Annotated in this window: 109 protein-coding genes and 1 pseudogene (2 of these 110 only partly in view); 59 read left to right on the top strand and 51 right to left on the bottom strand. The window is 50.4% G+C overall.

Annotation, left to right across the window (positions count from 1 at the left end):
* Positions 1-641, top strand: the 3' portion of a protein-coding gene (locus SK33_RS12760; protein ID WP_003028954.1) for a HoxN/HupN/NixA family nickel/cobalt transporter. It extends 388 nt beyond the left edge of the window; 641 of the gene's 1,029 nt are visible here — the last part of the coding sequence; its start codon lies off the left edge, out of view; it ends in the stop codon at positions 639-641.
* A gap of 52 nt (positions 642-693) precedes the next feature.
* Here SK33_RS12760 and SK33_RS12755 read toward each other — a convergent pair whose 3' ends face one another.
* Entirely contained in the window at positions 694-2,034 is a 1,341-nt protein-coding gene (locus SK33_RS12755; protein ID WP_048218965.1) for a cation:dicarboxylate symporter family transporter, read from the bottom strand.
* Positions 2,035-2,279: 245 nt separating this feature from the next.
* Complete coding sequence (gene rstA / locus SK33_RS12750) at positions 2,280-3,023, bottom strand: two-component system response regulator RstA (protein ID WP_170926231.1); 744 nt, start codon at positions 3,021-3,023, stop codon at positions 2,280-2,282.
* A gap of 118 nt (positions 3,024-3,141) precedes the next feature.
* Here rstA and SK33_RS12745 point away from each other — a divergent pair, with 118 nt between their 5' ends.
* Complete coding sequence (locus SK33_RS12745) at positions 3,142-3,477, top strand: GlpM family protein (RefSeq protein ID WP_048218964.1); 336 nt, start codon at positions 3,142-3,144, stop codon at positions 3,475-3,477.
* Here SK33_RS12745 and folM read toward each other — a convergent pair.
* The 3 genes from folM to ydgH form a co-directional block, all read right to left on the bottom strand.
* Positions 3,474-4,196 (bottom strand): dihydromonapterin reductase, encoded by a 723-nt coding sequence (gene folM, locus SK33_RS12740; protein ID WP_048218963.1) that lies wholly within the window; start codon positions 4,194-4,196, stop codon positions 3,474-3,476. The two genes, SK33_RS12745 and folM, sit on opposite strands and share 4 nt — an antisense overlap.
* A gap of 36 nt (positions 4,197-4,232) precedes the next feature.
* Positions 4,233-5,615, bottom strand: coding sequence for an amino acid permease (locus SK33_RS12735; protein WP_003843569.1), 1,383 nt, complete (start codon positions 5,613-5,615; stop codon positions 4,233-4,235).
* A 245-nt stretch (positions 5,616-5,860) separates the two neighbouring features.
* A complete protein-coding gene (ydgH, locus tag SK33_RS12730; RefSeq protein WP_048218962.1) occupies positions 5,861-6,805 on the bottom strand; it encodes a DUF1471 family protein YdgH in 945 nt (314 codons plus the stop codon).
* 525 nt (positions 6,806-7,330) lie between these two features.
* Here ydgH and pntA point away from each other — a divergent pair.
* Both pntA and pntB read left to right on the top strand, forming a co-directional pair.
* Positions 7,331-8,860 (top strand): Re/Si-specific NAD(P)(+) transhydrogenase subunit alpha, encoded by a 1,530-nt coding sequence (gene pntA / locus SK33_RS12725; protein ID WP_048218960.1) that lies wholly within the window; start codon positions 7,331-7,333, stop codon positions 8,858-8,860.
* A 10-nt stretch (positions 8,861-8,870) separates the two neighbouring features.
* Positions 8,871-10,259, top strand: coding sequence for a Re/Si-specific NAD(P)(+) transhydrogenase subunit beta (pntB, locus tag SK33_RS12720; RefSeq protein WP_032935797.1), 1,389 nt, complete (start codon positions 8,871-8,873; stop codon positions 10,257-10,259).
* 46 nt (positions 10,260-10,305) lie between these two features.
* Here the strand turns inward: pntB and SK33_RS12715 are convergent, their stop codons facing one another.
* Complete coding sequence (locus tag SK33_RS12715; protein ID WP_046670647.1) at positions 10,306-11,340, bottom strand: AI-2E family transporter; 1,035 nt, start codon at positions 11,338-11,340, stop codon at positions 10,306-10,308.
* Positions 11,341-11,478: 138 nt separating this feature from the next.
* Between SK33_RS12715 and SK33_RS26745 the strand changes: the two genes are divergently transcribed.
* The 3 genes from SK33_RS26745 (at position 11,479) to mdtI (ending at position 12,438) form a co-directional block, all read left to right on the top strand.
* Complete coding sequence (locus SK33_RS26745) at positions 11,479-11,649, top strand: protein YdgV (RefSeq protein WP_085951052.1); 171 nt, start codon at positions 11,479-11,481, stop codon at positions 11,647-11,649.
* A 107-nt stretch (positions 11,650-11,756) separates the two neighbouring features.
* Positions 11,757-12,122: a multidrug/spermidine efflux SMR transporter subunit MdtJ gene (gene mdtJ, locus SK33_RS12710; protein ID WP_161799268.1), complete on the top strand. Its 366-nt coding sequence runs from the start codon at positions 11,757-11,759 to the stop codon at positions 12,120-12,122.
* Entirely contained in the window at positions 12,109-12,438 is a 330-nt protein-coding gene (mdtI, locus tag SK33_RS12705) for a multidrug/spermidine efflux SMR transporter subunit MdtI (protein ID WP_003028939.1), read from the top strand. The genes mdtJ and mdtI overlap by 14 nt, the downstream gene beginning before the upstream one ends.
* A gap of 34 nt (positions 12,439-12,472) precedes the next feature.
* Here the strand turns inward: mdtI and SK33_RS12700 are convergent, their stop codons facing one another.
* The 5 genes from SK33_RS12700 to msrP all read right to left on the bottom strand — a co-directional run bounded on the left by SK33_RS12700 (position 12,473) and on the right by msrP (position 17,263).
* Positions 12,473-13,294 (bottom strand): trypsin-like serine peptidase, encoded by an 822-nt coding sequence (locus tag SK33_RS12700; RefSeq protein WP_003836367.1) that lies wholly within the window; start codon positions 13,292-13,294, stop codon positions 12,473-12,475.
* Between the two features lie 270 nt (positions 13,295-13,564).
* Entirely contained in the window at positions 13,565-13,960 is a 396-nt protein-coding gene (asr, locus tag SK33_RS12695) for an acid resistance repetitive basic protein Asr (protein ID WP_003028934.1), read from the bottom strand.
* A 137-nt stretch (positions 13,961-14,097) separates the two neighbouring features.
* Entirely contained in the window at positions 14,098-15,585 is a 1,488-nt protein-coding gene (locus SK33_RS12690) for a carboxypeptidase M32 (RefSeq protein WP_048218959.1), read from the bottom strand.
* A gap of 47 nt (positions 15,586-15,632) precedes the next feature.
* Positions 15,633-16,259: a protein-methionine-sulfoxide reductase heme-binding subunit MsrQ gene (gene msrQ, locus SK33_RS12685; protein WP_003836364.1), complete on the bottom strand. Its 627-nt coding sequence runs from the start codon at positions 16,257-16,259 to the stop codon at positions 15,633-15,635.
* On the bottom strand, positions 16,259-17,263 hold the full coding sequence (gene msrP, locus SK33_RS12680) for a protein-methionine-sulfoxide reductase catalytic subunit MsrP (protein WP_048218958.1): 1,005 nt from the start codon (positions 17,261-17,263) through the stop codon (positions 16,259-16,261). Before msrP ends, msrQ begins: the two co-directional genes overlap by 1 nt.
* 189 nt (positions 17,264-17,452) lie before the next feature.
* Between msrP and SK33_RS12675 the strand changes: the two genes are divergently transcribed.
* The 3 genes from SK33_RS12675 (at position 17,453) to SK33_RS12665 (ending at position 20,495) form a co-directional block, all read left to right on the top strand.
* Entirely contained in the window at positions 17,453-18,175 is a 723-nt protein-coding gene (locus SK33_RS12675; protein ID WP_003028928.1) for a response regulator transcription factor, read from the top strand.
* Complete coding sequence (locus SK33_RS12670) at positions 18,172-19,662, top strand: sensor histidine kinase (RefSeq protein ID WP_048218957.1); 1,491 nt, start codon at positions 18,172-18,174, stop codon at positions 19,660-19,662. The genes SK33_RS12675 and SK33_RS12670 overlap by 4 nt, the downstream gene beginning before the upstream one ends.
* A 143-nt stretch (positions 19,663-19,805) precedes the next feature.
* Positions 19,806-20,495 carry a CPBP family intramembrane glutamic endopeptidase gene (locus SK33_RS12665; RefSeq protein WP_003028926.1) on the top strand — a complete coding sequence of 230 codons (690 nt, stop codon included), beginning with the start codon at positions 19,806-19,808 and terminating at the stop codon, positions 20,493-20,495.
* Between the two features lie 30 nt (positions 20,496-20,525).
* On the opposite strand, the gene SK33_RS12660 is transcribed toward SK33_RS12665, so the two are convergent.
* Complete coding sequence (locus tag SK33_RS12660; protein WP_003028925.1) at positions 20,526-21,779, bottom strand: MFS transporter; 1,254 nt, start codon at positions 21,777-21,779, stop codon at positions 20,526-20,528.
* Between the two features lie 107 nt (positions 21,780-21,886).
* On the opposite strand from SK33_RS12660, the gene SK33_RS12655 reads away from it, so the two are divergent.
* From SK33_RS12655 to bioD, 3 genes are all read left to right on the top strand, one after another.
* A complete protein-coding gene (locus SK33_RS12655; protein WP_003836337.1) occupies positions 21,887-22,795 on the top strand; it encodes a LysR family transcriptional regulator in 909 nt (302 codons plus the stop codon).
* Positions 22,796-22,913: 118 nt separating this feature from the next.
* Entirely contained in the window at positions 22,914-24,134 is a 1,221-nt protein-coding gene (gene mlc, locus SK33_RS12650; RefSeq protein ID WP_003028923.1) for a sugar metabolism global transcriptional regulator Mlc, read from the top strand.
* Between the two features lie 125 nt (positions 24,135-24,259).
* Entirely contained in the window at positions 24,260-24,955 is a 696-nt protein-coding gene (gene bioD / locus SK33_RS12645; RefSeq protein ID WP_003028922.1) for a dethiobiotin synthase, read from the top strand.
* Here the strand turns inward: bioD and clcB are convergent.
* From clcB to SK33_RS12615, 6 genes are all read right to left on the bottom strand, one after another.
* Positions 24,911-26,200 (bottom strand): voltage-gated ClC-type chloride channel ClcB, encoded by a 1,290-nt coding sequence (gene clcB, locus SK33_RS12640; RefSeq protein WP_048219923.1) that lies wholly within the window; start codon positions 26,198-26,200, stop codon positions 24,911-24,913. The two genes, bioD and clcB, sit on opposite strands and share 45 nt — an antisense overlap.
* Positions 26,201-26,319: 119 nt before the next feature.
* Positions 26,320-26,934, bottom strand: coding sequence for a Tat proofreading chaperone DmsD (gene dmsD / locus SK33_RS12635; RefSeq protein ID WP_003028918.1), 615 nt, complete (start codon positions 26,932-26,934; stop codon positions 26,320-26,322).
* A 42-nt stretch (positions 26,935-26,976) separates the two neighbouring features.
* The gene (locus SK33_RS12630) at positions 26,977-27,831 is read right to left on the bottom strand and encodes a dimethyl sulfoxide reductase anchor subunit family protein (protein WP_048218956.1); all 855 of its coding nucleotides are present in this window, start codon (positions 27,829-27,831) and stop codon (positions 26,977-26,979) included.
* A 1-nt stretch (position 27,832) separates the two neighbouring features.
* On the bottom strand, positions 27,833-28,450 hold the full coding sequence (locus SK33_RS12625; protein ID WP_003028915.1) for a DMSO/selenate family reductase complex B subunit: 618 nt from the start codon (positions 28,448-28,450) through the stop codon (positions 27,833-27,835).
* A 10-nt stretch (positions 28,451-28,460) separates the two neighbouring features.
* Positions 28,461-30,899 carry a selenate/tellurate reductase subunit YnfE gene (ynfE, locus tag SK33_RS12620; RefSeq protein WP_048218955.1) on the bottom strand — a complete coding sequence of 813 codons (2,439 nt, stop codon included), beginning with the start codon at positions 30,897-30,899 and terminating at the stop codon, positions 28,461-28,463.
* A 148-nt stretch (positions 30,900-31,047) separates the two neighbouring features.
* The gene (locus SK33_RS12615; RefSeq protein ID WP_085951541.1) at positions 31,048-31,356 is read right to left on the bottom strand and encodes a DUF1161 domain-containing protein; all 309 of its coding nucleotides are present in this window, start codon (positions 31,354-31,356) and stop codon (positions 31,048-31,050) included.
* Positions 31,357-31,458: 102 nt separating this feature from the next.
* Between SK33_RS12615 and SK33_RS12610 the strand changes: the two genes are divergently transcribed.
* A complete protein-coding gene (locus SK33_RS12610) occupies positions 31,459-32,169 on the top strand; it encodes a YnfC family lipoprotein (protein WP_003032377.1) in 711 nt (236 codons plus the stop codon).
* Between the two features lie 7 nt (positions 32,170-32,176).
* Here the strand turns inward: SK33_RS12610 and speG are convergent, their stop codons facing one another.
* Together speG and SK33_RS12600 are read right to left on the bottom strand one after the other, a co-directional pair.
* Positions 32,177-32,737 (bottom strand): spermidine N1-acetyltransferase, encoded by a 561-nt coding sequence (speG, locus tag SK33_RS12605; protein ID WP_003032379.1) that lies wholly within the window; start codon positions 32,735-32,737, stop codon positions 32,177-32,179.
* Between the two features lie 35 nt (positions 32,738-32,772).
* Positions 32,773-33,114, bottom strand: a complete 342-nt coding sequence (locus SK33_RS12600) for a DUF1283 family protein (RefSeq protein WP_003032382.1) — start codon at positions 33,112-33,114, stop codon at positions 32,773-32,775.
* Positions 33,115-33,267: 153 nt separating this feature from the next.
* On the opposite strand from SK33_RS12600, the gene SK33_RS12595 reads away from it, so the two are divergent.
* The 5 genes from SK33_RS12595 (at position 33,268) to SK33_RS12575 (ending at position 39,012) form a co-directional block, all read left to right on the top strand.
* Positions 33,268-33,594, top strand: coding sequence for a YnfA family protein (locus tag SK33_RS12595; protein ID WP_003032384.1), 327 nt, complete (start codon positions 33,268-33,270; stop codon positions 33,592-33,594).
* A gap of 107 nt (positions 33,595-33,701) precedes the next feature.
* Positions 33,702-34,916, top strand: coding sequence for a starvation-sensing protein RspA (rspA, locus tag SK33_RS12590; protein WP_003032386.1), 1,215 nt, complete (start codon positions 33,702-33,704; stop codon positions 34,914-34,916).
* A gap of 13 nt (positions 34,917-34,929) precedes the next feature.
* Positions 34,930-35,949: a Zn-dependent oxidoreductase gene (locus SK33_RS12585; RefSeq protein ID WP_048218954.1), complete on the top strand. Its 1,020-nt coding sequence runs from the start codon at positions 34,930-34,932 to the stop codon at positions 35,947-35,949.
* A gap of 52 nt (positions 35,950-36,001) precedes the next feature.
* The gene (locus tag SK33_RS12580) at positions 36,002-37,381 is read left to right on the top strand and encodes an MFS transporter (RefSeq protein ID WP_048218953.1); all 1,380 of its coding nucleotides are present in this window, start codon (positions 36,002-36,004) and stop codon (positions 37,379-37,381) included.
* A gap of 164 nt (positions 37,382-37,545) precedes the next feature.
* On the top strand, positions 37,546-39,012 hold the full coding sequence (locus SK33_RS12575; protein ID WP_048218952.1) for a mannitol dehydrogenase family protein: 1,467 nt from the start codon (positions 37,546-37,548) through the stop codon (positions 39,010-39,012).
* A gap of 75 nt (positions 39,013-39,087) precedes the next feature.
* Here SK33_RS12575 and ydfZ read toward each other — a convergent pair whose 3' ends face one another.
* The 3 genes from ydfZ to ydfG all read right to left on the bottom strand — a co-directional run bounded on the left by ydfZ (position 39,088) and on the right by ydfG (position 41,002).
* Positions 39,088-39,291: a putative selenium delivery protein YdfZ gene (gene ydfZ / locus SK33_RS12570; RefSeq protein WP_003032393.1), complete on the bottom strand. Its 204-nt coding sequence runs from the start codon at positions 39,289-39,291 to the stop codon at positions 39,088-39,090.
* A gap of 191 nt (positions 39,292-39,482) precedes the next feature.
* Positions 39,483-40,169 (bottom strand): GntR family transcriptional regulator, encoded by a 687-nt coding sequence (locus tag SK33_RS12565; RefSeq protein WP_003032396.1) that lies wholly within the window; start codon positions 40,167-40,169, stop codon positions 39,483-39,485.
* 86 nt (positions 40,170-40,255) lie between these two features.
* Positions 40,256-41,002 carry a bifunctional NADP-dependent 3-hydroxy acid dehydrogenase/3-hydroxypropionate dehydrogenase YdfG gene (ydfG, locus tag SK33_RS12560; RefSeq protein WP_003032398.1) on the bottom strand — a complete coding sequence of 249 codons (747 nt, stop codon included), beginning with the start codon at positions 41,000-41,002 and terminating at the stop codon, positions 40,256-40,258.
* 140 nt (positions 41,003-41,142) lie between these two features.
* Here ydfG and dcp point away from each other — a divergent pair, with 140 nt between their 5' ends.
* The 3 genes from dcp (at position 41,143) to SK33_RS12545 (ending at position 44,816) form a co-directional block, all read left to right on the top strand.
* Complete coding sequence (gene dcp / locus SK33_RS12555; protein ID WP_113772700.1) at positions 41,143-43,185, top strand: peptidyl-dipeptidase Dcp; 2,043 nt, start codon at positions 41,143-41,145, stop codon at positions 43,183-43,185.
* Between the two features lie 288 nt (positions 43,186-43,473).
* Positions 43,474-43,692, top strand: coding sequence for a hypothetical protein (locus SK33_RS12550; protein WP_003836310.1), 219 nt, complete (start codon positions 43,474-43,476; stop codon positions 43,690-43,692).
* A gap of 197 nt (positions 43,693-43,889) precedes the next feature.
* Entirely contained in the window at positions 43,890-44,816 is a 927-nt protein-coding gene (locus SK33_RS12545; protein ID WP_048218950.1) for a diguanylate cyclase, read from the top strand.
* Positions 44,817-45,098: 282 nt separating this feature from the next.
* Here the strand turns inward: SK33_RS12545 and mgtS are convergent, their stop codons facing one another.
* A complete protein-coding gene (gene mgtS / locus SK33_RS12540; RefSeq protein WP_003032406.1) occupies positions 45,099-45,194 on the bottom strand; it encodes a protein MgtS in 96 nt (31 codons plus the stop codon).
* A 486-nt stretch (positions 45,195-45,680) separates the two neighbouring features.
* Between mgtS and urtA the strand changes: the two genes are divergently transcribed.
* The 5 genes from urtA to urtE are packed head-to-tail and all read left to right on the top strand — an operon-like array spanning position 45,681 to position 51,148.
* Positions 45,681-46,952: an urea ABC transporter substrate-binding protein gene (gene urtA, locus SK33_RS12535; RefSeq protein ID WP_048218949.1), complete on the top strand. Its 1,272-nt coding sequence runs from the start codon at positions 45,681-45,683 to the stop codon at positions 46,950-46,952.
* Between the two features lie 43 nt (positions 46,953-46,995).
* Positions 46,996-48,570, top strand: coding sequence for an urea ABC transporter permease subunit UrtB (gene urtB / locus SK33_RS12530; protein ID WP_048218947.1), 1,575 nt, complete (start codon positions 46,996-46,998; stop codon positions 48,568-48,570).
* A complete protein-coding gene (gene urtC, locus SK33_RS12525; protein ID WP_044712398.1) occupies positions 48,570-49,643 on the top strand; it encodes an urea ABC transporter permease subunit UrtC in 1,074 nt (357 codons plus the stop codon). Before urtB ends, urtC begins: the two co-directional genes overlap by 1 nt.
* Entirely contained in the window at positions 49,643-50,440 is a 798-nt protein-coding gene (gene urtD, locus SK33_RS12520; protein WP_003032414.1) for an urea ABC transporter ATP-binding protein UrtD, read from the top strand. Before urtC ends, urtD begins: the two co-directional genes overlap by 1 nt.
* Positions 50,441-50,449: 9 nt before the next feature.
* Positions 50,450-51,148, top strand: a complete 699-nt coding sequence (urtE, locus tag SK33_RS12515) for an urea ABC transporter ATP-binding subunit UrtE (RefSeq protein ID WP_003836305.1) — start codon at positions 50,450-50,452, stop codon at positions 51,146-51,148.
* A 43-nt stretch (positions 51,149-51,191) separates the two neighbouring features.
* On the opposite strand, the gene ydeE is transcribed toward urtE, so the two are convergent.
* Entirely contained in the window at positions 51,192-52,379 is a 1,188-nt protein-coding gene (gene ydeE, locus SK33_RS12510; protein WP_003843627.1) for an efflux MFS transporter YdeE, read from the bottom strand.
* A 198-nt stretch (positions 52,380-52,577) separates the two neighbouring features.
* Here ydeE and eamA point away from each other — a divergent pair, with 198 nt between their 5' ends.
* Complete coding sequence (eamA, locus tag SK33_RS12505) at positions 52,578-53,477, top strand: O-acetylserine/cysteine exporter (RefSeq protein WP_003032420.1); 900 nt, start codon at positions 52,578-52,580, stop codon at positions 53,475-53,477.
* Positions 53,478-54,211: 734 nt separating this feature from the next.
* On the opposite strand, the gene marB is transcribed toward eamA, so the two are convergent.
* Genes marB through marR form a run of 3 tightly spaced genes read right to left on the bottom strand, consistent with a single transcriptional unit; the run spans position 54,212 to position 55,297 of the window.
* Positions 54,212-54,430 (bottom strand): multiple antibiotic resistance protein MarB, encoded by a 219-nt coding sequence (gene marB / locus SK33_RS12500; RefSeq protein ID WP_003032422.1) that lies wholly within the window; start codon positions 54,428-54,430, stop codon positions 54,212-54,214.
* Between the two features lie 30 nt (positions 54,431-54,460).
* Complete coding sequence (gene marA, locus SK33_RS12495; protein WP_003032424.1) at positions 54,461-54,844, bottom strand: MDR efflux pump AcrAB transcriptional activator MarA; 384 nt, start codon at positions 54,842-54,844, stop codon at positions 54,461-54,463.
* 18 nt (positions 54,845-54,862) lie between these two features.
* On the bottom strand, positions 54,863-55,297 hold the full coding sequence (marR, locus tag SK33_RS12490; RefSeq protein ID WP_003032426.1) for a multiple antibiotic resistance transcriptional regulator MarR: 435 nt from the start codon (positions 55,295-55,297) through the stop codon (positions 54,863-54,865).
* A 257-nt stretch (positions 55,298-55,554) separates the two neighbouring features.
* On the opposite strand from marR, the gene SK33_RS12485 reads away from it, so the two are divergent.
* Positions 55,555-56,220, top strand: coding sequence for a MarC family NAAT transporter (locus SK33_RS12485; protein ID WP_003032428.1), 666 nt, complete (start codon positions 55,555-55,557; stop codon positions 56,218-56,220).
* Positions 56,221-56,256: 36 nt separating this feature from the next.
* Here the strand turns inward: SK33_RS12485 and SK33_RS12480 are convergent, their stop codons facing one another.
* Both SK33_RS12480 and ptrR read right to left on the bottom strand, forming a co-directional pair.
* A complete protein-coding gene (locus tag SK33_RS12480) occupies positions 56,257-57,453 on the bottom strand; it encodes a sugar transporter (protein WP_003032430.1) in 1,197 nt (398 codons plus the stop codon).
* 222 nt (positions 57,454-57,675) lie between these two features.
* Positions 57,676-58,551, bottom strand: coding sequence for a putrescine utilization regulator PtrR (ptrR, locus tag SK33_RS12475; RefSeq protein ID WP_003032431.1), 876 nt, complete (start codon positions 58,549-58,551; stop codon positions 57,676-57,678).
* A 103-nt stretch (positions 58,552-58,654) separates the two neighbouring features.
* On the opposite strand from ptrR, the gene sad reads away from it, so the two are divergent.
* The 7 genes from sad (at position 58,655) to SK33_RS12440 (ending at position 66,368) form a co-directional block, all read left to right on the top strand.
* Positions 58,655-60,043: a succinate-semialdehyde dehydrogenase gene (gene sad, locus SK33_RS12470; protein WP_048218945.1), complete on the top strand. Its 1,389-nt coding sequence runs from the start codon at positions 58,655-58,657 to the stop codon at positions 60,041-60,043.
* 103 nt (positions 60,044-60,146) lie between these two features.
* Positions 60,147-61,724: a methyl-accepting chemotaxis protein gene (locus SK33_RS12465; protein ID WP_048218943.1), complete on the top strand. Its 1,578-nt coding sequence runs from the start codon at positions 60,147-60,149 to the stop codon at positions 61,722-61,724.
* Between the two features lie 62 nt (positions 61,725-61,786).
* Positions 61,787-62,713, top strand: a complete 927-nt coding sequence (glsB, locus tag SK33_RS12460; protein WP_003032436.1) for a glutaminase B — start codon at positions 61,787-61,789, stop codon at positions 62,711-62,713.
* Positions 62,713-63,072 (top strand): DUF4186 domain-containing protein, encoded by a 360-nt coding sequence (locus tag SK33_RS12455; RefSeq protein WP_003836300.1) that lies wholly within the window; start codon positions 62,713-62,715, stop codon positions 63,070-63,072. Before glsB ends, SK33_RS12455 begins: the two co-directional genes overlap by 1 nt.
* Positions 63,073-63,152: 80 nt before the next feature.
* Positions 63,153-63,680 carry a GNAT family N-acetyltransferase gene (locus SK33_RS12450; protein ID WP_048218942.1) on the top strand — a complete coding sequence of 176 codons (528 nt, stop codon included), beginning with the start codon at positions 63,153-63,155 and terminating at the stop codon, positions 63,678-63,680.
* 106 nt (positions 63,681-63,786) lie between these two features.
* A complete protein-coding gene (locus SK33_RS12445) occupies positions 63,787-65,238 on the top strand; it encodes a tagaturonate reductase (RefSeq protein WP_048218941.1) in 1,452 nt (483 codons plus the stop codon).
* Positions 65,239-65,453: 215 nt separating this feature from the next.
* Complete coding sequence (locus SK33_RS12440; protein ID WP_048218940.1) at positions 65,454-66,368, top strand: bestrophin family protein; 915 nt, start codon at positions 65,454-65,456, stop codon at positions 66,366-66,368.
* Here SK33_RS12440 and SK33_RS12435 read toward each other — a convergent pair.
* Both SK33_RS12435 and tam read right to left on the bottom strand, forming a co-directional pair.
* Positions 66,365-66,742, bottom strand: coding sequence for a GFA family protein (locus SK33_RS12435; RefSeq protein ID WP_003032441.1), 378 nt, complete (start codon positions 66,740-66,742; stop codon positions 66,365-66,367). The genes SK33_RS12440 and SK33_RS12435 overlap by 4 nt on opposite strands.
* A 132-nt stretch (positions 66,743-66,874) precedes the next feature.
* Entirely contained in the window at positions 66,875-67,633 is a 759-nt protein-coding gene (tam, locus tag SK33_RS12430; RefSeq protein WP_003843653.1) for a trans-aconitate 2-methyltransferase, read from the bottom strand.
* Positions 67,634-67,743: 110 nt separating this feature from the next.
* On the opposite strand from tam, the gene SK33_RS12425 reads away from it, so the two are divergent.
* Complete coding sequence (locus tag SK33_RS12425) at positions 67,744-68,265, top strand: GNAT family N-acetyltransferase (protein ID WP_048218938.1); 522 nt, start codon at positions 67,744-67,746, stop codon at positions 68,263-68,265.
* Between the two features lie 35 nt (positions 68,266-68,300).
* On the opposite strand, the gene SK33_RS12420 is transcribed toward SK33_RS12425, so the two are convergent.
* Positions 68,301-68,600, bottom strand: a complete 300-nt coding sequence (locus SK33_RS12420) for a hypothetical protein (protein ID WP_003032444.1) — start codon at positions 68,598-68,600, stop codon at positions 68,301-68,303.
* Between the two features lie 280 nt (positions 68,601-68,880).
* Between SK33_RS12420 and SK33_RS12415 the strand changes: the two are divergent.
* Positions 68,881-69,876, top strand: a pseudogene (locus SK33_RS12415) (mechanosensitive ion channel protein MscS); the annotation flags it as partial.
* A 238-nt stretch (positions 69,877-70,114) separates the two neighbouring features.
* On the opposite strand, the gene SK33_RS12410 reads toward SK33_RS12415, so the two are convergent.
* From SK33_RS12410 to SK33_RS12355, 12 genes are all read right to left on the bottom strand, one after another.
* Complete coding sequence (locus tag SK33_RS12410; RefSeq protein ID WP_016239971.1) at positions 70,115-70,921, bottom strand: hypothetical protein; 807 nt, start codon at positions 70,919-70,921, stop codon at positions 70,115-70,117.
* A gap of 17 nt (positions 70,922-70,938) precedes the next feature.
* Entirely contained in the window at positions 70,939-71,379 is a 441-nt protein-coding gene (locus tag SK33_RS12405) for a hypothetical protein (RefSeq protein WP_016239970.1), read from the bottom strand.
* 152 nt (positions 71,380-71,531) lie between these two features.
* Positions 71,532-72,893 (bottom strand): FRG domain-containing protein, encoded by a 1,362-nt coding sequence (locus tag SK33_RS12400; RefSeq protein ID WP_000482601.1) that lies wholly within the window; start codon positions 72,891-72,893, stop codon positions 71,532-71,534.
* 13 nt (positions 72,894-72,906) lie between these two features.
* Positions 72,907-73,710, bottom strand: a complete 804-nt coding sequence (locus tag SK33_RS12395) for a hypothetical protein (protein WP_000589340.1) — start codon at positions 73,708-73,710, stop codon at positions 72,907-72,909.
* 58 nt (positions 73,711-73,768) lie between these two features.
* Positions 73,769-75,115, bottom strand: coding sequence for an ISNCY-like element ISLad2 family transposase (locus SK33_RS12390; protein ID WP_076611902.1), 1,347 nt, complete (start codon positions 75,113-75,115; stop codon positions 73,769-73,771).
* Positions 75,116-75,433: 318 nt separating this feature from the next.
* Positions 75,434-75,904 carry a hypothetical protein gene (locus SK33_RS12385; RefSeq protein ID WP_016150237.1) on the bottom strand — a complete coding sequence of 157 codons (471 nt, stop codon included), beginning with the start codon at positions 75,902-75,904 and terminating at the stop codon, positions 75,434-75,436.
* A complete protein-coding gene (locus tag SK33_RS12380) occupies positions 75,891-76,655 on the bottom strand; it encodes a winged helix-turn-helix domain-containing protein (RefSeq protein WP_048217705.1) in 765 nt (254 codons plus the stop codon). Before SK33_RS12380 ends, SK33_RS12385 begins: the two co-directional genes overlap by 14 nt.
* Positions 76,656-76,710: 55 nt before the next feature.
* Entirely contained in the window at positions 76,711-77,367 is a 657-nt protein-coding gene (locus SK33_RS12375) for a fimbrial biogenesis chaperone (protein ID WP_032949285.1), read from the bottom strand.
* Between the two features lie 7 nt (positions 77,368-77,374).
* On the bottom strand, positions 77,375-78,718 hold the full coding sequence (locus tag SK33_RS12370; protein WP_048217706.1) for a fimbrial protein: 1,344 nt from the start codon (positions 78,716-78,718) through the stop codon (positions 77,375-77,377).
* A complete protein-coding gene (locus SK33_RS12365) occupies positions 78,715-81,192 on the bottom strand; it encodes a fimbria/pilus outer membrane usher protein (protein WP_048217708.1) in 2,478 nt (825 codons plus the stop codon). The genes SK33_RS12370 and SK33_RS12365 overlap by 4 nt, the downstream gene beginning before the upstream one ends.
* Positions 81,179-81,892: a fimbrial biogenesis chaperone gene (locus SK33_RS12360; protein ID WP_247751727.1), complete on the bottom strand. Its 714-nt coding sequence runs from the start codon at positions 81,890-81,892 to the stop codon at positions 81,179-81,181. Before SK33_RS12360 ends, SK33_RS12365 begins: the two co-directional genes overlap by 14 nt.
* 14 nt (positions 81,893-81,906) lie before the next feature.
* Positions 81,907-82,461 carry a fimbrial protein gene (locus SK33_RS12355; RefSeq protein ID WP_075262460.1) on the bottom strand — a complete coding sequence of 185 codons (555 nt, stop codon included), beginning with the start codon at positions 82,459-82,461 and terminating at the stop codon, positions 81,907-81,909.
* Positions 82,462-82,923: 462 nt separating this feature from the next.
* Here SK33_RS12355 and SK33_RS12350 point away from each other — a divergent pair, with 462 nt between their 5' ends.
* The 9 genes from SK33_RS12350 (at position 82,924) to SK33_RS12310 (ending at position 97,963) form a co-directional block, all read left to right on the top strand.
* On the top strand, positions 82,924-83,310 hold the full coding sequence (locus tag SK33_RS12350) for a hypothetical protein (RefSeq protein ID WP_053065178.1): 387 nt from the start codon (positions 82,924-82,926) through the stop codon (positions 83,308-83,310).
* 9 nt (positions 83,311-83,319) lie between these two features.
* A complete protein-coding gene (locus SK33_RS12345; RefSeq protein ID WP_003019952.1) occupies positions 83,320-84,153 on the top strand; it encodes an AraC family transcriptional regulator in 834 nt (277 codons plus the stop codon).
* A gap of 157 nt (positions 84,154-84,310) precedes the next feature.
* The gene (locus SK33_RS12340; protein ID WP_048217711.1) at positions 84,311-85,777 is read left to right on the top strand and encodes an amidohydrolase family protein; all 1,467 of its coding nucleotides are present in this window, start codon (positions 84,311-84,313) and stop codon (positions 85,775-85,777) included.
* An 86-nt stretch (positions 85,778-85,863) separates the two neighbouring features.
* Positions 85,864-87,303: a DHA2 family efflux MFS transporter permease subunit gene (locus SK33_RS12335; RefSeq protein ID WP_247751725.1), complete on the top strand. Its 1,440-nt coding sequence runs from the start codon at positions 85,864-85,866 to the stop codon at positions 87,301-87,303.
* Positions 87,304-87,752: 449 nt separating this feature from the next.
* A complete protein-coding gene (locus SK33_RS12330; protein WP_048217712.1) occupies positions 87,753-93,083 on the top strand; it encodes a peroxidase family protein in 5,331 nt (1,776 codons plus the stop codon).
* A 10-nt stretch (positions 93,084-93,093) separates the two neighbouring features.
* Complete coding sequence (locus tag SK33_RS12325; protein ID WP_048217713.1) at positions 93,094-94,833, top strand: type I secretion system permease/ATPase; 1,740 nt, start codon at positions 93,094-93,096, stop codon at positions 94,831-94,833.
* Positions 94,833-96,161: an HlyD family type I secretion periplasmic adaptor subunit gene (locus SK33_RS12320; RefSeq protein WP_170926215.1), complete on the top strand. Its 1,329-nt coding sequence runs from the start codon at positions 94,833-94,835 to the stop codon at positions 96,159-96,161. Before SK33_RS12325 ends, SK33_RS12320 begins: the two co-directional genes overlap by 1 nt.
* A gap of 134 nt (positions 96,162-96,295) precedes the next feature.
* Positions 96,296-96,583, top strand: a complete 288-nt coding sequence (locus SK33_RS12315) for a VF530 family DNA-binding protein (protein ID WP_003019974.1) — start codon at positions 96,296-96,298, stop codon at positions 96,581-96,583.
* Positions 96,584-96,595: 12 nt separating this feature from the next.
* Entirely contained in the window at positions 96,596-97,963 is a 1,368-nt protein-coding gene (locus SK33_RS12310; protein ID WP_048217714.1) for a glycoside hydrolase family 10 protein, read from the top strand.
* On the opposite strand, the gene SK33_RS12305 is transcribed toward SK33_RS12310, so the two are convergent.
* The 5 genes from SK33_RS12305 to hdeB form a co-directional block, all read right to left on the bottom strand.
* Positions 97,960-98,478, bottom strand: a complete 519-nt coding sequence (locus tag SK33_RS12305; protein ID WP_003836260.1) for a hypothetical protein — start codon at positions 98,476-98,478, stop codon at positions 97,960-97,962. The two genes, SK33_RS12310 and SK33_RS12305, sit on opposite strands and share 4 nt — an antisense overlap.
* Positions 98,479-98,532: 54 nt before the next feature.
* The gene (locus SK33_RS12300) at positions 98,533-99,804 is read right to left on the bottom strand and encodes a type II toxin-antitoxin system HipA family toxin (RefSeq protein WP_048217716.1); all 1,272 of its coding nucleotides are present in this window, start codon (positions 99,802-99,804) and stop codon (positions 98,533-98,535) included.
* Positions 99,797-100,111: a helix-turn-helix domain-containing protein gene (locus SK33_RS12295; protein WP_003836258.1), complete on the bottom strand. Its 315-nt coding sequence runs from the start codon at positions 100,109-100,111 to the stop codon at positions 99,797-99,799. Before SK33_RS12295 ends, SK33_RS12300 begins: the two co-directional genes overlap by 8 nt.
* A gap of 179 nt (positions 100,112-100,290) precedes the next feature.
* Positions 100,291-102,234, bottom strand: coding sequence for a methyl-accepting chemotaxis protein (locus SK33_RS12290; protein ID WP_048217718.1), 1,944 nt, complete (start codon positions 102,232-102,234; stop codon positions 100,291-100,293).
* A 155-nt stretch (positions 102,235-102,389) separates the two neighbouring features.
* Positions 102,390-102,719 carry an acid-activated periplasmic chaperone HdeB gene (gene hdeB / locus SK33_RS12285; protein ID WP_003019999.1) on the bottom strand — a complete coding sequence of 110 codons (330 nt, stop codon included), beginning with the start codon at positions 102,717-102,719 and terminating at the stop codon, positions 102,390-102,392.
* Positions 102,720-103,120: 401 nt separating this feature from the next.
* Between hdeB and SK33_RS12280 the strand changes: the two genes are divergently transcribed.
* From SK33_RS12280 to SK33_RS12250, 7 genes are read left to right on the top strand one after another with little or no spacing between them, the layout of a single operon-like run.
* Positions 103,121-103,987, top strand: a complete 867-nt coding sequence (locus SK33_RS12280) for a MurR/RpiR family transcriptional regulator (protein ID WP_003020002.1) — start codon at positions 103,121-103,123, stop codon at positions 103,985-103,987.
* Positions 103,988-104,001: 14 nt separating this feature from the next.
* On the top strand, positions 104,002-104,589 hold the full coding sequence (gene ddpX / locus SK33_RS12275; protein ID WP_003020004.1) for a D-alanyl-D-alanine dipeptidase: 588 nt from the start codon (positions 104,002-104,004) through the stop codon (positions 104,587-104,589).
* Between the two features lie 15 nt (positions 104,590-104,604).
* Positions 104,605-106,167 carry an ABC transporter substrate-binding protein gene (locus SK33_RS12270; protein WP_003843680.1) on the top strand — a complete coding sequence of 521 codons (1,563 nt, stop codon included), beginning with the start codon at positions 104,605-104,607 and terminating at the stop codon, positions 106,165-106,167.
* A 44-nt stretch (positions 106,168-106,211) separates the two neighbouring features.
* The gene (locus SK33_RS12265; protein ID WP_003020008.1) at positions 106,212-107,234 is read left to right on the top strand and encodes an ABC transporter permease; all 1,023 of its coding nucleotides are present in this window, start codon (positions 106,212-106,214) and stop codon (positions 107,232-107,234) included.
* Positions 107,231-108,127 (top strand): D,D-dipeptide ABC transporter permease, encoded by an 897-nt coding sequence (gene ddpC / locus SK33_RS12260; protein WP_003020010.1) that lies wholly within the window; start codon positions 107,231-107,233, stop codon positions 108,125-108,127. Before SK33_RS12265 ends, ddpC begins: the two co-directional genes overlap by 4 nt.
* Positions 108,124-109,110, top strand: a complete 987-nt coding sequence (locus tag SK33_RS12255; protein WP_003020012.1) for an ABC transporter ATP-binding protein — start codon at positions 108,124-108,126, stop codon at positions 109,108-109,110. The genes ddpC and SK33_RS12255 overlap by 4 nt, the downstream gene beginning before the upstream one ends.
* Positions 109,103-110,038 (top strand): ABC transporter ATP-binding protein, encoded by a 936-nt coding sequence (locus SK33_RS12250; protein ID WP_048217721.1) that lies wholly within the window; start codon positions 109,103-109,105, stop codon positions 110,036-110,038. The genes SK33_RS12255 and SK33_RS12250 overlap by 8 nt, the downstream gene beginning before the upstream one ends.
* Before the next feature lie 19 nt (positions 110,039-110,057).
* On the opposite strand, the gene SK33_RS12245 is transcribed toward SK33_RS12250, so the two are convergent.
* Positions 110,058-110,948, bottom strand: coding sequence for a LysR family transcriptional regulator (locus SK33_RS12245; protein ID WP_003020016.1), 891 nt, complete (start codon positions 110,946-110,948; stop codon positions 110,058-110,060).
* 142 nt (positions 110,949-111,090) lie between these two features.
* On the opposite strand from SK33_RS12245, the gene SK33_RS12240 reads away from it, so the two are divergent.
* The 5 genes in view from SK33_RS12240 to SK33_RS12220 are tightly spaced (at most 37 nt apart) and all read left to right on the top strand, a layout consistent with a single transcriptional unit that may run on beyond the window.
* Positions 111,091-111,798, top strand: a complete 708-nt coding sequence (locus tag SK33_RS12240; protein WP_003020020.1) for a CoA transferase subunit A — start codon at positions 111,091-111,093, stop codon at positions 111,796-111,798.
* A gap of 2 nt (positions 111,799-111,800) precedes the next feature.
* The gene (locus SK33_RS12235) at positions 111,801-112,457 is read left to right on the top strand and encodes a CoA transferase subunit B (protein WP_003020022.1); all 657 of its coding nucleotides are present in this window, start codon (positions 111,801-111,803) and stop codon (positions 112,455-112,457) included.
* A gap of 10 nt (positions 112,458-112,467) precedes the next feature.
* A complete protein-coding gene (locus tag SK33_RS12230) occupies positions 112,468-113,673 on the top strand; it encodes an acetyl-CoA C-acetyltransferase (RefSeq protein ID WP_032935735.1) in 1,206 nt (401 codons plus the stop codon).
* Positions 113,663-114,586: a 3-hydroxyacyl-CoA dehydrogenase family protein gene (locus SK33_RS12225; protein ID WP_048217724.1), complete on the top strand. Its 924-nt coding sequence runs from the start codon at positions 113,663-113,665 to the stop codon at positions 114,584-114,586. The genes SK33_RS12230 and SK33_RS12225 overlap by 11 nt, the downstream gene beginning before the upstream one ends.
* A gap of 37 nt (positions 114,587-114,623) precedes the next feature.
* Positions 114,624-115,343, top strand: partial view of a GntP family permease gene (locus tag SK33_RS12220; RefSeq protein WP_196491835.1) — the 5' portion only. It continues 675 nt past the right edge of the window; the window shows 720 of its 1,395 coding nt (coding positions 1-720); its start codon is at positions 114,624-114,626; its stop codon lies beyond the right edge, outside the window.

Genomic DNA, 115,343 nt, shown 5'->3' with positions numbered 1-115,343 from the left:
CGTTTTTGCTGATTCTGGCTACCATTAATCTCATTATTTTCTGCCAGGTCTGGAAGGCATTCCGCCATCTTAAACGCACCGGTACTTACGATGGCACCACGGAAGACATTACAGTTTCAGGTCCTCTGAACTGGCTTTTCCGCTCAGCGTTTCGGTTGGTAGGCAAAGACTGGCATATGTATTTTGTCGGTTTTCTTTTTGGTCTGGGTTTTGATACCGCCACTGAAATTTCTTTGCTGGGAATTTCTGCTTCAAGCGCGTCCAGTGGCATGTCGGTTTGGTCAATTCTCGTGTTCCCGGCGCTGTTTACCTGCGGTATGGCGTTAATTGATTGTCTCGACAGTATTCTGATGGTTGAGGCCTACGGATGGGCGTTCAATAAGCCGCAACGCAAGCTCTATTACAATATGACCATTACCGGGACTTCCGTGATTGTGGCGCTATTTATTGGCGGACTGGAGGCGCTGGGGCTTCTCTCTGACGCGTTTTCGCTTCAGGGTGGTTTGTGGGATACCGTCAGCAATTTAAGTGACCATATGGGGAATGTCGGTTTTGTGATTATTGGCGTCTTTATCGGCTGCTGGATTATCTCTGCCGTAAATTACCGTTGGAAAAAATACGACGGGCTGACGTTTAGTTGACACAAAAGAAAGCCTTCCAGCAACAGGAAGGCTTTGATCTTTTTAGGACTGACTAATTCGCGTTCACGGGTTGTGGTTTTTCAGCACTCTTTTTCAGGAGCCTGTTAGCCAGCACGCCAGACATCATCGAACCGTTCACGTTTAATGCCGTTCTGGCCATATCGGCGACAGGCTCGATAGCAATGAAAATCCCCACCAGCGCGACCGGGAAGTTCAGTGTTGAAAGGACGATCAGCGCAGCAAATGTTCCGCCACCGCCTACACCCGCCACCCCAATAGAACCCAGCGCAATCGCAGGTAGCATGGCGAGCAAAAAATGTACTGATAGCGGATCAATCCCAATTGTTGGAGCAATCATCGCCACCATAATAGCTGGATAGATCCCGGCACAGCCATTTTGACCCATGCTGGAGCCGAATGAAGCCGCAATGTTGGCAATGGTGTTTTGCACGCCAAATTTTTCTTGTGCGGAAATAGCCAGTGGAATAGATGCTGCACTGCTGCGTGAAACAAATGCAAAGGTTAAAACTGACCAGACAGTTTTAAAATAGTGAACGGGATTATTACCGCTCAGAACCAGTATCAGTGCGTGGACGATAAACATCATCAGAATCGCAAGGTAACAGGCAGCAATAAAGCCTAACAGACTTGCAAATTGTTCAAATCGATACGCGGAAAATACGCCTGCCATTAATGCCATCACACCATAAGGGGTGAGAGCAATAACGATACGCACCATTTTCATCACCCAAATCTGGATAGCGTTAATGCCAGCACTTAATTTTTCACCTTCTTGCGGGGCGTCCTGTTTGACCTTTAATAATGCCACGCCGGCAAGTAGGGTGAAAATAACAATGCCAATGACGGAAACGCTTCTGGCCCCTGTTAGATCGAGGAAGATATTCGTGGGGATCAGAGATGTAACCAGTTTAGGCAGTGAAATGGCGGCTGTTTTATTTACATCGTCTGCCGTCAGCGTGGACTGCATATGAACAAACGCACTGGCGTCAAGGCCTAATACATGCGCAGTCAACAGCCCAATAAAACCGGCAATCATTACCAGACAGAGCATGCATCCGACGATGGTTAACGACATTTTCCCAATGCCAGCGCTGTTTTCGAGCTTATTAATGGCTGAGAGAATAGAGATGAAAATCAGCGGTACCGCAACCAGCTTCAGTAAATTCACATAGCCGTTGCCGATAACATTGTACCAGTCGATAACTGTTTTTCTTTCGTCAGCAGCAATGAGATGCAGGGATAAACCGATAACGGCACCCGTAAAAATAGCGATGAAGACGCTTTTTGAAAGAGAGTGACTTTTTTGGTTGATTCTGAAAATTGCCCATGAACAAACCAAAAAGAACGCGATATACGCGAGCGAAACGAACATATTGTAGCCTCTTGCCTCATTCAGCACCTGAAATGCCGGAAAGAGTTTTGTTAGTGCGAAAAAACCGATGAACCATAAGGGTTCAGGACCGCGACGGATTATAGGGAGGGGGGAGGGTAACAGCCACACAAAAAGTGTGGAACGGCGTCGGATGGCGTTTGTATGCCTGTTCTGTAGACGATTTTAAGTGACAGTGTAACGTATTGTGAATAATCCAGCCGAACGATGAGATCGGCCCGGTGGCATTACTTCTGTGGCTCGTCGTCCCAGGCGTGGGGGGCAAAGAGATAACCTTTATTGCGCACTGTTTTGATTCGATAAGGTTCAGTCGCGTTATCGAGCAGTTTTTTGCGTAACCGGGAAATCGCGACATCTACGCTGCGATCCATGCCGTCATAGCTTACGCCGCGCAGGTTCTTAAGCAACGCATCGCGGTCCATAATCTGCCCGGCATGGGTTGCCAACTCCCACAGTAATTCAAAATCAGCGGTGGAAAGAGAAACTTGCTCGCCGCCGAGCAGCACGGAGCGGTTGGTTGGGTCGATAGTGAGTGTGCCGAAGCGCAGCGTTGTGTGCGGTGTGATGGTCGCCGATTGAATGCCTTTAGACTGGGTTGAGTGCTCATTCTGACGCAGGTGCAGACGCAGGCGAGCCAGCAGCACCGCTGGCGGCGTGGTTTTCAGAATATAGTCACAAGCACCCATTTCCAGTGCCAGGATATGGTTCATGTCGCTGTCCAGCGAGGTGAGCAGGACAATCGGGCCTTGCCAGCGTCCGCGTAAATCTCGGCAGATAGTCATCCCGTCTTTGCCCGGCAGCATGATATCTAATAACACCAGATCGGGTTGAACGTGCAGGATTTTCTCCTCGGCCAAATCACCACGAGGTTCAAGGATAACCTCAATATCATGCCGGGCCAAATAGGCTGCAATCAGTGAGCCAACTTCGGGATCATCTTCAACAAATACGATGGTGTTCATATCATTAATTTTTGAATATAAAACGCCAACATACACCGCCCTGGTTTTTCCTTCCATTAATCTTTTCTAAACAAGAACGCTTCCGTTATGCTAGGGGCTAATGTTATTGATGTGTTAAGGCAGAGTGATGGGACTCGTTATAAAAGCGGCGCTCGGTGCGCTGGTGGTGGTGTTGATTGGCTTGCTGGCGAAAACAAAGAATTACTATATTGCCGGATTAATTCCGTTGTTCCCGACGTTTGCGTTGATTGCCCACTATATCGTGGCCAGTGAACGTGGGATCGAGGCGTTACGTACAACCATCATATTCAGCATGTGGTCGATTATTCCCTATTTTGTCTACCTCGTTTCGCTGTGGTATTTCACCGGATTTATGCGCTTACCCGTTGCGCTCGGCGGATCAGTGGTGTGCTGGAGCCTGAGCGCGTGGTTGCTGATCTTTTGTTGGATCAAACTGCACTAACGCAGATGACGCCCGCCATCAAGGGCAAAACTACGTCCGGTGACAAAACAGCTGGTTAACAGATAGTCAATTAAATCAATGACCTCTTTTTCACCTGGCGCGGTTTTCATCAGTGATTTGTTCAGTGCCTGCTGGCGATACTCTGCATCATCACCCTCGTTAAACAGGATAAGTGAAGGGGCAATCGCGTTCACTTTCACTTCCGGTGCCAGTTTGCGCGCGAACGAGCGGGTCATATTATCCAGCGCCGCTTTGCTGGCAGCATAAGCAATATGCTTGTCGCTGCCGCGCTCCACAACATAATCAGTAAAATGGATTATATCGCTGGCTGCGTGTCCATGACCGCGTAGTAATCTTTCCAGTGCGTGGTTGAGCAGGTAGGGCGTATTGACATGAATCTGCATCATGGCTGACAGCACATCGGTCAGCGGTGTACCAGGCTTTTCTGCAAGCCAGGCACTGGCATTATGCACAATAGCACGCAAGCCATCTGTCTGAGCTTTGACCTCATCAGCAAAGGACAGCACGCCTTCATCCGTGGAAAAGTCAGCAGGGATACAAATCGCGCCCGCTTCTCGCAGGCCGTCAATGGCAGGATAGTGCGTACGGTAGCTGACGATAACTGGCTGTTTTTGGTTCAGAAAGTGCCATGCGACGGCGAGGCCGATACGACGACCACCTCCGGTGATAAGAATTGGCAAAGGGTTTTTTTTACCCATCGTAATCTCCATATGTCGCGAACGATGGGTATAACGTTACCCCATCAGCATCCAGGTAGCCGGCACAGCAGCAACAAGCAGCAGGCCGATCAGCGCCATCTCCTGGCGTTTTAATACGTTTTCATGCGCGTGCGTTTTACGGGCATAAAGGAAAACCAGCAGTCCTGGCGCATACAGCACTACGGACAGCAGCAGGTGCATCGGACCTGACGCATACAATAACCATATGCCATAAATACTCGCCCCGATACCGACAGCCTTATGAATCGGACGGGTAGCAATTTTTAACAGAAATGCGCCGACCAGCAAATAGGGCACCAGAATCATCTCTGAGGCGATAGTCAATAACGTATTGTAGTCGGAACCAGTAAGCCAGATCAGCACCAGGCAGAGCTGTACGCAGATGTTGGTCAGCCATAGCGACGCCGATGGCGCGCCTTGCGCGTTCTGTCGCGCAAAAATGCGCGGAAACGCTTTGTGCGTGGAGGCGAGGAACGGCACTTCTGCCGCCATAATCGTCCAGCTTAGATAGGCGCCGCACACGGAAACAATCAGACCTGCGGCGATAATAATTTCGCCCCATGGTCCCATCATTTTAACCATCAGACCGGCCATTGACGGGTTACGGATCTCCGCCAGTTCGGGACGTGCGACAACGCCCAGAGACAGCAGGGTGACCAGCAGGTAAACGCCCAGTGCGGCAAGTACCGCCAGCAGCGTGGCGCGTCCGACATCGCGTTTGTTTCTGGCACGGGCAGAAACCACCACCGCGCCTTCCACACCGATGAATACCCACAAGGTGATGAGCATGGTGTTTTTGACCTGCTCCCAGACGGGAACGCCCAATGCTACGCCGGTAAAATCGAGAGTAAAGGTGTCGAGCTTAAACAGCATGAACGCCAGCACGATAAACAGACCCAGCGGCAGTAATTTCGCCAGCGTCGCGACCAGGTTAATACTGGCTGCCGTTTGCACACCGCGCAGCACAAGGAAGTGTACGATCCACAGCAGCATCGATGCGCCCACAATCGACTGCCAGGTATTACCGTCGCCAAACAGACGTAACTCAGGCGTGTCGGTAAAGAAGCTGAGTGCAGAGAAGACAATGACCAGATACGAAACGTTGGCGATAACGGCACACAGCCAGTATCCCCACGCGGAGCAGAAGCCAATCAGCTCGCCAAAACCTTCACGCGCATAGGTAAAAATACCGCCATCCAGTTCAGGACGGATACGCGTCAGGATCAGCATGGCAAAGGCGAGCAAAAGAATACCCGCACCGGTAATCGCCCAACCAATCAGTAATGCAGCCGGGCTGGCTACTGCCGCCATGTTTTGTGGCAGGCTGAAAACGCCAGCGCCGAGCATTGAGCTTAAAACCAGCGCGGTCAGTGCGCTCAGACCCAATTTCTTTTCCATTTGTATCCAGTTACAAAAACGAGAGTGAGAGAATAATTATTTTGGCAAACCGCATAAAAATGGTGAAAGCCACTAAGGCGCGGGATTTTACGGAGAGAAGAGAACGCATGCAATGGGGATAGAGAGATTTGTGACTAATAGTGTGAAAAGTCGTCTTAATACTGCTGTTTTTGTTTTGTCTGGGAGCAGAACTGCGCGAAATTATCAGGTCTACAAGGACTGTAGACCTGATAATACATTGGGTATTACTTATACAGATCGGCGCTGATCGTCACGTTGTTACCACGTTCTGACCACTGGCGGGTGATGTGATAATACTTCGCGCCTTTTTTCGCAGCGCGTTTTGCTACCTGATAAGAAACTTCCGTCATGTTGCCGTAGTTACCGGTGAACTTGATGCTGTCGAACGGTACCATCATGGCGGCGGTCGCTTTGTTCAGTTCTTCAACTTTGGTTCCATCCGGTAGCGTGACAGTGTAACGTCCGCCTTTGGTGGATTGCGTTTCGAAGAAGCGACCGACTTCAGCACTCGGAGAAGCGGTAGTCGCAACGCCTGGGATCTCAACTTTCTTCGCGGCTTCGCCACCTGCTGCTAATGCGGCGCGTCCGGCATCAGAATCTGCTGGGATTGCATCAGGGCTTTGCACGACGCGTTTTTTCGCATCAGCTTTGTAGATGAATGCGGTAATACGCTGGTTGCCGCCCTGGTTGGCATCGACCTGGCGCACGATATAGAAGGAATATGCACCTTTCTCTCTCGCAGCTTTGGTGATTGCATCGTTTACTTCAGGCTGGCTACGGTAGAAACCCTGTACCGTAACGGTATCGTAAGGTTCAATCAGAACGGCCTGATCTTTAGGCAATTCCATAATGCCGTTAATGATACGGTTTTTTGACGCTTCCGCTTTTTCAGCGTCAGCTTTATAGACGTCGGCAACAACGCGCCAGTTACCGCCGCTGCCAAAATCTGAAGTATCAACAACATAAAAGGAGGCTGCACCGTCTTTATCTGCACGGCGTGATACGGCAGCAACTGCATCACCGATAGCATTAAAACGACCGGTGACCACAATGCGGTCATAGGGTTTCAGGGCAGCCGCTTGCTCCGGCGTCAATTCTGTCGCTGCATTGACAGAAAAAGCAGTCGCAGAAATAAGTGCGGACGCCAGGAGAGTGTTCTTAAGCTTCATAAAAATAATCCTTCGCCTTGCGCAAACCAGGTACTGGTATTGTTATTGACTAGAAACGTCGCTGATTATTGCATTTAAATTGCGTCAGTGTCTGCGTCATTTTTCACTCATCGTGCCACCTGGCTTAACAATATCGATAACATTTAGTGATATGCCGAAAAATTCGGCGTTTGGTGAGCAAAACTGATAAAGCAGTTGAATTTCATAAGTTAATTTAATGTTAATTAATTGTTTTTGGCAGGTACGTAATCATGTTTTGCCGCTTCGCTTAAGCGAATTATCAGCCTTTGTGGGCTATTTTTAGGGCATTTTATCTGTCTGAGGTTCGATTCATCTCTATTTTGCGAATTTCATAATAAATACTGTTTTTTGGCGCTAGATCACAGGCGTCATTTTCAGTAGGTTATACAGAGTTTGTTACTGTTTTATTTTATTGAGGTAACACTGACCTCTCTCGAGAGTGCGCGCATGCCTCGTGCGAACATTGATAAACCATCATCATAATTACAGATGGAAGGGAACATTATGCGAATTGGCATACCAAGAGAACGGTTAACCAATGAAACCCGCGTTGCAGCCACGCCGAAGACGGTTGAGCAGCTGCTTAAGTTAGGTTTCAGCGTCGCGGTTGAAAGCGGTGCAGGTCAACTGGCGAGTTTTGACGATAAGGCGTTTGTACAAGCAGGCGCAGAAATTGTTGATGGAAATGCAGTCTGGCAGTCAGAGATCATCCTGAAGGTCAATGCGCCGGAGGAGGCGGAAATTCCGTTACTCAATCCGGACACGACGCTGGTGAGCTTTCTTTGGCCCGCGCAAAACCCTGAACTGTTGCAAAAGCTTGCAGAGCGAAACGTGACAGTTATGGCGATGGACTCCGTGCCGCGTATTTCGCGCGCACAGTCGCTGGATGCTTTGAGCTCAATGGCGAACATCGCCGGGTATCGCGCTATTGTTGAAGCTGCACATGAATTCGGTCGCTTCTTCACCGGCCAGATCACCGCCGCAGGCAAGGTTCCACCTGCCAAGGTCATGGTGATTGGTGCGGGTGTGGCAGGTCTTGCGGCGATCGGTGCGGCAAACAGCCTGGGCGCTATCGTGCGTGCTTTTGATACCCGTCCGGAAGTGAAGGAACAAGTGCAGAGCATGGGCGCCGAGTTCCTTGAACTGGACTTTAAAGAAGAAGCGGGCAGCGGTGATGGTTATGCCAAAGTGATGTCCGAGGCGTTCATCAAAGCCGAAATGGAACTCTTCGCTGCGCAGGCGAAAGACGTCGACATTATCGTTACCACTGCGCTGATCCCGGGCAAACCGGCCCCGAAACTGATCACCCGTGAAATGGTCGATTCGATGAAAGCGGGCAGCGTAATTGTCGATCTTGCCGCGCAAAACGGCGGTAACTGCGAATATACCGTGCCTAATCAGGTGACAACCACCGAGAACGGGGTGAAGGTTATCGGCTATACCGACCTGCCTGGCCGTTTGCCAACGCAATCTTCCCAGCTTTACGGCACCAACCTCGTCAACCTGCTCAAACTGTTGTGCAAAGAGAAAGACGGCAATATCACCGTCGATTTTGACGACGTGGTTGTTCGCGGTGTCACGGTGGTTCGCGAGGGTGAAATCACCTGGCCTGCGCCGCCTATCCAGGTTTCTGCTCAGCCGCAGGCTGCGCCAAAAGCCGCACCTGCACCGAAAGAAGAGAAAAAACCTGTCTCTCCGTGGCGCAAATATGCACTGATGGCGCTGGTGGTGATTTTGTTTGGCTGGCTCGCCGATGTTGCGCCGAAAGAGTTCCTTGGTCACTTTACGGTGTTCGCGCTTTCCTGCGTGGTGGGTTACTACGTGGTCTGGAATGTGTCACATGCGTTGCATACACCGTTGATGTCTGTGACTAACGCCATCTCAGGGATTATCGTGGTTGGGGCGTTATTGCAAATTGGCCAGGGTGGCTGGGTGAGTTTCCTGAGCTTTATCGCGGTGCTTATTGCCAGCATTAATATTTTCGGTGGCTTCACCGTGACTCAGCGCATGCTGAAAATGTTCCGGAAAAACTAAGGGGTAACATATGTCTGGAGGATTAGTTACAGCTGCATACATTGTTGCCGCGATCCTGTTTATTTTTAGTCTGGCGGGGCTTTCGAAACACGAAACCTCTCAGCAGGGTAACAACTACGGTATCGCCGGGATGGCGATTGCGCTGATTGCCACGATTTTTGGCCCGGATACCGGCAATGTTGCGTGGATCCTGGTGGCGATGATCATCGGCGGCGCGATTGGTATTCGTCTGGCGAAGAAAGTTGAGATGACCGAGATGCCGGAGCTGGTGGCAATTCTGCACAGCTTCGTTGGTCTGGCAGCGGTACTGGTGGGCTTCAACAGCTACCTGTATCACGATACGGGCCTGGAGCCGATTCTGGTGAACATTCACCTGACGGAAGTGTTCCTGGGTATCTTCATCGGTGCGGTAACCTTTACCGGTTCTGTGGTGGCCTTTGGCAAACTGCGCGGCAAGATCTCCTCTAAACCGCTGATGCTGCCGAATCGTCACAAAATGAATCTGGCGGCGCTGGTTGTTTCTTTCCTGCTGCTGGTGGTGTTTGTCCGTACCGAAAGCGTGGGCCTGCAGGTTCTGGCGCTGCTGGTGATGACCATAATTGCACTGGCTTTTGGCTGGCATCTGGTGGCCTCCATCGGTGGTGCGGATATGCCGGTGGTCGTTTCAATGCTCAACTCCTATTCAGGATGGGCTGCTGCAGCGGCGGGCTTTATGCTAAGCAACGATCTGCTGATCGTTACCGGTGCGCTGGTCGGTTCTTCTGGTGCGATCCTGTCTTACATTATGTGTAAGGCGATGAACCGTTCATTTTTCAGCGTTATTGCAGGTGGCTTTGGTTCTGACGGTTCTTCTACCGGATCAGATGAAGAAGTCGGTGAACACCGTGAGATTACTGCGGAAGACACAGCAGAAATGCTGAAGAACTCGCACTCCGTGATCATCACCCCGGGCTACGGCATGGCAGTGGCTCAGGCACAGTATCCGGTCGCGGAAATCACCGAGAAACTGCGCGCACGCGGCATCAAAGTGCGCTTCGGTATTCACCCGGTAGCAGGGCGTTTGCCCGGTCATATGAACGTACTGCTGGCGGAAGCCAAAGTCCCTTATGACATCGTGCTGGAAATGGACGAGATCAACGATGATTTCGCCGATACCGATACCGTGCTGGTGATTGGTGCCAACGATACGGTAAACCCGGCGGCACAGGATGACCCAAACAGCCCGATCGCCGGTATGCCGGTGCTTGAAGTATGGAAAGCGCAGAACGTCATCGTGTTCAAACGTTCGATGAACACGGGCTATGCTGGTGTGCAGAACCCACTGTTCTTTAAAGAAAACACCCATATGCTGTTTGGCGATGCCAAAGCCAGCGTGGATGCGATTCTGAAAGCGTTGTAATCGTCAGTGAAAACTAAGACGGCCTCTGCGGAGGCCGTTTTGCATTTTACTCTTTGTTGAGATCGCTCAGTAACACTGCAATGCTTTGACCGCCATTGGTTTGCTCTAGCGCGATTTTCACAATGATGGTTAGCGGAACAGAAAGCAGCATCCCAACAGGGCCGAGCAGCCAGCCCCAGAAGATTAACGACAAAAAAACCACCAGCGTAGACAGTCCAAGTCCACGCCCCATGATCCGCGGCTCGAGGATATTCCCGAATACCAGGTTGATGACCAGATAGCCGGTCAGAACCACCAGCGCATCGTAAAGGCCGCTAAATACCAGCACCTGAGCAATAGGGGGAATGGCCGCCAATACCGAACCGATATTAGGGATGTAGTTCAGGGCGAAGGCCAGTAATCCCCAGACAAAGGCAAAGCGCACATCCAATGCAGCAAGCATGCCCCAGGCGACCAACCCGGTCACAATGCTGATTGCCGTTTTAAGCACCAGATAGTGAGAGACGCTGTCGATGGCGCGTTGAATCGCCGCCATACCTTCAATGGGGCGACTCATCATTTGTTTTAGTTTGTTGGGCAGTTGCGGTACTTCCAGCAGCATAAAAACTACCGTCAGTAGCAGTAAAAAGATCGATGACATAGCATTCGAAAGCTGCGCCAGCAAATTGGTCACCAGCGTCATTGCCGCGTTTGGATCGATATATTTGACGAGCTCATCCACGGAAACGCCGATCCCTGCGCGTTGTAACCATGGTTCAAGATTTTTTAGTGGAATAACCAGTGAAGAGCGATATTGCGGTAGCGTACGCGCAAGCTCATTTAAGGATGTACCTAAATACGCTAACAGCAGTACCATTAGCATTACAATAATAACGATGAGCAATGACACCGCAAATACGCGCGGTATGCGAATCTTGACCATCCGCTGCACCACGGGGTTCAGCACAACGGCTATAAATAACGCCAGAATAAAGGGGACGATGATATCTGCGGCAAAGCGAATGCCGCTCAGAATGATAACCAGCATGCCCAGCATAATGACTATTTTTAGACCGTTAAGCGTGATGATCGGTTTCGCCATGTGTATTCCTGCGTTTTTGATTTTTGAATCTGAATAATAGTGTGATTTGCGTCGAGCCGTTATAACAAAAATCAAACGGGGCAGGTAAAGAAGTGAAAAGACTTTGAGTTCGTATTGAAGCTATGATACAAATCATCTGTGTTTAACTACCGAGGACAATTATCATCCGCGATGATGAGAAGCAACACTGCGGATAATTGTAATATTATGGACAATATGTTCAGGATGTTTTTGCGTTTACCTTCACTTCTTCGTACCTCTTCCACTTTCTTGCTTGCGGGTGAGCAACACTGGCGCAACGCGCTTTAGTCCCTTCTTCTGCCTGAGCTGGCGCTGTGCGCTGAGCTAACTAATTTTATTTTTTGGTTTACTGCATGCAGTAGGCCCAAAGGACTATATTCTCAAGCAGGAGAAGCATCATGTTTTACTGGATATTATTAGGTCTGGCCATCGCGGCTGAAATTACTGGTACGCTTTCAATGAAATGGGCAAGCGTCGGCCATGGTAATTCGGGCTTTATTTTAATGCTGGTAATGATCGCCTTATCGTATATTTTTCTCAGTTTTGCCGTTAAAAAAATTGCCCTTGGTGTGGCCTATGCCCTGTGGGAAGGGATCGGTATTTTATTTATTACGCTGTTTAGCGTGCTGTTATTTGACGAAACCTTGTCCACATTGAAGGTGGCAGGACTGGCTTCACTGGTGGTCGGCATTGTGCTGATTAAATCCGGCACCCGAAAGCCTGTTAAACCAGGCAAAGAGGTGACCCATGCAACAGTTTGAATGGGTTCACGGTGCCTGGCTGGGTATGGCTATCGTGCTGGAAATCGTCGCTAACGTCTTTTTGAAATTTTCCGATGGTTTTCGCCGCAAGATTTATGGCGTGCTGTCGTTAGCTGCCGTGTTAGCAGCCTTTAGCGCGCTGTCGCAGGCGGTAAAAGGTATCGATCTTTCGGTGGCTTATGCCCTGTGGGGCGGATTCGGTATTGCCGCGACGTTAGCGGCAGGTTGGGTGCTGTTTGGTCAGCGTCTGAATAATAAGGGCTGGATCGGCGTGATACTGCTGCTGGCCGGAATGATAATGATAAAACTTGCCTGATATCCATGCTGCCCGTTAATGCGGGCAGCATGTGTTATTCCTGCGCTAACGCTTCCAGCTTCTCGCGAAAACCGGTCACGGATATGGCGCGATTATCTGCCCGCCAGCGATCTTTGGCTGCTGGAGCGGAGCTTTGCACACCAATCAACTGCCAGCCAGACTCTGTCTGCAACATCAATGGCGAACCGCTGTCGCCCGGGAGCGTGTCGCACTGGTGTGACAAGACGGTATTCTGCGCCCAGCCGGTCACCACACAATCCTGATGTGTGTACAGGTCGTCCAGATGATCTTCCGGATAGCCCGACTGCGTGACTTTACGATCTGCAGTTTTTAGCGCCGCGGTTAACGCGTCCTTGTCGCCATCAAACAGTGGCAGCGGTGTGATGCCAGACGGCGGATTACGCAGCACCACCAGACCAAAATCCCACGGGGCTGCGGCAGGCGGCACTATCCAGCCATCACCATCGGCTTTTAAACGTTTGGCAAGTGAGGGCGCAACCCGGCCTTCAATGTCGTGGATTTCATAGCGCCAGAGACCCTTTTTAGACACGAAACGCAATGCGACGGCTTTGTCTGGCTTACCTTTCGGGGGGGTGAGTAGACAGTGTCCGGCCGTTAGGGCCAGATGTGGCGAAATGAGCGTGGCGGTACACAGGTTACCGCTGGCGGTTTCCAGTTGCCCGATAGCGTCCCACGGTGATTGTGTAGGGTCAGTCACCTTTATGCGATCGTCATGACCAAAAAACAGCGTTTTTATATTTTCTGCTTCAGCGCTGTCCGTTGCAGGCTTGTCTGCATGCGCAACGACAGGAAGTAAACAAAGTGAACCCAGTAATACAGCAATGGTTTTATGCATATCACGCTCTGGTGGGGAATTATGATTATTAACAGCAAACCCTCAGTTAATACTATAGACGGGACGACGTGAAAGTGGGAGTAAAATCAGATAACTACATTCAGGCAAGATAAAAACGCATGGCGATGATGGCGCAAATTATCAGCGTAATAAGAATTAACTCAAAGCGGTAATGTGACACCATTTTACCCTCCGAAAGGCGGCGCTACATCAGGTCGATCTAGCGCCGTATGCTATGGCGTGGGGGACGCCATAGTGACTACAAATGCGTTATGCTGCAGGTTGAGCTGCTGGTTTAGCAGTGTCGTGTTTTACTGCTTTTTTGGTGTGTTTTTTAGCGGCCTGAGCTTTCTGCTCTGGCGCTTTTTGTTCTGCAGCTGGTTTGGTTGCCGCTTTTTTGGTGTGTTTTTTAGCAGCCTGAGCTTTCTGCTCTGGTGCTTTCTGTTCTACAGCCGGTTTTGTGGTGGATTTTTTAGCGTGTTTCTTGGCAGCCTGTGCTTTCTGCGGCGCTGCTTTGTGCTGTTTTTTATGATGCGTGGTTTTTGCCGGCGCAGCTTTAGTGGTTGCTGCAGCAGCCGGAGCGGTTGTAGCAGTTGTTTCAGCAGCAAATGCAGCAGAAGACAGACCCATAGCAGCGGCAACAACCAGAGCTAATACTTTTTTCATTCTCATACCCTCGATTTGGTTTTTCATTCAACCCCACTGCGGGGCCGTTGAAATAACTATATCGCTGTAATCACAGGGCTTCCGTGAGTCATTGGTATCGGCGTGTAACGATATGTACAATGACTCACGGTATGAGATTACAAATAGCGGGCTTCCAGGTGGGCGCGGAAATAACGGCTGCTAAGCGGCTCTCCGGTGGCCTGGGTAATAAGCTGTTCAGTGGTGAAACGGCTGCCATGCTGCCAGATGTTCTGACGTAACCAGTCAAACAGGGGACCAAACTCACCTTGCGCAATAGACTGATTCAAATCAGGTAATGCGCGGTTAGCGGCACTGAACAACTGCGCCGCATACATAGCGCCCAAGGTATAGGAAGGGAAGTAGCCAAAGCCGCCGTCGGTCCAGTGAATATCCTGCATACAACCGTTACGATAGTTTCCGATCGTTGACAGCCCCAGCCAGGCCTGCATTTTCTCATTCCACAATGCCGGGATATCATCCACTTCAATATCGCCATTAATGAGCGCACGTTCGATTTCATAACGCAGGATCACGTGAGCGGGATAGCTCACCTCGTCGGCATCAACACGGATAAACCCGGGTTTGACCTGCTGGTTCCAGGCGATGAAATTGCTTTCTTCAAATGCAGCCTGATCGCCAAAGTAGCGCGTTACAGCAGGAATTAACCGTGTCAGAAAGGCTTTACTGCGTCCCAGTTGCATCTCAAAGAACAGACTCTGGGACTCATGAATGGCGGTGGAACGTGCCAGAGCGATAGGTTGCCCTGACCAGTTACGCGGAAGATTTTGCTCATAGCGGGCGTGACCGGTTTCATGGATCACGCCAAACAGCGCGCTGAGCAATTCGTTTTCATCATAGCGGGTGGTAATGCGAACATCTTCTGGTACGCCGCCACAGAAGGGATGTGCACTGATATCCAGCCGACCAGCGGTAAAGTCGAAACCTAGCTGTGCCATTGTTTCAAGACCCAACTCTCGCTGTACAGCTGTTGGGAAGGGGCCTACCGGGGCGATGAGCGACTGTTGAGATTGCTTTGCCACTACCTTGTTTAGCAGGTCGGGTAGCCAGGTTTTAACGTCCGCGAAAAGGTCATCCAACTGCGCGCTGGTCATTCCCGGTTCAAAGATGTCCAGTAACGCGTCATACGGCGAACAGCCTTTAGCTTCTGCGCGCAGTCGGGCTTCTTCGCGGCTATACTTCACAACCTCTTTCAGGTTTTCGGAAAATCCTTCCCAGTCATTTGCCGGTCGCTGGCTACGCCAGGCATGCTCGCAGCGGCTTCCCGCAAGTGATTTTGCTTCTACCAACGATTCCGGCAACAAGGATGCCTGGTGATGCAGTCGCGACATTTCGCGCAGGTTCGCCTGTTCTACATCGTTGAGGTCTTCATGTTGCGCTGCGGAGATCCACCTTGCCACTTTCGGATCGGTTAACAGTTGGTGTTCAAGCACGCTCAGCTCGGCCAGCGCTTCGCCGCGGGCTTTGCTTCCTCCTGACGGCATCATGGTAAACATGTTCCAACTGGCGATTGCCGAGAGGTGGGAGAAGCGAGAGAGCCGCTGGAACGTGCGGGTGAGCTGATGGTAATTATCATTGTTACTCATTTTTTGTTCTCGTTCTGTTTAGGTGTGGTTAAGAAGTTTACCGTGATTCACTCACTTTTCATAAACACACCTTTATACCTGGTTTTTCGTAAAAGCTTTTTATAGCGAAAAGCCAACAGAACCACAAAACAGATGGCGTAGATAATAGGAAGCGGTGATAACACTTTTACCGACCACAGGTAATGCAGCGGTAGCAAAATGGCGGCCAGGTAGACGTAGTTGTGCAATGTTTGCCAGCGTTTGCCCATTTTACGCTGCGCGGCTTGCGTGGAGGTCAACGTCAACAGGAATAAGATAATCCAACCGGTCATGCCCAGGGTTAGCCATGGGCGTGAAACCAGTTCACGACCCAACAATCCCAGATTTTGTATACCCAGTTCCAGCAGAGCATAGCTGGCCATATGCAGTGTGGCCCATGCAAAGCACCATAAACCTAACAACCGCCGGGTACGAAACAACAAAGGCTGCTTTGCATAGCGTGCAAGCGGGGATACCAGCAGAGTAGCAAGCAAAAACTTTAGCGCGGTAATGCCCGTAAAGTGCTGGATATCTTTTCCCGGGTCGGCACCCAACCCGCCATGCTGCGCGGCCCAAAAGAGCCATAGCAGGGGTAAAAAACCGGCGAGATGCAGCAGCACTTTCAGGCCGGTTATCTGTTTTGCGGTCAACCTCACTAAAAATACTCCCGAAGATCCATACCCCGATATAACGATGCCACCTCATCGGCATAACCATTAAAAGGTAACGTGGGCTGTCGCTGTACATCAAGAATGCCACCCGAACCGATAAACCGTTCAGTAGCCTGAGACCAACGAGGGTGATCGACCTGCGGATTTACGTTGGCGTAAAAACCGTATTCATTCGGTGCTGACATATTCCAGGTCGTCGGCGGCTGCTCACGCGTCAGCGTAATACTGACTATCGATTTAATGCCCTTGAAGCCGTACTTCCAGGGTACGGTCAAGCGTATCGGCGCCCCATTTTGCGGCGGCAATGCTTTGCCATATACGCCTACGGTCAGCAGTGTTAGCGGATGTATGGCTTCATCCAAACGCAGACCTTCAACATAGGGATATTTTAACCCACCGCCAATGAAGCGATCTTTCTGGCCGGGCATTTCATCAGGGGCGTAGCGAGTTTCAAAGGCGACGTATTTGGCGTGACTGGTTGGCTCAACCAGCGCCAATAATTTATGCAAAGGAAATCCGATCCACGGCACAACCATCGACCATGCTTCAACGCAACGCATCCGGTAAATACGCTCTTCTAACGGAAAGCGAGTGGTCAGCGCATCATGATCCAAGGTTAAAGGTTTGTTGACCTCTCCGTTGATCGTCAATGTCCAGGGATCGGTTTTCAGACTACCGGCATTGGCGGCAGGATCTGCTTTATCCAGACCAAATTCATAGAAATTGTTGTAGCCCGTCACCTTGTCTTCTGGCGTCAGAGACAGGCTGTTTTGCCAGCGCTCGGGCTTTGTAAATTCGAGCGCTTTGCCTGCGGGTGCTGGTGGACGATCGTTGCCTTTAAACCAATCCAACAAATTAGCCCGTGTAGGGGAAGACAGCGTGGCCGCCGCCGCGCCTATCCCAAGTGCTTTGAGGATTTGTCGTCGTTGCATAAAAAAAACTGATTCGGCTGTAACATCAGCTTCCCGAAGTGGACGTTTTTTCTGCATAACTTTTCCTTTTTATTTTCATGTTAAGGAAAACAAAGCGACGTTTCCCTGTTGATGCCTGGTGTGTCTATAACGACATACTGCGCGTATGCGTATCCCTGGATCCTCACGAAAAGTTAAAAATTTTGTGATAACTTCCGCCCCTTGCCTGAGGTAAGCTTTCAGCACGACGAGAGGGGGATGACACTGATGGCAGGCGCGAAAAAGATATTTTTGGTGGAAGATGACAGCGATATTGCCTCACTTTTGCAGCTTAGCCTGAAGGATGAGGGTTACGAGATAGTTCATGAAGCGGACGGCACGCGAGCGCTTGAACAACTGGAGAAACACGTTTGGGATGCCGTTATCCTCGATTTGATGCTGCCAGGTGTCGACGGGCTGGAGATTTGTCGTCGCATTCGCCAAATGAGTTTTTATTTGCCCGTTATTATTATCAGCGCCCGGACCAGCGAAACGCACCGTGTATTGGGGTTGGAAATGGGGGCCGATGATTATCTGGCCAAGCCTTTCTCGGTGCTGGAGTTGATGGCTCGGGTGAAGGCGTTGTTTCGCCGTCAGGAAGCGATGAGTCAGAACTTGCGTATGGAGGCGGGGATTATCACCGTTCATGGCGTAGAGATTGACCCTTTAGCCCGGGAAGTTCGGCTGCATGGTAAATCCCTCGATTTGACACCGCGAGAATTCGATCTGCTCTATTTTTTCGCCCGTCATCCAGGCGAGGTCTTTTCGCGCCAGGCGCTGTTAGATCAGGTGTGGGGCTACCAGCATGAAGGGTATGAGCATACGGTGAACAGTCATATTAATCGTCTGCGGACCAAAATTGAAAAGGATGCTGCGGAGCCGGAAATTATTCTCACGGTTTGGGGACGAGGCTATAAGCTTGCTGCGGTTAATGCGGAGCATCAGCCATGATTTATCGCCTGTCGCTGAGCCAGCGTCTGACTCTGGTCTTTACCGCCATTATGCTGATTTGTGCGGTTGCCGTCAGTGCTGTCCAGGTTCGCAGTAGCAAACAATATGGCGACGCGATGGTGCAAAGGCTCTCGCTGGAGCTGGCGAGCAAGATTGTCAAAAGTGAGTCGCTTATTGATGCCAGCGGGCAGGTTAATCGCCAGACCTTAAAAGGATTGTTTAATCACCTGATGACGCTCAACCCCAGCGTGGAGCTGTATCTGGTTTCACCATCAGGTGAAATACTCGCTGATGCCGCACCGCCGGGGCATGTCCAGCGGCAGAAAATTAGCGTGCAGCCGATTCAGGATTTCCTTAACTCAGATGCGTTGCCCGTATATGGCAACGATCCGCGCAGCAGCCAGCAAAAGGTATTCAGCGCCGCGCCGGTTTTATATAACGGTGAGCTGCATGGCTATTTGTACATTATTCTGCAGGGCGAAGATCTGAATATGTTGGCGAATACCGCCTGGCAAAAAACGCTCTGGAATACAGTGGCCTGGACGTTAATACTGGTTTTATTAGCTGGCGGAATTGCAGGTTTTCTGGTGTGGCGATGGGTGACGAATCCAGTGAAAAGGTTGACTGGGCAGGTGGTCAAACTGGAACAGGACAGCATTAGCGTCATCAAACAGCTGGCGCAAAAAAATCCCGATCCGGCCCCGGCAAATGAAATTGCGTTGCTGAACAATGCGTTTATCGAGTTAGCGCAGAAAATTGCGCAGCAGTGGGATCTATTAGCGGACAGCGATCGTCAGCGCAGAGAGTTTATAGCCAATATTTCGCACGATTTACGCACGCCGCTGACTTCATTGCTGGGGTATCTGGAAATGCTGTCGCTGAAAGCCGATACGATGACGCCGGAGGAAAACCGGCATTATCTTAGTATCGCGCTGCGCCAGGGACATAAAGTTCGTCATCTGTCACAACAGCTGTTTGAGCTGGCAAGACTGGAGCATGGCGGTATAAAACCGCAGCGTGAACGTTTTGCTATTGGTGAATTGATCCAGGATGTGGCACAGAAATTTGATCTCCCTGTTGCCACGCGTCATTTGCAGTTGCACCTTGACGTAATGGGGCCGTTACCGCTGGTGAATGCCGATTTATCGATGATAGAAAGAGTTGTGACGAATCTGCTGGATAACGCTATCCGTCATACGCCTGACGGAGGTGAAGTGCGGCTAAAAGTCTGGCGTGATGCAGACCGTTTATTAGCCGAAGTGCAGGACAGCGGGCCTGGGGTAGAAGAAGCTGTGCGAGAAGTATTGTTTCAGCGCCCGACCGCGTTAGTTCCCCGTGAGCAGAGGGCTGAGCGCGGCGGCTTGGGCTTACTGATCGTGCGTAGAATGCTCGAGCTGCATGGAGGGGATATCAGCCTGGTTAGCTCAACGGCAGGGGCCTGCTTCCGTTTTTCGTTGCCGCTGGCGGATTCTCCCCTGAGTAGTTGACGGTGAAGTTCCGGAGTAAAGAGGGTTTTGGCATTGCCCCAATGGGCATTGCGTAAAAGTTGGTAGGTTGTCAGTGATAATGAGAATTTTTATCATGTATCGGTAATTCATCAACTTATCTTCGATGAGCGCAAGGAGATTGTATGTCACAGGATGCCGACAACCTGTATATCGCCAGGACCAAAGCAGTAGCTGGATGCTTTTCAATGTTTTTACTGATGTTTGGCCTCACGTTTACCCCGTTGTTTTTCCCCGCGAGTCAGGACCTGCTTGCCAAAGGGCTACTTTTCCCGCTGTTGTTTGCATTGGAATTTGTTGTGCTGGTTCCGCTGTATTACTTCTTCTTCAGAAAAAGAGAGGGGCTGGGCAAAGGCATTTTCAACGCCAGGTGGTTTACCATTTTGTTCGCGGCGCTGCTGTTTATTCAGCTTATCCTGCCATTGATTTTGGGTCTCAGACAAACCGAAGCGTGGGTGACCAGCCAAATATCCTTAAGTAGTTACGCATTGTGGTTATCTACGTTGACTCTGATATTTATTGCGCCAGTTTATGAAGAAATTGTTTTCAGAGGCTGTTTATTCAACGCGTTCCAGTACTGGTTCAATAATAAAACCTGGCTGTCGTCAGTGGTGGTATCGGTCATTTTTGCCATCATGCATACGCAGTATGTGGATCTACGTACGTTGCTGATGTTGTTTCTTGTGTCGCAGGTTTTGATCATCGCCAGACTGAAAAGCAACGGCCTGTTGATGCCGATCATGCTGCATATAGTGATGAACGGGACGGTTATTGCTCTGCAAATGGGAGCCCAGACGTTACTGCCTGATTCATAAAGGCGATGCCCGGAATCCGGGCATCGGGGATTATACGTGCAGACGATGGTGCAAACGTGCGCCGACCAGCAACGCCAGCACCAGCATCAGGGCGATAAATCCGCCCACGCCGTTCCAGCCGTAGCTGTGCCAGAATACGCCGCCGAGCGTACCGGCAATACTGGATCCCAGATAATAGCTGAACAGATACAGGGAAGAAGCCTGGCCTTTAGCGCGTTTTGCCCGTGGTCCAATCCAGCTGCTTGCTACGGAGTGCGCGGCAAAAAAACCGGCTGAAAAGAGCAGCATCCCGGCGAAGATCAGCCATAGCGATGTGAACAGGGTCATCAACAGTCCAACCAGCATCACGCCAGTTGAAAAGAGCATTACCGGGCCACGGCCATAACGAGTGGTCATAGAACCTGCTTTTGGCGAACTCCAGGTCCCGGTCAGATACGCCACAGATAACAGACCGACAACCGCCTGGCTGAGCTCCCACGGAGAGAGCATCAGGCGGTAGCCGATGTAATTAAACAGCGTGACAAACGATCCCATCAGTAAAAAACCTTCCGCAAACAGCAGCGGCAAGCCTCTGTCGCGCCAGTGCAAGCGGAAGTTGATAAACAACGTTTTCGGGCGCAGCGACGTTGGTCTGAAATGACGAGATTCCGGCAGGATTTTCCAGAACATCAGCGCAGAGGCAAGGGCAAAACAGCCGATCGCCGCCAGCGCGATACGCCAGTTAAAAAAGTCGGTAAACACGCCGCTGATCAAGCGACCACTCATACCGCCAATCGAGTTACCGCTGATATACAAGCCCATTGAGAAGGCGACGAAACTAGGATGAATCTCTTCACTCAGATAGGTCATCCCTACCGCCGCGACCCCGCTCAGTGAAAGTCCTATCAGCGCCCGCATGATTAAAATACCGTGCCAGCTGGTCATCATTGTTGAAAGGAGCGTACAACAAGAGGCGAGCAGCAGCGCGGTAACCATCACCGGCTTGCGGCCAATAGCATCTGAAAGTGGACCGGTAAACAGTAACCCTATCGCCAGCATCGCCGTTGAAATGGAGAGCGAAATACTACTGCTGGCAGGAGAGACACCAAACTCGTGCGAAAGCACAGGCAGTATGGGTTGTACGCAATAGAGGAGGGCAAAAGTCGCCAGTCCGGCGGAAAACAGCGCCAGCGTGACACGCATAAATGGGGATGTTCCGCGTTTGATAAAACCATCCGGCGGGGTAACTATCTGTTCATCAACATCGCTTGTTGGCGCGGTATCGACAGTTGTTGTACGGCTCACTTGAAATCCTTGCTCATCCAATTACGTCTACAGGACCAGCCTTAAGAGTATGAAAATCACAATATTCTGTCTAATATATTAATAATCTCAAATAATATTTTTAAAATATGAATATCGAACTGCGTCATTTACGTTACTTTGTGGCCGTTGCCGAAGAGTTGCATTTTGGTCGGGCGGCAGCGCGATTAAACATTTCGCAACCGCCGCTAAGCCAGCAGATCCAGATCCTTGAACAGCAGGTTGGCGCCCGGTTACTTGCCCGAACTAACCGTAGCGTGGCGCTGACCTCTGCCGGAAAGCAGTTTCTTGCAGACAGTCGGCAGATCCTCGGGCTGGTTAATGAAGCCGCCGCCAGGGCTGAGCGTTTGCATTTGGGAGAAGCAGGGGAATTGCGTATCGGCTTTACGTCGTCGGCGCCGTTTATCAAAGCCGTTTCAGATACGTTATCTCTGTTTCGCCAAAGCTACCCGGCAGTGCATATGCAAACCCGCGAAATGAACACACGTGAGCAAATTGCCCCGCTTAATGAAGGGACGCTGGATTTGGGACTTCTGCGCAATACGCAGCTTCCGGAAACGCTGGAGCGTGAAATCATTCTGCATGAACCACTGATGGCGATGATCCCACGCGCGCATCCGTTGGCGCAAAAACCCGTGGTCACGTTGGCCGAACTGGCGAATGAACCATTTGTCTTTTTTGATCCCCATGTGGGGACAGGGTTGTATGACGATATTCTTGGCCTGATGCGTCGCTATGGACTAAAACCGACGATTGCGCAGGAGGTTGGCGAAGCGATGACTATCATCGGGCTGGTGGCTGCAGGATTAGGGGTTTCTATACTTCCTGCTTCTTTTAAACGGGTGCAGCTATATGAAATGTGTTGGATCCCGATAGCGGAAGAAGATGCTGTCTCGGAAATGTGGTTAGTGTGGCCAAAGCATCATGAGCAAAGTCACGCCGCGCAACGCTTTCGTGAGCAGCTGCTGGCGGCCGTTCAGGCGATTAATTTAGTTTAAAAATGAGTGAAAATGTGCAGTAAATCACAAGGCTAAGTAAAAAGTTGACGGGAGCCATTGAAGTGCTTCACCATAGCCCGCAGATTATTTCGGAGCGCGAAAATAAAGGGAGTAAGTGGTGGTTGCTGATAGTCAGCCTGGGCATATCGATCAAATTAAGCAGACCAATGCTGGCGCGGTTTATCGCCTGATTGATCAGCTGGGTCCGGTATCGCGTATTGATCTCTCTCGCCTGGCGCAATTGGCGCCTGCCAGTATTACTAAAATTGTCCGCGAAATGCTCGAAGCGCACCTGGTGCAAGAGCTGGAAATCAAGGAAGCGGGCAGCCGTGGGCGTCCGGCAGTTGGGCTGGTTGTTGAAACGGAAGCCTGGCACTATTTATCCATCCGTATCAGTCGCGGCGAGATCTTTCTGGCACTGCGCGATCTGAGCAGCAAACTGGTGGTAGAAGATTGTCTTGAAATGGAGCTGGTCAGTGAAACACCGCTTCTGGAACGTGTTATTACCCAGGTCGACCAGTTTTTCATCCGCCATCAACAAAAGCTGGAACGCTTAACCTCCATCGCCATCACCTTACCCGGCATTATTGATACTGAAAACGGTATCGTGCATCGCATGCCATTTTACGAAGATGTCAAAGAGATGCCGCTGGGCCAGGCGCTTGAGAACCATACTGGCGTACCGGTCTATATTCAGCATGATATCAGCGCCTGGACCATGGCTGAGGCGCTTTTCGGCGCATCGCGCGGCGCGCGCGACGTCATTCAGGTGGTGATCGATCATAATGTGGGTGCAGGGGTGATCACTGACGGTCATTTACTGCATGCAGGCAGCAGTAGCCTGGTGGAAATTGGCCATACGCAGGTGGATCCGTACGGTAAACGCTGCTACTGCGGTAACCATGGTTGTCTGGAAACGATCGCCAGCGTCGACAGCGTGCTCGAACTGGCGCAGGTGCGCTTGAAGCAGTCAATGAGTTCTTCTTTACACGGACAACCGCTGACGGTAGACGCACTGTGTCTGGCGGCAATGCAGGGTGATTTATTGGCGAAAGATATCATTAGCGGCGTCGGGACCCACGTCGGCAGAATTCTTGCCATCATGGTGAATTTGTTCAACCCGCAAAAGATATTGATTGGGTCTCCGCTCAGTAAAGCGGCAGATATCTTGTTCCCTACCATCGCTGACAGCATTCGTCAGCAGGCACTTCCGGCTTACAGTCAGCATATAGTCGTCGAAAGTACGCAGTTTACCAATCAGGGGACGATGGCGGGGGCGGCGCTCGTTAAGGACGCGATGTATAACGGTTCTTTGTTGATTCGTCTATTACAGGGTTAACATTTTTTAACTGTTGTACGAAAAATTGCGCTATCTCAAGCTGATCCTGGTCGTCATACCTTAGACTTTCTCCACTGTTTTATTTTCCTGACTTATATTTTCAAAGCATAACGGTGGAGTTAGTGATGCTGAAGCGTTTCTTTATTACAGGTACAGACACTTCTGTTGGGAAGACCGTGGTTTCCCGCGCATTACTACAAGCGTTAGCGTCAGGGGGTAAAAGCGTTGCGGGTTACAAACCTGTAGCCAAAGGCAGCAAAGAGACGCCCGAAGGTCTGCGCAACAAAGATGCGCTGGTGCTGCAAAGCGTGTCCACTATCGAACTGCCTTACGAAGCGGTCAACCCGATTGCGCTCAGCGAAGACGAAAGTAGCGTAGCGCATAGTGGTCCGGTCAATTACACCCTGTTATCCAACGGTCTCGCAAGCCTCAGCGAAAAAGTCGATCACGTTGTCGTGGAAGGCACCGGAGGCTGGCGGAGCTTGATGAACGATCTGCGTCCGTTATCGGAATGGGTGGTGCAGGAACAACTGCCGGTGCTGATGGTGGTGGGTATCCAGGAAGGCTGTATTAATCATGCCATCCTCACCGCACAGGCGATTGCCAGCGACGGACTGCCGCTGATTGGCTGGGTCGCGAACCGAATCAACCCGGGGCTGGCGCATTATGCGGAAATCATTGATGTGCTGGGTAAAAAATTACCTGCCCCGCTTATCGGTGAACTGCCTTATCTGCCTCGTGCAGAGCAGCGTGAGCTGTCGCAGTACATCCGTCTGTCAATGCTCGGCAGCGTGCTGTCGGTAGATAGAGTCGTGGCGTAACGTACGCGACAGCACCGACGCCAGGACACAGGCAATCAGTAATCCGGGGAGCAGGCGATACTCCCCGGTCATTTCACAAACCATCAAGGTCGACATTATTGGTGCATGCGTGGTAGCCGCCAGCAGCGTGGCCATCCCCGTTAAGCCCAGCAAAATAGCAATTTCATCCGAGCCCGGAAGCCATAATCCCCATACCTGACCCAGCAGCATGCCCACCGACAAGCCGACAAACAGCGTTGGCGTAAACACGCCACCTGGCGCACCGGATCCACTGCTGGCAAGCACCGCCAGTAATTTGCAGATAAAAATCCCGCTAACTACGGCCAGCAGCGGTGGCGAAAGTAAATATGACTGCACCACGCTGTAGCCATTACCCCAGACTGCAGGCGTGAGCAATGAAAGCAGGCCAACGATCAACCCACCAAGCGCCAGTTGCCACGGCGGCGAGAGTTTTAAGCGCAAAAAACCATTATGGCTGGCGGTCATCAGCCTCATGAAGAGCGGTCCGCAGAAGCCAGCAGTCAGACCGGTGCTGACAATCATAACGTATTCCAGAGTATGCAATTCCCGAGACAGGTGCACGGTATACAGCAGCGCATTGCTGTCGCTAAGCAGATTGGTGGTGAGTAATGCGACTACGGCGGACACCACTACCGGTCCCAGTGATGCGAGGATCAGCGTGCCAAACAACACTTCGGCAATAAATAAACTGCCCGCCAGCGGGGCATGATAGGCTCCGGCCATACCCGCTGCGGCGCCGCAGGCAATCCATAACTTCCATTCTGTACGTGGGGTAAAGCGTTGAGCAAAGCAGGAAGCCGCCAGCGCCGCCAGTAAAATCATGGCACCTTCGCGTCCGATAGCGCTCCCGCTGGCGACAACCAGTAACGAGGCCAGCGATTTCACCAGGCTTGCACTGACGTCAAATTGTCCGTCGGTTTGTAGGGCTTCCATATAATCAGTGGGAGCCTGTGGGCGTAAACGGTTAAATTTTTGCCAGCCCCACAGCAGTAATCCAGCCGCCAGACCGCCGAGTGCAGGTGTCAGCATACGCCTTAAAGGCGAAAGGTTTGTCGCAGCGTTGACCAGACTCCCCGTGTTATTGCTCAGAAACAACCATTCGAGAAGCAGCATGGCATGACGAAATCCTGCGACGGCCAGCTCAGCAAGGACGCCAATCAACGCGGCGATCAGCAGACGGCGGAACATGGCGCGCAGGTCAGGATAAGCATGTAAATGATGCATGTGTGGCCAGAGAGGAAGTTTCAGACGTTTTATTTTGCGGCTATTTGACAACAGAAGCAAAAGCTCAGCGTGCGCAACAGGATGCACCACAGGCAGTATGCATCCTGCCTGTGACGAAATTAACGAAACAAAGGCTTATCGGCTACCGGGATCAGTAACTGTGATTGCCACTGTGCCAGCGTCAGACGCGCCAGCTCACCCAGCGCCTGGTAGAACGGGTGATCGGCTTTTTCGATAAATACATTAAGGAAGCGCGATGACCATGGGAACAGATGCCAGGCCAGCAGCTGTTCGCACTCGGTGTGGCGTTCGTTCTCAGCAAGCCAGGCCGTCAGCAACAGTAGTGAACCAAAGTGATCTTCGGGCTCATTTTGCTGCATGGCAAACTGGATACCGTTGTCCCGCATCCACTGACGCAGAGCCAGCGTGGAGTCGCCAAACAACACGTTTTCACGATCCAGCCAGACGGATCCCCAGGGCGGAGAAGGGAGCGCATAAGGGCCAACAAACAGACGTTGCCAGGCCTGCGGGAGAGACTCATCGGCCTCAGCCTGAAACTGTGCAACTAACGGCGAAAGCGTTGTCTTTTCAAGCGGCCACTGCGCCTGCCAACCATCGTTGCTTAACGCACTGACCAGTGCCGAAGCTTCGGCACTGTCTGGGGCATAGTAAAACAGCGCGCCGAGCACACGCGCTGCGGTGGAAAAGTTGTCACGTTGTGAAAAATGGGTCATGCAAACAATCCTGAACAGTGCGGGTTGCCCCGCACCCGAAAATTAACCTGCGACAGCCATTCCGACTGTCATATGTAAACCGTAAAACAAGCCGCGGCCAATGATTTCACCGGCGAGGACGGACACTAAGCCCAGCGCCAGTCCGCCGACGAACGGTTCTTTGCGACGGACAAGCGGACATATCCAGCAGCCCAGACCCGCAACCAGCAGGAGGATGCGCCAGACTTGCAGGCTTGCGTAGTCGGGCACCAGCGCGCCGGCGTTTTGTACCGAACTGTGGATTTCGCTGAGCGACAGTCCCTGCAGCACAACAACAGCCACGGTCGCCAGCAGGGCCAGCACGCTGATACCGGCGAATCTGGCAGGGCTGCAGGAAACACCCGCAGCCCGCAGCAGCAGGGCGGCAAACAGCGGCCCGCTCAGCAGCATCGTCATGAAAAACGCCAGTGTAGTATAGCCGTTATACCAGGTTGGGACGGTGTCTATCTGGTAGACGTTGGTCATCGCATAGACAAATACCAGGCCCAGCAACATGCTCAACAGCAGCCAGATTTTACCTAACGTTGCGGGCATTTTACCGAGAAACGCCACCAGCCACCACAGGCCACCGACGGCGAAAAACAGCGAACCGCTGGCAATTTCGTTACTCAGCGCCGATGCGCCAATTCTGTTCAGCGAGTTAAATGCGCGCAGCGGCGAACCTAAATGCATGACCGAGGCGAGAAAGGCGATGCCCATCACCAGCCACAGAAAAAACATGCTGCGAACGATACGTTGTTTTACCAGCTCGTCTTTAGCGGTTAGCCAGCCGTAGCCACTTACGATCAGCGTCCCGGCTACGCACTGGCCCAGCACCGTAAACAGGACCAGCGGCCATTCATGCCATCCATTTCCCATTTTACACCTCCTTTGGATTAGCCAGAAAACCCGTGGTATCCCCGGTCGGGCGGCAATTGGCGTTTGGTTTGATCACAATACTCGGTCTGGTGAAGTGCGCACTCGGCAGCGGGGCGACGGCTGCCAGATCACCATATTTTTTGCGCAGCTCATCAATGGGACCGAAGTCCAGCGCACGCAGCGGACAGGACTCGACGCAGACAGGCTTTTTGCCGTCTGCCACGCGGTCATGACAGCCATCGCACTTGGTCATATGCCCTTTGGCGGCATTGTACTGCGGTGCGCCGTACGGACAGGCCATGTGGCAGTAACGACAGCCAATACACACATCTTCATCAACGACCACAAAACCATCATCACGTTTATGCATAGCCCCGCTGGGGCAAACCTTGGTACAGGCCGGATCTTCACAGTGGTTACAGGCAATGGAGAGGTAGTAGGCGAAAACGTTCTGTCGCCAGACGCCGTTGTCTTCCTGCCAGTCACCTCCGGCGTATTCGTAAATCCGGCGGAAACTGACGTCGGGCGTGAGATCCTTGTAGTCTTTGCAGGCCAGTTCGCAGGTTTTGCATCCGGTACAACGACTGGAATCAATAAAAAATCCATACTGAGTTGTCATGGGTTAGTCCTTAAACCTTCTCGATCTCGACCAGATTAGTGTGCTGTGGGTTGCCTTTTGCCAGCGGTGAAGGGCGCTGTGTTGTCAGCGTATTGACGCAGGCGCCATGATCAATTTTGTCGCCGGTCATATCGGCATCGTGCCATGCACCCTGGCCCATTGCGCTGACGCCAGGCAGGATCCGCGGCGTCACTTTGGCGGCAATACGTACTTCACCGCGGTCGTTAAAGACCCGCACCATATCGCCATTTGCAATACCACGCTTTTGGGCATCGACAGGGTTGATCCACACTTCCTGGCGGCAGGACGCCTGCAGAACATCGATATTGCCGTAGCTGGAGTGCGTACGGGATTTGTAATGGAAGCCAAACAACTGCAGCGGAAATGCGCTGCGTTTCGGATCATCCCACCCTTCAAACGTAGAGGCGTAGACGGGAAGCGGGCTAATTACTTCGTCCTTTTGCAACTCCCAGGTGTTGGCTATTTTCGCCAGTCGACTGGAATAAATTTCAATCTTTCCGGACGGTGTTTTGAGCGGATTGACCTGCGGATCGTCGCGGAATTTTTTATAAGCGACAAAATGCCCGTTAGGGTCTTTACGTTTATAGATCCCCATTTTTTTCAGCTCGTCATAGGAAGGCAGCGCGGGGTCTTTGGCCAGCATTTTTGCATACAAATACTGGAGCCACTGTTCCTGAGTACGGCCCTCCGTAAAGCGTTGATAGATATCATTGCCAAGGCGTTTGGCGACTTCGCTCATTATCCAGTAGATCGGTTTACGCTCGAACTTCGGTGACGTCGCGGGTTGAATAAAAATGAGGTATCCCATGTTGCCCGCATAGTCGTTAGGAATAATGTCTTCCTGTTCGACGGTCATTAGGTCCGGCAGCAGAATATCGGCATATTTGGCCGAGGATGTCATGAAGTTTTCGATGACCACTATCATTTCGCATTTCGTATCATCCTGAAGGATCTCATGCGTTTTATTGATATCTGAGTGCTGATTAGTAATGGTGTTGCCCGCGTAGTTCCAGATAAATTTAATCGGTACATCGAGCTTATCTTTCCCGCGCACGCCATCGCGGGTTGCGGTCATTTCCGGGCCACGAGCGATGGCGTCGGTCCAGCTAAAGCAGGATATCTGGGTCTTGATGGGATTCTCCGGCAGCGGCATGCGTTCAATCGTGATGGTGTAGGTTGATTCTCGTGCACCGCTATTGCCGCCGTTGATGCCAACGTTGCCGGTCAGGATAGGCAACATCGCGATCGCGCGTGAGGTCAGTTCGCCGTTAGCCTGACGTTGCGGACCCCAACCCTGACAAATATATGCCGGTTTTGTGCTGCCGATTTCCCGAGCCAGTTTGATAATGCGATCGGCGGGGGTCCCGGTGACATGCGAGGCCCATTGGGGCGTTTTAGCGATACCGTCATCGCCGTTGCCAAGTATATAGGCCTTGTAATGTCCGTTAGCGGGGGCGTCGGCGGGTAGGGTTTTCTCGTCATAACCAATGCAATATGTGTCGAGGAACGCCTGATCGACAAGATTTTCGTTAATCATAACCCAGGCAAGTCCCGCCACGAGTGCGGCATCGGTTCCTGGGCGGATAGGGATCCACTCATCTTCACGACCCGCAGCGGTATCGGTATAGCGCGGATCAATGACGATCATCCGGGCATTAGATCGCTCCCGGGCCTGCTCAAGGAAGTACGTTATTCCGCCGCCGCTCATGCGCGTTTCGGCACGATTATTGCCAAACATTACTACCAGTTTCGTGTTTTCGATGTCGGATGTGCTGTTGCCGTCATTTGAGCCGTAGGTATAAGGCATTGCTGCCGCGATTTGTGCGGTGCTGTAAGTGCCGTAATGGCTCAGGAAACCGCCATAGCAGTTCATCAGGCGAGCGACCAGCGAGGCATAAGGAGAGGAGCGCGTAATGTTGCCGCCTACAATGCCTGAGGTGTAATTAATATAAACAGCTTCATTACCGTATTTCTCTACGGTATTTTTTAAACTGTCACTGATGGTATCCAGTGCTTCCTGCCAGGTTATACGTTCGAATTTTCCCTCACCACGTTTGCCTACGCGCTTCATCGGATAATTCAGGCGATCCGGATGATTGATCCGTCGGCGGATTGAACGCCCACGCAGACAGGCACGAACCTGGTGCTGACCATAAATATCGTCTCCGGTCGTATCGGACTCCACCCATACGACTTCGTCATCTTTGACGTGGAGTTGCAGGGCGCATCGACTACCGCAATTCACGGAACACGCGCCCCAAACCACTTTCTCTTCAGCCGGTTGTATCGCCTGTTGTACCGCAGCGGCGGCGGTGCGCATTCCAAAAGGTAATGACAGCCCGCCTGCGGCAAGCGCCAGCGAACCGATAGCCGAGGATTTCACTAACGTCCTGCGGCTGATGCCTCCATATTGCTCAATATCAGACATAACTCACTCCATTATAGTTATCGCTATATATTAATCTCTACAGCGAAATTAATAGCATGCTAATAATGGAGTGAGTTTACCCATTTATGGGTATGTCATCTTAATGCATATCAAACTGGAGTAACCCTCCGCGCGCGGAGGGTGAGATTTATTGCGGTTCGGCGACGTGTCCGTCTTGTGCAGATGTGCTATTGGCGGGGGCGTTGCCGCTGTTGGTCCGGGTATAGAGAATTTTGTGCGTATCATTTGCACAATGTCCGACTACCAGTGAGTCAGGTTGATCGGCCTGATCGTTGGGGACAATATTCAGCGTGAAGCTGGATTCAGCAACACCATTATTGATGATGCGCTGTTCGATATCGCTTTTTACGCGTTCGCATGACGCGGGTGCCGCCAGAACCTGCGGGGAAGCGACTACCAATATGATCGCGGCAATTCCTGGTATGTATTTCATCATCAGCTCCTTTATGATCGACTTAAACTAAGATTAGCATTTCTGGTGTAAATAACTGTATTTGCTAATATGATTGAGAATTATCTTCTTATCCCGGTGAAAAATGTGAAGAAACAGACCCTGTTAGGTTTCCTGTGCGTCGTGCTTGTTGGGTGTGATAACGCTAAAGGGCTGGTTTCCTTTACGCCGGAAATGGCCAGTTTTTCCAATGAATTTGATTTCGACCCGCTGCGTGGGCCGGTGAAAGATTTCAGCCAGACGCTGCTCAATGATAAAGGTGAGGTTACTAAGCGTGTCGTTGGTACGCTGTCACAGGAAGGGTGTTTCGATACGCTTGAACTGCACGATATTGAAAACAATACCGGTATGGCGCTGGTCCTGGATGCAAACTACTACCGGGATGCCGAAACGCTGGAAAAACGGATCCGTTTACAGGGCAAATGCCAACTGGCGGAACTGCCTGCGGCAGGAGTGGTGTGGGATACCGACGATAACGGTTTTGTCGTTTCTGCCACGGGGAAAGAGATGAAGGTGGAATATCGCTATGATGCGGAAGGCTACCCGCTGGGTAAAACAACCGTCAATAAGGACAATACCTTACAGGTTGATGCCAAACCGTCGGTCGACCCGTTGAAGAAGCTGGATTACACCGCGGTGAGCCTGCTCAACAATCATCCGGTAGGCAACGTCAAACAAACGTGCAAATACGATGAATACGCAAATCCGGTCAACTGCCAGCTCGTTATCGTTGACGAGAGCGTGAAGCCGGCAGTTGAACACCATTACTCAATTGAAAACACCATCGCGTACTATTAGTCAGGCTTTATTGAGCTGTAGGTTGCAGCAGGTTTGGACCTGACGTTTTATGTTCTGCCAGATACTGCTGCTGGAAGATACACATACGGATAGTGTTGCGGTATTGGCCGTTGATAAAAAATTCATGAATCAGCTCGCCTTCGACCATAAAGCCAAGTTTACGGTAGATGTGGATAGCTTTTTCGTTCTCTTTATCAACGATCAGATACAGCTTATATAAATTGAGTACGGTAAAGCCGTAATCCATCGCCAGCTTAGCAGCCCGGGAAGCCAGACCTTTGCCCTGATAATCAGGGGAAATAATGATCTGGAATTCCGCCCGTCGGTGCACATGGTTAATTTCAACCAGTTCCACGAGTCCGGCTTTTTCACCGTCGCATTCCACCACAAAGCGACGTTCGCTTTGGTCGTGAATGTGTTTGTCATACAGGTCTGACAGCTCAACAAACGCTTCGTAAGGTTCTTCAAACCAGTAACGCATTACGCTGGCGTTATTATCAAGCTGATGGACGAATCGTAAATCTTCACGCTCCAGCGGGCGCAACTTAACACTGAGGGCGCTAGTCATATCGTATCCTTTCAATATCCTTCAAAGTGCAATGATTATGGGGCAACGGTGCGGCCAGTACGGCGGTCAAGGCAGCGCAATGTGTTAGGTTCCCAGTACGCATTAATATTAGCGCTCTGTTCGCATTTATCACGGCTATCAAAGGCTGTATCGGCTTTGTCCCACTCTTTCTCTGCACGTTTGTTGACTTTCTGGCGAAGCTGACGCGTATCGTTCCATTGTTCCTTTTCCATTGCTGCTTGTTGACGACTTTGCGCACTGTCCCCGGATTCAATGACCAGTTTACTGGTTTCAGCAAATGCGGAAGAGGTGTACACAGCCGCAGCCAGCGTCAGCATAGCCGTCAGGCACAGGCGTTTGGTCAGTGTAATTTTCATGGCGAATTCCTTTTATGGGAAAGGGTAAAAACGATAAAACAGGGTTAAATTCTACACTATTCCGGTTTGCGGGCATACCCACCCGGTGGATATGGATACGCTAACGAGATTCTGTCGTATCATAGTTAAACCGAAGGTAACTGAATAACATCAATGCTTAAGACCACATTTCTTTTTTTCGTCACCGCGTTATGCGAAATCATTGGCTGCTTTTTACCCTGGCTTTGGCTTAAGCGAGGGGCTACAGCCTGGTTGCTGATACCCGCCGGGATGTCACTGGCTTTATTCGTCTGGTTGCTGACACTCCATCCGGCAGCCAGCGGGCGTGTATACGCAGCCTATGGCGGTGTTTACGTGGTGACCGCGCTGCTATGGCTACGCATTGTCGATGGTGTAAAACTCAGTTTGTATGACTGGTCTGGCGCGCTGGTGGCGTTGTGCGGCATGTTGATCATTGTGGCTGGATGGGGGCGCGCATAGCGCCTTTTTTGTGATCAAGCAGAGTTTTTTTGATCTTTATACTTGTATGGTAGTAGCTCAGTTGAGTAAATTTCATGCATCACAAGAACAGATGTAGGGAATAAGAAATGAAGATTGTTGGGGCTGATGTTTTTGTTACCTGTCCTGGGCGTAATTTTGTGACGTTGAAAATTACGACAGAAGATGGGATCACCGGGCTGGGAGATGCCACGTTAAATGGACGCGAGCTGTCCGTGGCGTCGTATCTGAAAGATCACGTGTGTCCGCAGCTTATTGGTCGCGATGCGCATCGTATTGAGGATATCTGGCAGTTTTTCTACAAAGGCGCGTACTGGCGTCGTGGGCCGGTCACCATGTCGGCGATTTCCGCAGTGGATATGGCATTGTGGGACATCAAAGCGAAAGCAGCCAATATGCCGTTGTACCAGTTACTCGGCGGTGCTTCTCGTGAAGGAGTTATGGTTTATTGCCATACCACTGGCCATACCGTGGATGACGTACTGGAAGATTATGCGCGTCATAAAGAAATGGGTTTTAAAGCGATTCGCGTACAGTGTGGCGTACCGGGCATGAAAACCACTTACGGTATGTCTAAAGGCAAAGGACTGGCCTATGAACCTGCCACTAAAGGGCAATGGCCGGAAGAACAGTTATGGTCAACGGAGAAATATCTCGATTTCACGCCAAAACTGTTTGAAGCCGTGCGCGATAAATTCGGTTTCAACGAACATCTTCTGCACGACATGCATCACCGTCTGACGCCAATTGAAGCGGCCCGTTTTGGCAAAAGCATTGAGCAATATCGTCTGTTCTGGATGGAAGACCCAACCCCAGCTGAAAACCAGGAGTGCTTCCGCCTGATCCGCCAGCATACCGTCACGCCGATTGCGGTAGGGGAAGTGTTCAATAGCATCTGGGACTGCAAACAGCTGATCGAAGAACAATTGATCGACTATATCCGCACCACCATCACCCATGCGGGTGGTATCACCGGTATGCGCCGGATTGCTGATTTCGCGTCGCTGTATCAGGTACGTACCGGTTCACATGGACCTTCCGATCTATCGCCTGTGTGCATGGCCGCCGCGCTGCATTTTGATCTGTGGGTGCCGAACTTCGGCGTACAGGAATATATGGGCTATTCCGAGCAGATGCTGGAAGTGTTCCCACATAACTGGACCTTTGATAACGGCTATATGCACCCAGGAGACAAACCCGGCCTTGGGATCGAGTTTGACGAAAAACTGGCGGCGAAATATCCGTATGACCCTGCATATCTGCCTGTTGCTCGCCTGGAAGATGGCACGCTGTGGAACTGGTAAGGAGTGATTTGCTATGAAAAGTATCGTGATTAAAAAACCGAATACGCTGATTATCGCTGAACGACCGGTGCCAGAACCCTCAGCAGGTGAGGTCAGGGTAAAAGTGAAACTGGCGGGAATTTGTGGTTCAGACAGCCATATTTACCGCGGTCATAATCCATTTGCACAATACCCGCGCGTGATTGGCCACGAGTTTTATGGTGTGATCGAGGCGGTAGGTGACGGCGTTGACCATTCGCGAATAGGCGAGCGGGTGTCCGTTGATCCGGTCATCAGCTGCGGACATTGTTATCCCTGTTCCATTGGTAAACCTAACGTTTGTACATCGCTGGTGGTGCTGGGCGTACATCGCGATGGCGGTTTCAGCGAGTACGCTGTCGTGCCGGCGAAAAACGCCTGGACGATCCCCGATACTGTGCCGGATGAGCATGCCGTTATGGTCGAACCATTTACCATCGCCGCAAATGTAACCGGGCAAATTAATCCGACAGAAAACGATATTGCGCTGATTTATGGCGCAGGGCCTATGGGACTGACCACTGTACAGGCGCTTAAGCGTGTCTATAAGGTTAAAACCGTAGTGATTGCTGACAGAATCGATGAACGCCTGGCCATGGCGAAGCAGTGTGGTGCAGACTGGGCCATCAATAATAGTCAGCACTCGTTGCAAGAGTTTCTGGTAGAAAACGGGCTAAAACCGACCATCATCGTGGATGCAGCTTGCCATCCATCCATTTTACAGGAGGCTATCACGCTGGCATCGCCAGCCGCGCGAATTGTTCTGATGGGCTTCTCCAGCGATCCTTGTCAGATTATTCAACAAGGTATTACCGGTAAAGAACTGTCCATTTATTCCTCAAGATTAAATGCGAACAAATTCCCGGTTGTGATTGACTGGTTGGTCAATGGACTCATCGATCCTAATCAACTTATTACTCACACTTTTGACTATCACCACGTTACAGACGCAATTGAATTGTTTGAGAAAGATCAGCAGCACTGCTGCAAAGTCTTACTCACATTCACTGAATAATATAAAAACTGCGAGTAAGTGGTACGCATCTTACCTCTTAGAGATAGCCAATATGAATCAAGAAAAACACGAAAGGTCCACGAAAGATCTGGTCAGAGCTGCCGTATCCGGATGGTTGGGTACTGCGCTCGAATTTATGGATTTTCAGTTATATTCTCTGGGTGCTGCACTGGTATTCCATGAAATATTTTTCCCGGAACAGTCTGCCGCCATGGCGCTTATTTTAGCGATGGGTACATACGGTGCAGGATATATTGCTCGTATCGTTGGCGCATTTATATTTGGCAAAATGGGTGACAGCATTGGGCGTAAAAAAGTGCTGTTTATTACCATCACCATGATGGGAATTTGTACGACCTTAATTGGCGTGCTACCAACATATGCACAAATTGGTATCTTTGCGCCTGTTCTGCTGGTGACGCTGCGTATCGTGCAAGGGCTTGGTGCAGGGGCTGAAATCTCCGGCGCAGGCACGATGCTTGCTGAGTACGCGCCAAAAGGTAAACGTGGCATTATTTCCTCACTTGTTGCCATGGGAACCAACTGTGGAACCCTTAGCGCAACGGCCATCTGGGCAGTGATGTTCTTTGCTCTCGACCGTGAGGAGTTATTAGCCTGGGGTTGGCGTATTCCGTTCCTGGCGAGTGTCGTGGTGATGATCTTTGCCATCTGGTTACGTATGAATCTCAAAGAAAGCCCGGTATTTGAGAAAGTGAATGATGAAGAAAACGCTCCGGCATTAAATAATTCGTCAGAAAACACGCTGGGGGCGATGTTTACCAGTAAATCTTTCTGGCTGGCAACCGGCCTACGTTTTGGACAGGCGGGTAACTCAGGGTTAATCCAAACCTTCCTTGCCGGTTATTTAGTGCAAACGCTGTTATTTGATAAATCTATCCCCACTGATGCCTTAATGATCAGTTCGGTACTGGGCTTTATTACAATACCGTTGCTTGGCTGGTTGTCTGATAAATTTGGTCGTCGTTTGCCTTATATTATCCTGAATATCTCGGCAATTATTTTGGCTTACCCGATGTTGTCAATTGTAGTGGATAAAACGTATAGCCCGGGTGTCATTATGACGGCACTGATTGTTATTCATAACTTTGCCGTATTGGGATTATTTGCTCTCGAAAATATTACTATGGCGGAAATGTTCGGTGCCCGTAACCGGTTTACGCGAATGGCGATTTCAAAAGAGGCGGGCGGGTTAGTTGCCGTTGGTTTTGGTCCGGTTCTGGCGGGTATTTTCTGCAACATGACCAATTCCTGGTTGCCAATTCTGGTGATGGTCATCGCCTACTCACTGATCGGTCTGATTTCCGCGTTGCTGATGCCAGAAGTGAAAGATCGCGACCTGAGCGTGCTTGAGGATGCTGCCGAGGTGAATAAAGCCGAGAAGGTTCGTTGCTCGGTGACTCAGACAAACTGATACCAGACACTAGCATGGACGGATGTCTCGTACGCTGTCCATGCTATTACACAGCTTTATATGATGTCATACCAATCATAAAAAGCTTAATGCAAATCAAAACATACAACCATACAGGCGTTACTCTGGAACAGTCCTGATTTCATTTATAAGTAGGCCATACCATGCAAAACAAGCTCTTAGCGGCAAAGGCTGCACTTCCTGACTACGATCGTACAAAACTGGTTCCGCGTATTGTTCATCTGGGGTTTGGCGCGTTTCACCGCGCACATCAGGGGGTTTACGCTGACATTTTGGCTGCAGACCACGGCAGTGACTGGGGCTACTGCGAAGTGAATCTGATTGGCGGCGAGCAGCAGATTTTCGATCTGAAACAGCAAGATAATCTGTATACCGTTGCAGAGATGTCTGCTGATGCCTGGACTGCGAGAGTCGTGGGCGTGGTGAAAAATGCATTGCATGCGCAGGTTGATGGTCTGGAAAGCGTACTGGCAGCGATGTGTGAACCACAAGTCGCGATCGTTTCCCTGACCATAACGGAGAAAGGATACTGCCATTCCCCGGCGACCGGTGAACTGATGTTAGACAATCCAATGATTGCCGCCGATCTGCAAAACCCAAAACAGCCAAAAACTGCGCCAGGCGTAGTGGTTGAGGCTTTGGCACGCCGCAAAGCGGCAGGTTTAGCCGCCTTTACTGTGATGTCCTGCGACAACATGCCTGAAAACGGTCATGTAATGCGTAATGTTGTCACTGCGTATGCCAGAGCGGTGGATGAAGAACTGGCTGCGTGGATCGAACAACATGTGACGTTCCCGTCGACTATGGTTGACCGAATTGTCCCGGCAGTTACCCCAGAGACTCTGGACAAAATTGAACACATCACTGGCGTACGCGACCCGGCAGGTGTGGCATGTGAGCCTTTCCGTCAGTGGGTTATCGAAGATAACTTTGTTTCCGGTCGCCCTGAATGGGAGAAGACAGGAGCGGAGCTGGTGGCAGATGTCATTCCGTTTGAAGAGATGAAACTGCGCATGCTCAACGGCAGCCACTCTTTCCTGGCTTATCTTGGTTATCTGGCCGGTTATCAACACATTAATGATTGTATGGACGATGAAAACTATCGTCTTGCTGCTCGTGCGCTGATGTTGCAGGAACAAGCACCCACGCTGAAAGTAAAAGGTGTTGATCTACAGCGTTATGCCGATCTGTTAATTGAGCGTTACAGCAACCCGGCACTGCGTCATCGTACCTGGCAGATTGCTATGGACGGAAGCCAGAAATTGCCGCAGCGTATGCTTGATTCCGTTCGTTGGCACATTGTAAACGGCAGTCACTTTGATTTACTGGCGCTGGGCGTGGCGGGCTGGATGCGCTACGTCGGCGGTGTGGATGAGCAGGGCCAGGCGATTGAAATTAGCGATCCGCTGTTGCCCATGATCCAGAATGCGGTGCGTAGCAGTAACGAGGGCGAAGAGCGCGTTCGGGCGCTGCTGGCGATCGATGCTATCTTTGGTCGTGAACTGCCGCAGGTTGAATTGTTCAAAAACCAGGTTACACAAGCATATCTTGCTTTACTGGCTGAAGGGGCGAAGGCGACGGTTGCGAAGTATGCAGCAAAACTGAAGTAACGAAGATTATGTTTTATGTCGCCATCTGGCTTTCAACGGGCCAGATGGCGCTGTGTTTTCTGGCATTCACACCAATTAGTTCATGCCTAAACGAATCAGCTCGAGGGGGGCATATTTGCCTTCACACCCTTCGATTTCCACTGTTTTTCCGCGGCGAATCTGCTCAGCGGTCAGGCCATCGGTATCTATCGCTGTAATACGGCCTGTGAGCCCGGTGTCGCTGATCATGACGCGGCTGCCAGTGGTGATTGCGTTACGGTTACGATCGTATGTTTTCATGGTGTTTTCTCCTTTCCAACTTACCGTCAAAGCCCGTGGGCTTTTAGTCCCACGTAACGGACGCAATATAAATACGCTTCTCGTTAAGGATTTTTTTTGTTTTCGATCAAAATCACAGCTTTTTTTATGCAGTTATGCAGGAGAGGGGAAAACGCAGGAGAAACTCACCCCGGTGTGAGGCGAGCGTAGTATTAATCTTCGCTGAACCAGTCGCTATTTTCCTGACGAATAAGCTGAACGGACTCACCAATTTCCTGGAGATGGAGCATCATTGCGCGCTCGACCGCATCGCCATCATGTTTCTCAAGGGCGGCAAAGATATCGTGATGCTGGCGTAACAGCATTTCAGGCGGGGAAATATGATCCAGGCTCATATAACGAACGCGGTCAATTGTAGCCTTTATATTCTCAACGGTATCCCAGGCGAGTTGGCACTCGGCGATTAAAGCCAGTTTCTGATGAAACTCATCATCAAGCTGGAAGAAATCATTGATCTGTTTTCGGTCAATTGCGATGCGCTGCTGATGCAAATTTTGTTCAAGCTGATAGCACTGTTGGTCGTTGATCAGCGATGCGGCGCGGCGTACCACGGCACATTCAATCGCCTGGCGGACAAAACAACCATTTTGCACCTGCGACAGCGAAATCTTGTTCACATAGCTGCCACGCTGTGGGCGGATCTGAATCAGACCGTTTTCTGCCAGTTTGATGAATGCTTCTCGTACCGGCTGGCGTGACACATTAAAGCGTACGGAAACCTCTTTCTCAGACAGCGGTGTACCGGGTGCGATCAGACAATGCACGATATCACGGCGAAGAATACGGTAAATCTGTTGATTTACTGGCTGTGTAGGGTTGAGCTGCGTTTCTACGGTCATTCATTCTTACTTTTTAGAGAGTTAACCCGGATATTTTATCACTTCTTTCAGGCTATCTATACCCGGCGCAAGGCCGGGCAGATAAATTAGCTCCGATGAATACTCAGCCCGGCAAAAGACTGTGTGACAGGCATCATTTCAAGGGTGTTGATATTGACATGAGCCGGTAAAGAAGCCACCCACCATACCGCTTCTGTGACATCTTGCGGGGTCAGCGCCGTGGTATTTTCGTAGGCTTTTTCAGCTTTGGCATCATCACCTTTGAAACGGACATTAGAGAATTCCGTACCGCCAACCAGACCCGGTTCGATGTCGGTAACGCGAATGGCAGTGCCGTGTAAATCAGTACGTAAATTCAGGCTAAACTGGCGAACAAATGCTTTGGTCGCACCGTAGACGTTACCGCCAGCGTATGGCCAACTGCCCGCTGTAGAACCGATATTGATAATATGACCGCGGTTGCGTTCAACCATGCCTGGCAGAACGGCACGGGTCATATAAACCAGCCCCTTGTTGTTGGTGTCGATCATATTTTCCCAGTCTTCAACGCTGGCCTTATGGGCAGGCTCAAGGCCCAGCGCCAGACCTGCGTTGTTGACCAGAACATCAATATTGCGCCATTCAGCAGGGAGGGCGTCCAGCATCTCTTCAATTGATGCACGATTACGTACGTCCAGTTGCGCGGTATAGAGGCGGTCACCCAATTCCTCTTTCAGTTCCTGCAGGCGCTCCTGGCGGCGTCCGGTGGCAATAACTTTATGCCCATTCTCAATAAAACGACGCGTAATGCACTCACCAAAACCTGCGGTTGCTCCGGTTACTAAAACGATCATCTCACTGTTCCTCAACGCTTTTTATGTAGTACTACCATAGCACGTCATTTCCGTTCAGAGCTATTCCTGCGTAACGCGATTGCGGTTGAATCCTGGGAAGTCTACTCTGGTAAACAAATCGTTTTCAGGAGTGAAAGATGTTGTTAACGAATCCTTTTTTAAGTCACAGCACGTTGCCGTATCAGGCCCCGCAGTTTGATCAGATAGAGGTGCAGCACTATCGCCCAGCGTTCGATGAAGGCGTGCGGCAAAAACGTGCAGAGATCGAGGCGATTGTGCAAAACCCGCTAGCCCCTGATTTTGCCAATACGTTGCTGGCGCTTGAACAAAGCGGCGCTTTGTTGACACGCGTAACCAGCGTTTTCTTCGCGATGACGGCGGCGCACACCAACGATGAACTACAGCACCTTGACGAAGAGTTTTCCGCAGAACTGGCGAGCCTTGCCAATGATATCTATCTCAATGAAGCACTCTTTTCACGCGTTGAAGCTGTCTGGCAACGGCGAGGTTTTCTGGGGCTGGAAAGCGAATCATTACGCTTGCTGGAGGTCATCCACCAGCGTTTTGTACTGGCCGGCGCATGTCTGAATGAGACTGATAAAGCGAACCTTAAAGCGCTCAATACAGAGTCCGCCACGCTGATCAGCCAGTTTAACCAACGTCTGCTGGCAGCGAACAAGTCCGGTGCTCTGGTGGTGGATGAAGCACGTTATCTGGAGGGACTCAGCGCTGAGGAAATTGCCGTTGCCGCTGAAGCTGCAAGGGAGAAAGGGCTCGACGCGCGTTGGGTTATCCCGCTATTGAACACGACTCAGCAACCGGCGCTTGCGGCGTTACGCGATCGCCATACCCGTGAGAGTCTGTTCACCCGCGCATGGAAGAGAGCAGAAAACAATGACGCTAACGATACTCGGGCTATTATTCAGCGACTGGTCGAGATCCGGATGCAGCAGGCGAAACTACTCGGTTTTGCCAATTACGCTGCATGGAAAATTGCCGACCAGATGGCAAAAACACCGGAAGCTGCACTGACTTTCATGCGGGCGATTGTTCCTGCCGCGCGAGCTCGGGCACTAGATGAACAGGCCGAAATCCAGAATGTTATCAATCACGAACAGGGGCAATTTAACGTCGAGGCCTGGGACTGGGCATTTTATGCTGAGCAGGTTCGTCGTGAGAAATATGCTCTGGATGAGGCGCAGCTCAAACCTTACTTTGCCCTTGATACGGTGCTGAACGAAGGCGTTTTCTGGACGGCAAATCAACTCTTTGGCATAAAATTTATAGAACGGTTCGATATTCCTGTTTATCACCCGGATGTTAGGGTATGGGAAATATTTGATCACGATGGCGTAGGTCTGGCGTTATTTTACGGCGATTTCTTTGCCCGGGAATCGAAAAGCGGTGGTGCCTGGATGGGCAATTTTGTTGAGCAATCGCAACTCAATGAAACCCGGCCGGTTATTTACAACGTGTGTAATTATCAAAAACCGGCAAAAGGTCAGCCTGCATTGTTATTGTGGGATGATGTTATTACGTTATTTCATGAGTTTGGGCACACGTTGCACGGTCTGTTCGCCACTCAGCGTTACGCCACGCTTTCAGGGACCAACACTCCGCGTGATTTTGTTGAATTTCCTTCGCAGATTAACGAACACTGGGCGAGTCATCCGCAGGTCTTTGCCCGTTTTGTTCGTCATGTTGTTACCGGGGAGCAAATGCCGCAGGCGTTGCGAGATAAAATGCAGCAGGCCAGCCTGTTTAACAAAGGTTACGACATGACCGAACTGCTCAGTGCTGCATTGCTGGATATGCGCTGGCACGGTCTGGAAAATAGCGCGTTATCTCTTTCGGTCGATCAATTTGAACAGCAGGCGCTGGCAGCAGAAGGTTTGGATCTCAAGGCCGTGCCACCACGTTATCGCAGCAGTTATTTTGCCCATATCTTCGGCGGCGGTTATGCCGCGGGTTATTACGCCTATCTGTGGACGCAAATGCTGGCCGATGACGGCTATCAGTGGTTTGTAGAGCAGGGCGGATTAACTCGTGAAAACGGGCAGAAATTCCGCGAAGCGATTTTGTCCCGCGGAAATAGCACTGATTTAGCTGAACTCTATCGTCAGTGGAGCGGACGAGATCCAAAAATGGAGCCGATGCTGGAACATCGTGGTTTGAGCGCGTAAGGTTTGTTCAGAGGGGGAAAGTCCTCAATTCAGCTTAGTTAATCATAATGATGCCGATAAATTCATCATTGTGATGAAAAGGGAATTACGCAGTAGGCCGGATAGCGAAGCGCCATCCGGCCTACTGCTTACTGTCGCTTCGCGCATCAACAACCGGATGTGATGCCCGTTTATTTGAATTATCTAAGAAAAGAACCCTGCAATTTAACGTCCTTACCGGAAAAAGTTACTTTTACTCTGTGCGACAATCATTGTTCCAAAACGTTGAACTTCATAGAGGTCTTAAACATGCCTGAACGTACAGAACTTGTTGATAAAATCGTCCTTAACAGTCTGCAAACCTACTTTGAGAATTGGCCACTGGCGACAGCAGAGGATATTGTAATTTTTATCCTGACCGTAACAACTCTGACGGTAGCATCACTGACACTGGATATTCATAGCTATAAAAAGCTTAAGGCATACACATCAGCTTTCTTATCGGTTTTTATCTATCCGCGAAAATAAAAGGCTCAATGAACCGCGACCAATTTGAGCCAGGTATGAACTGAGTCGGCGATACTCGCTATGCCGCGACCAGTGGCATAGCGCAATGCTATTGTTAATCGCGGCTTATTAATTACTATTAAAAAATTTACATAAATTTTCTTTTTTATCGTTAAGATAATTCCATCAGAAACGCTCGAACAGGGAGGGAGAACGTGATGATGAGAAATACGAAGGAAATAGATACAATTTTGATTGAGTTGAACAAGTCCATTGATGCCCACTACAAATGGTTAGTGACAATGTTCCGCTGCGTGGTGTCTTTAGATGTTACTCAGCCGGATATTATGGGTGAAAATTCGCATTGTGTTTGTCGATTTGGACAGTGGCTTAATAATCAATCGCGGTACAATGAGGATGATTGTAGTTACGTAAGCAAGATAAATGCCACCCACGAAAAGATGCATTTATTAGGCAAGGAGTTGCTATTGGCTATAGTGGAGAAACGTAGCCATCCATGGCATTTCGACAGTTTCCAGGACGCGCTGCTGGCATTTACCTCATCTGTAATGGACTACAAAATATATTTATTGAATATCCGCAGTAATATCGATGTATTAACAGGTTTACCTGGCAGAAGAATGCTCGATGAGTCTTTTGATCGGCAGTTGCTCGATGCCGAACCGCTTAATCTCTATATATTGTTGTTAGATATCGATCGTTTTAAATACGTTAACGATACCTACGGCCATTTGGTTGGTGACGTTGTATTGCGGGCTCTGGCATCAAATTTATTGTCATGGACGCGATATGATGAGGTGGCGTACCGCTACGGTGGAGAAGAGTTCATTATCATCATCAGAACAAAAACGGACGAGCAGGCATGCCAGGCGGGTTTGAGACTTTGTCGTCTGATTGGGCAGAAAAAAATTCCCTACGCTGATGGAGAGATCGGTATCACGGTGACGGCAGGCATAACCCGAGTCCAACCGGGTGAAACGCTGGATACCGCGCTTGGTCGGGCTGACAGGGCGATGTATCAGGGGAAACAGACCGGCAGAAATCGCTGTATGTTTATGGATGAAAATGAGCAGATCGCGTTGGTGGACACCAATGACGGGACCTCGTATCCCCTCAGTGCGTGAGTTTTCGAAAACGCTTTGAGGTAGTTGCGTTTCGTTTAACTTTCATTGGGGTTGTTGATGATAGGTTAGCTGACTATCCGTTATCTTCGCAGGGAATTGCCAGATAGCGTATAAAAGCAAAACACAAATCTATCCATGCAAGCATTTACCGCTGGTTTATCCGGCGGTTTTTTTATCTGTAAATCAGGAAAAAGGTACCACGAGCGCGATTTGGGCAAAAAAATGGCCCCTTGTGCAGCTACGCAACAAGGGGCCGGGTCGGTGCAGGACTATCTCCGTTCATCAATCATCCCATCTGTGGCTAAAATACGCGGCCAGGAAACCGGAAAATAAAATAATTCCCAGAACAGCCATAAAAATATTCATATTACCCAGCATAGTAAATGCTCCTTTATCTGTGAGTTTCCTCTCTTACCTTAAGTTCACCTCGCTTATGACTATAGTAGCAATTCAATCTTAAACAAAGGCTGAACTGTGTGATTATTTCGGCTGAAAAGTAAATTTTTGACATGATCACGTCGAATAAAATAAATAATAGTGACGAGACACATTTATCTGCGCACAAATAATCCTGTTTTTAAAACCTGAGACGCTGTTATGACAGTGTGCTGCTGACACAAATTGTTGCACGTTTATAATGCAGGGTTGTCTCATGGTGGTTCAATTTTTCGTTTGCTTAACCCGTTTGGCGGGAAAATGTAATACTGATTTTTGTGCGCGAGATGCTAATCTGTTGATTTTATATGATGTTTTAATATCTGGCATCGTTTTTGCCTTATCACTTCTGAACACCTTTAATTTGCACCGTTTTGTCTGCCCGGCTGCACCGGAGCTTTCAGCAAGTTTAATTTCAGGAGTGAAACTATGCAGCGTCGTACATTTTTAAAAGCTTTTGCACTTTCTGCCTCTGTTGTAGCAATGGGCGTGAGTTTTAGCGTTCAGGCAGCCGACACCATCAAGGTTGGCATCATGCATTCTTTATCCGGCACGATGGCCATATCCGAAACGCCGCTAAAAGATGTGGCGTTGATGGCCATCGATGAAATTAATGCTCAGGGCGGTGTGTTGGGTAAAAAGCTGGAACCGGTGGTGGTTGATCCGGCCTCGAACTGGCCCTTATTTGCTGAAAAAGCAAGGCAGCTGCTGAGTCAGGACAAGGTAGCGGCAGTGTTTGGCTGCTGGACATCGGTTTCGCGTAAATCGGTTCTACCAGTATTTGAAGAATTGAACGGTCTGCTGTTTTACCCAGTGCAATATGAAGGTGAGGAGATGTCGCCTAACGTCTTCTATACCGGCGCAGCCCCCAACCAGCAGGCGATCCCTGCGGTTGAGTATCTGATGAGTGAGGACGGCGGCAGCGCGAAACGCTTCTTCCTGCTGGGCACGGATTATGTTTATCCACGCACGACCAACAAAATTTTACGCGCCTTTTTGCACTCAAAAGGAGTTGCCGATAAAGACATCGAAGAGGTGTACACCCCATTCGGACACAGCGATTACCAGACCATTGTCGCCAGTATTAAAAAATTCGCCGCAGGGGGGAAAACGGCGGTGGTATCAACCATCAACGGCGATTCTAACGTTCCATTCTATAAAGAGTTGGCCAACCAGGGCCTGAAAGCCACCGATGTTCCTGTGGTGGCATTCTCCGTGGGTGAGGAGGAGTTACGCGGTATTGATACCAAACCGCTGGTGGGCAACCTTGCAGCCTGGAACTACTTTGAGTCCGTCGATAACGCTGCCAACAAGAAGTTTGTCGCGGATTACCGGGCGTATGCCAAAGCGCACAAATTACCAAATGCTGAATCGGTGGTGACAAACGACCCCATGGAAGCTACGTATGTTGGCCTCCATATGTGGGCGCAGGCGGTAGAAAAAGCCGGAACGACTGATGTGGATAAAGTTCGCGCTGCAATGGCGGGGCAATCCTTCGCTGCGCCATCAGGCTTTACCCTGACCATGGATGCGACCAACCATCACCTGCATAAACCCGTCATGATTGGCGAGATTGAGGGCAATGGCCAGTTTAACGTGGTATGGCAAACCGATGAGCCAGTCCGCGCCCAGCCATGGAGTCCGTACATCGCTGGTAATGATAAAAAATCTGAACAGCCTGTTAAAACCGCCAGCAACTGATCGTGTGCCCTCCTGCGGGAGGGTAACGCTCTGGAGAATGCTCATGAAAGTTATGCGCTTTATTCGTGGTGTGTTGTTGCTGACGTGGTTTTTGCCGTGGATAGCGCAGGCATCAGATGCCGATACTTTTACAGCCGCAAATCGAACTCAGCAGGCCGCCTTGCTTGAACAATGGGCGGTGAATCCCGATGTTCAGCGCATCCCGCTGCTCAGCGCGTTGCACGAGGAGAATCTGCTGACTGATAACGCGAAAAATACCTTCATCATGAACGGCTCGCACGCACAGCCGTTAGGAACAGCGACAACCCCAAACGGCGAGCTAAAAAAAATTCGCCTGACTAACCGCCTGCGTAATCTGGTGGCAGGAGCGTTGGCTGTCCATCAGCTTTTAAGTGACAGTGTCACGACAAGGTTAGAGGCAGCTCGTACATTACAGCGTGAGGCACAGCCGGATATGCTGCCGTTTTTACAGCAACGACTGGCTCAGGAGTCAAATGGTGATGTGAAATCCGCGCTGGCTATTGCACTGGCAAATCTGCAGCTGAACAGTTCCTCGCCGGAGGTCAGACGTCAGGCAATCGAACTATTAGGGGCGTCAAATGATCCTGAAACTCAGGCGCGCCTGCAACCATTCACCCGGGCTGAACATGAACCCGATACCCGCGTGCGTGCTGCCGCTGGCGAAAGCCTGAATTCCATCGCGCATCGTATGAAGGTTGGGGACCTTCTTGGACAGGCCTTTATGGGGCTGTCGCTGGGCTCAATTTTGCTGCTGGCGGCATTGGGTCTGGCTATAACCTATGGATTACTCGGCGTCATTAATATGGCGCATGGCGAGATGTTAATGCTCGGGGCTTACTGTACCTGGATGGTACAACAACTGATGAGCCAGTTTTTCCCGCAATGGCTAGCCTGGTATCCGGTTATTGCGCTGCCGGTTGCCTTTTTACTTACCGCAGCGGTAGGAATGCTGCTTGAGCGCGGGGTGATCCGCCATTTATACGGGCGTCCTCTCGAAACGCTGCTGGCGACCTGGGGGATCAGCCTGATGCTCATCCAGTTGGTGCGTATGTCCTTCGGCGCGCAAAACCTGGAAGTCGCCAATCCGGCATGGCTTTCAGGGGGGATTCAGGTTTATGCCAATCTGATTTTACCGTGGAACCGAATTGTGGTGCTTGGCTTTGCCATTCTGGTGCTGTTTTTCACCTGGCTGTTGTTGAATAAAACGCGTCTGGGGCTGCGCGTACGTGCCGTGACGCAAAATCGCAATATGGCGGCCTGCTGCGGCGTACCTACCGGACGAGTCGATATGCTGGCCTTTGGCCTTGGTTCAGGCATTGCCGGGCTGGGGGGCGTAGCGCTCTCGCAGTTGGGCAACGTAGGACCCGAATTGGGGCAAAGCTACATTATCGATTCGTTTCTGGTTGTGGTGCTGGGCGGCGTGGGACAACTCGCAGGGAGCGTGGCCGCGGCGTTTGGACTGGGGATCTTCAATAAAATTCTGGAGCCTCAGGTGGGGGCAGTTCTAGGCAAAATCATGATTCTGGTGCTGATTATTCTGTTTATTCAGAAGCGTCCGCAGGGGCTGTTCGCGCTAAAAGGGAGGGTTATTGACTGATGACGATGCCAATGACATTAACGCTGGCGCGTAAAGCGCCACGCGCGACGCGCATCCTGGGGCTGGGGTTGCTGCTGGCGTTGATTATTCTGCCGTTTCTTGCACTGTTACCTGCGGACCATCCGCTGGCTATATCGGTGTGGACGCTAACGCTGGCCGGGAAAATTCTCTGTTATGCCATTGTGGCGGTCGCGCTGGATCTGGTGTGGGGCTATGCCGGCATGCTCTCGCTGGGACACGGTATTTTCTTTGCGCTGGGAGGGTATGCGATGGGAATGTACCTGATGCGCCAGGCCTCTGGCGAAGGATTACCGGCCTTCATGTCATTCCTGTCGTGGAGCGAGCTGCCGTGGTTTTGGTGGGGGACGCAACATTTTATCTGGGCGCTACTGCTGGTCGTTCTGGTTCCTGGCCTGCTGGCACTGGTATTTGGTTGGTTTGCCTTTCGGTCAAAAATCAAAGGGGTCTATTTCTCCATCATGACCCAGGCCCTGACTTTCGCAGGAATGCTGCTGTTTTTTCGCAACGAAACGGGTTTTGGGGGAAATAACGGTTTTACCGGCTTTACCACCATTCTGGGATTCCCGGTAACCGCCACCTCAACCCGTATCGCGCTGTTTCTGGCGACGGTCATGCTGCTGGTGCTGGCATTATGGCTGGGACTGGCGCTGGCCCGCAGTAAGTTCGGCCGTATTCTGACTGCCGTGCGCGATGCAGAGAACCGTCTGATGTTCTGTGGTTACGATCCGAAAGGTTTCAAGTTACTGGTGTGGACGCTTTCCGCTGTACTGTGCGGCCTGGCAGGAGCGCTGTATGTTCCGCAGGTGGGGATCATTAACCCTAGCGAAATGTCGCCGACCAACTCGATTGAAGCGGCGATTTGGGTTGCCCTCGGCGGACGTGGAACCCTGATCGGCCCGGTATTCGGCGCCGTGTTGGTGAATGGCGCGAAAAGCCTGTTTACCGTCATCATGCCGGAATACTGGCAGCTGTTTCTTGGCCTGATCTTTATTGGCGTTACGCTGTTTTTACCCCGAGGTGTAATTGGTCTGTTTCGCAAGGGAGACAAATAATGCAGCCAGATGAAGGGCTATTTACTCGCCAGATGCCGGGGGATCGGTTTCGCAACCAGACTGATCCGGTGCTACAGCTGGAAAAAATTAACGTTAACTTCGATGGCTTTCAGGCGCTAACCGATCTCACGCTCAATATTGGGGTTGGGGAACTGCGTTGCATCATCGGGCCCAACGGCGCCGGAAAAACGACGTTAATGGATGTCATTACCGGCAAAACCAGGCCGCAAAGTGGTCGTGCGATATACGATCAGTCGACCGACTTAACGACGCTGGATCCCATTGCCATTGCACGTCAGGGGATTGGACGGAAATTTCAAAAGCCCACGGTATTTGAAGCATTAACGGTGGAAGATAACCTGGAGCTGGCGCTGAAAAATGATAAATCTGTCTGGGGTTCTCTACGGGCACGACTCTCAGGCGAACAGCGGGATCGTATTGATGAAGTACTGGCGCTGTTGCGGCTGGGTAATGAGCGGGCCCGCAGCGCCGGTCTGCTTTCGCATGGGCAAAAACAGTTTCTCGAAATTGGCATGCTGCTAGTACAGGAGCCGCATTTACTGCTACTGGATGAACCCGCGGCGGGGATGACGGATGCGGAAACGGAATACACGGCGGAGCTGTTTCGCCAGCTTGCCGGTAAGCACTCTCTGATGGTTGTTGAGCACGATATGGGATTTGTCGAAACCATTGCCGATCGCGTTACAGTATTACATCAAGGACGTGTCCTGGCTCAGGGGAGCCTTCGTGAAGTGCAGGCCAACGAGCAGGTTATTGAAGTTTATCTCGGGCGTTAAGGAGTGCAGATGCTGCAGGTGAAAGAACTGAATCAATATTATGGCGGCAGTCATATTCTGCGCGGGGTGAACTTTGAAGCGCGTATCGGTGAGGTGACATGTCTGCTGGGGCGTAACGGCGTGGGGAAAACAACGCTACTTAAGTGTCTGATGGGGCTTATTCCGGCCCGCAGCGGAAGCGTGCTCTGGCAGGAGAAAAATGTCACTCAATGGAAGCCGCATCAGCGGGTCAGGGCCGGTGTGGCGTATGTCCCGCAGGGGCGTGATATTTTTCCGCGTTTGACGGTAGAAGAGAATCTGCTGCTCGGCCTTTCCCGTTTTTCAGCACCGGAGGCCCGACATGTGCCGGATGATATTTACGCGCTCTTTCCGGTTTTACAGGAAATGAAGCATCGGCGGGGCGGAGATTTGTCCGGCGGGCAGCAGCAGCAACTGGCGATTGGACGAGCACTGGCAAGTCGCCCACAATTGTTGATCCTTGATGAGCCTACCGAGGGTATCCAGCCGTCGGTGATTAAAGAGATTGGTCAGGTGATTTCCCAACTGGCGCATCGCGGCGATATGGCCATTTTGCTGGTGGAGCAGTTCTATGATTTTGCCGAGCAGCTCGCCGATAAATACCTGTTGATGTCGCGGGGCAGCATTATTCAAAGCGGCGACGGTAAAAATATGGAGGCCGAGGGCGTTCGGGGACTGGTTGCTATCTGAGGTATGCGACAGAGCGACTGTGGCTCTGTCGCGAACATAATAACTAGCAGACCGCCGTCTGGCCCCAGGGTTTGGCGCGCATGCCTTTTATCATTAGCGCCCAGGCAAGAACGATCGCCACTATCAGCGCCACAAACAGCGACCATGGTGGCAATGTGGTTAAAATGACGCCGCTGACTAATGGGTTAACCGCTGCGCCAAGCCAGCCTAACGACTGGGCGGAAAAATAGCTGGCTTTCATACCTGCTGGTGCGATGTTGTCGATAAGCATGTATTCACCCGGTGCGTAAATGACTTCGCCGATAGTGAAAAAGGCAGCAGAAATTCCCCATAACAACAGACTGTTGCCGGAGAAAGCGAAACCGACCAGGCCAACGACAAAGAAGACTGTACCCATTGTCATTAACGGGCGGATATTCGTGGCGGTGAGCCTGCGACCAAGTGCGTATTGCAGTGATACTACGATGGCGGCGTTAACGGGCAGGACCACCGCGACGACTTTCTCGGCAAAATCGCCATCGGCGACCACCATAACGTATTGCGAAATACAGGATGCAAAGGCGCCGCCAACGAATGATGCCAAAAATGCTGACAGCGTAAACCAGAATAATGCTCTGTCGCGCAGCAGTACTGAAGGGGACCAAACAGCGGCATTTACACCTTCTGCGGTTGCCGGTGAACGTTTTACCCACGTCTGGATAAACACCAGAGGTAGCGCAGAACAGGCGGCAGCCAGCCAGAAGGGCAGGTTAATGCTTTGCATAACCAGCAGCGTGCCCAGCGGCGGACCAACGGTCCAGCCGATGTTCAGCACGGTATAGTTAAGTGAGAAAATTTTCGTTTTGTTGGTCGCAGACAAGTTATCGGCAAACCAGGCTTTCAGCACCGTGGCGAAGACGGAGTAGGCGCAGTTGATCAGGGCAAAGAGCAAAACCACTATCACGACGTTATGCACCAGCGGAATAGCAATAAAGCCGGAGGCAAAGCCGCAGATAGCCAGCAACATATAGCGTTTTTTATCGAACTTGTCGGCCAGAATACCAAAGCCAAGGCTGAAGACGACGCCTATGGTCAGTGCAACCGTCATCGCATAACCGATCAGGTCGACGCTCAGTTGATACTGTCGACTGAGGTAAATCGTCATAAATGGCAGCGTGGCGCCACGACCAATGGTTAATAACAAAGATGACGCAAGTAACGCGAGAGTGGACCTTCTCAGAGAGATATTCATTTTCCTGCCCGACAATGCATGTTGTTATGTTTTTTTTAGATATCAGAAACAAATAGCATGCTAAAAGTGTGATGTACACCCAATAAGTTGTCCGAAAATGCCCTGTGTGGCCTACCTGAATTAATGATCTGTTACGGTACAACGATTTCCGTTACTTTAACTTGTTTACAAAAATTTAATATTTGCAGGGGCGGTGGTATGTCGCGTAAAGACGGGTTATTGGCGTTACTGGTCGTTGTGGTTTGGGGACTGAACTTTGTTGTCATTAAAGTGGGTTTGCACAATATGCCGCCGTTGATGTTGGCAGGGTTACGCTTTTTGTTGGTGGCGTTCCCGGCGATTTTTTTTGTTGCCCGCCCGAAAATTCCGCTTTCGCTTTTACTCGGCTACGGCCTGACAATTAGTTTTGGACAGTTCGCGTTTCTCTTCAGCGCCATCAAATTCGGTATGCCTGCCGGGTTAGCTTCTCTGGTATTACAGGCTCAGGCGTTTTTCACCATCATTCTGGGGGCATTCGCCTTTGGCGAACGTCTGCAGGGTAAACAGCTGGTAGGAATTGCGCTGGCGGTATTTGGTGTGCTGGTACTGATTGAAGCCAGTCTGAACGGTCAGCATGTTGGCATGCTCGGTTTTATGCTGACGCTGGCGGCGGCGCTAAGCTGGGCCTGCGGCAATATTTTTAACAAAAAAATCATGCAGCATACATCGCGTCCGGCCGTTATGTCGTTGGTGGTATGGAGCGCGTTAATCCCCATTGTTCCGTTCTTCCTGGCCTCATTACTTCTCGATGGTCCAGCGCAAATTACCCAAAGTCTGGTGGCGATAGATTTGACGACCATTCTGTCACTGGTGTATCTGGCGTTTGTGGCGACCATTGTGGGTTATGGCATCTGGGGTTCGTTACTCGGACGCTATGAGACCTGGCGGGTAGCGCCGCTATCGCTGTTGGTGCCGGTTGTCGGTCTGGCGAGTGCGGCCGTACTGCTGGACGAAACGCTTAGCGGATTACAGCTACTTGGCGCGCTACTGATCATGGCTGGGCTGTATATCAATGTGTTTGGTTTTCGGTTGCGTAAAATTGCGTCGGTGAGGGGCTAAAAAAAGCCCCGCAGTGACGGGTGATGCCTGCGTCAGTTAAGCATTATTGAGAACATGTAATTCAGGATCAGGGTTCCGTTCACCTCAGCGGCATAACTTCTCTGAGGGACTGATATCCGTGAACGTGCAAGGGAGGCTCACCGCCGCCTCCCTTGCAACCCAGGCTCCCGGCGGGAAAATCGTCGCTGCGCGATGTATTCGTCTTATTCCGTCTGCCTGTGGGGTCGGGGCCGAGCCTGCGTCCCTGCAGGCCGTCCCCTCTGCCCGCATCCCTGCGGGCAGACCCGGTCAGCCGTCAACGCCTCATCGATTTTCAGCCGGACCGGGGGTATCGCTTCAACTCTCTGACTTCCAGTTAAATCTGTTTTGCTGTTCAAACAAAAAATGCAGGTGGACAGGTGTGGACTGGTCCGGCTGAAAATTGCCGACGTGTTTCCGTAAGGCCGGGAGAGCCAGCATGGATGCTGGCTCAGGGCGCGCTTTACAGGGAAGTTGCCTCGCGCCCGGCCCGAAAGCCTGTAGGAATAATCGGAGGGAACCACGAAGTGGCAATTTTCCCGCCGGGAGCCGGGATTGTTAAGGGTACGGCGATAGTACCCTTAACACGTTCACAGGCAATCTGGTTTCAGATAAGTGAAAAATATAAGGTGAACGTAACAATGCGACAGAGGCAACAGATTTATTACCTCCGGTTCGTTAACTGACAAGTATTACGCAGTAGCGGGGCAATAAAATTACAGGTTGCGCAGATTGTAATAAGGCACACCTAATTCGTCGGACTTGTCGCTGCCTGCACCCATATGATTAAAATCGAACGGGGACTGATCGTGCGCAGGGGGCATAATCATCGCGTCGCGACTGTTCTGTGTGGCAGGTTGCGCGGTCTGTTCCGCCATGCTCTGACCCGAAACAACAAACAGCAGGGCCAGCATCGCATAAGACAGAAGTTTCATGATTTCCTCGGTTACGTCGTTAACTGGCGATTAGCAATTACATTGATTGAGTGGAAGCAAATAGCGCGATTCGCCATGCATATTCGTCATACGGTATTTGTGCGGCGGAACATCAAAATAATTTTTGAATGTCCGGGTCAGCGTCTGCTGAGACTCAAAACCGTAACGCTCTGCCAGATAAAGAATGGGCTCGTTACTCTCTTTTAATTTTTGCGCTATTTCAGTCATTTTACGGCTGCGAATGTATTGACCCAGTGAATGACCGGTTTCTTTTTTAAACATCCGTTGCAGGTGCCATTTGGAGTAACCTGAACGCTCAGACACTTTTTCCAGCGAGAGCGGCGATTCAAGGTTATTTTCGATCCAGTCCAAAATGCTATGAATAGTGATTGTGTCAGTATTGCGTCTGGACATCGTCATACCTCTTTCTGTTTACGGCAGGATTCTCTTAAGCAAGTGCTCAAGTGTGGCTACTTCATCCGCCGTTAAGTTTTTTGTTAGTTCCTGGTGCAGGTCTTGCCCTACTAATTGATGACACTGCTCGCAAATTGCTGCGCCATGATCGGTGAGTTTCACCAGCACGCCACGCTTATCATGTGGATTCGGAAGCCTTTCTATCCAGCCTTTACAGGCCAGTCTGTCCAGCATCCGCGTCAGGGCGCCAAGGTCGACAGACAGCACTTTTTTCAATTCGACAGGGGTGATGCACACCGCGCAACGGATGGAGCAGAGCACCTTGAACTGCGATGCCGTGATATCCAGCGGTGACAGATAGTCGTTTAGCAAACGATCTTTTTTCTGATTAACCATATAGATCAAACGACCCAGTGGGATGATTTCGTTAAACAGATCACTGGTGTTTTTCACAATGGTTGCCCTGGCAAGTAGTTAGTCACGGCTGATATTATTGCTTAGGCAAATATAAGTCAAACGAATGGATCCGCAAATGCCACGTTTTGCTAAATCATCAGACTCAATACCTGGCAAGTGGAATTTTAACGGTTTGATAATTATGGTTTATACGTGCGGATGAAAAATGAATCCTTACATCACGAAAATGGCTTATCTCGCGGATTTCACCGTATACTTGCCGCTGACGATTAACGCACAGGAAAGATGACATTATGATGGACTTGTTTAAAGCAATAGGACTGGGGCTGGTAGTCCTGTTACCGTTGGCAAACCCGTTAACCACCGTGGCGTTGTTCCTTGGCCTAGCCGGCAATATGAACAGCGCAGAGCGTAACCGTCAGTCACTCATGGCATCTGTCTATGTATTTGCCATTATGATGGTGGCGTACTACGCCGGGCAGGTGGTAATGAATACGTTCGGGATTTCGATTCCCGGGTTACGTATTGCGGGTGGGTTAATCGTTGCGTTTATCGGCTTCCGGATGCTGTTTCCACAGCAGAAGGCGCATGATTCTCCGGAAGCGAGAAGCAAGTCTGAAGAGCTGGAAGACGAACCGACGGCCAATATCGCTTTTGTACCGCTGGCTATGCCAAGCACTGCCGGTCCGGGGACGATTGCGATGATCATCAGCTCCGCGTCAACCGTGCGTCATGGCTCCGAATTTCCGGACTGGGTGATAATGATCGCGCCGCCGATTATTTTTGCGGTTGTCGGGATTATCCTGTGGGGCTGTTTGCGCAGTTCCGGGGGGATCATGCGGCTGGTCGGTAAAGGTGGTATCGAAGCGATTTCTCGTTTGATGGGCTTCCTGCTGGTGTGTATGGGCGTGCAGTTTATTATTAACGGCGTGCTGGAAATTATCAAAACCTACGCTTAAAACACTATGCCCGGTAATATTTACCGGGCATATTTTTTATGAATGCTGAGGCTGTTCTTCCAGTGATACCGGCCATTTACGAAAGATAATCACCGACCATATCAACGCGGCAACGGCAGGCACTGCGCCGACGTAACCAATCGTAGACATCGACCAGTGCAAACTCACCTGATTGCCTACCAGTGCGCCAGCGCCAATACCGATATTAAAGATTCCGGAGAACAGCGCCATTGCGACGTCAGTCGCATCCGGAGCAAGTGCCAGCACTTTCACCTGCATACCCAGGCCTATCAGCATGATGGCGACGCCCCAGAAAATACTCAGGATGGCAAGGTGCATTTCGCTGTCAGCGGCGGGAAGTAACAGTACCAGGCATATCGTCAACAGGGCAATGGCACTGCTAATCAGTACGGACGCATGCAGATTACCCAGCTTACCGAAAATGACGCTACCGACAATTCCCGCACCACCCAGAACCAGCAATAAGACAGTAGCAAAATTTGCGCTCAGGCCCGCGACGGTCTGCACGAACGGCTCGATATAGCTGTAGGCCGTATAATGCGCGGTGACCACAATCACCGTCAGTAGATACAGACTCATCAATGCCGGGCGATGGAATAACACGGGCAGGCTTTTTAAAGAGCCGGAGTGCTCACTGGGTAGTTTGGGCAGGAGCTTAATCAGGCAAAGCAGGGTAACTAACGCCCCCATACCGATGGCGAAGAAGGTCGTGCGCCAGCCAAAATACTGACCGACGATACGCCCGATGGGCAGCCCCAATACCATCGCCAGCGCAGTGCCAGTGGCAATCAGGCTGAGAGCCTGTGCACGTTTCCCGGCAGGAGCCAGGCGAATTGCCAGCGATGCGGTGATCGACCAGAAAATAGCGTGCGCAAAGGCAATACCAATACGGCTAATTACCAACACGGTAAAATTCCATGCCAGGAAAGAGAGCACATGGCTGGCGATAAACACAACAAACAGACAGATCAGAAGTTTTCGGCGCTCCACCTGACTGGTAAGTAACATGAAGGGGAGCGACATCAGGGCAACAACCCAGGCGTAGATCGTCAGCATGATCCCGACCTGAGCGGTCTGCATATTGAAGCTTTGTGCGATGTCGGAAAGCAAACCGACAGGGACAAACTCTGTGGTATTGAAAATAAAACCGGCAATGGCAAGCGTAACTACCCGTAGCCACGCGACCTTGCGGGAAACAGTGTCTGTTGTCATATCAAATAAGAGGATTAGCTGCGAAAAGGTAAGGCCACGATCTTAAAACGTTTGCTGGCGAAAATACAATCATTTTGTGATGCGGATCTCATTTCATTGGCAGGGCGCTACAATTTGCTGCCGAACATTCCTCATATTTTTAAGTATTTCAATAATAATGAAATTCCGGGCGTATGACTTCACCCGGATATACAGTTATTCATGTTCTTTGAGGATAGCCAGCTACTCCGGGCTCTGTGATAACTGAGGGTTCAACACCTCAATAAACGCTTCCAACTGCCGCGTCATTGCACCTCTGCGCCAGACCAGCCATGTATTCAGCCAGCGCCAGTTCTCGCTTAGCGGCCAGGCGTTGACCTGATGATGCCCTGGCATGCTCTCCAGCATCGAACGCGGGATCAGTGCGATACCCGCTCCGGCAATGACGCAGGCCAACATACCGTGATATGACTCCATTTCGTGAATGGTGCCGGGCATGGCGCGATCGGCATGAAACCAGCTTTCAAAATGGCGGCGATAGGAACAGTTGGCGCGAAAGGCGTAAATACTGCAACCGTTGACGTCGCTGGCCCGCTGAATGGGGGGATGACCGTTAGGAGTGACAATCATCATCTCTTCACGGTAGACCGGCATTCCTTCAAGGCCTGGATGGGTAATAGGGCCATCGACAAAGGCAGCGTTCAATGTACCGTCGAGCACGCCGTCCAGCATTGTGCCTGAAGGACCCGTCGCTAACGCGAACTGAATTTTGGGGTAACGCTGGTTATATTCAGCCAGCGTGGCGGGGATGCGTACTGCTGCTGTACTTTCAAGCGAGCCGAGAGAGAAGAGTCCTTGCGGCTCATCCCCGGCGACGACCATCCTGGCTTCCTCAACCAGCGCTAGGATCCGCTGGCTGTAGCGCAAAAAGTTGTGCCCGGATGGGGAAAGCCGCAGACGCTGGTTTTCACGAATAAACAGATCAACGCCCAGGTCGGCTTCAAGCTGACGTATACGGGTGGTGAGATTAGATGGCACGCGATGAACCTTCGCAGCGGCCTGCGTAATACTGCCAGTCTCCGCGACGGCATTAAACATTTCCAGCTGCGTCAGATCCATAATTTTCTCTATTCGTGAATGGTATGGTTAATATTATTCATTTTTCAGAAAGAGTAAATATGCTCATGATATAACCATACCCTGCGATAAAGAGAGGCACTTAATGACTATCACAGCAGCAACACATGCGATTTCCATTGACCCTACCAGCGGTGAAAGACTGACGGCGACGCCGTGGGCCAGCGTGGAAGAGATTGATCATGCGCTGAACCTTGCAGCGAATGGCTATAGCGAATGGAAACAAACTTCCGTTGAGCACCGTGCGCAAATGCTGCGCCATATTGGGCAAGCTCTGCGCCATCGTGCGGAAGAGATGGCGCAGTGTATCTCACGTGAAATGGGTAAACCCATTAAGCAGGCGCGTGCTGAAGTCGCTAAGTCAGCTGCGTTGTGTGACTGGTACGCCGAGCATGGACCGGCGATGCTCAGTCCGGAACCCACGCTGGTGGAGAACAACCAGGCGGTGATTGAGTATCGTCCGGTAGGAACTATTCTGGCGATCATGCCGTGGAACTTCCCACTCTGGCAGGTAATGCGAGGTGCCGTCCCGATTCTGTTGGCCGGAAATGGTTACCTGTTAAAGCATGCGCCTAACGTAACCGGCTGTGCTGCAATTATTGCGCAGGTTTTCGCTGATGCGAGTGTACCCGCGGGGGTTTATGGTTGGGTGAATGCCGATAACGCAGGGGTCAGTCAGATGATCAATGACCCGCGTATCACGGCGGTAACGGTGACGGGTAGTGTTCGTGCTGGTACGGCGATTGGCGCCCAGGCGGGGGCCGCGTTGAAAAAATGCGTTCTTGAACTGGGGGGCTCCGATCCGTTTATTGTCCTTAATGATGCAGACCTCGATCTGGCCGTTAAGGCGGCGGTCGCCGGGCGTTATCAGAACACCGGGCAGGTTTGTGCGGCAGCCAAACGCTTTATTATCGAAGAAGGGATAGCGGCAGAATTTACTTCACGCTTTGTGGTCGCTGCGAGCGCGCTCAAAATGGGCGATCCGCTGAACGAAGAAAACGATCTGGGGCCAATGGCGCGATTTGATCTGCGTGAAGAGCTGCACCAGCAGGTTGAAGCCACCCTTGCCGAAGGGGCGCGGTTACTTCTCGGCGGGGAAAAAATTGCGGGACATGGTAATTACTATGCCGTGACGGTACTGGGCGATGTTACTCCAGAGATGACGGCGTTCCGCCAGGAGCTGTTTGGTCCGGTTGCGGCAATTACTGTGGCGAAGAATGCGGAACATGCCTTAGCGCTGGCGAATGACAGTGATTTCGGCTTATCTGCCACGGTGTTTACTGCGGATGAAGTGCTGGCGCAGAAGATGGCGTCGCGCTTGGAGTGTGGTGGCGTATTCATCAATGGTTACAGTGCCAGCGATGCCCGCGTTGCCTTTGGCGGTGTGAAGAAAAGTGGTTTTGGCCGAGAGCTTTCGCACTTTGGTCTGCATGAGTTTTGTAACGTGCAGACCGTCTGGAAAAACCGCCTTTGATGGTGTAGGTGTCTCCGCTGGAGGCACCTGTCTTATTTCTGCAATTTTTCTGTCATTTACTCTCCGTACACTCGCGTCTAACGCTTTGATACAGAAGAGTAATATGAACATAACGCAAATTTTCCGTCGTCTTATTCCCCATCAGTTTGGTCTGTTAACCGGCATTTTTTGCATTATTGCGCTGTTCTCTGTTTTGCAGGTCGCGTCCTCCTTAATGCTTTCGGCCTCAGTCAGCGGCGCACAGCATAATGAAGGACGTAATCAACTCGCGCTTATACAGCAGGCGAAGGTTGATGAAGCGCGGGTGGCGTTATTATCTGCCAGCGATTTACTTAACCGTGCGGGAATTTATTTTATGCAGGATGCCGCCACCGGTTCGGACGGGAGTTGGCGTCCGTTAATGGAAGAGGCATACCGGGCGCTGGCGCAGTCAAAAAGTGCATGGGATGCCTGGCGGGATATGAAACCGCAGCCGGATCCGGATCTAACGGAGAGCTATCAGCGTTTTTATAGCGGTATTCAGGAGCAGGCGGATGGGCTGATGCAGTCAGGTTCCATTGATGCTTTTTTTGCCGTACCCGTGCAGGCCTTTCAGACGGACTTTAACGCTAATTACGCGCGCTTTCAGCAGAACAGTGGGCGACATGCGGAAGCTGGGCGTCAGCAGCTGTTGACCAGTCTTGAGCGTTTACAGAATCTATTTTTGTTTATTCCTCTCGTGCTGGTGGTTATCGCCTTTCTGGTCTGGCGCAGTATGTCCCGTTGGGTGATTATGCCACTGCGACGGCTGATCGATCATATCGATATTTTAGCAGCGGGTGACCTGTCTCGCCCGGCCCCGCAGGTGAGTCAGTTTAATCGGGAAGTGACGCAATTAAGTTCGCGTATTGCTGCAATGCAGCAAGGTCTCTGCGCGCTGGTGCAGCAGGTGAACGATGCCACCACTGCAATGGTAGGCAATATCAACGAACTTACGCAGAACAATAAACAGCTATACCAGCAGTCGGCGAAACAAAGTGAAGAGTTAAGCAGCGTGACATCGCATATTTCGTTGCTGGAAATGCATGTTGAGGATAACAGTGGCTTTGCTGAACTGGCGAATCAACGCGCTGTGCAGGCGCGAGATGTTGCGGCAGGCGGGGACCGAATGATGGCGACGGTAAATACGTCAATGCAGGCGATTGTGACACGTTCGTCTGAAATGCGAGGTATTACAACGCTTATCGACAATATTGCATTTCAGACAAATATCCTGGCTCTTAACGCGGCAATCGAGGCAGCACATGCCGGGGAGCAAGGGCGCGGGTTTGCCGTGGTTGCGAAAGAAGTTGGGCTGCTGGCGCGAAAAAGCGGTCAGTCTACGCAAAACATTCAGACACTGATTAAACACTCGTTACAGGGCATTGAAGAGGGCTTTCACGCGGTTAACGGGCTGGATAAGAATTTGCAGCAGGTTATCGCACTGGTTGAGAATCTTGGCGCGTTGCTGAACGACATTTCGACTGCAACCTTAAATCAAGGGAACAATATTCACCAGTTGACTCGAAAGCTGCATGTCCTGAACGGCGAAGCCCGGCAAACCAGCGAACTGGTGAATGCTGCATCTGACTCTTCCTTGCAGCTACACCATGAATCCCGCCAGCTTATGCAGGCCGTGGCCAGATTCCGCCTTCCGGCCTGACGCTGCGTATTCAGCTCTGTTATACTCGCAGGCCTTTCATACCTGCGAGCAAGGAGCATGTTGTGGCCAGGGCCATGGACAATTCAATTTTAGAGACCATTGTGCAGCAGGTTCGTCCGCTGATTGGTCAGGGTAAAGTCGCTGATTATATTCCGGCATTAGCCTCTGTCGACGGTTCAAAACTGGGTATTGCTATCTGTACCGTTGATGGACAGCACTATCAGGCGGGAGATGCGCAAGAACGTTTTTCTATTCAGTCGATTTCAAAGGTGCTCAGCCTGGTCGTGGCAATGCGTCACTATCAGGAAGAGGAGATTTGGCAGCGTGTCGGCAAAGATCCTTCTGGCCATCCTTTTAACTCCCTGGTGCAGCTGGAAATGGAGCAGGGTATCCCTCGCAATCCCTTTATTAACGCCGGGGCGCTGGTGGTTTGCGATATGTTGCAAGGGCGTCTAAGCGCACCGCGTCAACGGATGCTGGAAGTGGTACGTGCGTTAAGCGGTGTTTCGGATATCGCTTATGATGCGACGGTCGCGCGATCAGAGTTTGAACACTCGGCGCGTAATGCCGCAATTGCCTGGCTGATGAAATCCTTCGGCAATTTTCACCATGACGTGACCACCGTTTTGCAAAATTACTTTCACTACTGCGCGCTAAAAATGAGCTGTGTGGAGTTGGCGCGAACCTTTGTCTTTTTGGCAAATCAAGGGCATGCCTTTCATCTTGCGGAACCCGTGGTGACGCCGATGCAGGCCAGGCAGATCAATGCGCTAATGGCGACCAGCGGCATGTATCAGAACGCAGGGGAGTTTGCCTGGCGGGTCGGGCTTCCGGCGAAATCTGGTGTGGGTGGCGGCATCGTGGCGATCGTGCCTCACGAGATGGCGATTGCTGTCTGGAGTCCGGAACTGGACCCAGCGGGAAATTCACTGGCCGGTATCGCCGTGCTGGAGCAATTAACACAGCAGCTGGGGCGTTCGGTTTACTGATGAATACGCTCGATCCTCTTTTTGCCCGGCTGGCGAAATCAACGTTTCGCTCGCGGTTTCGTCTTGGTCAGAAAGAAAGGCAGTATTGTCTGGATAAAGGGGCGCCGGTTATCGAACAACATGCTGCGGATTTTATTGCTAAACGACTGGCACCTGCGTTTCCCGCCAATGATGGTAAACAGACTCCCATGCGTGGTCACCCGGTATTTATCGCTCAACATGCTACGGCAACGTGCTGTCGAGGGTGTCTGGCGAAATGGCATGATATACCTCAGGGCGTAGCGCTAAACGATGAACAAAAACGTTACGTTGTCACGGTTATTTATCACTGGTTAGTACTTCAGATGAACAAGCCATAGATAACATTATCCTATGATATGACCCCTTGTGTTGTGTAATTGTTAAAAGCAGTATGAAGGGGTCAATCTAAGGAGAAACCATGGCTTCCGGCAAACACTGCTTTGTGCTGAGCGCTGCACAGATTCTGTCGCGAATCGACGAGCTCAGCGATGTTCTTGAACGGTGCGTCAATGACGGCGCCTCCATCAGTTTTATGCTGCCCTTTAATCGCGAAAAATCAGAGCCTTTCTGGATGAACGTCGCGCAAAGTGTTTCTCGCGGAGAACGGATCGTTCTTGGTACGCAGAACGCGCAGGGGACGCTTGTCGGTACCGTCCAACTCATTATCGATCAACCTGAAAATCAACCTCATCGTGCTGATGTTGCCAAACTGCTGGTTCACCCCTCAGCGCGACGCGGTGGCCTGGCTCGTGAATTGATGAACGAACTGGAAAGTTGCGCGCGTCAACAAGGTAAAACGCTGCTGGTGCTTGATACGGCGACGGGCAGTGGCGCGGAGTTGTTCTACCACAATTGCGGGTGGAAAAAGGTAGGGGTGATACCTGACTATGCCCAAATGCCCGATGGGACGCTGACCGGGACCACACTTTTCTATAAAACGCTCTAATTTGTCGCCGGGGATTGATCAAAACAGGGTTTCAATGTATTAAAGTTTGCTAACCTATTGGACCAATTCAATCAGGTTGTATGACTAATCATAAAGGGAACCCATTGTGCAAACACTAAATCGTCGCGATTTCCCCGGTGCTCAGTATCCTGAACGCATTATTCAGTTTGGTGAAGGAAACTTCCTGCGCGCCTTTGTAGACTGGCAGGTTGATCTGCTGAACGAACATACCGATCTGAACGCTGGTGTGGTCATTGTTCGTCCTATCGAAAGTACCTTCCCGCCATCGCTGAGTACGCAGGATGGCCTCTATACTACTATCATTCGTGGTTTGAATGAGAAGGGCGAGGCTGTCAGCGATGCTCGTCTAATTCGTTCAGTTAACCGTGAAATCAGCGTCTATAGCGAATACGATGAGTTCCTGAAGCTGGCACATAATCCTGATATGCGTTTTGTGTTCTCTAACACCACGGAAGCAGGTATCAGTTACCACGCGGGCGATAAGTTTGACGACGCGCCAGCGGTAAGTTATCCGGCTAAACTGACGCGTCTGCTGTTCGAACGCTTCAGCTATTTTAACGGCGCATTGGATAAAGGCTGGATTATCATCCCTTGCGAACTGATTGATTATAACGGTGATGCGCTGCGTGAACTGGTTCTGCGCTACGCTCAGGAATGGACGCTACCGGAAGCGTTTATTCAGTGGCTGGATCAGGCCAATGCATTTTGCTCTACGCTGGTGGACCGTATTGTTACCGGCTATCCGCGTGATGAGGTAGCTAAGCTCGAAGCTGAACTGGGCTATCATGATGCTTTCCTCGACACGGCAGAACATTTCTATCTGTTTGTCATTCAGGGGCCGAAGTCATTAGCCGCAGAACTACGTCTGGATAAGTATCCGCTGAATGTCCTGATTGTGGATGACATCAAACCGTACAAAGAGCGCAAAGTGGCGATTCTCAACGGTGCTCACACTGCGCTGGTTCCTGTTGCCTGGCAGGCAGGATTGGACACCGTGGGCGAGGCGATGAATGACGCAGAAATTTGCGCCTTCGTTGAAAAAGCTATTTATGAAGAGATCATTCCGGTACTGGATTTACCTCGTGATGAGCTGGCGTCTTTTGCCAGCGCGGTAACCGGTCGATTCTGCAACCCCTATATAAAACATCAGCTGTTGTCTATTGCCCTGAATGGCATGACCAAATTCCGCACCCGTATATTGCCGCAACTGCTGGCAGGGCAACAGGCCAGCGGTAAACTGCCAGCGCGTTTGACGTTTGCGCTTGCCGCATTGATTGCTTTCTATCGTGGAGAGCGTCACGGTGAGTCTTATCCGGTTCAGGATGATGCGCACTGGATAGAACGTTTTCAACAGCTGTGGTCCCAGCATCGCGATCGCCAGATAAGCACCGAAGCGTTGGTCAAATCTGTACTGGGTGTTAAAGAACACTGGGAGCAAGACCTGACACAAGTTTCTGGACTGGTGGAACAGGTTTCTACCGATCTGGATACCATTCTGGCAAAAGGTATGCGGGAAGCCGTTAAGCCACTGTGCTAAGACGACTATCGACAACCCGGCTCAGGCCGGGTTTTTTCTGGATATAAGTTAGTTACAACATACTGTGTTATTTATGTCATAAACCCAGTCTGTGACTTCCGTGCGGCTTCGTTTTAAGCAGTGCAAAAGTTGTTTGGATAATGTTGCGATTAACTTGCAACATTGATCGCTATCGCGTCTAATGTGACGGATTTCACATTTTCCCGAAGATAACCATGATCGTTCGTCCCCAACAACACTGGATGCGCCTGATATTCGTCTGGCACGGTTCCGTATTATCCAAGATTTTTTCACGTCTGCTGCTGAACTTCCTGCTTTCCATCGCCGTTATTATCATGTTGCCCTGGTATACGATGCTGGGCATTAAGTTTACCCTTGCGCCGTTCAGCATTCTCGGCGTGGCGATAGCGATCTTTTTAGGTTTTCGCAATAACGCCTGCTACTCACGTTACGTTGAAGCCCGACACCTGTGGGGGCAGTTGATGATTTCTTCCCGATCGCTTCTGCGTGAGGTAAAAACCACGTTACCTGACGATGCAGAACTGGGACAGTTTGTGCGTCTGCAAATTGCATTTGCTCACTGTTTACGCATGACGTTACGTCGAAACCCACAGGCGAAGCCGTTAGCGAAATATCTTAGCGAGAAAGATTTGCAAACGGTATTTGCCGCACAATCCCCGGCAAACCGTATTTTGTTGTTGATGGGGGAGTGGTTGGCGGTGCGTAGACGTGATGGGCAGCTGTCCGATATATTATTTCATAGTTTAAACAACAGATTAAATGATATGTCGGCAGTATTGGCAGGTTGCGAGCGGATTGCGAATACTCCGGTCCCGTTTGCTTATACTTTGATCCTTCATCGCACGGTGTACCTGTTCTGTATCATGCTGCCATTCGCCCTGGTGGTGGATCTGCACTACATGACACCGTTTATTTCAGTGCTTATTTCCTATACTTTTATCTCGCTCGATACGCTTGCGGAAGAACTTGAAGATCCGTTTGGTACTGAGAACAATGACCTGCCGCTGGATGCGATTTGCAATGCAATCGAAATCGATTTACTGCAAATGAATGATGAAACAAATGTGCCAGCAAAACATATGCCGGATAAGCATTATCAACTCACTTAGCGACGTTCGTTTTGCCACCACGCGGGCTGCATATCGGAAAACGAATGAAACTCCGGTGCAAGGTCTTCATCGTTAGGATCGTCAAAAGCACCGGCTAAAAGCGCAATGACCGGGGCGTCATCGATAGCGCCCACGGAGCTGCCGCACTGAGGACAAAAGGCCCGACTGGTCGTTTCTGATGAGCGCCAGGTTGTCGGTTTTCCGGCTTTTCCCGTCCATTCTACATTTTCTGCATCAAACTCAATCCAGACGACGGTAGGGGCGCCCGTATGTTTCCGGCATATATCGCAGGAGCAGGTATGGGAATTATTAGGACTGCTGGCTGTGAAACGGATCGAGCCACACAGACACCCACCAATGTAGACTTTAGACATAACAACCCCCCGTCAGAAACATGTTGCAAGACACTAGCAGAAGCCAGACATAGCCACTAGATCCTAATGATAAAAAGGCGAGGGTACGCATGGCTGATAGTTTATTCCTGTGATCTGCCAGATGATAAACGCTTAACTATTGCGTCTGGCAACAATAAATAATCGTGGAAATGCCAGTAAAATTTTGCCGTTCTCCTGCAACGGATATTGTTCCTGGAGCAGTTCATGGTAGCGCGCCAGGTAATGACGTTGCTCGCTTTCGCTCAAATCCTGCAACCAGGGGCGCAAGCCCGTTGAGCTTACCCAGTCGATAATTGCCTGATGCGAATCCATAATGTGATAATACGTTGTACGCCAGATATCTACATCACAACCTGCTTCGGTCAAAATATCATAGTAGGCGTGAACGCCAGGAAGCGGAGCACGGCCACGGTCTGGGTAATCTTGTTCATAAGCCACTTCGCGCATCAATACATGCGTTGGCTCCAGCCAGTTATCTGGCATTTGCACGGCCAGAACGCCATTGTGACTCAGTTGTGAGACCAGGTGCGGGAATAATTCATAGTGATCGGGTACCCACTGTAACGACGCATTTGCATAAAGCAGATCCACGGGATGCTCGGGGTGAAACAGGCTAATATCCGCTTCGATAAAATGACAGTCAGGTAACGTGTTGCGCGCTTCATTCAGCATAGCAGGAGAGGAATCGACTCCTGTTGTCTTTGCCGTGGGCCAGCGCTGATGCAGCAATGCCGTACTGTTTCCAGGGCCACAACCAAGATCAACAACCGAGCGGACATTTTCTAACGCCACACGGCTGAGTAATTCCGCTGCGGGTCTTGAACGTTCAGTTTCATATTGCAGATAAAGCGAAGGGTTCCAGTCGGCCATGTATAAATCTCCAGTATGAGAGGAAAAGTCGGAAAAGGACGATATAAACCCTTGCCGATGATCCACTTATTTTAGAAGATTATACGAAAATGAATGATAAGGGCAGGAATATGCTGGAAACACCAAGGTTGATATTACGACAGTGGGAAGCTAAAGACCGAGCCCCTTTTGCTGCACTCAATGCCGATTCTGACGTGATGCGCTTTTTCCCGACACCGCTACAGAAGGCTGAAAGCGATAACCTGGTCGATAGGTTTAGTGAAGGTATTGCAGCGCGCGGCTGGGGATTTTGGGCCGTAGAGTTAAAAGAAACACACCAGTTTGTGGGCTGTGTGGGGTTGCATCCACAACCTGATAAATTTCATTTTTCACCCTGTACTGAAATAGGCTGGCGTCTTGCTAAAGCATACTGGCACCAGGGAGTGGCATTGGAAGCCGCCGAAGCATGCCTGACGTTTGCTTTCGAAGAGCTGGCGTTAAGTGAGGTGGTTTCATTCACTTCAGTGCTGAACACACCGTCAGAGAAACTGATGATACGACTTGGTATGAATAAAGCAGAAGAGTTTGTTCATCCCGCGTTGCCGTCAGCTCATCGGTTAGCACAACATGTCCTGTATCGTCTTTGTCGATAATTAACCAGTTTATTAGTGCAGATACCTGTTAGTCTTTAAAAGCATGTGTGTTGATCGATGTATTTACCCACCTCAATGACGGTATTCGTTTTAGGATCGATATTAAGCACCACAAAACGCATTTGCGGGCAAAACATCTCTGCGCTCTTCTTGCTGCACTCAGTTTGCAGCCATCGATGTTCACCATCGTCAGTTACAACCGTATTCAGGTTGCTATATTCGCTGCATTCAAAACCTTTTTCGGTTGCTCTTTTTCTTGCGGCATCCAGACTCAGACCAACAACATTCAAACTGTCGACCTCTTTGGCATGTGCGCTGTCGGAAACGCGTGTCAATATGCAACCCGTTAGCGTACAGGTAAAGAGTAGTAAGCACACAAAGCGCAGGATGATCTTGTCGTTTTTGTTAGGCATTGTCTGATGATTTAAATTGTGCGTTCTGAAGCATAGCATCATTCAGCACAAGATAGTGTTAATCAGGCCACTGCGGCCACTATGTCATCGATATTCGTGCCTTTATTGCGTAAGTGAAAGGCTGGTCTATGCTAAAACGATGCTCCGTCTTGCTTTGGCTTTTTGAATAATAACGAGAATTCTCATATTTCCGGTGGTGAATATGAACAGGATTACGCTCGCTTTTTTAACGTATTTTCTCTCATCTTTGGTTTTTAACGCAAATGCAGCGGAACCTCGTCAGGAGCCGAACGAGAAAGAACGTGCCCGCACGGTCTATATATTCCACCAACCGATTGTCATGTTACAGGCAAAATTTGGCCTTACTACACCGGAAGAGCGGGTGCTACGCATCCGCAATACATTACGCAATTTCACCGAAGCCGATGTGCGTGAGCCTCTACAAATCGAGTCAGTCACCCGCTATAACCAGTCGGGAAGGCTTATCGTAATGAATCACAAGCCGGTGCTGTTGCTGACTGCAGGCGATCTTGATGAGGGTGATGATCTGACACTCGATCAGGCAGCGCAGCGCGTGTTGGCACGCATGGAACAGCAGCGTTCGGCATTGAATGAGCAGTATAATAGTGCCTGGCTGGCGCTTTCGGTGGTGAAAACAGTAGCAGGACTGACGGGACTGATACTGTTTTGGTACGGTTCATACCGTTCCTGGCGCTGGGTAAAACGTGTTTATCGCCGGCGTATTTTTGAGAATCGAAGCTGGATCCCTCCGCGGTGGCGTAGGCTTGTCGGTGCTATCGAAACACGCCTGTTTGCAGCATTGATGATCCTCTTGGGTATCGTCTCACTGTATGTCTGGCTCAGCTGGACCTTTAGTCTGTTTCCCTGGATGCGCGTTTGGGGAGAGTCATTGGGTGATTGGTTTGTTCGAGTGGTGCGCGATATAGCATTGTCGATTGTCTCGGCTCTTCCTGGGTTAATGATCGTGCTAATCATTTTCGTTATCACCGTAGTAATATTGAAACTACTTAAAGCTGTGCTCAACCAAGTAGAAGCGGGGCGTTTACAATTGCCGGGGATCCATCCAGATACAGTCGGCGCGACCCGTAAGCTGATTTCGGTGGTAGTTTGGCTCTTTGCGTTATCAGCTGCCTATCCGTTTTTACCTGGGGCCAATTCACTTGCGTTTAAAGGCATTTTAGATTCTGCCTCATTCCACGTTTGTCAAAGCAAGTTTAAAATGTCACCTCTTTGTGCAAGATAGAAAGGGCACTTTCAGCCTATGTAATCATATTAATGTGACTGCTGCGTTATCCCACTCAACCAATTAATAAAGCAAAAGTTAAATATGAAAGACTGGAATAAAAATATAACGAAAACATCTTAATATGGAAATATCTGTGTCAACGGGATCTTTAGTTATTGAATATCTGGTTCTAAATAGGTTCTACATTCAACGGGAAGGGAAACCAAATATCTATATGTTTTTTATAAATACCATTACGTGGCAAACAACAATCTGCATATTTTTTTAAAGAATCTCCACATGGACAAATATTTTCTGGCGATAATACTCCATCATGTTCTTTCGCCTTAAATCTCCAGGTCGTAATATTGAAAATTTGATGTGGGGATTGTATGTATTTGACAACACTAATTAAAGTTGAATAGTTATAATGATCACCATCATTGGAGAAAAAAACACTACATTTGTTAACGGGATTACTAACTATGTCATAAGTAATTAATTCAAAATCGATCACTTCATCAAAGCAAAGAACTCCATTATAAAGTTTATTTTTAACATGACCACAATCATTAATAAAACTACGGGTTGTATTACATACTGAACATTTCACTTCTTTTATTATTTCACGAGAACTACCGAAGATTTTATATGGGAATAACGCCTGCCAATTACATACCATTCTCGCTAAGAAGTTAACACCATAGAAATTAACCTCAGGCAGAAACTCATTATTTTCTTTAATATGTATTAAATCTATTTCTATCCTTTCAAGTTCTACCCATGCTTCATAAAAATCACCTCTTGTAAGTAAATTAATGACTTGAATATATTTTAAATGGGCTAGTAAAATTGTTTTGTATAAAAACAATCTGTTTGATTCATTATTCAAGCTCAAGGATTGAGCTTTTTTTAACTCAGCATTAAGATAATCAAGAATAGCACTATCTTCTTGAGTAATACACATCCAACGCTTTAACTTTTCGTGAATATTCATAATATCTATATAGATTTTTATTTGATTTTGTTAATTACTTTTAAAACATCGTCTACTTTTCCAGAAACAGTGTATTTCACATGTTTTCCTGATTTATTTTTTTTAATTATAGAGACTTTAACGTCTATATCTCTAGTTCCAAAGTTATCAATTTTTTTCTGAATATAATTTGAAACAAGATTTACTAAAAAAGGTATCATTACTGATGTGGCAAAGAAAGTGCCTAACGCTAACGTTATACTGTTTAATTGCAGGTACGAAACACCATTAGAATCTCCGTACACTTTAACATTAGAATGTGATTGCTTGGTGAACTGGAAAAAATCCAGTGCATTACCTCCAGTAATTTTTGAACTATCAAAAACGATCGCAATCTCATCATCTTGAGGTTCATATGAAGAAATGATTTTTACCTCTTCATCTTCATCACTCATTTCACTCAAAGTAATGGGGTTCATTCTCAACTCCTTGTTTTATATTTTTACATTCAAATTTTACTATACGACTGGTTAATTGCTCCTGTCCAACACACACCAGAGTTCATATGCTTAGCATACAAGGGACCAATGCCAGTAGCGACAGGCTAGTGTGTCAAAAAACCACATGAAGATCAATCTCCTGCGGAAAATTTGGCCGCAATTAGTTTCATTGTCCTTTCCATGCCTTGATAAACTGTCGCATCTGTAATGTTTAACCTTGCGAGTTCCTTAAGTATTCTAGCTTTGTTTCTGATCACTATTTTTTCTACTTTAAACTCTTGCATAGCATCATCAGGGTTTGAAACTAAATCGGGATAAACAGCATTATTCCCAAATAATAAGAATGCACCTGACTGTGATGACATCCTTTCATTATTATTTCTTCCTTTAACGAAAATTAACCTTTCCAAATCTGATGGTATAATTACATCTTTAAAATAAGGTTTTTCATCTTTAATGTAATGTATGAGTTTTTGACAAGCTTCAGTTTTATTGAAAGCCTCCTTGTCCATTTTACAATCCAGCTGATCTTTCAGTGTTTGACTTAGCATTGATATATTTGATATGCAACTTACTGTATCAGAGTCAAAGAATTTTATACGATCCCTTTTTGTTTTGAAAATAATAACATGTCCATCAACCTCATTTGTATTTTCATTATTACTAATGTCGCAACAAGCGAAATACAGAGCGATTAGTGGATTTGATGTTATATCCAACAAACGAGTTGGTAGTCCGTAGTGTTGCATCCTTACTAACTTGTCTAGCATTGTTTTATCATCAACAAACTCAGTTGGCCTTGCTGTTAGGGCTTCACGGACTAAATTTGATTCACTGTGCAAATGCTTGAAGTTACCTTTTTTGTTTTTCCTGAAAACTGATGGAGCCAACTCGTAAGATACATCAGAATGTCCACGATAAAATATTTCTGCATCTTCTTCATGATCTTGTTCTAAAACACGCGCCATGAAACTTTGAACATTATCTATTATTGGGTAGTTATCAACTTCATCAGGAAGTGCTTCAGTAGGAGGAAGTGGTGTACTTCTTGTCGTTATATTTAGAAGTGCTAATGTTTGATTTAAATCACGTGCTTTTATTCCCCAGTGAGTCCGTTTCAGCCCATATGCACCTAATTCTAAAGCTGTTTGATATAACTCTTTGTTTATCACTACGACATCATCTTGTGAGTGAGTGATTCTGAAATCAAACTCAACATTTTTGTTAACTGTTCGTAGATTTGAAATTACACCAAGTCGCAAAGTAATGTATTCAACATTGTCTCGGGAATAAAGTTCTGACATAAAAAGCGTAGGTAATTTCTCAATATAAGATAATGCTTTATCATTCAAAGGCGTTAACTTCAACCGGATGTCATCAGAGGTGCCTTCTAACATACGTGATATAGGAAAATCACAACTCCCACTAACCCGTTCATACATGGGCCAATGTTCAAAATAGTCAGGTTCTCCGCCCATAATTAGATTAAACATTAAAACTAAATCCTTATATTTTACTTAATGAATTATTTACAATCCAATCAATTGCGCCAGAGGTGCGAATCCAAGGCTTTATATTATGATTCACATAATAAATGGCTTCATCCATTCCACCTAACGTGATATATCCACTGTTAGACTTGATCTGTAATCTGCACTTCGATAACAAGCCGGGGATGTGTCTATTAGAATCAATCGCAGCTTTAGCGATATCATCGGCATCCGGGGATGACTGTCGGTAGGCGAGTAGGGCGCGTGTATACTGAAAAAACGAACGCATATCCCCAGGATAATCGTCCAGTAGCAAGGCCAGATCATCCACCATTTCAAGCTCAAGGTAATAGTTCGCTAATAAATGACGAATCCCCTGGTTATCGTTCGGGTTGAGCTTCAGCATTTCGCGGCTATGAGCCATAGCCGGATAAAAATTACCAGACTCCCATAAGGCCTCAGCCAAAGCTGCTTTTGCTCTCATATATGGACGTGTTTCGACAAATCCCCAGAAACGTCCTGCGAACTCCTGAAAATCCTCGCCAAGTGCAATGCTGGCTGCGTACAAAGCAGTCTCCAGCTTCCCGATTTTTGACTCAGGAGGTTCTTGAGATATCTCGCAGTAGAATGAGTATGCGTCAGCACAGAGCGGGGATTTCTTGATAGCTTTTCTGATGAGTTTCAGCACAACTTCCAGGTCATCATTTTCCCAGGCATCGAACATGAACTCCTGAGCCGCAACCAGATCTAGATGTAATTGCTCAGAGCTGACAGCAGTTTTATACAAATCAACGCGCTTTGTAGTCGGGAATTTAATCATCTCAAGTATCCTTTTGGGGACTCACTGTTCCGGTACTTTGCAGCACTGATGGTCGATTCTATCGCTTTGAACTTGCCACAAACAAGCTCGGGTCTGCCAGAACGGGATTGATAGCCCGGAGCTGTTCCTGGATGCGCACCTGAGCCTTACGGCTGGGCGATTTTTTGCTTCGTTCCCGTTTGCCTTCGCTTTCCCGCTCATCCTGTTTTACCTGAGCCAGTCGGAGTACAGTCCCGAGACGTTTGTTATCAACAATCTGCCCCTGGTCGACACAGGCCAGCTTATCAAATGCCTGGCACTTAAGGCTCCGGTGCCCATAGAGGAAGGCGAGGGTGCCATCGGGATAATCCAGTACTTTAATTTTTTCACCGGCAAGACGGCTATTTTCTTCTGTGGTGTCCATGAGATAAAGGATCTTATCGTACTGGAAGGTCAGTGATTTCGACACGGTACGAACATCATGCCAGGCAAAGATGTCTCTTAATTCATCGGGGCTTTCCTGCACCGGACGATGCAAATCTTTGGGGAACTTAGCCGGTCGTGAAAACCGGCTGTTAAAGTCAGCGATGAAAGTGGCAAGCCAGGCATTTGCGGCCTCAATGCCGGTTATACCTTCCAGACGCATTTCTTTGATCAGCCGATCCTGAAGTGTCTGATTCGCACGTTCCACGCGGCCTTTAGCTTCAGAGCTGTTGGCACAAATAAGCTCGATTGCCAGGTCATAAAGCACACGTCCGAACTGGGTAACGGTGGTATTGCGTTTCTCCGGACCACTGACGCGAAATATTGCGTGTTTGTCACTGTACAGCGATACCGGCTTCCCATGCTGCTCGATGTATTCCCGGGTTGCCAGCATGTAGTCAAAGGCTGTTTCTGACTCGCTGAACCGCAAATGCATCAGACGCCCGGTGGCATCATCGATAAAGACCAGCAGGCAGCATTTTGGCGCACGGCCTTCAAACCAGTCATGGTGGGAGCCGTCGATCTGGATAAGTTCACCCAGACAATCACGCCGATGTCGGGGTTGATAAACCCGTGACTTACGGCGAGCATGCGGGACCCAGAGTCCGTCAGACGTCATCCAGTTGCGGACGGTCTCGATTGAAAGCCGGATATTATGGCGCTCTCTGAGTTTTTCTGCGGCCAGTGTGGGCCCAAAGTCACTGTAGTTTTCACGTATCAGCGTGAGTACTCGTAGTTTGAGAGATTCGGTCAACCGGCGGTTGCTGGGCTGGCCGCGTTTGCGGCTGACAAGTCCTTCAGCACCAGAAACTCGGTAACGATTGATAAGTCGTTGCGCCTGACGTTCTGAAATGCCAAGCTGTGATGCTGCATCACGACGGCGTAGACGCTTTTCACAAACTGCCTGTATCACCGGTAGGCGGTGGATCTCTTTATCTGACATGGTCACCAACATGCGTTGAGTCCCTTAGAATTGCATTCAGTTTAGCTTACTCTAAGGTGACGTTTCTATCTGGATAAAAAGTGACATTACTAAATGGTTCTAACAACGTTAGTGCGCATAATGTATATTATGTTAAATTGAATTTGAACTGTACCAGGCTTCTAATCCCATGGACCAGTTCAGTCTTCACCCCTTCTGCTTTCTCTGTCGAATAACCAATCATGAAGGTCTGAGCATCAAAGTTCGCTCCTGCAGTTGAAATGCTTTGAGCACAAGCACTCTGTATGCAAATGCTATACAGAGTGCAATCTCAACGGTTTAACGCTGACAAAACACCGACGGCGAACGGCTGGTATAGAACTGCCATGTACTGCTGTTGAGTCGCAATATGCTGAAATAAAATGGTTCTTTGGGTTTAAGGAAAAAATCTGGCAACGTTCTCGCTAACAATGGATGAATGTTAGTGCCACCGGAACTTGAAGCGACATTTCCGGACTCCATAAAGTAATCATCATCCTTGCGGGTAAAGGTAAACCAGACATTTTGATTTACCGCCAGCTTTTCACCGTTATTATCAGTGATTTTTCCGCGTAAAATCGCCACCCCATTGCTGCCATTAAAAACATATCTGACTGAAATATCACCACGAATATCTGGATACTCCATTACTAATTCTCCGGAGCAATCAAAATGTGACCGCTGCCAGTTTTGTAACGTCATCGTGACAGCAATTGTTAACGCTACTGCTAAGATGATGCCAACACACCATTTTATATTACGTCCCCACATGTCTGGACTCCGCGAAATAATAATGGGTCACACAATCATTATCCTGCCAGCGGCTAAATTGCTTTCGACAAGTTAATGCGGAGATCCGCGGGAAATTAGGATACAGCGTGAGATAAACCCAGGGATAGCTTTGACAATCCAGCGTACTTGTTTTGATAAACTGCTGGTGCTGATCAAATTTAAGCACATCCTGATTGGCGTACCAGTGGCATCCCTCCCCTACGCCTAAAGACACATAACGACTGAGTCTGGGATCAAACTGTGTCTCCCAGGTCACTATTGCGGCTATAACGCAGCACACAACACCCGCCAGAATCCAGCACAGTGAGCGCATACGCAGTGATTTTGTCACTGTATTTATCGACGTTACCGATGGCGTGACAGAGAGCTCGCTAAGCGGTTCTTCAATCTTCTGTTCCAGCACTTCCAGTTGTGGCTCCAGGCGGATCCCGACTTTCGGTACGGTTACGATAAGTTCTTCATTCAGGCTAAGTTCTTTAAACGCGCGACGAAGCAAGGAAATATTCTGATAGAACGTATTATTGGTGACCTGCGCACCGTTAATATACCAGACATGCTCAAAGAAATAATCACGTTCAATAACCTGCCCCTGTTGTTGAATTAATAATAGTAAACAACGGGTTGCCGGATTGCTTAATGTTATACGTTTGGTCTCATCCGATTTCGCGTAGAGTACGTTCCGCTCTGGCCAGAATACAACGGTACTGTTAAGCAAAAACACGTGTGCCATTATGTTCCCTGAATATGGATTTTTGTCAATTTAGCTAGAGCGAGCACTGCCAGCGTTAATTTACGACAGTTGAAAATCCCCAACGATTTCCTTCATCGTTAATCACAGTAAAGTTTATCTTATTATTCAGCATTTCAGGAGGTGCTGACTTAAAAATTACCTGCCGGGAACGCGGTGAAACCACTATTCCAGTTATGGAATAGTCTCCTGAAGCTACATTAGCCAGAGATATGTTCCAGGAACTCTGATTAACAGCGTAAATCCCCCCGTTTTCATGGTGAAAACTCAGAAGATTGATGCTTTTTTCAGTCAACACGCCTGTGTTTTTCGGTCTCCATAGGACTTTTAGCTGATTTCTTAACGTTAAGCGCACTTTTTCACCAGTTGAGCTATTTTTCAACTCCGCTGGAACCTGGTACACGTTGAGCCAGAATAACGACTCATAATCGTTGGCAAGCCCCGCCCCAGTCGTCATCACCTTTATCTCGCGTTGTTCACCGGGGAGAATTTTTAGCACCGGGGGAAGCACGATAAAAGGCGAACTGGCCTGTGATGGCCCTTTCTCTGGCGTGCCGTCATCTACCCAACTTTGAACCACCACGGGATAATTACCATCGTTGACTAACATCACCGAGCGTTGAGTCTCTCCGTGGTTGAAAATGACCCGAGTAGTACTGATGTTAACCGCCGCATGTAGGCCAAATGCCAGCATCCAGAGGCTACTGAATACGCAATAAAACTTGTACATGTGACTGGTAGCACCCCGCCGTTAACGTATCTGCACCAAAACTTGCCAGACGAGCTTCGAAGCTTTCGCTGTAGTAATTGATGCCATCCTGGCTGCCATTTTGCTGCGTATTGCTGCCAATGACTGGCATCCAGCCGCCTTCGCTACCGCTGCCGACAGTTGATACCGCCATAAAATTCACCGGATTACCCGCACGGTAAACACGCACGCCAACGCCGCGAGCCCGCCCGGGAGCGCCATATTGCGTATCTAATAGCCAGGTTACGGTTTTACCAGTAATCAAATTAAAACCCCAGGCGCTGTTGACGCTGCTTTCCGGTGCAAGCAGCCCCATTGCGACATTGCTCTTCCCGGTCGCCACACCGGAAACCACCGTTGATTCGCAGGCAAATCCTATCTGGAAGGGCGCTGATGAATACTCCCCCTGCTTGAGCTGGGCCACGGAAATTGGCGGCAGATGCACAACGGGCGTAAAATCGGTAACCTGACACATTGCTGCACGTTTGACGAAGATCCCGTTATTGTACAGGCTAATCACTGACGGCCAGTCATTCGCCCAGCCAGCCCAGTTTCCTCCACGGTGCGGCTGACCTATCTTGATACCCCACGAAGTTGTACCAGGCCCACGAAAAACCACGTAAGCATTGGGATTCACATAACTATTGTAAGTAGCAGACTGCGCCTGGTTGGCGTAGTAGCGTGTATCCAGCGTTTTAATCAACTCGGCACTTATCGTCGAGAAGTTCTTGGCCTTAATCAGGAAGTTGCCATTGGTGTCAAGATCCAGGTTTTCCAGTGGGCGTTGCTGCCAGCTGTCGGTAAAGACGCTGCCTGTCGCATCGTGCGTCAAGCGTAATACGACGTTTTTCATGATGGTCAGATACGCGCCAGGTACATCCGTTGCTTCATACCAGCCAGCCACGGTGTCATCGCCGTTAGTTGACCAGGCTTCATAGAGTTGCCCGGCGGTGTCCGGTGTACAACGGAAAAATACCTGCTCAGGATCGTAACCGCCGCCTTTATGAGCATAAGTGGTAAAAGGGATCCCGCCGCTGGAGGTCAGGATCGTCCCTGCCGGCTGAAAACTGCTATTACTGGTGATATCGACAGACTTACTCAATCCCGGCAATAGCCCGTTCCAGGCATCGTTGCCGCCGCCGGAGCGCCAGTCATTGGCAATGCCGTCCGTACTTGCACTAAGCCTGTGCGTACCTTGTGCGCCACTACTTCCTGATTTATATGGATAAATAATGTATTCACAGGCGGCCTGTATCTGACAAGAAAACAGCGCCAGAACCAGAAAAAATAGTCTCATGAGCGCCCTTTTGTTACGCAAGCTACCGTTAATGCAATTAACGGTTCTGTACGTTGTTGTTGGTTAAGTTTCCACGGCAACGAACAATCACTGCTTTCCAGCATCAATAGTCCCTCTTCTTCTTCAACGCGGGCATATACCTGGTTCGCCTGGGCAACCATCCCGACTACACGACCTCGACCGTCGGTCACAGCCGCTCCCATCGGTAACGTCACGTCACTCTTCACAGTGATGAGTAACGGATAGCCAGAGAGCGTTGCAAAACGCAGTTTTACTGCGGCCCCCGCCATTGGCGCAATGCGCCGTTGACTCTCCTGAAGCTCTGCGTTGGAGTTCATTCCACTACCGTCGAGAGTCACGTTGTTAAAGCGATAAGGTGTCAATGAGGGGACCAGCGCATAACCCCCGCTGTTGACGGTTGCACCCTGTCCGCCCCCGACTCTGGCTCCCGCAGCGCCTGGCGCTTCCACTAGGGCAAATGTGTCGCCAACCCACGGGCCGGCAACAATGCCATGGCGATGTACAACGAGCGCCCCGCGTACCCCTGCAGACCATTGCTGATAGTTTTGTGACTGTGAGACGCTGCCGTTTAGCGTGCCGAAAGCCGTATTTTTTTGCAGTGAACCACCCCAGTCGGTCACGCTGTTTGACTCACCTTGCCCCTGTTGCCAGCCAGTGGACAGCGCGTAATTAAGGGTTTCATCCTGATCAAGCGCACCAGACAATGCCAACTGCGCATTGCGCCCAGCCTGTTGAGCCTGACTCGCCGACAGCGCCAGCGTATGCTCACGTTCACCTATACCCAAAGGCATTGAGACGGTAAGCGTTGCCATGTTTTCTTTTTGCACTTGTGAACGGTCGCCGTTACGCCACCAGGTGTCCTGTCGGCTGAATGACATACCTAACGTCATTCGTCCAAAGGTGGTGTTATACCCAGCCTGCAACTGAGTGCTGCTGCCACGGTCACTGTAGTAATCCATCATTGATCCCGACAGCCATAGGTTTCCGTAGCTGCTCAATGTTTGGTTCACAGTAACGGTAAACTGGTTTTTTTGACGCAGCGTATCCGAGCGCCATTGCGCATTGCTTCCGCTGACGCTTCGCTCACCCAGAACGTCACCGTAGTCACGATACCCTTCTGTGGAATAGCGATAACCCGCCAGCGCGACGTGAGTTCCTGTCGGAGTGAACGTTTTGCTCCAGTTGGTTTGCAGCCGCCAGCCACTCATGGTTTGAGAAGCAATCCGGGCCCGCGAACCGGTAACATCGACACCAAAAGCGCCCATCGACGTTGCCAGAACGCCTCCCATCAGCAGTGCCTGGTAGTCGTCGCCGATCCGCAAAGCGCCATTAGCGGTCAGGAGATTCGTCATCCCGCGCTCCAGTGTGAAATCGGTAAACAGACCATCGGCGGCGCTGTAATCCCGGGTCTTACCTGCCACCAGACCGTAGCGCCAGACGCCGGGACGCAGTGATAAAGGTACGCTGGCATATGGCACGGTATAGCTACTCTTTTTGTTATCGGCGCCGGTGATTTCAACTTGTAAATCACCGTCCCAGGCTGTATTCGGCAAATCATCAAGTACAAAAGGGCCTTGTGGTACGCTGGTTTCGTAAAGCGTTCGACCATTCTGCTTGACCACAACGCGTGAAGGTGTAGATGCCGTACCACGAATTTCTGGGGCGTAGCCGCGTCGCGACTGTGGCCACATTCGTTGATCGGTTTCCAGTTTGACACCTGTAAACGCCATACTGCCAAGCAGATTTCCCGAGGTGTAGCTTTCGCCTACCGTCAGTAAACTTTCCAGAGATGCGACAGGGTGTTGAAGCCAGGTTTGCAGCGCATCCCAGCGTTGGCTTTCTCGATCGCCATCGCGCCGCCAGTTGGCAGACGACTGTTGGCGAAATTGCCAACTCCCCATGTTGAATCCGCTGCTCAGTCCCAGCCAACCGTAATCACTTTGCTGACCGTTATTTTTATTGTGATAGGCGTGCAGATTGTAGTTACTGAACAACACGCTCTCGCCGCTTTGCCACTGCGACGGCGGTACATAATCCATGGGGGTACGTTTTAATGCCGCTTGAGGAACGCTGAGATTCAGACGCAATAAGCTCTGGTCAAAATCCCAGCGTCCACCGCTGATCCGAGCTTCAGGGGCGAAGCAATCCTGCGCTTGTTCCGACGCTGCTGTTACGCCCTGTTCATCCCAGAATTTCGCCGGAAGACAGGGTTCGGTACGCCCTGCTGTATTCTGGCGAAACAACACATCATCCCGCCCTACATACCGTCCATTGAGCCAGATATCCACGCTATAACGTCCCGCGACCACCGCATCCGGATCGTTGAGCATTGCCAGGCTTTTTTCGTAACCACTCCCAAGCAACAATGTTTCGTCAAAGGTGTAATTGCTGGCAAAAACAGGCATCGCAGCGGGCAAAAAAAGCCACCACCAGCGTGGATTAGTTTCGGACATTGTCCTGTTTCTCCAATGCCACGCGCCCGCTTAATGAGGCTCCCTGATCGTTAATCCAGCGCATTTGCGCGTCGTTCAATTGCGGAATTTTTGCAGGCCACGACATTGTCGCCCACGGTGCGATCGTTTCGCTCTGAATGCGCTGTTTTTTTCCCGCACCGCTGACGTCAAGTGACGAGAGCGCAAGATAGAAACCACTGTTATTGCGTAAATGCAGCTTGCCATTCTGCAGCCAAACCCGGCTGGTGTTCGCCATTTCCAGCGGCGAACCCACCAGCCCTTTGGGTCTGACCAATACTTTTACGCGACTACGTACCAGCACCAGAAGCTGGTTATCGTTTTGCGCATCCTTATTTATGGGCGGGATCTGAATGAAGTTAAACCACCATAGCGATTCCCTGTCCTGTGCAACGGGTTTGCCGATGTAACGCAGCCGCACAGTTTGCCCCGCGTGGGCCGCCATCCGAAAGACCGGTGGCGTGGTGACAAAAGGAGCGGCCGCAGTTTGTGGTACTGATTGTGCATCGCCATCATCAAGCCAAACCTGAACGACACCAGGAACGTCGCCGCGATTAGTTAATTGCACACTGACTTCCCGGCTGTCTACCGGATAGATTATCCGGTTGCCAGTCATCACTATGCTTGCCTGCACGCAGAAGCACATCATCATTCCAGCTAAACCAATAGCCAATCCTTTCATCACGCAGATCTCGCTTACAAATAGGAAATGGCGTATTGCACAGTGCCGACAACTGTCCAGGCGGTTGCCCCACCGTTCGGGCTAAAATACTGCACGGCAAAGTCGTGCTCACCGGACGTATTTCCGGCCGCAACGGTGATTCCTGTAACTGGAGTTCCAGTACGCAAATCAATCGGCGTAGTGCCCGCGCTATCGGTCAGCAGTTGTAATTCAACATTTTGCGCTGTACCCGTATTAGCCAGGTTTCCACGCTCGGTCATATTATTTGCAACGAAGACGGTTTTAATATCCAACGCATTAGAATCAACAGTACAACCAGTAACGCCGAGGGTGAATGTTGTCAGGCCTGCTGAAGATGCTGCTGCCGCGAGATCGCTTTTCGCAACAGACGGCAGTAATACTACCGGTCGTGCATTTACACCGTTAACTGTGACTTCGCAAGTTTGTTCGGTCACTTCGCCTTTAAAGGTGATGGTATTTGCTGAATCAGCATACGCTATCTGCGCAAACAATAACGCAAGGCCACCAGCTGCAAATATGTAACTGGTATGAGGATTATTGATTTTCATATTGTCTGTCCTTAATTAATAAATACATCGGTATCGTAATAAATAATTCAATAGTCCCTCTCCGCTGAGAGCGGAGTATTTATTGAGGGATACAGCGACGCCAGTAATGTCTTATGACTCCGTAGGATTAACCCTACGATGATTGCTAGTTTAAGAATAATCCCAGAGATTAAAACCTTTGTTTTCTCAAATCATATCAAGTCAATCTTAAGTAAGAAAAATAAACCATAAAATCTTTATATATTATTGTTTTTATTGAGTTAATGTGAGTATGGTGTGATTAAGAAAATTTTTCTTAAATGCGTGAAAGCAGATGAATTCACAGATTTTCCTCTTCCCCTACGTACCTAAAGCAACATTTCTGGCTTGACTGAAGAATTTTTTGTCCCTTCTCTCTAATGATTTTGTCGTGGCAGGTATCTATGATTACATCATCACTAACGAAACATTTCAGGACCTAACATGAAAATTAACACCGATGATTTCCCGCGCGTCAGAATGGATTATTCAATAGCGTCAGATGCGTCTTCAAATGACATTCTGATTGCAATTTCAAAACTTTTACAAAAAAAACAGCCTTTTGTTTTTATCTGTAGCGGATTACCGACTGAAAGCAATAAAGAAAATGATGATGTTAATGAACGCCGCAAGATTACTACCTGGATGAAGGACAATAAATCTGCTATTGGCCAACTGATTAAAGGCCATATTCATATCATTCCAGAGACTACTAAGCGCACAGAACTGGAAAGCTTTTCAGTAACCTTCGAAAGATTCTGGGGGTATCCTATGTTTATTGTTGCCACTGAAAACGAGGCCAGAGAGAAAGCTAACGCCCTTCTCTGCTAAGGAATACTGATGTTTATATTTAAGGTTGAGCCAACGTACGTGGAAGAGTTAGTGCAGCCAGTCGTGGTAATTGGTCTCGGTATGGTGACGGAACAATGGGAATTGCCGTTTCACAGTCATAACAAAGCTGAACTTTTATTTGCTGATACCGGGCTTATCACCTTAGAAACTGAACATGATTTGTGGATCGTCCCGCCTCAGGGGGCCGTATGGATACCTGGCGGACTCAGGCATCGGGCAAAATGTAGCGGAAACCCTCGTGGATTTGTGGTGTTCATAGAGCCTGGTACGGTGGAGAATTTACCTGAAACATGCTGCACAATGTCGGTGTCCCCCTTTCTGCGCGCCTTGCTTGAGCGAACTGCCGCGCTGCCGCAAAATTATTCGCATGAGAGCGCGGCATCGCGTCTGATAGCCGTTCTGTTAGATGAGATCATTGCAGCGCCGTTGGAATGGCTTCATCTTCCTATGCCAACTGACACACGCTTGCTGGCGCTGGCAAATACTATGCTGTCATTACCCTCTGAGCGGATAACGCTTGCGCAATGGGCTTGTCGGTTGAATATGAGCGAAAGGAACTTATCCCGGCTTTTTGCCAAAGAAACGGGATTTAGTATAAATCGCTGGCGCCGTCAGATGCACATTGTGAAAGCATTGCCATTACTGGCGCAAGGGCTATCGATACAGGTGATCGCGGATCAACTGGGTTATGAAAGCTCCGGAGCTTTTGTCACAATGTTTCGTAAAGCAACCGGCACACCTCCTCGTCGATTTATGGCTGAAAGGATGGCTGATATTCATTCACCTTTAAATATTCCTGCAGGTGGTTTTTACGAATACTAACGATGATTATCTGTATTTATACATGATAACCACCCCCTTCATTTTACATTGCTGAATATAAACCCAGCACACATATTATCTATTGCAATAAAAACTCCTCGTTTTAAGTAATGTGAGTTTTTATTGTTATGGTTATTTTTATAAGTCAGGAGGAAAAATGGAGTTGCACAAGAAAGTTATTCGTGGTGGTATTTATATTACAATGGATGCGAATATTGGTGATATTAAGAATGGAGCTGTATTGCTTGAGGGGAATATCATCAAAGAAATTAGCCACTCTGAACATGCTTTTGATCATCATCAGGATGCTGAGTTTATAGACGCACATGGCGCTATCGTTATGCCGGGCATGGTTGATGCACATCGATATAACTGGATGTCGCTTTTCCGTGGTGTTTCTACAGAAGAGTCATTACCTGCCTTTTTAATCAATACATTCTACGCGTTTGGAGGGGTATTTACTGCCTCAAATATGTATGCGGCAGTATTGTCAGGAAATATCAATGCTATTAACGCAGGTACCACAACAGTCTATGAAATTAACGATTGTGTGAATACGCCTGACCATGCTTTTAATGCTATTCAGGGGATGAAGGACAGCGGAATTCGTGGCATCTATGCCTATGGTATGCAGGTCTATAACTTTGAACCGTCCGGTTTTAAATCTCAGGAAGATCGTCTCGACATGGCCAGGCACCTATCCTGTACGCAATTCAACAGACAGGATCGTCTTGGCATGGGGATGTTGATTTCCGACCTCGGCACAGTCCCGTTTGCTCATTCGGCCCAGCAAATCAGGCTCACTGATGAGTTGGGAATCAAATGTGTTTCTCATACTGGCGCAGCCAAAACCTCAATTCTGTTACGCGGTTTGAGAGAGTTGGATGATCATGGTTTATTACGCCCCGGCCATCTGCACGCTCACAGTAATGGTTTAACAGGCGAGGACTGGAAACTGATTGCCCAAACCGGCGGATACGTGGTCAGTACGCCATCAAGCGAACTGCAAATGGGCATGGGTTTTTTACCATACCGGGCATGCGTTGAACATGATATCCCCTTCGGTCTTGGCACGGATCTCACGGGCGTTACAACTGATGATCTGTTTACACAAATGAATATTGCACTCCAAATTGAACGTGCTCTGGCGAATGACCAAATTCACCAGCGTGACAGTATGCCTTTTGAGATCACCCCGACCGTTCGTGATGCGCTTTACTGGGCAACGATGGGGGGCGCAAAAGTGATGGGGCTTGCTGATGAGATTGGCTCGCTGAGCGTCGGTAAGAAGGCAGATCTAATTATCATTCGCCATAGGGAAGGTTTTGTTCCGATGATGAATTATGCTGGCGGTGTCGTACAAATGACCCACAGCAACGATGTTGATACTGTCATTGCCGATGGCGTTATTCGTAAACGTCACGGAAAACTATGTGGTTACGACCTGGCAAAAGTTGAAACGCTTGCACAAAGCGCATTTGATAGCCTTGCCAAAAAATCGAAATCTTTTAATACGCTGGCGGCCAGTGATATTGAGAAATTTTTCCGACTGGCTGAGCGTAAAGCATCGTATCATTTCGCACAGGCTTACAGTAAAGAGTATTTTGATCGTACATTGAATTAATAATTCATCCTGCTTTCACGCCATTCGTGTATTCGGATGGCGTTATTTTATATCTATTGATGACTTTCTGAATAAATGTGAAAACAATGAAATTAAGAAGACCAGAAAAAGAAGTGCACTCACCAGTACTGATGTTGAGTACCCTGATGCTTGGCGTATTTACAGGATTATTCAGTGAAACAGCGCTAAACATGGCATTAACCCAATTGATGCATGAATTTTCCGTGGTTGCAGGCGTTGCACAATGGTTGGTTACAGGGTATTTATTGACGCTGGCCGTATTCATGCCGGCGTCAATCATATTGATGAAGTGGTTCAGTACCCGGTCATTAATCATCATTGCGATTTCACTCTCTTTTCTGGGGTGCCTGATTTCAGGTGTCTCAGAAAACATGATGATGTTAATGACCGGGCGTATTGTTCAGGCTATTGGCACCGCGATACTGCTACCCGTGCTGATGAGCGCGGCCTTACTTATTTTTCCGTTGCATCATTGTGGAAAAGTAATGGGAGTAGTCGGTGTTTCTATTACTCTGGCGCCCGCGTTAGGACCAACAATATCAGGATTAATTATTACCGTGCTGAACTGGCGGGCGATATTTTTTATAGGTGCTTCAATGTATATCGCAGCATTACTACTGGCCATTGTTGCAGCAGAAAATGTTGGGGATATTACACATCCGCGCATTGATGTGATATCGCTATTATTATCATCCATCGGGTTTGGCGGCATAATCTGCGGGTTGGCTGCGTTGTCTGAAAATCCTGCGTCATCAGTCCACTTCTGGGGCGTTTTCCTGATGGGAATTCTGTGCCTTATCGCATTGTTCTGGCGACAAACCAGAATTCTTTATCCATTGATCAACACAAAAATATTCTCATGCCCGATATTTACAGTCGGCTCGCTTATCATGATGATGAGCATAATGAGCGTACTTGCCACCGCGATTATATTGCCCATCTATTTTATTGATGTCCTGGTAATGCAACCTGCTATGGCCGGTCTGATTTTGCTGCCGGGTAACATCGTGAATGTTCTCTTTTCCCCGCTGATTGGTGCCCTCTATAACCGCTATGCGATGAGACCTTTTATTGTCCTTGGTTCTCTGTGCCTCGCATTGAGTGCAACGATATTCCTTATAATTACTCATGGATTCGCAGAAAAATGGGCGATTGCCTCCGCATTTATGCTGTTATGCTTTGGTGTAACCTGCATTATCATGCCGGTACAAACAGCGGCTTTGAGTTCTTTGCCTAAATCTTTATATTCTGATGGTACATCTGTCTGGAATACGTTGTATCAAATCTCCGGTGCCGCCGGAGCCTCGATCGCAATCAGCCTGATGTCATCTTTTACCGCAAGAGCGATGAATGGGAAAGCCAGTACACCTGAGATTTTCGCCTTATCATCAGGAATTCATTCGGTGTTTTATTTTATTTTATTCCTGGGGCTCGCTTCATTAGTTGTATCATTCTGGTTACGAGAGCCACAACAAGGAACCTCACCCGATACGTTAATCAACTGATATTGTTACTGTTTTTATTAAAACAAAATGACATCTTTAGAAATGTAAAGAAATGAAAATACAATCTTATTCATAGAAAAGTATGAGTGAAGTCGGCAAAGGAAAAACCATAGTTATGATCATAACAAAAATGTAATACGAGGTTAAAAAAACGACGCCTGTGACCTTGAGAAGACTCAGTCTTCTCAAAACCGCGTGCCCTTAATATGTACGCGGTCCCACTCCGGGTCGTAAAATCGAATAAATAAGGTCTGACTCTTATTTTAACTAAGTAATACACTGGAGAACAACGCTAACCCGGTTGTGGATATCTTCAATATTTTAAAACATGGAGTCAAAACATGTAATAACCATCAGGTATCTTATACGACTCATTCTTCTGTCTGCTTTTGTAAGCAGAAGAAAAGAGTGGTGATAGCCAATACAAGTAAAGATAGGGGTAATGACTTATGGCCTCACAATATGACTTTACTGTCACCCTCCACGATCTTGCTTTTATTCTTAAGCAGATCAAAATATCCGAAGCGGCAACTAACCCAGACGGGAGCGTTAATGCTGAAATGCTTCGGGAATTAGTCTCCAGCCCACTCTTGCCCTATGGACTTCGCACGGTAGATGGTTCATGGAATAACCTTTTACCAGGTCAGGAATTATACGGCTCTGCCGATCAGACAATGCCGAGATTAACCGCATTAAACTGGCAGGATGCGGATCAAATGACCAGCTATATCCAGATTGGCGGTACGGTCATTGATGCCGACCCACGAATAATTAGCAATTTAATTTCAGACCAGACGGCCTCAAACCCGGCCGCGCTGGAGGCTTTTAACGCATTAAAAGATGCGCCCGGCGGCGGGACTGTTACTGGGGATGGCAGCTTATCCATCCCCAATCAGTCTCCCGATATTGGGCTCTCCCCTGCGTTTAACGGCTGGATGACCTTCTTTGGCCAGTTTTTCGACCATGGTCTGGATCTGATTCCGAAAGGAGGCAACGGTATCGTTTTCATTCCGCTCCAGCCCGATGACCCTTTATATGTTGAAGGGTCGTCGACAAACTTTATGTTATTAACCCGGGCAACGGTGGATGAAAACCGAGAGACAGTAAACCTGACGACCCCCTTCATCGACCAAAACCAAACCTACACCTCCCATCCTTCACATCAAATTTTCATCCGCGAATACGTCATTATTGATGGGAAACCTGAGCCTACCGGGAATTTATTGGGTGGTGCAAACGGTGGACTGGCGACCTGGGCTGACGTTAAAAACCAGGCTGAAACCCTGCTTGGCATTAAACTCACCGATCAGGACGTGTTTAATGTTCCCCTGCTGGCAACGGATCGCTACGGTAATTTGATTTTAAGTGAAAACGGAAAGGTACAGATTGTTACCACCGGGGGGCTGGTTGAAGCCAACGGAGGCCTGTTACCCGCGGAGACGTTCCGCACCGGTCATGCGTTTCTGGATGACATCGCTCATACTGCCGTGCCAAAAGCTGGTCTGCTGGCAGATGATGACAGCGCCATCGGCGGAGAAGGACCGCAACCGGCAGGAACCTATGATAACGAACTGCTCGATCGCCACTTCATCACCGGTGACGGGCGCGGGAACGAAAATATAGGTTTAACCGCGGTGCACGCCGTTTTTCACAGCGAGCATAACCGCCTGGTTGAGCAGTATAAAACCACTCTGCTGGAAACCGGCGATATCGACCTCATTAACCAGTGGTTGATGCCCAACCACCAAATCACGGAATTACCTGCCGATACCAATACTCTGGTATGGAACGGTGAGTACTTATTCCAGGCAGGCCGCTTCTCCACGGAAATGCAATATCAGCACCTCGTATTCGAGGAGTTTGCCCGTACCGTACAACCTGCCGTCGATCCGTTTGTCTTCTCCAACACGGCGGATATCAACCCGCTGATCTTTGCAGAGTTTGCGCATGTTGTTTACCGTTTTGGGCATTCAATGCTGACAGAAACCGTGGCGCGTACCGACATTGATATGCAAAGCGGTGATATTGACCTGATTTCAGCATTCCTGAATCCGGTAGCATTTAATCAAATCAACGGGGCCACCGTTACGGACGATCAGGCTATTGGCGCAATCGTGCGTGGTATGACGCGTCAGGTGGGTAATGAAATTGATGAATTTATTACCGATGCTCTGCGTAATAATCTCATCGGCCTGCCCCTGGATTTAGGCGCGCTTAATATAGCCCGCGGTCGTGACACCGCAATGCCGACGCTGAACCAGGCCCGCGAGCAGTTTTTTGCTTTAAGCGGCGATAGCCAACTGAAGCCTTATACCAGTTGGGCTGACTTCACTACCTACCTGAAAAATCCCGCTTCAATCATTAACTTTATGGCCGCCTATGGTCAGCACGAACTGATCCTCAACGCTACCAGCCTTGAAGGTAAGCGCGCAGCGGTTAATTTCCTGTTGTTTGGTGATGCAAACAATTCCCCGCCTGCGGATGCGATGGATTTCTTTAACAGTACCGGAGCGTGGGCAACCAAAGAGACCGGTCTGAATATGGTCGATTTCTGGATTGGCGGGCTGGCTGAGCGCAAAAATGAATTTGGCGGCATGCTCGGCTCAACCTTCAACTTCGTCTTTGAAACACAAATGGAAATGCTTCAGGACGGTGATCGTTTCTACTATCTGAGCCGCGTTCAGGGGCTGAACTTACTCAATGAACTGGAGGCCAATTCGTTTTCCGCGCTGGTAATGCGTAACAGCGATCTTGGTGATGAGGGTTCCTCCCACCTGCCCGCTAATCTGTTCCAGACACCGGACCATATTTTTGAAGTGAACCGCGTGCTGCAAACGGAAATCGACCCGAAATGGGGTAATCCGCTGAAGGATCTGCTCTCGCCGTTGTTAGTGCGTCGCGACCCAGGGGTGGATGTTGACGGCGATAGTTTTGCCGATGGTGGGTATCTGAAATATACCGGCGATGGGCATGTGGTGCTTGGTGGGACGGCAGGCAACGATACGTTAATCGGCGGTAAAGGGATTGACAGCCTGTGGGGTGATGGCGGAGATGACCGACTGGACGGCGGTGACGAAGCCGATGTGGTCCATGGCGGTGACGGTGATGACATTATTACCGATACCGGAACGCCTGTTGGTGATGCGGACTTCCTGCATGGCGATGCCGGACATGACGTTATCTTCTCCGGTAACGGAAACGATCTGGTCTTTGGTGGCAGCGGCAGCGACTTCGTGGTGGTCGGCGAAGATGCGCAGGAGGTCTTCTCGGGTCAGGATAACGACTTTGCGCTTGGCGGCTCGGGTGGTGATTTCCTGATGGGCAACGAAGGCGATGACTGGCTGGAAGGCGGCGACGGGTTTGACACGCTGGCGGGGGACAACTCTGAGTTGTTCTTCAACAGTACCATTATCGGTCACGATGTCCTCAACGGTCAGGGTAACGACACCGACTACGATGGCGAAGCCGGTGACGACATCATGGTTCAGGGTGCGGGGATCCAGCGCAATAATGGCATGGCCGGTTTCGACTGGGCTATCCATAAAGGCGACCCAAATGGCGCTAACTCTGACCTTGGGATCCCTATTTTCGTCAACCAGCAGGAGTTTATTCTACGCGACCGTTTTGATCTTGTTGAAGGGCTGTCGGGCTGGAAACACGACGATATCCTGACCGGAACAGAACAGCCGGTAGGTACTGCGCCTGTTCAGGGCGTTCCCCTCTCTAACAACCTGACCCAGGAAGGTGCGGACCGGATCAACGGTCTACAGGCTATTCTCGGTGTAGAGCGTTCTACAAATCCGGACGCGGTGCTACTGAATCCTGATGATGGTAGCGATATTTTACTCGGCGGTGGTGGTAGCGACCGCATCATGGGTAAAGCTGGTAACGATATCATTGATGGTGATGCGTGGCTCAACGTCCGTATTGCCGTTACGGGTATGGCGGGACTCACCAGCGCCGAAGGTATGGCCGAACTGAAATCGTACATGCTGGCCGGCACGCTGAAACCGAATCAATTGTCGATTGTGCGCGAAATTCTGCATGAAGGTAACGGCACGGAAACTGACGTCGCGGTGTACCGTGATGTCAGCAGCAACTATGTCTTTACCCGTATGGCGGACGGTAGCCTGCGCGTCGATCACGCTACGCCGGATGCCGCGCTGAACCTGAATGATGGCATCGATCGTCTGTTGAACATCGAAAAACTGGAGTTTGGCGATGGGAAGCAGCTGTGGGTGACGGGGCAACAAGCGACGGGCGATCTGACCATCAGCAATCCTAATCCTTCGGTGGGTGACCTGCTGCGCGTCAACGTGGCGAACTTGCTGGATGGTAACGGGCTGGCGGCGGATGTGGTCATCACTATGACCTGGCAGGCATTCGTCAACGGCCAATGGCGAGATCAGGCAACAGGCGTTGAGTTCAGAGTGCCTGGCGCTATTCAGGGCGCACCGTTGCGTGTGGTCGCCAGTTTTAACGACCGCATGGGTGACGCTGAAACCCTGGTGTCGGCACAAACTCAGGCAATCCTCCCGCGCAATCAGGCCACGACCGGTGTGCCAGTAATTAACGACCTCACCCCAACTGAAAGCCTGACGCTGACCGCGGTGGTTTCAGGTATTGCTGACGCTGATGGTCTGAGCGGCGGTAATTTCACTTATCAATGGAGAATGAGTTCGCCAACCGGATTCGTCAACATTAACGGTGCGACATCCGCTACCTATACGCCGGGCCAGGCTATGGTCGGCAGAACGTTGCAGGTGGTCGTTACCGTCGTCGACGATGAAGGCAACCCCCCTGTTGTCCTGACGTCGACCACCACCCAGCCTGTAGGCGATCTGATTGTTGGTACCAACGGGGCTAACACCCTCGTCGGTACTGCCTGGAGCGATATCCTGCGCGGTGAAGGCGGTAATGACACCTTACTTGGCGGTGCAGGTGACGATCTGCTCATCGGCGGTGCTGGAAACGACAATCTCTCTGGTCAGGCGGGACAAGATATTCTGCAAGGTGATGCCGGTAACGACACGCTTGATGGCGGGCTTGGTGCCGACAGTATGACCGGCGGCGCGGGCGATGATACCTACATCGTTGATGATTTCGGTGATGTGGTTATCGAAGGTGTGAATGGCGGCACGGACGTTGTCCGAACCAGCCTCAGCAGCTACGACCTCACCGATAACGTGGAAGAACTGGTATTTACCGGCAACGGCAGTTTTATTGGTACCGGTAATGCCATTGCAAATACCATTACGGGCGGTTCTGGTAACGACTATCTGTTTGGTATGGGCGGTAACGACCAGTTGTTTGGTGGTATCGGGAATGACTTCCTCGATGGCGGAGATGGCGTTGATAACCTGCAAGGTGGTGTTGGCAACGATGTCATGATTGGCGGTGCGGGCGCGGATACCCTCTCCGGCGGTAGTGGGGACGATATTCTCAATGGTCAGGAAGGTAACGACATTCTGGACGGTGGTACCGGGAGCGACATCTTCGCCTTTGGGGCCAACTTTGGGCAGGACCGAATTACCGGTTTTGACAGTAACCCCAACGGCGGGCAGGACTTCCTTGATCTCGTCTTGTTAGGTATCAATGCGGGTAATTTTGCCAGCAACGTGTCTATCACCGGAAACAATGGCAACACCATTGTGACTATCGGTACAGACACCATCACATTGGTGGGCGTCAATTCGACCACCGTGAATATTGGTGACTTTTATCTGGAAATGCCCACTACCCTTGCCAGCAACAATGGCAATAGTTCATTGATCGTATAAGGAGAAGACTATGTCGCGCCAGCATACGCCAACAGAACTGAATGATGCATTAAAGGGAACGAAACCCACTTTTCTGATGCTGTTGTTTTTTAGTTGTGTGATTAATATGCTTATGCTGGCGCCGGCAATTTATATGCTACAGGTTTACGATCGTGTGCTGGTCAGTAAAAATACCACCACGCTGTTAATGTTAACCTTATTGATTGTCGGCTTGTACATCGTTATTGCCATGATTGAATCTGCCCGCGCGCAGGTTATGGTCAGGCTTGGCAACAGGTTGGATATAAAGCTAAGTCAGTTGGTCTTTAACGCAGCCTTTAAAAGAAAGATGGTTACCGGTGATAACAACCCGGCGCAATCTTTAGCCGAACTGGATCAGATCCGTCAGTTTCTTTCCGGGAATAGTCTGTTCGCCTTACTGGATATTCCCTGGACGCCGATATATCTTTTCATCGCCTTTTTGGTCCATCCCCTGCTGGGATATCTTTCTCTCGGCGGAATAACATTATTATTTATTCTGACGCTGGTATCTGAAATCTCTACCAAGCGCCCGATTCAGCAAGCGCACGCCTTAACCATTAACAATGCCAGCAAACTGAATAAACAGCTGCAAAACGCCGATGCCATTGAAGCGATGGGGATGCTTTCGACCCTGAAGTCCAACTGGCAGGAGCAACATAACAAAGTGCTGGCGCTACAAACACAGATTGCCGACAAAACGGCCGGGTTAAGCAGTCTCAGCCGCTTTGTGCGGGTATTGCTGCAGTCGATTGCGCTGGGCGCCGGGGCTTTACTGGTGATCGGCGGCCATATTACCCCGGGCTTGATGATTGCCGCCTCGATCATTCTTGGCCGCGACCTCAACCCGGTAGAGCAAGTCATTGGCAGCTGGAAGCAGTTCGTGCAGTTTCGTAGCGCGTGGCATCAGCTCTCAACCTTGCTGAAGGAGTATCCGGCGCCGAAAGAGGTACTGACCCTGCCGCGTCCGAATGGCAACATCAGCGTCGAAAGCGTCTTCGCTGCAGCCCCCGGCCAGCCTTCCCCGCTACTGCGTAATATCTCATTCCAGCTGGAGCAAGGTGAAGTGCTGGGGATTATCGGTCCTTCAGCCTCAGGAAAAACCTCGCTGGCAAAGGTTCTGGTTGGTGTCTGGAAACCGTTATCAGGGAAAGTCAGATTAGATGGCGCAGATATATGCCAGTGGGATAAAGCGCTGCTGGGCCCGTCTATTGGCTATCTGCCGCAGGATGTGGAACTGTTTGACGGTACCATCGCACAAAACATTGCCCGCTTCGCGCAGAATGACAGTGAGCTTATCGTCGCCGCCGCATTACTGGCAGGCGTTCATGAGATGATCCTGCGCTTGCCGCAAGGTTATGACACTCTGCTGGGCGCAGGTGGATACCAGCTCTCCGGTGGGCAGCGGCAGCGCATCGGGCTGGCGCGCGCCGTGTATAACAATCCTGCGTTTATCGTGCTTGATGAACCGAATGCCAATCTTGACGACGCGGGCGAATTTGCACTCGTTAAAGCCATCAATGCCCTGCGTACCCAGGGACAAACCACAGTCATTATCTCACACCGCCCGACGCTGCTCGGCGTGGTCAATAAGGTTTTGTTGCTTAACGATGGCGTTATACAGGAGTTTGGTACCCGCGATCAGGTTTTTGCCCATTTACGTCAGGCCAACGTACTGAAACCGGTGGCTACGCCTTCTCCATCCACGACTGAACAGCAACGTAAGGCTTGATGATGAAAAAGAATCCCCACAACACGGCCTCTGCTGGCGTAGATACCAATATCTGGTCACCGATTATCCGGGGCGTGATCGTCATTGTGCTTGGTGTCGGTAGTTTTATCCTCTGGGCAGTGCAAGCTCCGTTAGATGCGGGCGTGGTCGCCGATGGTACGGTAACCGTATCGAGTAACCGCAAAACCATTCAGCATCTGAGCGGCGGTCGGGTAACCGATATCTTTATCAAAGAAGGCGACTTCGTGAAGAAAAATCAGGTCCTCGTCCGGTTGGATAAAATGCAGCTTGAAATGCGTTTCAGCGCGTTGAATGCCCAGTATATTTCTGCAAAAAGTATCGAAGATCGCCTGTTAGCAGAACGCGATGACCTGGATGTGATCCGCTTTAATACTACGCTGACGCAGCAATTCTCTGGCAATAAACGGCTATCAGAAGTCAGAAATCTGCAGGCTAAACTTTTCGATACCCGTCGCAAAACGATACAGGATGAACTGTCGATGATTCAGGAGACGCTTGATGGTCTGGTTGGACAGACGGATAATCTCAATAAAATAAAAGGCTATCGCGACCACCAGTTTTCTCTGATTAACCGGGAGTTAGGGGCTATTCGGGCGCTGAGCGAAAAAAACTATTACCCCAAAGCACAATTACTGGTGCTGGAGCGCGAGGCAGCAGAAATATCTGGCAGCGTTTCAGAAGATATTCTTAACATTGCCAAACTGAAATCGCAGCAGAACGAATTAAAAATTAAAGCCTACCAGGTGCGTCATCAATATTTACGTGAAGTTGAGTCTGAACTGACGGAAAACCAAAAAGAAGTGGCAATGCTGGAGGATGAATTGGTATCAACGCGTCATGAGCTGGATAACACCGAGATCCGCTCACCGATTAACGGTATTGTGCTGGATGTTAAAGTCAGTACCGTGGGCGGCGTCATTCAGCCTGGAGAACATTTGATGGATATCGTCGCCGCCGGACAACCGATGCAAATTGATGCCAAAATACCCGTACATGCCATTGATAAACTGGTCCCCGGTTTAACCGTTGATGTGCTGTTCCCTGCCCTTAACCATGCGCTGTTACCTTCGGTTCCGGCCCAGGTTCTGACTATCTCTGCGGACCGTTTAATTGATGAAGCCACTCAGCAGCCTTACTACCTTGCGGAAGTACAGGTTTCAGCAGAGGGCGCGCGTTTGCTGGGCGATTACAAAATTAAAGCGGGTATGCCCGCCAGCGTGACGATCAAGACCGGTGAACGAACCCTGATGAGTTATCTGTTTAAACCGTTGATTGCCCGTCTGGAACTGGCTTTTAAAGAGTATTGATCCATCCATTGCCGGTATGACGTACGGCTTGTCGCGCCATACCGCTTTCTGCCGTTGCTGGCAGCTTTGCTTTCTTGTAACCTTCTTCCCGTCTCACTACTGACAAAATCTGGAACCACTGAACTGGACTTCATATGAATGCTCATAATTCTAAAGACCCTTTACATGGCGTGACGCTAGAAATGCAGGTCAATGCCCTGGTTGAACGTTATGGTTGGGCTGAGCTGGCGCAACGCATTAATATCAACTGCTTTAAAAATGAACCGAGCGTTAAATCCAGTTTGAAGTTTCTGCGCCGTACTCCGTGGGCACGGGCAGAAGTAGAAGCACTGTACCTGGACTCTCTACATGACCAGGCCTCAAATAACACTCCCGAACCGGCCTTCGATCCCTGGGCTAACAGCCGCAATAAGAAGAAATAAGAGCAAAATCAGATGGCAGCATCCGGTTTCTTTTCAGGAAATTATCAGAAAAAACTGGCGAAGATTATCGCCCGTTCTCGTGCCAGACTACCGCTGACCAACATGAAATGGTTTGCTGTACTTGTGGGCAGTATGTTGTTACTTGGCAGCTGTTCTTCACAACCGCCCGGCCCCAAAACCACTCCGCAACCTCCGGTGAGCAAACCTCAGCAGAGCAAGGAGCCAGTGCGTGGGATCTGGCTGGCGACGGTTTCACGTCTTGACTGGCCGCCGATCTCATCCGTGAACATCAGTTCACCTGCTGTACGCATCAGTCTGCAGCAAAAAGCGCTGACGGATAAGCTGGACAACCTGAAACGACTTGGTATTAACACCGTTTTTTTCCAGGTTAAGCCCGATGGGACCGCATTGTGGAAGTCAAAGATTCTGCCGTGGTCAGATACCCTGACCGGCACGATTGGCCAGGATCCGGGTTACGATCCGCTGCAGTTTATGCTCGATGAAGCGCATAAGCGCGGAATGAAAGTTCATGCCTGGCTTAACCCCTATCGCGTGTCTGTAAACACCAAACCTTCGACGGTCACTGAATTAAACAGCACGCTGTCACAAACACCGTCCAGCGTATACGTTCTGCATCGGGACTGGATCCGCACCGCGGGCGAGCGTTTTGTGTTAGACCCCGGTATTCCCGAAGTGCGTGACTGGATAACCAGCATCGTGGCGGAAGTGGTTGAGAATTACCCTGTTGACGGAGTGCAGTTTGATGATTACTTCTATACCGAGTCTCCTGGCTCTGCGCTCAATGACAGCCAGACGTTCAGAAGATACGGCCAGGGATTCGCTTCCAAAGCTGACTGGCGCCGCGATAACACGCAACGGCTGATTGCCCAGGTATCACGGACTATCAAGAAACTCAAGCCTGAGGTTGAATTCGGTGTCAGCCCTGCGGGCGTATGGCGCAACCGTTCGCACGATCCAGCGGGCTCCGACACGCGCGGTGCGGCAGCGTATGATGAGTCTTATGCCGACACCCGCCGTTGGGTGCAACAAGGCTTGCTGGATTACATCGCACCGCAACTCTACTGGCCTTTTGCCCGCGATGCAGCGCGCTACGATGTACTGGCAAAATGGTGGGCAGATGTCGTGAAATCAACCAACACTCGCCTCTACATTGGTGTAGCGCTGTATAAAGTTGGTGAACCATCGAGAAAAGAGCCAGACTGGACGGTCAAAGGCGGTGTGCCGGAACTGAAAAAGCAGCTCGATCTAAACGAGACCGAACCGTACATTAACGGCACGATCCTGTTTCGCGAAGATTACCTTAATCAACCGCAAACGCAGGAAGCTGTGACCTATATTCGCAATCGTTGGGGACGTTAATGGTTGTTCTGAGCGGGAAGCCTGAGCCAGACGCTCACGTAGCGGGTAAATTTCCCCACAAAAATTCCGGCGAACATGCCGCCAGTAATGATAGCCAGGGCGCTCATTGCGGGTTGACGTAAAACGTCGGGGGAAATGGCGTTAAGTACGCCAAGTACGTACTTAACGCCGAATGCCATCAGCATAAATGGCAATGCGGAATAATCTGCCGGACGGTGAATACTCCGTGGTGCGCTACTGCGGCTCAAACGGCCGGGGTTAATTAATATGTAGCCAATGATTGCGCCGCTGAGGATACCTATCGCCCACTGAATATACGTAATGAGGGTCGGGTCGCGATAAGTGATTAAATCGTAGATATCCCAGACTAAAAAAATAGCGGGGATCAGCGCCAGCTTTTCCAGCGTGACAGTGGCAGGTGTTCTGGCTTTAATCCCTCGATACAGTAGAAAGGCAAACAGCAGATACACCCAAACTGGCGTGTTTTTCAGCATATTCACGACAAATTCAGCCATAACGTTGCCTCGCTCAGATTTAATTCTTCGCTAAGTGTAGCGGCTGTCTCTGCATCACAGGGACATTAACCGGCGGACATTATCATTAATCTGTTTCTGTATCGTATTCAGCGTAGTTTGTGTTATCTGATCGGCGTATTTGTCTTTGGCTGTAACGCTTAGCGCTGTTGCATGGTGGCAGATCTTGTCGATTATAGCGTTCACATGCTCAGCTGATAGCTCAGCTTCCTGTACGCCAAGCTGCTGCAGGTGCTTTCTTTCGATATCCAGCGCTTCTCCCAGCACGTCCATTTGGTGATACCCGCCGGGTCCTTCGCACCAGGTCACGTCGTAAGCCGGAGCCAAAGTCCAGTTTCCTGCGGCTGACATTAAATAGGCAAAGTTTTTGGGATGGTCATCGCGGTTGTTAAATGCCACGTTGAAAACCACGCGTTCGAACGCTTTCGCTTTTTCTCTGACATCATTGGTACAAATCTGTGTGGCGCGCAGAAAATCCCGGTAATCTAAAGCACCGGGTATCTGGTAATTTGCACCGGTAAATGCCGCCAGGCTCTGCATAGGAATACGGACCGATTGGTCACGGTCGAAACGGCGGGTAGCAAATGCTGCCTGCCCGTCAGGCAGATTAAAATACGCGGTATCAGGCGTAGTGATCCCACATTGCCGCAAACATTCAGCATACACCGCTTCGATGGCACATACCTCAGCATGCTCATGCCTGGCAGGAAATTTAATCAACCAGCTTTCGCTCCCCGGGAGAGGCGCAGTGGTGAACTTTGACCTGACACTGTCACGATAAAGTAACGCTTTTGGCCTGGCCCCTTGCGGTGAACCGCCCATCTGGAGCAGTTTTTGCAAGAATTCCCCGCCTTCGCCGCTCAGGACTTCCTGAACCTCAGATGCCAGTTGTTCGAGAGGAACATCCTCTTTTGAAAGTGTCTCGGCATCAGACTGAACGGGCCGGAACGTCATGGCGCCCATTGCGTTATTGCCTACCCAGGTTAATCTCTCCAGAGGTCCTATGCGCGCTGCGTTGAGTCCACGGCGTTTAAATAAACGATCCATCAACAGCATACCCCAACCATCAGGTAGCGAATCGTACACGGGTCCTGGTAATCCCAACTGATGAGCCGGGAAATCCCTGCGTAAACGAGGACCGTTCAGTGGTAACCTTAGCCGGGACAGCTCCAGCCCCTTACGTATAGCGTCTTCACTGTATTCAAAGGCGATCAACGGGCGTCCGGTCAGGGCTGAGGAAGACACCAGTTTTCCCCACAACCATTTTTCACCCCAGCCTTCATAAAAGATATCGACTTGCTCAGGCATCAGTATTTTTCCTTTTCACCCGCTGACGTGCCGCGCTCTTCTCGTAACGCAAAATATCATCAAGACTGTCGATCCTGGGTTTGAATAAGCCCTCCAGCGCGTCACCATAGCCTAACACCATCGCGACTTTGACCAGATTCTCAAATCCTACATTTTTACCTGCTTCCAGATTCGAAACGGTATTCACACCGACACCTGAACGCGCGGCAACATCTGCCTGCGTCATTTGCTGCGCGAGCCGTTCCTTACGCAATCTGTCGCAAAGTAGTTTGACGATATCGGCTGCTGTATTGAGCGTTAAATCCATAATATTGGCTCTTATTGGAATAAAAACGACTTTACACCCAATATTATAGAGTTAAGCGGGGAATGATTCAAAGTTTTGTAAGGCACAATAAAGAGGAGTTAAATCGATAAATCGTGGTTAAGCGCCATTATACTGGAGTTATCCGGGCACAATGTTTGCACCCGGATATCGTGTCGTTATCAGGCCACTGAAGGCTCAGGCAATCTGAATGACGAGACCAGCAACGCCAACTGCTCCGCCTCCTCTTTCAATGCCTGTGTACGTGCGGCGGCATCATCAATTAATGATGCGTTTTGCTGAACGGTGCTGTCCATTTCGGTAACGGCGAGCGTAACTTCGGAAACACCTTTACGCTGTTCTTCACCAGCAACGCGTATTTCCCCCATCAACTGGCGTACCTGACGCACATTGCTGACCAGTTCTCCCAGACGTTCGCCGGCAGTGTGAATTTGCTGACTTCCGCTACCAACATGAGAAACGGATTCATCAATCAACGCTTTAATTTCCTGGGCAGCGGTGGCACTGCGCTGAGCCAGCGTGCGCACTTCGGAGGCCACGACGGCAAACCCTCTGCCAGCATCACCCGCTCTGGCGGCTTCAACCGCGGCATTCAGGGCGAGAATATTGGTCTGGAACGCAATGCTGTCGATGACAGCGACAATTTCCACCATTCTGCCGGATGAGGCGCTGACGTTATCCATCGTAGAGATAACGCCTTGCATCACATCACCGCAACGGTTGGCCGTTTGCGCTGTGTTATCGGATAGCTCATCCGCCAACTGTGTATTACTGGCGTTTTGATGAACGGTCGCATTTAACTGCTCCATAGCCGCTGAACTCTCTTCCAGCGCAGCGGCCTGCTGCGTTACGCGAGATGAAAGCTCCATATTACTATCAGCCAGGCTAACGGCGTTATTCGCCACCACTGTGCTACTGCTTCTGACGGTGATCAGGATGGCCGAGATTTTATCGACGAACAGGTTAAACGCCTCGGCGATAGCCGAAATCTCATCTTTGCCGCGAACATCCAGACGACGGGTAAGATCGCCTTCTCCCTGCGCGATGTCATCAAGTGCCTGACGGGTATCATCGAGACGTGAAATTAGTCGACGAACCACCAGCCATGATCCCACCAGCAACAGCGTCATGATAGGGATCAATACCTCCAGAACGTCCTGCATCATCACTTTGGCAAGACCGACAATACGTGATTCTGGTGTCACAAGCCCTACGACCCAGCCGGTATCTGGCATCGGGAACAGCATTACTTGTGACGCTGTATTCAGGACGTGATCATTTTCCAGCGTTATGGTCTTCACCCCATCTGTCGGGCGCAAAGATTTCAGACCGTTTTGCACCGGGATAAGCCACTGCGCGCTTTGCGCCAGATCGTTAATGGTTTTATGTTTGGCCAGGTCGGCCTGCGGGAAATAGAGAATTTGTCCCTGCTTGTCTACCACAAACGCGTAACCGCCAGTGCTGTTGCCCTGCTGCTGCATGAAAGTAGCGACGTTATCCAGACGGATATCGGTGGTAGCGACACCGGCAAACTTGCCCGCCTGCTGATAAGGCACGCTGCATGTCACCATGTTGACGCCTGAACTGGCATCCTGGTAAACATCAGACCATAGGCAGTTGTTTTGTGATTGCCCTTTGGCGTGCTGATACCAGCTTTCATGGTGGTATCCGCTTGATCCTTCGACGTTATAATCGTTGGAATAGACAAGCTTTCCTTCGGCATTACGCGCCCAGAAAAAGCTTCTTTTCTCCACACCTGCGGTGAAGGCGTCTGGTTCTGGCCAGATGCCGCCGCCGGTAATAATCGAGTCTTTACCTTCACCAATCAGATGCGGAACAACGCTTTGATACAGCGATTCATCGTTAGGCAACACTTCAGCCAGTCGCGACAGGCTGACTGTCTCACCTTCAATTCGGGACAATACGGTACTCAACTGACGGGTTAAACCTTGCCCTGTTTCTTCGATCAGGGCGGTGTTGATTTCAACGACGCGCGGCTGACCACGCCAGAGCATAATCACCACGATAACAATAGTCGTTACTGCAAGCAGCAGAATGCCGCCGATGGTTAAACGCGTTGAAATACGAGTAGGATACCAGACCATACAAACTCCTTCTGCAAAAGGCTAACTTTTATCCAGTATCGGCACAGGCGTTTATATCTTTATAAAGTTTTCTTAAGTATTGCAAAACAAATAAGTGACAACGTCACAAATAACAAAACCCAGCACTTTGGCTGGGTTTTAATAACGGCTTAATTTTATTTAGATAATTCTTTTTTGATTTCGTCTTTTATTTTACTTAATTCGCTCTGCGGATGTTTCTTACAAAGTTCAACGGTCAGAGGAACTGCAGTCGTAACGGTTTCGTTATAGTCTACGTAATCGCCACCTTTGAAGTCTTCGTCTTCATTGAGCACCCAGAAGGCCACCGGAGCCATAGTTTGTGGGTTCAAATCAATAAACTCTTGACAGTTCATGCCTTTCGGAGTCACTTCAGTTTTAGCGTTATCTGTTGCTGCATTGACGCTGACACTGGTTAACAGCGCTGCGACCAGAATACCTGCTGTAGAAAGGGAGAATTTATTCATTGTAGTACTCCATGTATAATATAAATAATATCTACACTTGCGCTTAACACCGTTAATGTAGCTCGCGAAAAATAATACCCCTATCGTCATAAGAATAAAGATTGGTGTTATTGATATGGCTGAAATTTATATTTTCAATTACTGATTCTTATGTCTTAGGGATAAATGTTGCCCACAATGTGATCGTTCCGACGAAATCAGCAGATTCATACCCCGCTTCCTCTGCCGTTGCACCAAAACTGAACTACGCTGCACAAATGTTGATCATTAGTTAACGAATTTGAGCTGAGTTTTAACAAAAACAGCCAGCATGCTGCTGTTACTGACATGGCACGCGTCGTGCATTGTTAATTCGCTAACAGAGATACGGAATCTGACAGACAACTAACAGCGAGAAGGTAATGACAGCCAAACCAGAGTTATTTACCCGCATAGAGCAAACCTTTAGCCAGCTGACGCCCAGCGAAAAGCGCGTGGCTGGGTGGCTGTTAGCCCATGCTGTGCAGATCCCATTTGAAACCGCGGATGGCATCGCGAAAGCAACCGGAACCAGCGGCATTACCGTCGGACGTTATCTGCGTAAACTGGGCTTTCGTAACCTGGAGGATGCAAAAGCCAGTCTGCGTGAGCTGCCTGTAGTTCCGTATCAGCCCTGGGGAATGAATGAACGACTGGATTCCTGGCACCAGCAACAAAGCCTGCCAGATCGGGCGCACCAGTCGCTGTTACTGGAAATCGACGCCATTACCCACGTCTACCAACTTGCTCAGGGTGAGACGTTTCTACGCATTGCACAGCAGTTGGCGCATGCGGAAGCCGTGTACATCCTCGGGATCCAGTCCACACGCGGGATCGCTAACGCCTTTTTTAGTCACCTGGAATATCTGCGACCTAAAGTCAGCTACTCCGAAGGCCTTTCCGGCAGTTGGGTAGAGTCGCTGAACTCGGGATTCAGCCAGCCTTACGTGGTTATTACTGATATGCGCGCCTACTCCGCTATTTCGCGACAATATTGCCGTGTCGCCACTGAACGCTGCATTCCGCTGGCGCTAATTACCGATGTGTGGTGCCCATGGGCCAGGGATTATTCCATTGATTTGCTTCAGGTAAAAACCGACACCGGACATTTCTGGGACTCACTGGCACCGGTGAGCTGTCTGTTCAACTTATTACTTTCTGCGGTGGTGGCGCAACTGGGTGACGCCCTCGCAGGACGCCTGCAAACTAATCGCCAGTTACAACAACAATTTGGTCAATTCGAACAATAAACAGGAAACGTGCTATGTCAGAACTCCCAGAACTGGTCGATCTGTCGGTGATATTTCCGTCGCTGCATATCGATCTTAAATACGCTACTGCCGACAACATTACCGGCGCACCTATCTACAGGGAAGCGCGTTGCCTGTTGCACACCGAGGCGGTAACCGCGCTGGCAAAAAGCATCAGCATTGCGCAACTGGCGGGCTTGTCGCTGGTGGTGTACGACGCGTATCGCCCCCAGCAGGCGCAGGCGATACTGTGGAATGCCTGTCCCGACCCGCAATATGTTGTCGATGTCGCGATTGGTTCCAATCACAGTCGGGGTACGGCCATTGACGTCACGTTGATGGACGATCGCGGCCATCTCCTTGATATGGGGGCCGGTTTTGATGAAATGCACGACCGTTCCCATGCCTGGCATCCGTCTGTTCCTCCGGCAGCGCAGCGTAACCGCCTGCTGCTCAATGCCATTATGTTTGGTGGTGGTTTTGTCGGTATTAACAGCGAATGGTGGCATTTTGAATTACCTGATGCCGCCCGTTACCCGCTGCTTGACGATCAAATTGATTGTTACACTGTCACGTCTATAACAACACAACATCCCCTTTAATTCTGGAGCCTGGTTATGAAGACTACACCTGCGTTAAACGCTTTTTTCCGCCCCGCTCTGATAGCCGTTGCGTTAGCGGTTGCCCTGCCCGCCGCGCAGGCTGCCGTTCCCAAAGATATGTTAGTGATTGGTAAAGCCGCCGATCCGCAGACGCTCGATCCCGCTGTGACCATAGATAACAATGACTGGACGGTCACCTATCCCTCTTACCAGCGGTTGGTTCAGTACAAAACCGATGGTGGTAAAGGTTCCACGGAAGTTGAAGGCGATTTAGCCAGCGGCTGGAAAGCCTCGGACGACCAGAAAGAGTGGACGTTTACCCTGAAAAACGATGCCAAATTCGCCGACGGAACACCGGTGACGGCTGATGCGGTAAAGCAATCCTTCGAACGTTTGCTCAAGATTGGTCAGGGACCTGCGGAGGCTTTCCCGAAAGATCTGAAGGTTGAGGCTATTGATAACACCACGGTGAAGTTTACCCTCAGCCAGCCGTTTGCTCCGTTTCTGTATACGCTGGCAAATGACGGTGCCTCAATCATTAACCCGGCCATCTTAAAAGAACATGCCGCAGACGACGCCCGCGGATTCCTGGCGCAGAACACGGCAGGATCTGGTCCCTTCATGCTGAAGAGTTGGCAAAAGGGGCAACAACTGGTGCTGGTGCCTAACCCGCATTATGCCGGTACAAAACCGACGTTTAAGCGCGTCTCAGTCAAAATCATTGGTGAAAGCGCCTCCCGTCGCCTGCAACTGTCGCGTGGCGATATCGACATTGCCGATGCGCTTCCTGTTGACCAGCTTGCTGCTTTAAAACAGGAAGGCAAAGTGAACGTGGCGGATTATCCCTCATTGCGCGTGACTTATCTGTATCTCAACAACAGTAAGGCCCCGCTCAATCAGGTGGATTTACGCCGAGCTATCTCGTGGGCCACCGATTATAAAGGGATGGTCAACGGGATCCTGAGCGGCAATGGAAAGCAAATGCGTGGCCCAATCCCCGAAGGCATGTGGGGTTTTGACGATAAGGCCATGCAGTACAGCTTCGATGAAGCCAAAGCCAAAGCCGCGTGGGACAAAGTTGCCACCAAACCTGAAAGCCTGAGCTTCCTGTACTCAGATAATGATCCTAACTGGGAACCTATCGCGCTCGCTACCCAGGCAAGCCTTGGCAAACTGGGCATTAAGGTGAAGCTGGAAAAACTGGCGAACGCCACCATGCGTGACCGCGTGGGCAAAGGCGATTACGACATTGCCATTGGTAACTGGAGTCCGGATTTTGCCGACCCGTACATGTTTATGAACTACTGGTTTGAGTCAGATAAGAAAGGCTTGCCGGGTAACCGTTCGTTCTATGAAAACAGTGAGGTCGATAAGCTGCTGCGTAGCGCGCTGGCTACGACCGATCAGGTGGCCAGAACCAATGACTACCAGCAGGCGCAAACCATCGTGATTGATGAAGCGGCCTACGTCTATTTATTCCAGAAAAACTATCAGTTGGCGATGAACAAAGACGTCAAAGGATTTGTATTCAACCCCATGCTGGAACAGGTCTTCAATATCTCCACCATGAGTAAATAAGCCACGTTTACGCGGAGCCGCTCTGGCTCCGCAAGGGGAAGCTAATGACGTTCTGGAGTATTTTACGCCAGCGATGCTGGGGACTTATTCTGGTGGTTATCGGTGTTTGCGTAATCACCTTTATTATTTCACATCTGATACCTGGCGACCCCGCACGGCTGCTGGCGGGCGACCGCGCCAGCGATGAAATTGTCGAAAATATTCGCCAACAGCTGGGGCTGAATCAACCGCTGTATGTCCAGTTTTTTCGCTATGTCAGCGACATTTTTCACGGCGATTTAGGCACCTCCATTCGCACCGGGCGTCCGGTACTGGATGAACTGCGCATTTTCTTCCCCGCTACCCTTGAGCTGGCTTTCTGCTCTTTGTTGCTGGCGCTGGTGATAGGTATCCCGCTGGGTATTTTATCTGCGGTCTGGCGTAACCGCTGGCTTGATCACCTTGTTCGGCTAATGGCAATTACCGGTATCTCCACGCCTGCATTCTGGCTGGGGCTGGGGGTTATCGTGCTGTTTTACGGTCATCTGCAAATTTTACCCGGCGGTGGACGTTTAGACGACTGGCTGGATCCACCTGCTCACGTCACCGGGTTCTACCTGATTGATGCACTGCTGGAAGGCAACGGCGAAGTCTTTTTCAATGCGCTTCAGCACCTGATTTTACCGTCGTTGACACTGGCTTTTGTACATCTTGGGATCGTTGCCCGCCAGATTCGTTCCGCCATGCTGGAGCAACTGAGTGAAGATTACATTCGTACCGCCCGCGCCAGCGGGTTACCGGGCTGGTACATCGTGCTGTGCTATGCATTGCCTAACGCACTCATCCCATCAATCACCGTCCTCGGCCTGGCGCTGGGCGATCTGCTCTACGGTGCGGTATTGACCGAAACGGTCTTTGCCTGGCCAGGCATGGGCGCTTGGGTGGTGACCTCAATTCAGGCGCTCGATTTCCCGGCGGTAATGGGATTTGCCGTGGTGGTCTCGTTCGCCTATGTGCTGGTCAACCTGGTGGTGGATTTGCTCTATTTGTGGGTAGATCCTCGAATTGGACGTGGAGGTGCTGAATGATGCTCACACAAGAAACGCCGACCGCCCCTCAGACAGCACGCCGCCGCACGGACTGGGCCAAACTGTTCTGGATGATGAAAAGTAGCCCGCTGACGCTGGTTGGCGGGGTCATCATCGTATTGATACTGCTGCTGATGGTGCTGTCGCCGTGGATAACGCCACACGATCCTAATGCCATCAATTTGAGTGCGCGCCTGCTGCCCCCGTCAGCCGCTCACTGGTTTGGTACCGATGAAGTCGGTCGCGATCTGTTCAGCCGCGTTCTGGTAGGAAGTCAGCAGTCGGTCGTTGCGGGTCTGGTGGTGGTGGGTATCGCCGGGGGATTGGGATCACTGCTGGGCTGCTTGTCGGGTGTTATGGGCGGGCGCGCCGACGCGATAATTATGCGGATGATGGACATTATGCTGTCCATTCCTTCGCTGGTGCTGACGATGGCGTTGGCCGCCGCGCTGGGCCCCAGCCTGTTTAACGCCATGCTGGCGATTGCCATCGTCCGTATCCCTTTCTATGTACGCCTCGCCCGCGGTCAGACGTTAGTGGTGCGCCAGTTTAGCTATGTACAGGCTGCCCGGACCTACGGCGCTTCACGCTGGCATCTGATTAGCTGGCATATTTTACGCAATTCTCTGCCGCCACTCATTGTGCAGGCATCGCTGGATATCGGCAGTGCGATCCTGATGGCTGCCACGCTCGGGTTTATCGGTCTGGGCGCGCAGCAACCCAGCGCTGAATGGGGCGCGATGGTCGCAATTGGCCGCAATTACGTGCTTGATCAGTGGTGGTATTGTGCTTTTCCCGGCGCCGCCATTCTGATTACCGCCGTGGGCTTTAATCTCTTTGGCGATGGTATTCGCGATCTGCTTGATCCGAAAGCCGGAGGAAAACAGTCATGACACAACCCGTACTGGAAATCGAAGATTTACATCTGAGTTTCCCCGGCTATAAAGCTGATGTGCATGCGCTGAACCATGTATCACTGCACATCAACCGTGGAGAAATCGTTGGTGTGGTGGGTGAATCCGGTTCCGGTAAGTCCGTGACCGCCATGCTCACCATGCGCCTGCTTCCGGAGGGAAGCTATCGTATTCACCAGGGACGCGTTTCACTGCTGGGTGAAGATGTGCTCAACGCCAGTGAGAAACAAATGCGCCAATGGCGCGGCGCACGCGTCGCGATGATCTTTCAGGAGCCCATGACGGCACTGAATCCGACCCGGCGTATCGGCCAGCAAATGGTGGAGGTAATCCGCCATCACCAGGCGTTAAGCCGCACGGATGCCCGTCATAAAGCCGTCGCTCTACTCGAAGAGATGCAAATCCCGGACGCGCCGGAGGTCATGAAACGATTTCCGTTTGAGCTTTCCGGCGGGATGCGCCAACGCGTGATGATTGCGCTGGCCTTTTCGTGCGAGCCAGAGCTTATTATTGCCGATGAACCGACCACCGCGCTGGACGTCACGGTGCAACTGCAGGTGCTGCGTTTGCTGAAGTTAAAAGCACGGGCCAGCGGAACAGCCGTGTTATTTATCAGTCATGATATGGCGGTGGTTTCACAGTTATGCGACCGGTTGTACGTCATGTATGCCGGGAGCGTGATTGAGAGTGGCCCGACGCAAACCGTTATTCAACGTCCGACGCATCCCTATTCCATCGGCTTGCTGAAATGCGCGCCGGAACACGGCGAGCCGCGCGCATTGTTACCTGCGATCCCCGGCACCGTGCCGAACCTAACCTGCTTACCTGCCGGATGCGCATTTCGTGAGCGCTGCTTTGCCGCTGGTCCTCGTTGTGAAGAAACGCCTGCGTTAAGTAGTCAGGGAGGCGTAGATCAACAATCTGCCTGCTGGTATCCACAACTGGAGACAACACATGTCTGATTTTTTACTGGCGCTGCAGGATGTTCATGTCAACTTTCCTGCGCGTAAAAACTGGCTTGGCAAGGTTACGGAACGGGTGCATGCGCTCAACGGTCTGGATTTACAGATTCGCCAGGGTGAAACGCTGGGGATTGTTGGCGAATCCGGTTGTGGAAAAAGTACGCTGGCGCAACTGCTGATGGGCATGCTGAAACCCAGCCAGGGAAGCTATTCTCGCCGTGGTGATAAACAGCATAACGGTATGCAAATGGTCTTTCAGGACCCTCTTTCATCGCTGGATCCTCGCTTACCGGTATGGCGCACGATCACTGAGCCGGTATGGATCCAAAAACGAAGTCCGGAACGTGAGCGCCGTATGCTTGCTGAAGATTTGGCCCAACAGGTAGGCATCCGTCCGGAATATCTCGACCGTCTGCCGCATGCGTTTTCCGGTGGACAACGCCAGCGTATCGCCATCGCCCGGGCACTATCGTCAGAACCAGATGTTATCGTCCTCGATGAGCCCACTTCAGCACTGGATATCTCTGTGCAGGCGCAAATTCTCAATCTTCTGGTGTCACTACAGGCGCGCAGAAATCTGACCTACGTATTGATATCGCATAACGTGTCGGTGGTCCGCCATATGAGCGACCGTGTGGCGGTGATGTACTTAGGGCAAATTGTTGAGCTGGGCGATGCTCAACACGTTCTCACTCACCCCGCCCATCCGTACACACGGTTATTGCTGGACTCTGTCCCTAAAACGGGCGCGCCACTGACGGAAGATTTGGTGTTACGTAAAACCGAGCTACCGGGAAACCGAACGTTGCCCCAGGGATGCTTTTTCCGTGACAGATGTCCATTGGCAACCCACGGTTGTGAGAAAAAACAGGCATTACTGAAAAGTGATACCGGATGTGACGTTCGATGCTGGCGGGCGGTTACATGACTTGAGCCGTTGAGAAAAGTCAGGTGCGATACGCCTTTTTCAGTGAATCCACCAGCACCTCGGAAGCAGTAGATAATTTATGATGTGCTGAACGCAAAACCCCGATCCGACGCTGGATCACCGGCGTATCCAGATCGATACAGGTTGCGCCTAACTCTGTCATTTGCGTGCGGCATAGTGCAGGTACGGCGCTACCGCCCAGACCGTTAGCCACCAGACGGCCAACGGTTACTAATTGATGGCTCTCCAGCGCCACTTCCAGCGTATGTCCGCTTTGCACCAGTTGTTCTTCCAGCATCAGCCGCACGGCTGACGGACGTTGCAAGGTGATGAAATCCAGCGTCAGCAGTTCGCGCCATGCAATACGATCCCTGTCTGCCAGCCGACAGGTTGGAGGCACAATCGCGATAAAACGATCCACGCCGAGCGGCGTGAAATGCAGATGTCCCGAATAGTCCGGCTCGAAGGCTATGCCCATCTCGACCCGCCCTTCACTGACCATTTCAATCACGTGTTCATTGATCACATCATGAACCGTTACGTTGATACCGGAATAAGAATCACGAAACGTTTTCAGTACCGATGGCAGGACGTTAGCGGCAAATGAGGGCATGGCGGCGATCGAGATTTTACCACGCTGCAGCGTAAAGCGTTGGCGCATGGCTTCTTCCGTATTCTCCCAGTCCGCCAGCAACTGTCGCCCCATATTCAGCAGCGTTTCTCCCTCCTGCGTCAGAGTCACTTTGCGGGTGGTTCTCAACAGCAACGCCCCGCCCAGCGAATCTTCCAGTCCTTTAATCGCCAGGCTTAATGCGGGTTGCGACATGTTCAGTCTTTCACTGGCATGAGCAAAATTCAGAGTGTGAGCTACCGCTAAAAACGCGCGTAACTGTTTGATGCTCATTCCCATTTCGCATTCCTTTAACTTGTTGAATACCTTTAATTAACATTAAATTGATAAAAAAACCCAATGAGTGAGTCACAAATTTAAAATTAACAAATCATTTTTCACCCCCAATGATGTCGGCAAGGACAACTGGGGAGGCAAGTGTATGGCTGGACTGGATAAACGTGTTGCCACTTATCAAGAGGCGCTGGAAGGACTGACCGACAACATGACGCTGCTGGCGGGCGGTTTTGGTTTATGTGGGATCCCTGAAAACCTGATTACCGAAGTACGCCGTCGAGAAGTACAGGGACTTACCGTTGTATCAAACAACTGTGGCGTGGATGGCTTTGGCCTTGGCGTACTGCTGGAAACGCGCCAGGTGCGCAAAGTGGTCGCGTCCTATGTAGGGGAAAACGCCCTGTTTGAGAAGCAGGTGCTTAGCGGCGAACTGGAAGCCATCCTGACGCCACAGGGTACGCTGGCAGAGCAGTTGCGCGCGGGCGGCGCGGGGATCCCGGCATTTTTTACCGCGACTGGATATGGAACCCCCGTAGCGGAAGGGAAAGAGGTTCGCGAGTTTGCCGGACGCCCTTACATCCTTGAACAGGCGATAACCGGTGATTTTGCATTGGTTAAAGGCTGGAAAGCCGACTGGTACGGCAACGTCATCTATCGCCACACCGCACAGAACTTTAATCCGCTGATGGCTGCCGCCGGGCGCATTACCGTCGTGGAAGTCGAAGAGATTGTCCCTCCCGGAGAACTGGACCCTGCAGCGATTCACACTCCCGGAATTTTCGTTAACCGCATTATTCAGGGGCAGTTTGAAAAACGTATTGAACAACGCACCCTGCGCCAGAAAGGAGCCTGACCATGTTAACGCGTGAACAAATGGCGATGCGCGTCGCCCGCGAGCTGCGCGACGGTTATTACGTCAACCTTGGAATCGGCATTCCCACTCTGGTGGCAAATTATATCCCTGATGGCATGGACGTGATGCTGCAATCAGAGAACGGTTTGCTGGGTATGGGGCCGTTTCCCACAGAAGACGAAATTGATGCCGACATGATTAACGCCGGAAAACAGACCGTGACGGCGCGCAAAGGCGCGGCGATTTTCGACTCTGCGCAATCCTTCGCCATGATCCGCGGCGGCCACGTTGATCTGACGGTGCTCGGTGCGTTTGAAGTCGATGTTAACGGCAATATCGCCTCATGGATGATCCCCGGAAAAATGGTGAAAGGCATGGGCGGCGCGATGGACCTGGTTGCCGGAGCCGACAACATCATCGTGGTAATGACCCATGCTTCCAAAAGCGGTGAGTCCAAACTGCTTCCCGCCTGCACCCTGCCGTTGACCGGCGTGGCCTGCATCAAACGCGTGCTTACCGACCTGGCTCTGCTGGAAATTGCCGACGGGGCGTTCATTCTGCGTGAACGCGCCCCGGGTATCAGTGTGGATGAAATCGTCGCCAGAACCGCCGGCAAGCTGATCGTGCCCGAAACTGTCCCCGAAATGCAATTTAACTGAGGAGCTGACCATGCAGGATGTTGTAATTGTCGCGGCAACGCGCACCCCGATTGGCAGTTTTCATGGTGCGCTGGCACCACTTTCCGCCGTGGAGTTAGGTACAGCGGTTGTCCGTTCGCTGCTGGAAAAAACGGCTGTGGCGCCTGAACAAATTGATGAAGTGATTTTAGGTCAGGTGCTCACGACAGGCTGCGGCCAGAATCCGGCCAGACAAACGGCGTTACGCGCAGGACTGCCGTCAACCACACCGGCGTTAACCATTAATCTGGTGTGCGGTTCTGGCCTGAAGGCGGTGCATCAGGCGGTACAGGCAATTCGCTGTGGCGATGCGCAAATCGTGATTGCCGGAGGCCAGGAGAGCATGAGCAATGCGCCCTATTTTCTCGACGGCGCGCGGGCTGGTCTGCGGTTAGGTCATGCCAGTATGAAAGACAGCGTGGTCCATGACGGCCTATGGGATGCGTTCAACGACTATCACATGGGTATTACTGCCGAAAATCTGGCGGATAAGTTCGTAATCAGTCGTGAGCAGCAGGACGCTTTTGCCCTGCGCTCCCAGCAAAAAGCCGCCGCTGCCATTGAAGCGGGTCGTTTTAGCGCGGAAATCACGCCGGTTAGCGTCCCACAAGGCAAAAAGCCGCCACGTGTGGTGGACCGTGACGAACAGCCTCGCCCGGATACTCAGGCCGACAAGCTGGCGCAACTTAAACCAGCATTTCGACCAGGAAACGGCACGGTGACCGCCGGAAATGCATCATCCATCAATGATGGTGCCGCCGCGGTGATGTTGATGAGCGCCGGCAAAGCCGCAGAACTCAATTTGCCAGTGCTTGCCCGGGTAACAGGCTACGCGGTTTCTGGTGTCGATCCCGCCATTATGGGCCTTGGGCCGGTAGAAGCGTCACTCCAGTGCCTGAAGCGAGCGGGCTGGACGTTGAATGATGTCGATCTCATTGAGGCCAACGAAGCCTTTGCCGCACAAGCGCTGGCGGTTGGCGAATCCCTGAACTGGGACAGCGACCGGGTGAACGTAAATGGCGGCGCGATTGCGCTGGGCCATCCCATCGGTGCATCTGGTTGCCGAATCCTGGTGACACTGTTGCACGAAATGGCCCGCAGTAACGCGACCAAAGGGCTGGCTACGCTGTGCGTAGGCGGCGGTCAGGGCGTAGCGCTGGCGGTAGAGCGTTTGCAGGAGGTCTCTCATGCAAAGTAAGCCTGTCTGCGTTCTGGGGGCGGGGTTAATGGGGGTCGGTATTGCCACCCACTTCGCCCGTTATGGTCACGATATCTGGCTGTATGACACCGATAGCAGCCGAATTGCAGAAATTAGCGCCGTTGCCAGCGGTATTCTGCATGAGCTGATTACCGCCGAACAGTTTGCCGCAGACGAAAAAGAACAGGTTGTGAGTCGTCTGCACGGTACGACTTCGCTATCGGAGATTGCTGCGTGCGGGTTACTGATTGAAGCGATCCCGGAGCGGCTCGAGCTCAAGCACGCGTTGTATGCGCAACTGGAAGATCTAATCGCGCCTGAGGCCGTCATTGCCAGTAATACCAGCGGCCTGCCGCCGGATGCGCTGGCAGAAAAGCTCGTCCATCCTGAGCGGCTGCTCATCGCCCATTTCTGGCACCCGCCACATTTTATTCCGCTGGTCGAAATTGTCCCCGGCACCGCCACCAAAGCGGAATACCTGCGTGAGCTGCAACAGTTGCTGCTCTCGATGCAACTGGAAGCCGTCGTGCTCGATCGCGCCGCACCAGGGTTTGTCGGCAATCGACTGCAGTTTGCTTTGCTTCGTGAAGCGCTTCATATCGTTAAAAGCGGCATCGCCAGCGCAGAGGTGGTGGATCAGGTCATGCGCGCCTCGCTCGGACGTCGCTATGCGATGGTTGGTCCGCTGGAAGCGGCAGATATGACCGGACTCTCTACGGTGCAGGATATTTGTCGGCATCTGCTCCCGGAACTGGCAACCGGCAGCGAGATGATGTCGTTGGTCGCTGACAAGGTAGCCAACGGTGATACCGGTTTACGCAGCGGTCAGGGATTTTATCGCTGGGATGATTCGCGCAAGGAGTACATCCAGCAACGCAGAGAGCATCAACTGCGTTTTGCCCTGAAACCATAACGTCTCTTTCTGTACCCCAATATAATAATAAGGAGTCATGATGAGTGTATTAATCGCCCTGGCAGCGCTGGGTCTGCTGATGCTTGCAGCCTATCGCGGATACAGCGTCATCCTGTTTGCCCCCATCGCGGCATTAGGTGCTGTATTACTCACTGAACCCAGCGCCGTCGGCCCTGCTTTCACCGGCCTGTTTATGGAAAAAATGGTCGGTTTTGTGAAGCTTTACTTCCCGGTGTTCTTGTTGGGTGCAGTGTTTGGCAAGTTAATCGAGTTATCTGGATTTTCACGTTCCATTGTTGCCGCCGCTATCAACATCCTCGGTCGTCGTCACGCTATTCCGGTGATCGTGCTGGTGTGCGCGCTGTTAACCTACGGCGGGGTTTCGCTGTTCGTCGTGGCGTTTGCGGTGTATCCATTTGCGGCGGAGCTGTTCCGCCAGAGTAATATTCCTAAGCGCCTGATCCCGGCCACCGTTGCGCTGGGCGCATTCTCTTTCACGATGGACGCTCTGCCAGGCACGCCGCAGATCCAGAACATTATTCCGACCAGCTTCTTTGGGACTAACGCCTGGGCTGCGCCGTGGCTGGGGCTGATAGGCTCGCTGTTTATTATTTTCGTCGGTCTGGTTTATCTCGAACGTCAGCGTCGTAAAGCGCAGGCAAAGAATGAAGGCTATGGCACTGAACTGTTAAACGAGCCGGAAACGCCGGATAACATTAATCTGCCGAACCCGATCATCGCGATCTCTCCGCTGATC

Origin of the sequence: Citrobacter sp. MGH103, assembly GCF_001034475.2 — a bacterium.
Lineage (GTDB): Bacteria > Pseudomonadota > Gammaproteobacteria > Enterobacterales > Enterobacteriaceae > Citrobacter > Citrobacter freundii.
This window is presented reverse-complemented; position numbering and strand designations above follow the sequence as displayed.

Excerpts from the sequence above, each read along its gene's own strand:
- SK33_RS12755 (WP_048218965.1), bottom strand. The coding sequence starts at position 2,034 with ATGTTCGTTTCGCTCGCGTATATCGCGTTCTTTTTGGTTTGTTCATGG.
- SK33_RS12745 (WP_048218964.1), top strand. The coding sequence starts at position 3,142 with ATGGGACTCGTTATAAAAGCGGCGCTCGGTGCGCTGGTGGTGGTGTTG.
- folM (WP_048218963.1), bottom strand. The coding sequence starts at position 4,196 with ATGGGTAAAAAAAACCCTTTGCCAATTCTTATCACCGGAGGTGGTCGT.
- SK33_RS12735 (WP_003843569.1), bottom strand. The coding sequence starts at position 5,615 with ATGGAAAAGAAATTGGGTCTGAGCGCACTGACCGCGCTGGTTTTAAGC.
- ydgH (WP_048218962.1), bottom strand. The coding sequence starts at position 6,805 with ATGAAGCTTAAGAACACTCTCCTGGCGTCCGCACTTATTTCTGCGACT.
- pntA (WP_048218960.1), top strand. The coding sequence starts at position 7,331 with ATGCGAATTGGCATACCAAGAGAACGGTTAACCAATGAAACCCGCGTT.
- pntB (WP_032935797.1), top strand. The coding sequence starts at position 8,871 with ATGTCTGGAGGATTAGTTACAGCTGCATACATTGTTGCCGCGATCCTG.
- SK33_RS12715 (WP_046670647.1), bottom strand. The coding sequence starts at position 11,340 with ATGGCGAAACCGATCATCACGCTTAACGGTCTAAAAATAGTCATTATG.
- mdtI (WP_003028939.1), top strand. The coding sequence starts at position 12,109 with ATGCAACAGTTTGAATGGGTTCACGGTGCCTGGCTGGGTATGGCTATC.
- SK33_RS12700 (WP_003836367.1), bottom strand. The coding sequence starts at position 13,294 with ATGCATAAAACCATTGCTGTATTACTGGGTTCACTTTGTTTACTTCCT.
- asr (WP_003028934.1), bottom strand. The coding sequence starts at position 13,960 with ATGAAAAAAGTATTAGCTCTGGTTGTTGCCGCTGCTATGGGTCTGTCT.
- SK33_RS12690 (WP_048218959.1), bottom strand. The coding sequence starts at position 15,585 with ATGAGTAACAATGATAATTACCATCAGCTCACCCGCACGTTCCAGCGG.
- msrP (WP_048218958.1), bottom strand. The coding sequence starts at position 17,263 with ATGCAGAAAAAACGTCCACTTCGGGAAGCTGATGTTACAGCCGAATCA.
- SK33_RS12675 (WP_003028928.1), top strand. The coding sequence starts at position 17,453 with ATGGCAGGCGCGAAAAAGATATTTTTGGTGGAAGATGACAGCGATATT.
- SK33_RS12670 (WP_048218957.1), top strand. The coding sequence starts at position 18,172 with ATGATTTATCGCCTGTCGCTGAGCCAGCGTCTGACTCTGGTCTTTACC.
- SK33_RS12665 (WP_003028926.1), top strand. The coding sequence starts at position 19,806 with ATGTCACAGGATGCCGACAACCTGTATATCGCCAGGACCAAAGCAGTA.
- SK33_RS12655 (WP_003836337.1), top strand. The coding sequence starts at position 21,887 with ATGAATATCGAACTGCGTCATTTACGTTACTTTGTGGCCGTTGCCGAA.
- bioD (WP_003028922.1), top strand. The coding sequence starts at position 24,260 with ATGCTGAAGCGTTTCTTTATTACAGGTACAGACACTTCTGTTGGGAAG.
- clcB (WP_048219923.1), bottom strand. The coding sequence starts at position 26,200 with ATGCATCATTTACATGCTTATCCTGACCTGCGCGCCATGTTCCGCCGT.
- dmsD (WP_003028918.1), bottom strand. The coding sequence starts at position 26,934 with ATGACCCATTTTTCACAACGTGACAACTTTTCCACCGCAGCGCGTGTG.
- SK33_RS12630 (WP_048218956.1), bottom strand. The coding sequence starts at position 27,831 with ATGGGAAATGGATGGCATGAATGGCCGCTGGTCCTGTTTACGGTGCTG.
- SK33_RS12625 (WP_003028915.1), bottom strand. The coding sequence starts at position 28,450 with ATGACAACTCAGTATGGATTTTTTATTGATTCCAGTCGTTGTACCGGA.
- ynfE (WP_048218955.1), bottom strand. The coding sequence starts at position 30,899 with ATGTCTGATATTGAGCAATATGGAGGCATCAGCCGCAGGACGTTAGTG.
- SK33_RS12615 (WP_085951541.1), bottom strand. The coding sequence starts at position 31,356 with ATGATGAAATACATACCAGGAATTGCCGCGATCATATTGGTAGTCGCT.
- speG (WP_003032379.1), bottom strand. The coding sequence starts at position 32,737 with ATGACTAGCGCCCTCAGTGTTAAGTTGCGCCCGCTGGAGCGTGAAGAT.
- SK33_RS12600 (WP_003032382.1), bottom strand. The coding sequence starts at position 33,114 with ATGAAAATTACACTGACCAAACGCCTGTGCCTGACGGCTATGCTGACG.
- SK33_RS12595 (WP_003032384.1), top strand. The coding sequence starts at position 33,268 with ATGCTTAAGACCACATTTCTTTTTTTCGTCACCGCGTTATGCGAAATC.
- rspA (WP_003032386.1), top strand. The coding sequence starts at position 33,702 with ATGAAGATTGTTGGGGCTGATGTTTTTGTTACCTGTCCTGGGCGTAAT.
- SK33_RS12585 (WP_048218954.1), top strand. The coding sequence starts at position 34,930 with ATGAAAAGTATCGTGATTAAAAAACCGAATACGCTGATTATCGCTGAA.
- SK33_RS12580 (WP_048218953.1), top strand. The coding sequence starts at position 36,002 with ATGAATCAAGAAAAACACGAAAGGTCCACGAAAGATCTGGTCAGAGCT.
- SK33_RS12575 (WP_048218952.1), top strand. The coding sequence starts at position 37,546 with ATGCAAAACAAGCTCTTAGCGGCAAAGGCTGCACTTCCTGACTACGAT.
- ydfZ (WP_003032393.1), bottom strand. The coding sequence starts at position 39,291 with ATGAAAACATACGATCGTAACCGTAACGCAATCACCACTGGCAGCCGC.
- SK33_RS12565 (WP_003032396.1), bottom strand. The coding sequence starts at position 40,169 with ATGACCGTAGAAACGCAGCTCAACCCTACACAGCCAGTAAATCAACAG.
- ydfG (WP_003032398.1), bottom strand. The coding sequence starts at position 41,002 with ATGATCGTTTTAGTAACCGGAGCAACCGCAGGTTTTGGTGAGTGCATT.
- SK33_RS12550 (WP_003836310.1), top strand. The coding sequence starts at position 43,474 with ATGCCTGAACGTACAGAACTTGTTGATAAAATCGTCCTTAACAGTCTG.
- SK33_RS12545 (WP_048218950.1), top strand. The coding sequence starts at position 43,890 with ATGATGAGAAATACGAAGGAAATAGATACAATTTTGATTGAGTTGAAC.
- mgtS (WP_003032406.1), bottom strand. The coding sequence starts at position 45,194 with ATGCTGGGTAATATGAATATTTTTATGGCTGTTCTGGGAATTATTTTA.
- urtA (WP_048218949.1), top strand. The coding sequence starts at position 45,681 with ATGCAGCGTCGTACATTTTTAAAAGCTTTTGCACTTTCTGCCTCTGTT.
- urtB (WP_048218947.1), top strand. The coding sequence starts at position 46,996 with ATGAAAGTTATGCGCTTTATTCGTGGTGTGTTGTTGCTGACGTGGTTT.
- urtC (WP_044712398.1), top strand. The coding sequence starts at position 48,570 with ATGACGATGCCAATGACATTAACGCTGGCGCGTAAAGCGCCACGCGCG.
- urtD (WP_003032414.1), top strand. The coding sequence starts at position 49,643 with ATGCAGCCAGATGAAGGGCTATTTACTCGCCAGATGCCGGGGGATCGG.
- urtE (WP_003836305.1), top strand. The coding sequence starts at position 50,450 with ATGCTGCAGGTGAAAGAACTGAATCAATATTATGGCGGCAGTCATATT.
- ydeE (WP_003843627.1), bottom strand. The coding sequence starts at position 52,379 with ATGAATATCTCTCTGAGAAGGTCCACTCTCGCGTTACTTGCGTCATCT.
- eamA (WP_003032420.1), top strand. The coding sequence starts at position 52,578 with ATGTCGCGTAAAGACGGGTTATTGGCGTTACTGGTCGTTGTGGTTTGG.
- marB (WP_003032422.1), bottom strand. The coding sequence starts at position 54,430 with ATGAAACTTCTGTCTTATGCGATGCTGGCCCTGCTGTTTGTTGTTTCG.
- marA (WP_003032424.1), bottom strand. The coding sequence starts at position 54,844 with ATGTCCAGACGCAATACTGACACAATCACTATTCATAGCATTTTGGAC.
- SK33_RS12485 (WP_003032428.1), top strand. The coding sequence starts at position 55,555 with ATGATGGACTTGTTTAAAGCAATAGGACTGGGGCTGGTAGTCCTGTTA.
- SK33_RS12480 (WP_003032430.1), bottom strand. The coding sequence starts at position 57,453 with ATGACAACAGACACTGTTTCCCGCAAGGTCGCGTGGCTACGGGTAGTT.
- ptrR (WP_003032431.1), bottom strand. The coding sequence starts at position 58,551 with ATGGATCTGACGCAGCTGGAAATGTTTAATGCCGTCGCGGAGACTGGC.
- sad (WP_048218945.1), top strand. The coding sequence starts at position 58,655 with ATGACTATCACAGCAGCAACACATGCGATTTCCATTGACCCTACCAGC.
- SK33_RS12465 (WP_048218943.1), top strand. The coding sequence starts at position 60,147 with ATGAACATAACGCAAATTTTCCGTCGTCTTATTCCCCATCAGTTTGGT.
- SK33_RS12455 (WP_003836300.1), top strand. The coding sequence starts at position 62,713 with ATGAATACGCTCGATCCTCTTTTTGCCCGGCTGGCGAAATCAACGTTT.
- SK33_RS12450 (WP_048218942.1), top strand. The coding sequence starts at position 63,153 with ATGGCTTCCGGCAAACACTGCTTTGTGCTGAGCGCTGCACAGATTCTG.
- SK33_RS12440 (WP_048218940.1), top strand. The coding sequence starts at position 65,454 with ATGATCGTTCGTCCCCAACAACACTGGATGCGCCTGATATTCGTCTGG.
- SK33_RS12435 (WP_003032441.1), bottom strand. The coding sequence starts at position 66,742 with ATGTCTAAAGTCTACATTGGTGGGTGTCTGTGTGGCTCGATCCGTTTC.
- tam (WP_003843653.1), bottom strand. The coding sequence starts at position 67,633 with ATGGCCGACTGGAACCCTTCGCTTTATCTGCAATATGAAACTGAACGT.
- SK33_RS12425 (WP_048218938.1), top strand. The coding sequence starts at position 67,744 with ATGCTGGAAACACCAAGGTTGATATTACGACAGTGGGAAGCTAAAGAC.
- SK33_RS12410 (WP_016239971.1), bottom strand. The coding sequence starts at position 70,921 with ATGAATATTCACGAAAAGTTAAAGCGTTGGATGTGTATTACTCAAGAA.
- SK33_RS12405 (WP_016239970.1), bottom strand. The coding sequence starts at position 71,379 with ATGAACCCCATTACTTTGAGTGAAATGAGTGATGAAGATGAAGAGGTA.
- SK33_RS12400 (WP_000482601.1), bottom strand. The coding sequence starts at position 72,893 with ATGTTTAATCTAATTATGGGCGGAGAACCTGACTATTTTGAACATTGG.
- SK33_RS12395 (WP_000589340.1), bottom strand. The coding sequence starts at position 73,710 with ATGATTAAATTCCCGACTACAAAGCGCGTTGATTTGTATAAAACTGCT.
- SK33_RS12390 (WP_076611902.1), bottom strand. The coding sequence starts at position 75,115 with ATGTCAGATAAAGAGATCCACCGCCTACCGGTGATACAGGCAGTTTGT.
- SK33_RS12385 (WP_016150237.1), bottom strand. The coding sequence starts at position 75,904 with ATGTGGGGACGTAATATAAAATGGTGTGTTGGCATCATCTTAGCAGTA.
- SK33_RS12380 (WP_048217705.1), bottom strand. The coding sequence starts at position 76,655 with ATGGCACACGTGTTTTTGCTTAACAGTACCGTTGTATTCTGGCCAGAG.
- SK33_RS12375 (WP_032949285.1), bottom strand. The coding sequence starts at position 77,367 with ATGCTGGCATTTGGCCTACATGCGGCGGTTAACATCAGTACTACTCGG.
- SK33_RS12370 (WP_048217706.1), bottom strand. The coding sequence starts at position 78,718 with ATGAGACTATTTTTTCTGGTTCTGGCGCTGTTTTCTTGTCAGATACAG.
- SK33_RS12365 (WP_048217708.1), bottom strand. The coding sequence starts at position 81,192 with ATGTCCGAAACTAATCCACGCTGGTGGTGGCTTTTTTTGCCCGCTGCG.
- SK33_RS12360 (WP_247751727.1), bottom strand. The coding sequence starts at position 81,892 with ATGAAAGGATTGGCTATTGGTTTAGCTGGAATGATGATGTGCTTCTGC.
- SK33_RS12355 (WP_075262460.1), bottom strand. The coding sequence starts at position 82,461 with ATGAAAATCAATAATCCTCATACCAGTTACATATTTGCAGCTGGTGGC.
- SK33_RS12350 (WP_053065178.1), top strand. The coding sequence starts at position 82,924 with ATGAAAATTAACACCGATGATTTCCCGCGCGTCAGAATGGATTATTCA.
- SK33_RS12345 (WP_003019952.1), top strand. The coding sequence starts at position 83,320 with ATGTTTATATTTAAGGTTGAGCCAACGTACGTGGAAGAGTTAGTGCAG.
- SK33_RS12340 (WP_048217711.1), top strand. The coding sequence starts at position 84,311 with ATGGAGTTGCACAAGAAAGTTATTCGTGGTGGTATTTATATTACAATG.
- SK33_RS12335 (WP_247751725.1), top strand. The coding sequence starts at position 85,864 with ATGAAATTAAGAAGACCAGAAAAAGAAGTGCACTCACCAGTACTGATG.
- SK33_RS12330 (WP_048217712.1), top strand. The coding sequence starts at position 87,753 with ATGGCCTCACAATATGACTTTACTGTCACCCTCCACGATCTTGCTTTT.
- SK33_RS12325 (WP_048217713.1), top strand. The coding sequence starts at position 93,094 with ATGTCGCGCCAGCATACGCCAACAGAACTGAATGATGCATTAAAGGGA.
- SK33_RS12320 (WP_170926215.1), top strand. The coding sequence starts at position 94,833 with ATGATGAAAAAGAATCCCCACAACACGGCCTCTGCTGGCGTAGATACC.
- SK33_RS12315 (WP_003019974.1), top strand. The coding sequence starts at position 96,296 with ATGAATGCTCATAATTCTAAAGACCCTTTACATGGCGTGACGCTAGAA.
- SK33_RS12310 (WP_048217714.1), top strand. The coding sequence starts at position 96,596 with ATGGCAGCATCCGGTTTCTTTTCAGGAAATTATCAGAAAAAACTGGCG.
- SK33_RS12305 (WP_003836260.1), bottom strand. The coding sequence starts at position 98,478 with ATGGCTGAATTTGTCGTGAATATGCTGAAAAACACGCCAGTTTGGGTG.
- SK33_RS12300 (WP_048217716.1), bottom strand. The coding sequence starts at position 99,804 with ATGCCTGAGCAAGTCGATATCTTTTATGAAGGCTGGGGTGAAAAATGG.
- SK33_RS12295 (WP_003836258.1), bottom strand. The coding sequence starts at position 100,111 with ATGGATTTAACGCTCAATACAGCAGCCGATATCGTCAAACTACTTTGC.
- SK33_RS12290 (WP_048217718.1), bottom strand. The coding sequence starts at position 102,234 with ATGGTCTGGTATCCTACTCGTATTTCAACGCGTTTAACCATCGGCGGC.
- hdeB (WP_003019999.1), bottom strand. The coding sequence starts at position 102,719 with ATGAATAAATTCTCCCTTTCTACAGCAGGTATTCTGGTCGCAGCGCTG.
- SK33_RS12280 (WP_003020002.1), top strand. The coding sequence starts at position 103,121 with ATGACAGCCAAACCAGAGTTATTTACCCGCATAGAGCAAACCTTTAGC.
- ddpX (WP_003020004.1), top strand. The coding sequence starts at position 104,002 with ATGTCAGAACTCCCAGAACTGGTCGATCTGTCGGTGATATTTCCGTCG.
- SK33_RS12270 (WP_003843680.1), top strand. The coding sequence starts at position 104,605 with ATGAAGACTACACCTGCGTTAAACGCTTTTTTCCGCCCCGCTCTGATA.
- SK33_RS12265 (WP_003020008.1), top strand. The coding sequence starts at position 106,212 with ATGACGTTCTGGAGTATTTTACGCCAGCGATGCTGGGGACTTATTCTG.
- ddpC (WP_003020010.1), top strand. The coding sequence starts at position 107,231 with ATGATGCTCACACAAGAAACGCCGACCGCCCCTCAGACAGCACGCCGC.
- SK33_RS12255 (WP_003020012.1), top strand. The coding sequence starts at position 108,124 with ATGACACAACCCGTACTGGAAATCGAAGATTTACATCTGAGTTTCCCC.
- SK33_RS12250 (WP_048217721.1), top strand. The coding sequence starts at position 109,103 with ATGTCTGATTTTTTACTGGCGCTGCAGGATGTTCATGTCAACTTTCCT.
- SK33_RS12245 (WP_003020016.1), bottom strand. The coding sequence starts at position 110,948 with ATGGGAATGAGCATCAAACAGTTACGCGCGTTTTTAGCGGTAGCTCAC.
- SK33_RS12240 (WP_003020020.1), top strand. The coding sequence starts at position 111,091 with ATGGCTGGACTGGATAAACGTGTTGCCACTTATCAAGAGGCGCTGGAA.
- SK33_RS12235 (WP_003020022.1), top strand. The coding sequence starts at position 111,801 with ATGTTAACGCGTGAACAAATGGCGATGCGCGTCGCCCGCGAGCTGCGC.
- SK33_RS12230 (WP_032935735.1), top strand. The coding sequence starts at position 112,468 with ATGCAGGATGTTGTAATTGTCGCGGCAACGCGCACCCCGATTGGCAGT.
- SK33_RS12225 (WP_048217724.1), top strand. The coding sequence starts at position 113,663 with ATGCAAAGTAAGCCTGTCTGCGTTCTGGGGGCGGGGTTAATGGGGGTC.